This window comes from Bacillus sp. FSL H8-0492, from assembly GCF_038006145.1.
Classification (GTDB): Bacteria; Bacillota; Bacilli; order Bacillales; family Bacillaceae_G; genus Bacillus_A; species Bacillus_A mycoides.
In genome coordinates this window covers 147672-263014 of record NZ_JBBOUP010000001.1, presented here as the reverse complement: position 1 = coordinate 263014, position 115343 = coordinate 147672, and the positions used below count along the sequence as shown (strand labels likewise).

105 protein-coding genes, 23 tRNA genes, 6 rRNA genes, 2 pseudogenes and 3 riboswitches (2 of these 139 cut by a window edge) are annotated in these 115343 nt (G+C 37.3%); of the genes and pseudogenes, 32 read left to right on the top strand and 104 right to left on the bottom strand.

Features of this window, described 5'->3' with window-relative positions; genetic code table 11:
* Positions 1-348 carry the 5' portion of a redox-sensing transcriptional repressor Rex gene (locus MHH66_RS01530; RefSeq protein ID WP_000372704.1) on the bottom strand. The gene continues 282 nt to the left of window position 1, outside the view, so only the first 348 of its 630 coding nucleotides appear in the window; it begins with the start codon at positions 346-348; the stop codon falls past the left edge of the window.
* 187 nt (positions 349-535) lie between these two features.
* On the opposite strand from MHH66_RS01530, the gene MHH66_RS01525 reads away from it, so the two are divergent.
* Positions 536-2458, top strand: coding sequence for an ABC-F family ATP-binding cassette domain-containing protein (locus MHH66_RS01525; RefSeq protein ID WP_098169066.1), 1923 nt, complete (start codon positions 536-538; stop codon positions 2456-2458).
* Between the two features lie 413 nt (positions 2459-2871).
* On the opposite strand, the gene tsaD is transcribed toward MHH66_RS01525, so the two are convergent.
* The 22 genes from tsaD to MHH66_RS01415 all read right to left on the bottom strand — a co-directional run bounded on the left by tsaD (position 2872) and on the right by MHH66_RS01415 (position 12492).
* Positions 2872-3888: a tRNA (adenosine(37)-N6)-threonylcarbamoyltransferase complex transferase subunit TsaD gene (gene tsaD, locus MHH66_RS01520; RefSeq protein ID WP_002009991.1), complete on the bottom strand. Its 1017-nt coding sequence runs from the start codon at positions 3886-3888 to the stop codon at positions 2872-2874.
* Positions 3888-4331, bottom strand: coding sequence for a ribosomal protein S18-alanine N-acetyltransferase (gene rimI / locus MHH66_RS01515; protein ID WP_002063534.1), 444 nt, complete (start codon positions 4329-4331; stop codon positions 3888-3890). Before rimI ends, tsaD begins: the two co-directional genes overlap by 1 nt.
* A 13-nt stretch (positions 4332-4344) precedes the next feature.
* Positions 4345-5037, bottom strand: coding sequence for a tRNA (adenosine(37)-N6)-threonylcarbamoyltransferase complex dimerization subunit type 1 TsaB (gene tsaB / locus MHH66_RS01510; protein WP_002124827.1), 693 nt, complete (start codon positions 5035-5037; stop codon positions 4345-4347).
* Positions 5018-5491: a tRNA (adenosine(37)-N6)-threonylcarbamoyltransferase complex ATPase subunit type 1 TsaE gene (gene tsaE, locus MHH66_RS01505; RefSeq protein WP_016101417.1), complete on the bottom strand. Its 474-nt coding sequence runs from the start codon at positions 5489-5491 to the stop codon at positions 5018-5020. The genes tsaB and tsaE overlap by 20 nt, the downstream gene beginning before the upstream one ends.
* Positions 5492-5665: 174 nt before the next feature.
* Positions 5666-5741 (bottom strand) — tRNA-Asp (locus MHH66_RS01500).
* A gap of 3 nt (positions 5742-5744) precedes the next feature.
* Positions 5745-5821: transfer RNA gene (locus MHH66_RS01495), tRNA-Met, on the bottom strand.
* Between the two features lie 12 nt (positions 5822-5833).
* Positions 5834-5949: ribosomal RNA gene (gene rrf, locus MHH66_RS01490) — 5S ribosomal RNA — on the bottom strand.
* Positions 5950-6050: 101 nt separating this feature from the next.
* A 23S ribosomal RNA gene (locus tag MHH66_RS01485) occupies positions 6051-8972 on the bottom strand.
* Between the two features lie 146 nt (positions 8973-9118).
* Positions 9119-10670: ribosomal RNA gene (locus MHH66_RS01480) — 16S ribosomal RNA — on the bottom strand.
* Together the 16S, 23S and 5S rRNA genes with 14 tRNA genes alongside form the textbook arrangement of a ribosomal RNA operon.
* A 76-nt stretch (positions 10671-10746) precedes the next feature.
* A tRNA-Gly gene (locus MHH66_RS01475) sits at positions 10747-10817 on the bottom strand.
* A gap of 1 nt (position 10818) precedes the next feature.
* Positions 10819-10895 (bottom strand) — tRNA-Pro (locus MHH66_RS01470).
* Between the two features lie 3 nt (positions 10896-10898).
* A tRNA-Arg gene (locus MHH66_RS01465) sits at positions 10899-10975 on the bottom strand.
* A gap of 96 nt (positions 10976-11071) precedes the next feature.
* A tRNA-Leu gene (locus tag MHH66_RS01460) sits at positions 11072-11154 on the bottom strand.
* 16 nt (positions 11155-11170) lie between these two features.
* Positions 11171-11243 (bottom strand) — tRNA-Lys (locus MHH66_RS01455).
* 5 nt (positions 11244-11248) lie between these two features.
* Positions 11249-11323 (bottom strand) — tRNA-Gln (locus MHH66_RS01450).
* 87 nt (positions 11324-11410) lie between these two features.
* Positions 11411-11486 (bottom strand) — tRNA-Asp (locus MHH66_RS01445).
* A 3-nt stretch (positions 11487-11489) separates the two neighbouring features.
* Positions 11490-11566 (bottom strand) — tRNA-Met (locus tag MHH66_RS01440).
* A 24-nt stretch (positions 11567-11590) separates the two neighbouring features.
* Positions 11591-11666, bottom strand: a tRNA-Val gene (locus MHH66_RS01435).
* Positions 11667-11670: 4 nt separating this feature from the next.
* Positions 11671-11745: transfer RNA gene (locus tag MHH66_RS01430), tRNA-Glu, on the bottom strand.
* Between the two features lie 8 nt (positions 11746-11753).
* Positions 11754-11844: transfer RNA gene (locus MHH66_RS01425), tRNA-Ser, on the bottom strand.
* A gap of 3 nt (positions 11845-11847) precedes the next feature.
* Positions 11848-11922, bottom strand: a tRNA-Asn gene (locus MHH66_RS01420).
* A gap of 114 nt (positions 11923-12036) precedes the next feature.
* Positions 12037-12492: a SprT family protein gene (locus MHH66_RS01415; protein WP_016095131.1), complete on the bottom strand. Its 456-nt coding sequence runs from the start codon at positions 12490-12492 to the stop codon at positions 12037-12039.
* A 210-nt stretch (positions 12493-12702) separates the two neighbouring features.
* Between MHH66_RS01415 and cmpA the strand changes: the two genes are divergently transcribed.
* Entirely contained in the window at positions 12703-12819 is a 117-nt protein-coding gene (gene cmpA, locus MHH66_RS01410; RefSeq protein WP_001143642.1) for a cortex morphogenetic protein CmpA, read from the top strand.
* Positions 12820-12876: 57 nt separating this feature from the next.
* Here the strand turns inward: cmpA and MHH66_RS01405 are convergent, their stop codons facing one another.
* The 6 genes from MHH66_RS01405 to acpS form a co-directional block, all read right to left on the bottom strand.
* On the bottom strand, positions 12877-15045 hold the full coding sequence (locus tag MHH66_RS01405; protein WP_078185475.1) for a Tex family protein: 2169 nt from the start codon (positions 15043-15045) through the stop codon (positions 12877-12879).
* Between the two features lie 68 nt (positions 15046-15113).
* The gene (gene ndoA, locus MHH66_RS01400; RefSeq protein WP_000635965.1) at positions 15114-15464 is read right to left on the bottom strand and encodes a type II toxin-antitoxin system endoribonuclease NdoA; all 351 of its coding nucleotides are present in this window, start codon (positions 15462-15464) and stop codon (positions 15114-15116) included.
* A 4-nt stretch (positions 15465-15468) separates the two neighbouring features.
* The gene (locus MHH66_RS01395; protein ID WP_000004570.1) at positions 15469-15756 is read right to left on the bottom strand and encodes an antitoxin EndoAI; all 288 of its coding nucleotides are present in this window, start codon (positions 15754-15756) and stop codon (positions 15469-15471) included.
* A 311-nt stretch (positions 15757-16067) separates the two neighbouring features.
* Complete coding sequence (gene alr / locus MHH66_RS01390; RefSeq protein ID WP_063218183.1) at positions 16068-17237, bottom strand: alanine racemase; 1170 nt, start codon at positions 17235-17237, stop codon at positions 16068-16070.
* Between the two features lie 117 nt (positions 17238-17354).
* Positions 17355-18305 carry a LolA family protein gene (locus MHH66_RS01385; protein ID WP_078185474.1) on the bottom strand — a complete coding sequence of 317 codons (951 nt, stop codon included), beginning with the start codon at positions 18303-18305 and terminating at the stop codon, positions 17355-17357.
* Positions 18306-18461: 156 nt separating this feature from the next.
* Positions 18462-18821 carry a holo-ACP synthase gene (gene acpS, locus MHH66_RS01380; RefSeq protein ID WP_002009969.1) on the bottom strand — a complete coding sequence of 120 codons (360 nt, stop codon included), beginning with the start codon at positions 18819-18821 and terminating at the stop codon, positions 18462-18464.
* Between the two features lie 91 nt (positions 18822-18912).
* On the opposite strand from acpS, the gene MHH66_RS01375 reads away from it, so the two are divergent.
* The gene (locus MHH66_RS01375) at positions 18913-19461 is read left to right on the top strand and encodes a rhomboid family intramembrane serine protease (RefSeq protein WP_002139859.1); all 549 of its coding nucleotides are present in this window, start codon (positions 18913-18915) and stop codon (positions 19459-19461) included.
* Positions 19462-19626: 165 nt separating this feature from the next.
* Here MHH66_RS01375 and uvsE read toward each other — a convergent pair whose 3' ends face one another.
* The 14 genes from uvsE to MHH66_RS01305 all read right to left on the bottom strand — a co-directional run bounded on the left by uvsE (position 19627) and on the right by MHH66_RS01305 (position 32795).
* Positions 19627-20589 carry a UV DNA damage repair endonuclease UvsE gene (gene uvsE, locus MHH66_RS01370; protein WP_063218184.1) on the bottom strand — a complete coding sequence of 321 codons (963 nt, stop codon included), beginning with the start codon at positions 20587-20589 and terminating at the stop codon, positions 19627-19629.
* 92 nt (positions 20590-20681) lie between these two features.
* Entirely contained in the window at positions 20682-22298 is a 1617-nt protein-coding gene (locus MHH66_RS01365; RefSeq protein WP_002063522.1) for a DEAD/DEAH box helicase, read from the bottom strand.
* A 306-nt stretch (positions 22299-22604) separates the two neighbouring features.
* On the bottom strand, positions 22605-23981 hold the full coding sequence (murF, locus tag MHH66_RS01360) for a UDP-N-acetylmuramoyl-tripeptide--D-alanyl-D-alanine ligase (protein WP_078185473.1): 1377 nt from the start codon (positions 23979-23981) through the stop codon (positions 22605-22607).
* 60 nt (positions 23982-24041) lie between these two features.
* Complete coding sequence (locus MHH66_RS01355) at positions 24042-25130, bottom strand: D-alanine--D-alanine ligase (RefSeq protein ID WP_002029433.1); 1089 nt, start codon at positions 25128-25130, stop codon at positions 24042-24044.
* 300 nt (positions 25131-25430) lie between these two features.
* Positions 25431-26705 (bottom strand): MDR family MFS transporter, encoded by a 1275-nt coding sequence (locus MHH66_RS01350; RefSeq protein ID WP_063218187.1) that lies wholly within the window; start codon positions 26703-26705, stop codon positions 25431-25433.
* A gap of 107 nt (positions 26706-26812) precedes the next feature.
* The gene (locus MHH66_RS01345; RefSeq protein WP_063218188.1) at positions 26813-28228 is read right to left on the bottom strand and encodes an amino acid permease; all 1416 of its coding nucleotides are present in this window, start codon (positions 28226-28228) and stop codon (positions 26813-26815) included.
* Positions 28229-28485: 257 nt separating this feature from the next.
* Positions 28486-29658 carry a homogentisate 1,2-dioxygenase gene (locus MHH66_RS01340; RefSeq protein ID WP_078185472.1) on the bottom strand — a complete coding sequence of 391 codons (1173 nt, stop codon included), beginning with the start codon at positions 29656-29658 and terminating at the stop codon, positions 28486-28488.
* Entirely contained in the window at positions 29624-30580 is a 957-nt protein-coding gene (locus tag MHH66_RS01335; protein WP_063218189.1) for a fumarylacetoacetate hydrolase family protein, read from the bottom strand. The genes MHH66_RS01340 and MHH66_RS01335 overlap by 35 nt, the downstream gene beginning before the upstream one ends.
* Before the next feature lie 66 nt (positions 30581-30646).
* Entirely contained in the window at positions 30647-31765 is a 1119-nt protein-coding gene (gene hppD / locus MHH66_RS01330; RefSeq protein ID WP_002140158.1) for a 4-hydroxyphenylpyruvate dioxygenase, read from the bottom strand.
* A gap of 310 nt (positions 31766-32075) precedes the next feature.
* Positions 32076-32186 carry a DUF3948 family protein gene (locus MHH66_RS01325; protein WP_001083697.1) on the bottom strand — a complete coding sequence of 37 codons (111 nt, stop codon included), beginning with the start codon at positions 32184-32186 and terminating at the stop codon, positions 32076-32078.
* Positions 32187-32228: 42 nt separating this feature from the next.
* Complete coding sequence (locus MHH66_RS01320; RefSeq protein WP_000654250.1) at positions 32229-32345, bottom strand: DUF3948 family protein; 117 nt, start codon at positions 32343-32345, stop codon at positions 32229-32231.
* 35 nt (positions 32346-32380) lie between these two features.
* On the bottom strand, positions 32381-32488 hold the full coding sequence (locus tag MHH66_RS01315) for a DUF3948 family protein (RefSeq protein ID WP_000664237.1): 108 nt from the start codon (positions 32486-32488) through the stop codon (positions 32381-32383).
* 44 nt (positions 32489-32532) lie between these two features.
* A complete protein-coding gene (locus MHH66_RS01310) occupies positions 32533-32649 on the bottom strand; it encodes a DUF3948 family protein (RefSeq protein WP_000654250.1) in 117 nt (38 codons plus the stop codon).
* Positions 32650-32684: 35 nt separating this feature from the next.
* Positions 32685-32795, bottom strand: coding sequence for a DUF3948 family protein (locus tag MHH66_RS01305; RefSeq protein WP_078185471.1), 111 nt, complete (start codon positions 32793-32795; stop codon positions 32685-32687).
* Positions 32796-33268: 473 nt separating this feature from the next.
* Between MHH66_RS01305 and MHH66_RS01300 the strand changes: the two genes are divergently transcribed.
* Positions 33269-34141, top strand: a complete 873-nt coding sequence (locus tag MHH66_RS01300) for a Cof-type HAD-IIB family hydrolase (protein WP_002187510.1) — start codon at positions 33269-33271, stop codon at positions 34139-34141.
* Between the two features lie 121 nt (positions 34142-34262).
* On the opposite strand, the gene MHH66_RS01295 is transcribed toward MHH66_RS01300, so the two are convergent.
* The 5 genes from MHH66_RS01295 to MHH66_RS01275 all read right to left on the bottom strand — a co-directional run bounded on the left by MHH66_RS01295 (position 34263) and on the right by MHH66_RS01275 (position 39939).
* Positions 34263-35228: an ABC transporter ATP-binding protein gene (locus MHH66_RS01295; protein ID WP_078185470.1), complete on the bottom strand. Its 966-nt coding sequence runs from the start codon at positions 35226-35228 to the stop codon at positions 34263-34265.
* A complete protein-coding gene (locus MHH66_RS01290; protein ID WP_002091396.1) occupies positions 35225-36205 on the bottom strand; it encodes an ABC transporter ATP-binding protein in 981 nt (326 codons plus the stop codon). Before MHH66_RS01290 ends, MHH66_RS01295 begins: the two co-directional genes overlap by 4 nt.
* 10 nt (positions 36206-36215) lie before the next feature.
* A complete protein-coding gene (opp4C, locus tag MHH66_RS01285) occupies positions 36216-37139 on the bottom strand; it encodes an oligopeptide ABC transporter permease (protein ID WP_000451066.1) in 924 nt (307 codons plus the stop codon).
* A 12-nt stretch (positions 37140-37151) separates the two neighbouring features.
* Complete coding sequence (locus MHH66_RS01280) at positions 37152-38108, bottom strand: ABC transporter permease (protein WP_002091399.1); 957 nt, start codon at positions 38106-38108, stop codon at positions 37152-37154.
* A 103-nt stretch (positions 38109-38211) separates the two neighbouring features.
* On the bottom strand, positions 38212-39939 hold the full coding sequence (locus MHH66_RS01275; RefSeq protein WP_000730686.1) for an ABC transporter substrate-binding protein: 1728 nt from the start codon (positions 39937-39939) through the stop codon (positions 38212-38214).
* Between the two features lie 348 nt (positions 39940-40287).
* On the opposite strand from MHH66_RS01275, the gene MHH66_RS01270 reads away from it, so the two are divergent.
* On the top strand, positions 40288-40485 hold the full coding sequence (locus MHH66_RS01270) for a hypothetical protein (RefSeq protein WP_002115459.1): 198 nt from the start codon (positions 40288-40290) through the stop codon (positions 40483-40485).
* 15 nt (positions 40486-40500) lie between these two features.
* Here MHH66_RS01270 and MHH66_RS01265 read toward each other — a convergent pair whose 3' ends face one another.
* The 7 genes from MHH66_RS01265 to MHH66_RS01235 form a co-directional block, all read right to left on the bottom strand.
* Positions 40501-41646 carry an ABC transporter permease gene (locus MHH66_RS01265; protein WP_078185469.1) on the bottom strand — a complete coding sequence of 382 codons (1146 nt, stop codon included), beginning with the start codon at positions 41644-41646 and terminating at the stop codon, positions 40501-40503.
* An 11-nt stretch (positions 41647-41657) separates the two neighbouring features.
* Positions 41658-42854, bottom strand: a complete 1197-nt coding sequence (locus tag MHH66_RS01260) for an ABC transporter permease (RefSeq protein ID WP_078185468.1) — start codon at positions 42852-42854, stop codon at positions 41658-41660.
* Positions 42855-42869: 15 nt separating this feature from the next.
* The gene (locus MHH66_RS01255) at positions 42870-43802 is read right to left on the bottom strand and encodes an ABC transporter ATP-binding protein (protein WP_078185467.1); all 933 of its coding nucleotides are present in this window, start codon (positions 43800-43802) and stop codon (positions 42870-42872) included.
* Between the two features lie 138 nt (positions 43803-43940).
* Positions 43941-44597, bottom strand: a complete 657-nt coding sequence (locus tag MHH66_RS01250) for a response regulator (protein WP_063218196.1) — start codon at positions 44595-44597, stop codon at positions 43941-43943.
* Complete coding sequence (locus MHH66_RS01245; RefSeq protein WP_078185466.1) at positions 44594-45787, bottom strand: sensor histidine kinase; 1194 nt, start codon at positions 45785-45787, stop codon at positions 44594-44596. The genes MHH66_RS01250 and MHH66_RS01245 overlap by 4 nt, the downstream gene beginning before the upstream one ends.
* 153 nt (positions 45788-45940) lie before the next feature.
* Positions 45941-47827, bottom strand: a complete 1887-nt coding sequence (abc-f, locus tag MHH66_RS01240) for a ribosomal protection-like ABC-F family protein (protein WP_063218198.1) — start codon at positions 47825-47827, stop codon at positions 45941-45943.
* 124 nt (positions 47828-47951) lie between these two features.
* The gene (locus MHH66_RS01235; RefSeq protein ID WP_002139888.1) at positions 47952-48086 is read right to left on the bottom strand and encodes an RAxF-45 family protein; all 135 of its coding nucleotides are present in this window, start codon (positions 48084-48086) and stop codon (positions 47952-47954) included.
* Positions 48087-48506: 420 nt separating this feature from the next.
* Between MHH66_RS01235 and MHH66_RS01230 the strand changes: the two genes are divergently transcribed.
* Both MHH66_RS01230 and MHH66_RS01225 read left to right on the top strand, forming a co-directional pair.
* Entirely contained in the window at positions 48507-48635 is a 129-nt protein-coding gene (locus MHH66_RS01230) for a hypothetical protein (protein WP_002029408.1), read from the top strand.
* A gap of 134 nt (positions 48636-48769) precedes the next feature.
* A complete protein-coding gene (locus tag MHH66_RS01225; RefSeq protein ID WP_063218199.1) occupies positions 48770-49564 on the top strand; it encodes a DUF4931 domain-containing protein in 795 nt (264 codons plus the stop codon).
* Positions 49565-49575: 11 nt separating this feature from the next.
* Here MHH66_RS01225 and MHH66_RS01220 read toward each other — a convergent pair whose 3' ends face one another.
* Positions 49576-50109, bottom strand: a complete 534-nt coding sequence (locus MHH66_RS01220) for a transglycosylase SLT domain-containing protein (RefSeq protein WP_000713256.1) — start codon at positions 50107-50109, stop codon at positions 49576-49578.
* Positions 50110-50355: 246 nt separating this feature from the next.
* Between MHH66_RS01220 and MHH66_RS01215 the strand changes: the two genes are divergently transcribed.
* A complete protein-coding gene (locus tag MHH66_RS01215) occupies positions 50356-52005 on the top strand; it encodes a DUF2334 domain-containing protein (protein ID WP_063218200.1) in 1650 nt (549 codons plus the stop codon).
* 32 nt (positions 52006-52037) lie between these two features.
* Here MHH66_RS01215 and MHH66_RS01210 read toward each other — a convergent pair whose 3' ends face one another.
* The 5 genes from MHH66_RS01210 to MHH66_RS01190 all read right to left on the bottom strand — a co-directional run bounded on the left by MHH66_RS01210 (position 52038) and on the right by MHH66_RS01190 (position 56474).
* Positions 52038-52808, bottom strand: coding sequence for a TatD family hydrolase (locus MHH66_RS01210; RefSeq protein WP_002009903.1), 771 nt, complete (start codon positions 52806-52808; stop codon positions 52038-52040).
* Between the two features lie 747 nt (positions 52809-53555).
* Positions 53556-53912, bottom strand: coding sequence for a YxeA family protein (locus MHH66_RS01205; protein ID WP_002009906.1), 357 nt, complete (start codon positions 53910-53912; stop codon positions 53556-53558).
* A gap of 140 nt (positions 53913-54052) precedes the next feature.
* A complete protein-coding gene (locus MHH66_RS01200; RefSeq protein ID WP_002009911.1) occupies positions 54053-54889 on the bottom strand; it encodes a YitT family protein in 837 nt (278 codons plus the stop codon).
* Positions 54890-55006: 117 nt separating this feature from the next.
* Entirely contained in the window at positions 55007-55336 is a 330-nt protein-coding gene (locus tag MHH66_RS01195) for a PH domain-containing protein (RefSeq protein ID WP_002091410.1), read from the bottom strand.
* Positions 55337-55496: 160 nt separating this feature from the next.
* Entirely contained in the window at positions 55497-56474 is a 978-nt protein-coding gene (locus MHH66_RS01190) for a LacI family DNA-binding transcriptional regulator (RefSeq protein WP_002124775.1), read from the bottom strand.
* A 305-nt stretch (positions 56475-56779) separates the two neighbouring features.
* Here MHH66_RS01190 and MHH66_RS01185 point away from each other — a divergent pair, with 305 nt between their 5' ends.
* Entirely contained in the window at positions 56780-56872 is a 93-nt protein-coding gene (locus tag MHH66_RS01185; protein ID WP_012260201.1) for a DUF3948 family protein, read from the top strand.
* 70 nt (positions 56873-56942) lie between these two features.
* Here MHH66_RS01185 and MHH66_RS01180 read toward each other — a convergent pair whose 3' ends face one another.
* On the bottom strand, positions 56943-57548 hold the full coding sequence (locus MHH66_RS01180) for a lysophospholipid acyltransferase family protein (RefSeq protein ID WP_063218201.1): 606 nt from the start codon (positions 57546-57548) through the stop codon (positions 56943-56945).
* Between the two features lie 336 nt (positions 57549-57884).
* Here MHH66_RS01180 and MHH66_RS01175 point away from each other — a divergent pair, with 336 nt between their 5' ends.
* Entirely contained in the window at positions 57885-57980 is a 96-nt protein-coding gene (locus tag MHH66_RS01175; protein ID WP_002124767.1) for a DUF3948 family protein, read from the top strand.
* Between the two features lie 69 nt (positions 57981-58049).
* Here MHH66_RS01175 and MHH66_RS01170 read toward each other — a convergent pair whose 3' ends face one another.
* Complete coding sequence (locus MHH66_RS01170) at positions 58050-58190, bottom strand: YrzO family protein (RefSeq protein WP_002063481.1); 141 nt, start codon at positions 58188-58190, stop codon at positions 58050-58052.
* Positions 58191-58211: 21 nt separating this feature from the next.
* Positions 58212-59180: a DMT family transporter gene (locus MHH66_RS01165; protein WP_002124765.1), complete on the bottom strand. Its 969-nt coding sequence runs from the start codon at positions 59178-59180 to the stop codon at positions 58212-58214.
* 127 nt (positions 59181-59307) lie between these two features.
* Between MHH66_RS01165 and MHH66_RS01160 the strand changes: the two genes are divergently transcribed.
* Positions 59308-60174 (top strand): LysR family transcriptional regulator, encoded by an 867-nt coding sequence (locus MHH66_RS01160; RefSeq protein ID WP_078185465.1) that lies wholly within the window; start codon positions 59308-59310, stop codon positions 60172-60174.
* A 255-nt stretch (positions 60175-60429) separates the two neighbouring features.
* Entirely contained in the window at positions 60430-60531 is a 102-nt protein-coding gene (locus MHH66_RS01155) for a DUF3948 family protein (protein ID WP_001060020.1), read from the top strand.
* Between the two features lie 65 nt (positions 60532-60596).
* Here the strand turns inward: MHH66_RS01155 and MHH66_RS01150 are convergent, their stop codons facing one another.
* The gene (locus MHH66_RS01150; RefSeq protein WP_063218202.1) at positions 60597-61544 is read right to left on the bottom strand and encodes a substrate-binding domain-containing protein; all 948 of its coding nucleotides are present in this window, start codon (positions 61542-61544) and stop codon (positions 60597-60599) included.
* A gap of 131 nt (positions 61545-61675) precedes the next feature.
* Here MHH66_RS01150 and modA point away from each other — a divergent pair, with 131 nt between their 5' ends.
* The 3 genes from modA (at position 61676) to MHH66_RS01135 (ending at position 64304) form a co-directional block, all read left to right on the top strand.
* Positions 61676-62473 (top strand): molybdate ABC transporter substrate-binding protein, encoded by a 798-nt coding sequence (gene modA / locus MHH66_RS01145; RefSeq protein WP_078185464.1) that lies wholly within the window; start codon positions 61676-61678, stop codon positions 62471-62473.
* 5 nt (positions 62474-62478) lie between these two features.
* Entirely contained in the window at positions 62479-63153 is a 675-nt protein-coding gene (gene modB / locus MHH66_RS01140) for a molybdate ABC transporter permease subunit (protein WP_078185463.1), read from the top strand.
* 299 nt (positions 63154-63452) lie between these two features.
* A complete protein-coding gene (locus MHH66_RS01135) occupies positions 63453-64304 on the top strand; it encodes a GRP family sugar transporter (RefSeq protein ID WP_000353554.1) in 852 nt (283 codons plus the stop codon).
* A 67-nt stretch (positions 64305-64371) separates the two neighbouring features.
* On the opposite strand, the gene pnuC is transcribed toward MHH66_RS01135, so the two are convergent.
* Complete coding sequence (gene pnuC, locus MHH66_RS01130) at positions 64372-65022, bottom strand: nicotinamide riboside transporter PnuC (protein WP_002063476.1); 651 nt, start codon at positions 65020-65022, stop codon at positions 64372-64374.
* Between the two features lie 196 nt (positions 65023-65218).
* Here pnuC and proC point away from each other — a divergent pair, with 196 nt between their 5' ends.
* The 4 genes from proC (at position 65219) to MHH66_RS01110 (ending at position 71068) form a co-directional block, all read left to right on the top strand.
* Positions 65219-66022: a pyrroline-5-carboxylate reductase gene (gene proC, locus MHH66_RS01125; protein ID WP_002091431.1), complete on the top strand. Its 804-nt coding sequence runs from the start codon at positions 65219-65221 to the stop codon at positions 66020-66022.
* Position 66023: 1 nt separating this feature from the next.
* Positions 66024-66857, top strand: a complete 834-nt coding sequence (locus tag MHH66_RS01120; RefSeq protein ID WP_078185462.1) for an aldo/keto reductase — start codon at positions 66024-66026, stop codon at positions 66855-66857.
* A gap of 154 nt (positions 66858-67011) precedes the next feature.
* Positions 67012-67116, top strand: a riboswitch (SAM riboswitch).
* 135 nt (positions 67117-67251) lie between these two features.
* Positions 67252-68892 (top strand): peptide ABC transporter substrate-binding protein, encoded by a 1641-nt coding sequence (locus MHH66_RS01115; RefSeq protein ID WP_002009939.1) that lies wholly within the window; start codon positions 67252-67254, stop codon positions 68890-68892.
* Positions 68893-69427: 535 nt separating this feature from the next.
* Positions 69428-71068 (top strand): peptide ABC transporter substrate-binding protein, encoded by a 1641-nt coding sequence (locus tag MHH66_RS01110; RefSeq protein ID WP_016095108.1) that lies wholly within the window; start codon positions 69428-69430, stop codon positions 71066-71068.
* A gap of 46 nt (positions 71069-71114) precedes the next feature.
* On the opposite strand, the pseudogene MHH66_RS01105 reads toward MHH66_RS01110, so the two are convergent.
* The 3 genes and pseudogenes from MHH66_RS01105 to MHH66_RS01095 all read right to left on the bottom strand — a co-directional run bounded on the left by MHH66_RS01105 (position 71115) and on the right by MHH66_RS01095 (position 72484).
* A pseudogene (locus MHH66_RS01105) lies at positions 71115-71388 on the bottom strand (hypothetical protein).
* Complete coding sequence (locus MHH66_RS01100) at positions 71375-71566, bottom strand: hypothetical protein (protein ID WP_002124741.1); 192 nt, start codon at positions 71564-71566, stop codon at positions 71375-71377. The pseudogene MHH66_RS01105 and the gene MHH66_RS01100 overlap by 14 nt, the downstream one beginning before the upstream one ends.
* Positions 71567-71584: 18 nt before the next feature.
* Positions 71585-72484 carry a helix-turn-helix transcriptional regulator gene (locus tag MHH66_RS01095; protein ID WP_002139906.1) on the bottom strand — a complete coding sequence of 300 codons (900 nt, stop codon included), beginning with the start codon at positions 72482-72484 and terminating at the stop codon, positions 71585-71587.
* 172 nt (positions 72485-72656) lie between these two features.
* On the opposite strand from MHH66_RS01095, the gene MHH66_RS01090 reads away from it, so the two are divergent.
* A complete protein-coding gene (locus tag MHH66_RS01090; protein WP_002139907.1) occupies positions 72657-73124 on the top strand; it encodes a YusW family protein in 468 nt (155 codons plus the stop codon).
* A gap of 24 nt (positions 73125-73148) precedes the next feature.
* Here the strand turns inward: MHH66_RS01090 and MHH66_RS01085 are convergent, their stop codons facing one another.
* Genes MHH66_RS01085 through MHH66_RS01065 form a run of 5 tightly spaced genes read right to left on the bottom strand, consistent with a single transcriptional unit; the run spans position 73149 to position 78448 of the window.
* Positions 73149-74759, bottom strand: coding sequence for a peptide ABC transporter substrate-binding protein (locus tag MHH66_RS01085; protein WP_078185461.1), 1611 nt, complete (start codon positions 74757-74759; stop codon positions 73149-73151).
* 13 nt (positions 74760-74772) lie between these two features.
* The gene (locus MHH66_RS01080) at positions 74773-75546 is read right to left on the bottom strand and encodes an ABC transporter ATP-binding protein (protein ID WP_002091442.1); all 774 of its coding nucleotides are present in this window, start codon (positions 75544-75546) and stop codon (positions 74773-74775) included.
* The gene (locus MHH66_RS01075; RefSeq protein ID WP_002091444.1) at positions 75543-76553 is read right to left on the bottom strand and encodes an ABC transporter ATP-binding protein; all 1011 of its coding nucleotides are present in this window, start codon (positions 76551-76553) and stop codon (positions 75543-75545) included. Before MHH66_RS01075 ends, MHH66_RS01080 begins: the two co-directional genes overlap by 4 nt.
* Positions 76510-77514, bottom strand: coding sequence for an ABC transporter permease (locus MHH66_RS01070; RefSeq protein ID WP_078185460.1), 1005 nt, complete (start codon positions 77512-77514; stop codon positions 76510-76512). Before MHH66_RS01070 ends, MHH66_RS01075 begins: the two co-directional genes overlap by 44 nt.
* 16 nt (positions 77515-77530) lie before the next feature.
* A complete protein-coding gene (locus MHH66_RS01065; RefSeq protein ID WP_002140132.1) occupies positions 77531-78448 on the bottom strand; it encodes an ABC transporter permease in 918 nt (305 codons plus the stop codon).
* 136 nt (positions 78449-78584) lie between these two features.
* Positions 78585-78690: riboswitch (SAM riboswitch) on the bottom strand.
* Between the two features lie 171 nt (positions 78691-78861).
* Here MHH66_RS01065 and MHH66_RS01060 point away from each other — a divergent pair.
* Positions 78862-79077, top strand: coding sequence for a DUF3951 domain-containing protein (locus MHH66_RS01060; RefSeq protein ID WP_000371388.1), 216 nt, complete (start codon positions 78862-78864; stop codon positions 79075-79077).
* 16 nt (positions 79078-79093) lie between these two features.
* On the opposite strand, the gene MHH66_RS01055 is transcribed toward MHH66_RS01060, so the two are convergent.
* Positions 79094-79597 (bottom strand): hypothetical protein, encoded by a 504-nt coding sequence (locus tag MHH66_RS01055; protein WP_002139912.1) that lies wholly within the window; start codon positions 79595-79597, stop codon positions 79094-79096.
* Positions 79598-79871: 274 nt separating this feature from the next.
* On the opposite strand from MHH66_RS01055, the gene MHH66_RS01050 reads away from it, so the two are divergent.
* Positions 79872-80318: a hypothetical protein gene (locus tag MHH66_RS01050; RefSeq protein WP_002167144.1), complete on the top strand. Its 447-nt coding sequence runs from the start codon at positions 79872-79874 to the stop codon at positions 80316-80318.
* A gap of 32 nt (positions 80319-80350) precedes the next feature.
* Here the strand turns inward: MHH66_RS01050 and MHH66_RS01045 are convergent, their stop codons facing one another.
* The 5 genes from MHH66_RS01045 to MHH66_RS01025 all read right to left on the bottom strand — a co-directional run bounded on the left by MHH66_RS01045 (position 80351) and on the right by MHH66_RS01025 (position 86380).
* Entirely contained in the window at positions 80351-81610 is a 1260-nt protein-coding gene (locus MHH66_RS01045; RefSeq protein ID WP_063218209.1) for a multidrug effflux MFS transporter, read from the bottom strand.
* A gap of 117 nt (positions 81611-81727) precedes the next feature.
* The gene (locus tag MHH66_RS01040) at positions 81728-83446 is read right to left on the bottom strand and encodes a DUF3981 domain-containing protein (RefSeq protein WP_078185459.1); all 1719 of its coding nucleotides are present in this window, start codon (positions 83444-83446) and stop codon (positions 81728-81730) included.
* 90 nt (positions 83447-83536) lie between these two features.
* Complete coding sequence (locus MHH66_RS01035; RefSeq protein ID WP_002091456.1) at positions 83537-84070, bottom strand: MFS transporter; 534 nt, start codon at positions 84068-84070, stop codon at positions 83537-83539.
* Positions 84067-85503 carry an FAD-binding oxidoreductase gene (locus MHH66_RS01030; protein WP_002167147.1) on the bottom strand — a complete coding sequence of 479 codons (1437 nt, stop codon included), beginning with the start codon at positions 85501-85503 and terminating at the stop codon, positions 84067-84069. The genes MHH66_RS01035 and MHH66_RS01030 overlap by 4 nt, the downstream gene beginning before the upstream one ends.
* A 112-nt stretch (positions 85504-85615) precedes the next feature.
* On the bottom strand, positions 85616-86380 hold the full coding sequence (locus MHH66_RS01025) for a hypothetical protein (protein WP_078185458.1): 765 nt from the start codon (positions 86378-86380) through the stop codon (positions 85616-85618).
* A 145-nt stretch (positions 86381-86525) separates the two neighbouring features.
* On the opposite strand from MHH66_RS01025, the gene MHH66_RS01020 reads away from it, so the two are divergent.
* From MHH66_RS01020 to MHH66_RS01005, 4 genes are all read left to right on the top strand, one after another.
* Complete coding sequence (locus MHH66_RS01020; protein WP_002124723.1) at positions 86526-87434, top strand: NAD(P)-dependent alcohol dehydrogenase; 909 nt, start codon at positions 86526-86528, stop codon at positions 87432-87434.
* A gap of 80 nt (positions 87435-87514) precedes the next feature.
* A riboswitch (SAM riboswitch) is annotated at positions 87515-87628 on the top strand.
* A gap of 85 nt (positions 87629-87713) precedes the next feature.
* Positions 87714-88526 carry a MetQ/NlpA family ABC transporter substrate-binding protein gene (locus MHH66_RS01015; RefSeq protein WP_078185457.1) on the top strand — a complete coding sequence of 271 codons (813 nt, stop codon included), beginning with the start codon at positions 87714-87716 and terminating at the stop codon, positions 88524-88526.
* 12 nt (positions 88527-88538) lie between these two features.
* Positions 88539-89579 carry a methionine ABC transporter ATP-binding protein gene (locus MHH66_RS01010; protein ID WP_002187533.1) on the top strand — a complete coding sequence of 347 codons (1041 nt, stop codon included), beginning with the start codon at positions 88539-88541 and terminating at the stop codon, positions 89577-89579.
* Positions 89554-90222 (top strand): methionine ABC transporter permease, encoded by a 669-nt coding sequence (locus MHH66_RS01005; RefSeq protein WP_002124718.1) that lies wholly within the window; start codon positions 89554-89556, stop codon positions 90220-90222. Before MHH66_RS01010 ends, MHH66_RS01005 begins: the two co-directional genes overlap by 26 nt.
* Before the next feature lie 48 nt (positions 90223-90270).
* Here MHH66_RS01005 and MHH66_RS01000 read toward each other — a convergent pair whose 3' ends face one another.
* Complete coding sequence (locus MHH66_RS01000) at positions 90271-91074, bottom strand: SDR family oxidoreductase (RefSeq protein ID WP_078185456.1); 804 nt, start codon at positions 91072-91074, stop codon at positions 90271-90273.
* Positions 91075-91567: 493 nt separating this feature from the next.
* On the opposite strand from MHH66_RS01000, the gene MHH66_RS00995 reads away from it, so the two are divergent.
* From MHH66_RS00995 to MHH66_RS00980, 4 genes are all read left to right on the top strand, one after another.
* Positions 91568-92869 carry a DUF5068 domain-containing protein gene (locus MHH66_RS00995; protein ID WP_063218213.1) on the top strand — a complete coding sequence of 434 codons (1302 nt, stop codon included), beginning with the start codon at positions 91568-91570 and terminating at the stop codon, positions 92867-92869.
* 140 nt (positions 92870-93009) lie between these two features.
* Positions 93010-93501 carry an RNA polymerase sigma factor gene (locus MHH66_RS00990; protein ID WP_063218214.1) on the top strand — a complete coding sequence of 164 codons (492 nt, stop codon included), beginning with the start codon at positions 93010-93012 and terminating at the stop codon, positions 93499-93501.
* Positions 93501-94415, top strand: a complete 915-nt coding sequence (locus MHH66_RS00985; protein WP_063218215.1) for a sigma factor regulator N-terminal domain-containing protein — start codon at positions 93501-93503, stop codon at positions 94413-94415. The genes MHH66_RS00990 and MHH66_RS00985 overlap by 1 nt, the downstream gene beginning before the upstream one ends.
* Before the next feature lie 247 nt (positions 94416-94662).
* Complete coding sequence (locus tag MHH66_RS00980; protein WP_002029373.1) at positions 94663-95169, top strand: DoxX family membrane protein; 507 nt, start codon at positions 94663-94665, stop codon at positions 95167-95169.
* 181 nt (positions 95170-95350) lie between these two features.
* On the opposite strand, the gene MHH66_RS00975 is transcribed toward MHH66_RS00980, so the two are convergent.
* The 21 genes and pseudogenes from MHH66_RS00975 to MHH66_RS00875 form a co-directional block, all read right to left on the bottom strand.
* On the bottom strand, positions 95351-97324 hold the full coding sequence (locus MHH66_RS00975; RefSeq protein WP_063218216.1) for a S9 family peptidase: 1974 nt from the start codon (positions 97322-97324) through the stop codon (positions 95351-95353).
* Positions 97325-97741: 417 nt separating this feature from the next.
* Positions 97742-99544: a glutamine--fructose-6-phosphate transaminase (isomerizing) gene (gene glmS, locus MHH66_RS00965; protein ID WP_063218217.1), complete on the bottom strand. Its 1803-nt coding sequence runs from the start codon at positions 99542-99544 to the stop codon at positions 97742-97744.
* Positions 99545-99556: 12 nt separating this feature from the next.
* Positions 99557-99741 (bottom strand): annotated as a pseudogene (locus MHH66_RS28515) (hypothetical protein).
* Positions 99742-100026: 285 nt separating this feature from the next.
* Positions 100027-101373 carry a phosphoglucosamine mutase gene (gene glmM, locus MHH66_RS00960; RefSeq protein WP_002091472.1) on the bottom strand — a complete coding sequence of 449 codons (1347 nt, stop codon included), beginning with the start codon at positions 101371-101373 and terminating at the stop codon, positions 100027-100029.
* Positions 101366-102847 carry a CdaR family protein gene (locus MHH66_RS00955; RefSeq protein ID WP_078185455.1) on the bottom strand — a complete coding sequence of 494 codons (1482 nt, stop codon included), beginning with the start codon at positions 102845-102847 and terminating at the stop codon, positions 101366-101368. The genes glmM and MHH66_RS00955 overlap by 8 nt, the downstream gene beginning before the upstream one ends.
* Complete coding sequence (gene cdaA / locus MHH66_RS00950) at positions 102840-103661, bottom strand: diadenylate cyclase CdaA (protein ID WP_002091475.1); 822 nt, start codon at positions 103659-103661, stop codon at positions 102840-102842. Before cdaA ends, MHH66_RS00955 begins: the two co-directional genes overlap by 8 nt.
* Before the next feature lie 249 nt (positions 103662-103910).
* A complete protein-coding gene (gene rocF / locus MHH66_RS00945) occupies positions 103911-104804 on the bottom strand; it encodes an arginase (protein ID WP_002009861.1) in 894 nt (297 codons plus the stop codon).
* 270 nt (positions 104805-105074) lie between these two features.
* On the bottom strand, positions 105075-106220 hold the full coding sequence (locus MHH66_RS00940) for a glycerate kinase (protein ID WP_078185454.1): 1146 nt from the start codon (positions 106218-106220) through the stop codon (positions 105075-105077).
* Between the two features lie 124 nt (positions 106221-106344).
* A tRNA-Ala gene (locus MHH66_RS00935) sits at positions 106345-106417 on the bottom strand.
* 10 nt (positions 106418-106427) lie between these two features.
* A tRNA-Gly gene (locus MHH66_RS00930) sits at positions 106428-106499 on the bottom strand.
* A gap of 5 nt (positions 106500-106504) precedes the next feature.
* Positions 106505-106580, bottom strand: a tRNA-Lys gene (locus tag MHH66_RS00925).
* A gap of 5 nt (positions 106581-106585) precedes the next feature.
* Positions 106586-106660, bottom strand: a tRNA-Gln gene (locus tag MHH66_RS00920).
* 65 nt (positions 106661-106725) lie between these two features.
* Positions 106726-106809, bottom strand: a tRNA-Tyr gene (locus tag MHH66_RS00915).
* Between the two features lie 16 nt (positions 106810-106825).
* A tRNA-Val gene (locus MHH66_RS00910) sits at positions 106826-106901 on the bottom strand.
* A gap of 5 nt (positions 106902-106906) precedes the next feature.
* Positions 106907-106981 (bottom strand) — tRNA-Glu (locus MHH66_RS00905).
* A gap of 22 nt (positions 106982-107003) precedes the next feature.
* Positions 107004-107076, bottom strand: a tRNA-Thr gene (locus tag MHH66_RS00900).
* A 4-nt stretch (positions 107077-107080) separates the two neighbouring features.
* Positions 107081-107155: transfer RNA gene (locus MHH66_RS00895), tRNA-Asn, on the bottom strand.
* A gap of 9 nt (positions 107156-107164) precedes the next feature.
* Positions 107165-107280, bottom strand: a 5S ribosomal RNA gene (rrf, locus tag MHH66_RS00890).
* Between the two features lie 91 nt (positions 107281-107371).
* Positions 107372-110293 (bottom strand): 23S ribosomal RNA (locus MHH66_RS00885).
* A gap of 146 nt (positions 110294-110439) precedes the next feature.
* Positions 110440-111991: ribosomal RNA gene (locus MHH66_RS00880) — 16S ribosomal RNA — on the bottom strand.
* A gap of 224 nt (positions 111992-112215) precedes the next feature.
* Positions 112216-112434: a hypothetical protein gene (locus tag MHH66_RS00875; RefSeq protein WP_044441818.1), complete on the bottom strand. Its 219-nt coding sequence runs from the start codon at positions 112432-112434 to the stop codon at positions 112216-112218.
* Positions 112435-112627: 193 nt separating this feature from the next.
* On the opposite strand from MHH66_RS00875, the gene pdaB reads away from it, so the two are divergent.
* Positions 112628-113392, top strand: coding sequence for a polysaccharide deacetylase family sporulation protein PdaB (gene pdaB / locus MHH66_RS00870; protein WP_002029332.1), 765 nt, complete (start codon positions 112628-112630; stop codon positions 113390-113392).
* A gap of 124 nt (positions 113393-113516) precedes the next feature.
* Here pdaB and kbaA read toward each other — a convergent pair whose 3' ends face one another.
* Positions 113517-114128, bottom strand: coding sequence for a KinB signaling pathway activation protein KbaA (gene kbaA, locus MHH66_RS00865; RefSeq protein WP_002124701.1), 612 nt, complete (start codon positions 114126-114128; stop codon positions 113517-113519).
* A gap of 139 nt (positions 114129-114267) precedes the next feature.
* On the opposite strand from kbaA, the gene gerD reads away from it, so the two are divergent.
* The gene (gene gerD / locus MHH66_RS00860; protein WP_002009716.1) at positions 114268-114882 is read left to right on the top strand and encodes a spore germination lipoprotein GerD; all 615 of its coding nucleotides are present in this window, start codon (positions 114268-114270) and stop codon (positions 114880-114882) included.
* A 53-nt stretch (positions 114883-114935) separates the two neighbouring features.
* On the opposite strand, the gene MHH66_RS00855 is transcribed toward gerD, so the two are convergent.
* Positions 114936-115343 carry the final stretch of an Mrp/NBP35 family ATP-binding protein gene (locus MHH66_RS00855; RefSeq protein ID WP_063218464.1) on the bottom strand. The gene runs 660 nt beyond the window's last position, so only the last 408 of its 1068 coding nucleotides appear in the window; its start codon lies beyond the right edge, outside the window; its stop codon occupies positions 114936-114938.

Genomic DNA, 115343 nt, shown 5'->3' with positions numbered 1-115343 from the left:
ATCAAACGCCATTTCAATTTTTGTATTATTGTTTTTCGTGAAATTATAATGTAAGAAAGCGGTCCCTAAATTACCTACTCCAATAAGTGCCACGCGTGTTATATCATCTTGGTCGAGTGTTTCACGGAAAAATGATAATAAATAATTTACGTTATATCCATATCCTTTTTTCCCTAACGCTCCAAAATATGAAAAATCTCTTCGAATAGTTGCGGAATCAACCTTTACCGCTTCACTCAATTCGGCTGATGAAACACGTTGCTTACCAGAAAGAGATAAGTTTTGGATAAATCGATAGTATAGAGGCAATCGTTTGGCAGTGGCCTGTGGAATTTTTTGCTGATCCATATAACCTCTCCTCTCTTCCTATCTTTATTCTTATACTTGAATCAAATACAGAAGTTTAGTACTCATGAATTTCCTTGTATAATAAAGAGAAGAAGTATTCTCTCTTTATTTTAAACTATACACTATTTTTAGTATGATTGAGAAATATAAACATGGCAAAGTTAAGAAATTATTTGAGGTGAAAACATTGATATTATTACAAGTGAATGGGCTTTCGAAATTATACGGTGCAGAAACGATTCTTGCAAACATAAAATTGGAAGTACAAACAAAAGATCGTATCGCATTAGTCGGACGAAATGGAGCTGGAAAATCTACATTATTAAAAATAATAGCTGGCGAGTTATCTCATGATGGTGGTGAAATTATAAAACCGAAAGATGTCTCAATGGGGTATTTAGCTCAAAATACTGGACTCGAAACGTCTTTAACAATTTGGGATGAAATGTTAACCGTCTTTACACACTTGCAGCAGATGGAGACAAAACTTCGAAGGCTAGAGCAAGAGATGGGAAAAGAAGAAAACTTTTCAAATGCGGCTATATATGAGAAATTATTAGCTGATTATGACCAATTACAATTAGATTATAAAGATCAAGGCGGCTATCAGTACGAAGCGGATATACGCTCAATTTTAAGCGGTCTTGGCTTCCCAGTTGAAACGCATCAGACGAAAATTTCCACATTAAGTGGTGGACAAAAGACTCGATTAGCTCTCGGGAAATTATTATTAACTAGACCAGACTTACTTATTTTAGACGAACCTACAAACCATTTGGATATTGAGACACTAACATGGCTTGAACAATATTTACAAGGCTATCCTGGCGCGATTTTAATCGTTTCCCATGACCGTTATTTCTTAGATAAACTTGTTACACAAGTATACGAAATTTCTAATAAGGAAAGCCGACGATTTGTTGGTAACTACAGTAAATATTTAGACTCAAAATCAGCTCTATACGAGCAAGAAATGAAGCGTTATGAAAAACAACAAGATGAAATTTCTAAACTGGAAGACTTTGTACAAAAAAATATAGCTCGTGCATCTACGACAAAACGCGCTCAAAGTCGCCGTAAACAATTAGACAGAATGGAAGTATTAACTAGACCATTAGGCGATTCTAAATCAGCTTCCTTCCACTTCGATATTGAAAAACAAAGTGGAAATGATGTTTTACAAGTGAAAGATGCAACTATTGGCTATTATCAGGAACCGATTATTGAACATGTAAATATGCGCTTAACTCGCGGTGACAGTGTTGCCTTAGTTGGGCCAAACGGAATTGGAAAATCTACATTATTAAAATCCATTGTGAATAAGTTACAGCTATTACATGGAAACGTTGCTTTCGGCTCAAGTGTATCTGTTGGCTATTATGATCAAGAACAAGCCAACTTAACATCTTCGAAGCGAGTTTTAAATGAATTATGGGATGAATATCCCCTGCAACCTGAAAAAGAAATTCGCACTATACTAGGCAACTTTTTATTCACAGGGGATGATGTACTCAAACCAGTATCTTCTCTTAGTGGTGGACAAAAGGCTCGACTAGCTCTTGCAAAACTTATGATGCAAAAATCCAATTTATTAATTCTCGATGAGCCAACAAACCATCTTGATTTAAATAGTAAAGAGATTTTGGAGAATGCTTTAATTGATTACCCAGGTACTCTTCTATTCGTCTCTCATGACCGCTACTTTATTAATCGCGTAACGACAACCGTTGTTGAGTTATCAACAGAAGGTGCACAAGAATATTTAGGTGATTACGATTATTACGTTGAAAAGAAAAATGAAATGATTGAACGTGCGGAACTAGAGCAAGAAGATGAAGTACCTGTTCAAAAAGTGGTGGCACAAGAAAAATTAAATTATCTCGAAGAAAAAGAACGTAAACAGTTAGAGCGTCAACGTACTCGAAAAATTGAAGAACTGGAACAAAATATCGTAGGCTTAGAAGAAGAAATTGCTACGTTAGAAGACCAACTTTGCTTACCAGAAATATATGCAGATTATGAAAAGGCTAGTGAAATTACAACTAAAAAACAAACACTGCAAGAACAGCTTGAAGCTTGTATGGCAGAATGGGAAGAACTGCATATATAAGAGAATTTAAAAGAGGAGGATGTCTCATAAGTCGGGCTTTTTGACGAGATGACCTCCTTTTTATTTTCTTTTTTGGAATCAATACCATAATAAATGAAATTATACAAACCATTCGACAAGGATTGACAATAGGAGCACCTTATATAATAAGAGGAGGATGTTTCAAAATGTTTTTTGGACATCTCTTTGTTTTTTATTTCCCAAAAAAGAATTTCTTCAAAGGTCAGACTTCCTCTATGTTATCCACAAGGTTATACACATATCCACCTTTATAATATAAACTTCCAAATAACTTTTCCACATTATCCACAACTAGATAAAAAGTTATACACATTTTATGTACACAAAAAAACCCAAATTATCAACAGATAATTCGGGTTTTATCCACAAGCTGTGGTTAATTTTGTGTATAACTATGCTTCAATATCTAATCCTGGATTTGCATTTAAAGCTAATGTAGCGCGTTTTCCTTGTTCGTATGCAATTGTACCTGCAGCCGCAATCATCGCTGCATTATCTGTGCATAAAGATAGAGGAGGAATAATTAGCTCTATATTTTCTTTTTGTGCAAATTCTGCTGCTAAACGTGCACGAAGCCCTTTATTAGCAGCTACTCCACCAGCAAGAAGCACTTGTTTTACATTATAAGCATCTGCTGCACGAGACGCTTTCGTTACAAGTACATCTATTACACTTTCTTGGAAACTTGCTGCTAAATCTTCTGGTGCAATTTCTATACCGCGCTGTTTTGCGTTATGCACAGTGTTGATAACTGCTGATTTCAATCCACTAAAGCTGAAATCATACGAATCAGGTTCTAGCCACGCACGAGGCAAATCAATTGTTGGTTTTCCTTCATGCGCAAGGCGATCAATATGAGGACCACCTGGATAAGGCATTGATAATGTACGAGCTACTTTATCGTAAGCTTCTCCTGCCGCATCATCTCGCGTTTCACCAATCACTTCAAATGAACCATGTTCTTTCATATAAACAAGCTCCGTATGTCCACCGGATACAACAAGCGATAGTAACGGGAATTGTACTTCTTTTACTAAACGATTCGCATAAATATGACCAGCAATATGATGAACACCAACTAGAGGGATATCATGAGCAAAAGCCACAGCTTTCGCTGCATTTACACCTATTAAAAGTGCTCCGACTAAACCTGGGCCTTCTGTTACAGCAATTGCATCAATATCCTCAAAAGTGATATTCGCTTCTTTTAAAGCTTCTTCTAACACAACTGTGATTTCTTCTACATGATGACGGGATGCAATCTCTGGTACTACTCCGCCAAAACGCTTATGACTTTCAATTTGCGATGCAACGACATTCGCAATGATTTCCGTTCCATTTTTAACAACTGCTACAGCTGTTTCATCACAGCTTGTTTCAATACCAAGTATAATCGTATTTTTTTCCATTATATATTCACCCACATTACAAGACCATCTTCCTGATTGTCTGCATAGTATCGTTTACGAATCCCACCATTTTGAAATCCGTATTTTCTGTATAACTGCTTTGCTACTTCATTTGACATGCGTACTTCAAGTGTCATTGTTTTTACTCCTAAACCTTTCGCTTCGGAAATGACTTCTTTTAATAAGGCATCCCCTAGCTTTTGACCTCTGTATTCCGGCAGGATAGCTATATTTGTTACATGTGATTCATCAATAATTATCCACAATCCACAATATCCAATTACGAGACCATCTTTTTCTAGCACGACATAATGTGCATGTTCATTCACCTCTAATTCACGGTGAAAGGCATCTGCAGTCCATGGGGTTGAAAAAGATGCTTCTTCAATAGCTACAATTTGAGCAATATCATCGAGTGCCATCTTTCTAAATATCATATCCATCTTCTGTAGGCCCCTATTGTTTTTGACTTTCTAACCATTTTGTTTCAGCTTCAGCTAAACGAAGATAGCTAGGAACAAACGTATGCACGTCTTGTTCTTCTTTTTGTAATCCTAAAAATGCTAATTCACTTGGTCTTGGGTTATTCTTAGTGAACGGAGCAAATACAGCTTGATCACCTAAATATTCTACAATTGTTTCTTTATGCAATTTAACATCGTTACCAATAAATAAAACAGGCTGTTCTTTATCTTTTAACATTTGCAACCAGTCAACAATAAGAATAATTCGGTCTTCTTCTATTGAAGTTATACGCTCTCCTTCATATGTATATAACCCCGTGTAAATTTGACCACGTCGGCCATCAAATAAAGGACAAATTAGTCCATTAAAATTAGTACCATTTGCAGCCACCACTTCCAAACTTGATACACCTACAATTGGTATTTGAAGTGACCAAGCTAATGTTTTTGCCGCTGTCACACCTATACGAACACCTGTATATGATCCCGGTCCAGCTGCTACAACAATTTTAGTCAATTCTTTCGGTTTTACACCGCATTCTTTTAACAGTTTCTCTACAGCTGGCATAAGACGTACAGAATGGTTTTTTGTTAAATTTGTAATGATTTCCCCAATCACGTTCCCTTCCTCAATAAGGGATACACCCATTACGTAATTTGAAGTATCAATTGCTAGTACTTTCATCTTGTAATAGCTCCTCACATAATCTAATATAGCGATCTCCAATTGGCTCGAGTACAATTTTTCTTGTATCATCTCCAGCATGGAATAAACTAATTTGCAACTTCTCATTCGGTAAATATACTTCTATTAAATGAGCCCATTCTACTACTGTAATCCCTTCACCATAGAAATACTCATCAAATCCTAAATCTTCTTCACTTTCCGCTAAACGATACACATCCATATGATATAGCGGTAATCTTCCTTTATATTCTTTAATAATATTGAAGGTAGGACTATTTACGACTCTTTTCACTCCAAGACCTTTTGCTAGTCCTTTTGTAAAAGTCGTCTTGCCAGCTCCAAGATCACCTTCTAAAATAATTACATCTTTTTCCTTTACAAGTCTCCCTAATTTTTCTGATAATCGCTGGGTTTCTTCGGAAGATTTTGTTGTTATTTCATATTTACTCACAGACTTCACCTACTTTACTCACAATGTTCTCTGCTCTTTATTATACAGGTTTTAAATATATAAAAAAGTCCTTAGGAGTTTTCCTAAGGATAGTTTGACTGTCTTTATTAGTTTTTTGTTAAAACAAATAAAAAAATACGAAACAACTTGTTTCGTTCTTTTCTTTATATAAAATGGCGGTCCCGACCGGGGTCGAACCGGCGATCTCCTGCGTGACAGGCAGGCATGTTAACCACTACACCACGGGACCATTTGGTTGCGGGGACAGGATTTGAACCTGCGACCTTCGGGTTATGAGCCCGACGAGCTACCGTACTGCTCCACCCCGCGATGATATAAATAGCCTGGCAACGTCCTACTCTCACAGGGACAAGGTCCCAACTACCATCGGCGCTAGAGAGCTTAACTTCCGTGTTCGGTATGGGAACGGGTGTGACCTCTCTGCCATCATTACCAGACTATATTCATTTGAGACAAGAATCATCATAACTCATTCGACATTTAAAGTCAATAAGTTTTTTATATTCTCTCAAAACTAGATAACGTTGCTTCATATTATATGGTTAAGTCCTCGATCTATTAGTATTCGTCAGCTCCACATGTCACCATGCTTCCACCTCGAACCTATCAACCTGATCATCTTTCAGGGATCTTACTAGCTTACGCTATGGGAAATCTCATCTTGAGGGGGGCTTCATGCTTAGATGCTTTCAGCACTTATCCCTTCCGCACATAGCTACCCAGCTATGCCCTTGGCAGAACAACTGGTACACCAGCGGTGCGTCCATCCCGGTCCTCTCGTACTAAGGACAGCTCCTCTCAAATTTCCTGCGCCCACGACGGATAGGGACCGAACTGTCTCACGACGTTCTGAACCCAGCTCGCGTACCGCTTTAATGGGCGAACAGCCCAACCCTTGGGACCGACTACAGCCCCAGGATGCGATGAGCCGACATCGAGGTGCCAAACCTCCCCGTCGATGTGGACTCTTGGGGGAGATAAGCCTGTTATCCCCGGGGTAGCTTTTATCCGTTGAGCGATGGCCCTTCCATGCGGAACCACCGGATCACTAAGCCCGACTTTCGTCCCTGCTCGACTTGTAGGTCTCGCAGTCAAGCTCCCTTATGCCTTTGCACTCTACGAATGATTTCCAACCATTCTGAGGGAACCTTTGGGCGCCTCCGTTACACTTTAGGAGGCGACCGCCCCAGTCAAACTGCCCACCTGACACTGTCTCCCGGGTCGATAAGACCCGTAGGTTAGAATTTCAATACAGTCAGGGCGGTATCCCACCAGCGCCTCCACCGAAGCTAGCGCTCCGGTTTCAATGGCTCCCGCCTATCCTGTACAAACTGTACCAAAATTCAATATCAGGCTACAGTAAAGCTCCACGGGGTCTTTCCGTCCTGTCGCGGGTAACCTGCATCTTCACAGGTACTATAATTTCACCGAGTCTCTGGTTGAGACAGTGCCCAAATCGTTACACCTTTCGTGCGGGTCGGAACTTACCCGACAAGGAATTTCGCTACCTTAGGACCGTTATAGTTACGGCCGCCGTTTACTGGGGCTTCAGTTCAGAGCTTCGCTTACGCTAACCCCTCTCCTTAACCTTCCAGCACCGGGCAGGTGTCAGCCCCTATACTTCGCCTTACGGCTTCGCAGAGACCTGTGTTTTTGCTAAACAGTCGCTTGGGCCTATTCACTGCGGCTTTCCGTTAAGAAAGCACCCCTTCTCCCGAAGTTACGGGGTCATTTTGCCGAGTTCCTTAACCAGAGTTCTCTCGCACACCTTAGGATTCTCTCCTCGCCTACCTGTGTCGGTTTGCGGTACAGGCACCTTTTATCTCGCTAGAAGCTTTTCTTGGCAGCGGGGAATCAAAGACTTCGCTCCATAAGGAGCTTCCCCATCACAGCTCAGCCTTCACGATAAGCGGATTTGCCTACTTATCAGCCTAACTGCTTGGACGTGCACAACCAATCGCACGCTTCTTCTATCCTTCTGCGTCCCTCCATTGCTCAAACGATAAAGAGGTGGTACAGGAATATCAACCTGTTGTCCATCGCCTACGCCTGTCGGCCTCGGCTTAGGTCCTGACTAACCCTGAGCGGACGAGCCTTCCTCAGGAAACCTTAGGCATTCGGTGGACGGGATTCTCACCCGTCTTTCGCTACTCATACCGGCATTCTCACTTCTAAGCGCTCCACCAGTCCTTCCGGTCTGACTTCACTGCACTTAGAACGCTCCCCTACCACTGATACCATTGGTATCAATTCGCAGCTTCGGTGGTGTATTTAGCCCCGGTACATTTTCGGCGCAGAGTCACTCGACTAGTGAGCTATTACGCACTCTTTAAATGGTGGCTGCTTCTGAGCCAACATCCTAGTTGTCTAAGCAACTCCACATCCTTTTCCACTTAATACACACTTTGGGACCTTAGCTGGCGATCTGGGCTGTTTCCCTCTTGACTACGGATCTTATCACTCGCAGTCTGACTCCTAAGGATAAGTCATTGGCATTCGGAGTTTGACTGAATTCGGTAATCCGATGAGGACCCCTAGTTCAATCAGTGCTCTACCTCCAAGACTCTTACACTTAAGGCTAGCCCTAAAGCTATTTCGGGGAGAACCAGCTATCTCCAGGTTCGATTGGAATTTCTCCGCTACCCACACCTCATCCCCGCACTTTTCAACGTGCGTGGGTTCGGGCCTCCATTCAGTGTTACCTGAACTTCACCCTGGACATGGGTAGATCACCTGGTTTCGGGTCTACGACCACGTACTAAACGCCCTATTCAGACTCGCTTTCGCTGCGGCTCCGCCTCTTCAGCTTAACCTCGCACGGGATCGTAACTCGCCGGTTCATTCTACAAAAGGCACGCCATCACCCATTAACGGGCTCTGACTATTTGTAGGCACACGGTTTCAGGATCTCTTTCACTCCCCTTCCGGGGTGCTTTTCACCTTTCCCTCACGGTACTGGTTCACTATCGATCACTAGGGAGTATTTAGCCTTGGGAGATGGTCCTCCCAGATTCCGACGGAATTTCACGTGTTCCGCCGTACTCAGGATACATTCAAGAGAGAACGAAGTTTCGACTACGGGGTTATTACCCTCTGTGACGGACCTTTCCAGGTCGCTTCGTCTACCTCGTTCCTTTGTAACTCCGTATAGAATGTCCTACAACCCCAAGAGGCAAGCCTCTTGGTTTGGGCTAGATTCCGTTTCGCTCGCCGCTACTCAGGAAATCGCATTTGCTTTCTCTTCCTCCAGGTACTTAGATGTTTCAGTTCCCTGGGTCTGTCTTCCATACCCTATGTATTCAGGTAAGGATACCATACCATTACGTATAGTGGGTTTCCCCATTCGGAAATCTTCGGATCAAAGCTTACTTACAGCTCCCCGAAGCATATCGGCGTTAGTCCCGTCCTTCATCGACTCCTAGTGTCAAGGCATCCACCGTGCGCCCTTTCTAACTTAACCAAACTAAAATTAAAAAAATATGAGCTACACTGTTATCTAGTTTTCAAAGAACATACATTTAAACTTGAGAGATAGTTCTCTCAAAACTGAACGAAACAAAACAAGTCAACGTTTATTGATGAACTGCGTTCATCAATTCTCCATAGAAAGGAGGTGATCCAGCCGCACCTTCCGATACGGCTACCTTGTTACGACTTCACCCCAATCATCTGTCCCACCTTAGGCGGCTGGCTCCATAAAGGTTACCCCACCGACTTCGGGTGTTACAAACTCTCGTGGTGTGACGGGCGGTGTGTACAAGGCCCGGGAACGTATTCACCGCGGCATGCTGATCCGCGATTACTAGCGATTCCAGCTTCATGTAGGCGAGTTGCAGCCTACAATCCGAACTGAGAACGGTTTTATGAGATTAGCTCCACCTCGCGGTCTTGCAGCTCTTTGTACCGTCCATTGTAGCACGTGTGTAGCCCAGGTCATAAGGGGCATGATGATTTGACGTCATCCCCACCTTCCTCCGGTTTGTCACCGGCAGTCACCTTAGAGTGCCCAACTTAATGATGGCAACTAAGATCAAGGGTTGCGCTCGTTGCGGGACTTAACCCAACATCTCACGACACGAGCTGACGACAACCATGCACCACCTGTCACTCTGCTCCCGAAGGAGAAGCTCTATCTCTAGAGTTTTCAGAGGATGTCAAGACCTGGTAAGGTTCTTCGCGTTGCTTCGAATTAAACCACATGCTCCACCGCTTGTGCGGGCCCCCGTCAATTCCTTTGAGTTTCAGCCTTGCGGCCGTACTCCCCAGGCGGAGTGCTTAATGCGTTAACTTCAGCACTAAAGGGCGGAAACCCTCTAACACTTAGCACTCATCGTTTACGGCGTGGACTACCAGGGTATCTAATCCTGTTTGCTCCCCACGCTTTCGCGCCTCAGTGTCAGTTACAGACCAGAAAGTCGCCTTCGCCACTGGTGTTCCTCCATATCTCTACGCATTTCACCGCTACACATGGAATTCCACTTTCCTCTTCTGCACTCAAGTCTCCCAGTTTCCAATGACCCTCCACGGTTGAGCCGTGGGCTTTCACATCAGACTTAAGAAACCACCTGCGCGCGCTTTACGCCCAATAATTCCGGATAACGCTTGCCACCTACGTATTACCGCGGCTGCTGGCACGTAGTTAGCCGTGGCTTTCTGGTTAGGTACCGTCAAGGTGCCAGCTTATTCAACTAGCACTTGTTCTTCCCTAACAACAGAGTTTTACGACCCGAAAGCCTTCATCACTCACGCGGCGTTGCTCCGTCAGACTTTCGTCCATTGCGGAAGATTCCCTACTGCTGCCTCCCGTAGGAGTCTGGGCCGTGTCTCAGTCCCAGTGTGGCCGATCACCCTCTCAGGTCGGCTACGCATCGTCGCCTTGGTGAGCCGTTACCTCACCAACTAGCTAATGCGACGCGGGTCCATCCATAAGTGACAGCCGAAGCCGCCTTTCAATTTCGAACTATGCAGTTCAAAATATTATCCGGTATTAGCCCCGGTTTCCCGGAGTTATCCCAGTCTTATGGGTAGGTTACCCACGTGTTACTCACCCGTCCGCCGCTAACTTCATAAGAGCAAGCTCTTAATCCATTCGCTCGACTTGCATGTATTAGGCACGCCGCCAGCGTTCATCCTGAGCCAGGATCAAACTCTCCAATAAAGTTAGTTTGTCTAGCATCTAAAAATAAAAATTGACGTTCACGTTGTTTGTTTCGTTCAGTTTTCAAAGAACTAAAAGCGGGTGAAGAGAATCGAACTCTCGACCAGAGCTTGGAAGGCTCTTGTTTTACCACTAAACTACACCCGCGTGGTCGGGAAGACAGGATTTGAACCTGCGACCCCCTGGTCCCAAACCAGGTGCTCTACCAAGCTGAGCCACTTCCCGTTATGGCGCGCCCGAGAGGAGTCGAACCCCTAACCTCTTGATCCGTAGTCAAACGCTCTATCCAATTGAGCTACGGGCGCTTATTCATGATGTTTTTTCGTCGTTGTATTTTGGCGACTCAATTATCTTACCATACTACATTTTCAAATGCAAGTACTTTTTAAAAGATTTTTTGATGCGGCCGAGAGGACTTGAACCTCCACGGGGTTTCCCCCACTAGGCCCTCAACCTAGCGCGTCTGCCGTTCCGCCACGACCGCGCGGAAAAAACAAAAGTGAGCCATGAAGGATTCGAACCTTCGACCCTCTGATTAAAAGTCAGATGCTCTACCAACTGAGCTAATGGCTCGTAAATGGCTGGGCTAGCTGGATTCGAACCAGCGCATGACGGAGTCAAAGTCCGTTGCCTTACCGCTTGGCTATAGCCCATCGAAATAGTTATCTTCTTTTCAAAGACAAATGTTATTTTACCATAATGTCCAATAAAAAACAACTGCTATATAGCAGAAGTTAAAATGGCGGTCCCGACCGGGGTCGAACCGGCGATCTCCTGCGTGACAGGCAGGCATGTTAACCACTACACCACGGGACCATTTGGTTGCGGGGACAGGATTTGAACCTGCGACCTTCGGGTTATGAGCCCGACGAGCTACCGTACTGCTCCACCCCGCGATGATATTATTTATATAATTTATATGGTGGAGGATGACGGGATCGAACCGCCGACCCCCTGCTTGTAAGGCAGGTGCTCTCCCAGCTGAGCTAATCCTCCGAAGTGGTGACCCGTACGGGATTCGAACCCGTGTTACCGCCGTGAAAGGGCGGTGTCTTAACCACTTGACCAACGGGCCAATATGTATGGCAGAGAAGAAGGGATTCGAACCCTCGCACCGCGTTAGCGATCTACTCCCTTAGCAGGGGAGCCCCTTGAGCCACTTGGGTACTTCTCTGTATGGCTCCGCAGGTAGGACTCGAACCTACGACCGATCGGTTAACAGCCGATAGCTCTACCACTGAGCTACTGCGGAATAATGAAGACAATTTGTATCTTATAAAAATTCTCATCGTAAGTCAAGAAGTTTTTTCACAACATCTTGCGCAAACGTGACATGTTTATAATATACTGGATTGCGTTTTCACTGTCAAGATGTTTTCACTACCAGTTTTAGTTGTCCTTTACACTTCCCACATACATATCTTTGTGTATTTATTTGACGTCTTCTTACATATTGAAAAGAACACCCCATACATTCATACATAGAAACTCTTGTTTCCTCCTCACTAATCATTCGTTTACAAAAACGTGGTGCACCTACTTTCTTTAATAACTCACGAAAATCTCTATCTCGATGCTTATACCCTTTTCCTGTGATATGTAAGTGATAATGACAAAGTTCATGTTTAACAATCCCGACTAACTCTTCTTTTCCATATACTTCGTAATATCGATAATTCAATTCTATATTATGATTCTTCAATAGATAGCGCCCACCAGTTGTACGTAACCTACTATTAAACATCGCTTTATGTAAAAACGGCATTCCAAAGCACTGTAACGATACCTCTTCCACTAACCTCTGAATTTCTTGCTCATCCATTCTCATTCCTCCTAAACTAAAAAATATTTCCACACTTTTCTCCCTTCTTATACATATAGTAAATAGTACATATACCCATCCTCATTCAAGAAGCGTGATTTCTAAAAATGCAGCATTGCTAGAAATCCACTCACCAACCTCTCATCAAAGTTACTTTAACTAAAAGGAGCTACTTTTTTTGAGAGCAGGATTAAACAAGGAGGGATTCCTATGCCCACGTGGCTAAAGAAGCAAATGCAACGTGCATATTTTGAGAAAAACCGGTATCAAATCAAGTTACTAAATGAATGCTGGTTTTATTATAGTAAAATACATCAAAGCTCATAATCAATTAAACTTTCCAGTTCATAAAAAAAGAGCAGTTTCATCTGCTCTCTTTTCTTACTATTCAATCGGTAACATTGATAATGCAACACGACCTTTTTTCGTATCAATATCATCTACCCATACCTTTACAATTTGTCCCACGGATACAATATCTAATGGATGCTTTACAAATTGTTTGCTTAGTTTAGAAATATGTACTAAACCATCTTGCTTCACACCAATATCAACAAAGGCACCGAAATCAACAACATTGCGGATCGTTCCCTCTAATTCCATACCACGCTTTAAATCTTCTAATTTTAAAATCCCCTTTTTCAAAAGTGGCTTTGGCAACTCATCCCTCATATCTCGCTCCGGGCTAATTAAAGCATCCATAATATCAACTAATGTCGGCTCACCAATCTCCGTCTCTTGAGATAATTTAGAAATATCTACTCCTTCGAAACTCTTTTGCAAGTTTGGTTTCCCCACATCATTCTTTGATAACCCTAAGCTCTTCAATAGCAATTCAACATTTTTATATTGTTCTGGATGAATCCCTGTGCGATCTAACGGATTCGCTCCTTCTAATATACGTAAAAACCCGATACATTGTTCATATGTTTTTGCACCTAAACGTGGGATTTTCTTTAATTCAGTACGCTTCGTGAATTTCCCATCTTCCTCACGCTTAGCTACAATGTTTTTCGCAACTGTTTTTGATAATCCCGAAACATATTGCAACAATGCAACTGAAGCTGTATTTACATTAACACCAACTCGGTTAACTGCTGTCTCTACTACAAATGTTAATGATTCATTTAATCTCTTTTGAGATACATCATGTTGATATTGTCCCACCCCAACAGATTTAGGGTCAATTTTCACAAGTTCTGCAAGTGGATCTTGTAGACGTCTCCCAATTGAAACAGCACTTCTTTCTTCAACCTGTAAATTTGGAAACTCCTCGCGAGCTACATCAGATGCTGAGTACACACTAGCACCCGCTTCATTTACAATAATGTAAAATACATCTCGCTCTACATTTTGTAATACATCTACTATAAATTCTTCCGTTTCCCTCGAAGCTGTACCATTTCCAATCGCTATCATTTCAACTTCATATTTATCTATAATTGAAATGATTTTCGTTTTTGCATCCTCATATTTACGAGCAGGCGGATGCGGATAAATAACATCTATGTGAAGAACTTTTCCTGTATCATCTACTACAGCTAATTTACAACCGGTTCTATATGCTGGATCTACCGCTAACACAACTTTCCCTTTCATCGGAGGTTGTAATAATAAATTACGTAAATTCTCAGAGAAAATATGAATCGCTTGTTCTTCGGCCGTTTCCATTAATTCTTTACGAATTTCTCTTTCTATTGAAGGTTGAATTAATCGCTTATATCCATCTTCCATCGCTAATTGTACATAATGCGCACTTTTAGAAGCTTCATCAAGAATCATTTTTTTATGTAAAAACTGAAGAATTTCTTCAATTGGCGTGATAACAGAAATTCTTAATACGTCTTCCTTTTCACCACGATTCATAGCTAGTACACGATGCGGCACTACTTTTTGCAACGGTTCTTCATAGCCATAATACATTTCATATATATTCTTTTCATCTTTTTCTTTATCTTTTACAGATGAAGACATAATCCCTTTTCGGAAAGTAGTATTGCGAATCCAACTACGATATGCCGCATTATCCGAAACAAGTTCCGCAATAATATCTTGCGCACCTTGCAACGCATCTTCTGCAGACGCCACTTCCTTTTCTGCATTAACAAATTCTATAGCCTTCTCTGCTGGATTTTCTTTTTTATATAATAATAGCCACTCAGCTAACGGTTCTAATCCCTTTTCTTTAGCAATTGTAGCTTTCGTTCTTCTTTTTTCTTTATATGGACGATATAAGTCTTCTACTTCTTGAAGTTTTGTTGCAGCAACAATATGACGACGCAATTCTTCGGTTAGTTTACCCTTTTCACCAATAAGACGAAGAACCTCTTCTTTCCTATCTTTTAGTTGCATCATATATTGCCATCTTTCTAAGATTGCACGAATTTGCACCTCATCAAGAGACCCTGTCCATTCTTTTCGGTAACGAGCGATAAATGGAACTGTGTTACCTTCTTCTGTTAATTGAATAACATGACGAACTTGCTTTTCTGTAAAGCCTAATTCTTTCACTAACATTTTCATTAACCCTTGTCGATTATCTACCATTTCCATATCCAACCGTAACCTCCTCTATAATAAAAAAAAGTTGCCCTGTAAAGAGAGCAACTTAAACTGCCGATTTAAAAATCTATTAGTCCTAAACTAATTTGTAACGCTTCATCTACACGACTCATCATCACTTCATCCAAATGAGTGATTTTGTCCGTTAAGCGTTGCTTATCGATTGTTCGAATCTGCTCAAGTAAAATAACAGAATCCCTCTCAAAACCGTACTTTTTCGCATCAATTTCCACATGAGTGGGTAATTTCGCTTTTTGAATCTGTGCAGTAATAGCCGCTACAATCACAGTCGGACTAAAACGATTTCCGATGTCATTTTGAATGACAAGAACCGGACGAACGCCTCCTTGCTCAGAACCAACAACTGGGGAAAGGTCTGCAAAATACACGTCGCCGCGTTTTACAATCAAAATATTACCCCCCGCTAACTAAGCGTTCTACTGTATGAGCTGCTTCATACTCTGCTAAGAAAGCTTCAGATGCAATACCAAGATTAATTTTTCCCATTTCAATGTACCCACGTCGCATTGATTCATGTTGGTAGCGTTTCTTCGTCTTATGTTGACGCAATAACAGTTGTGTTGCCTGGCAAATTAGTTCATGGCGATTCTTATTCTCTTGTTTTCCAATTCCGTCCAATTCCGTTACCATTTGCTTTGGCAACCGAACCACGATTTCAGTAGTTACACTTGATTCGGACACAAAAATACACCTCCACCGTCAACTACACACCCAAATATATATATGACACCTATTGTAATAATACCATTGTATGGAGCCTGTTGCAAAGACTTCCTTATTCCTTGCTTATGTTTTCCAATTCATAAATAAAACATTCATCTTCTTTTACTTTTTATCTCTTTCAAACAAGAAATAAAGCAATCCTTCAGTAATATTTCATTGCAACTTATATTAATAACAAGTATAAAAAGAAGCTCACCAGCGAAAAAGAGCCTATTCTTTATTAGTGAAACTCCTCCAAATGACGAGATGCTGAGTAATAATACCTTCTTCTATATATCGTTCAAATAATTGATTACTTCTACAACTTTACCGTGTCGTATAAATATTCTCGGTACACGGAAGCTTATCGTTGCGATAATTTCATAATTAATAGTCCCGGAATATTCAGCAACCTCGGTAGCACTAATATACTCATCACCCTGTCTTCCAATGAGTGTAACTTTCGTACCAAGTGGCACTTCACAAGGCAGATGTATCATGAATTGATCCATTGTTACTCGCCCTACAATCGGTACCCTTTCACCATTTACAAGCACTTCAAATCCTTGTAATCTTCTAAGCCAGCCATCTGCATACCCAATCGCAACTGTCGCAATCCATTCTTCGGTTCTCGTTCGGTATGTGACATTATAACTAATCCCATCCCCTTTAATCACTTGCTTAATATGAGCAACTTTCGTATGAAGTGACAACGCCGGTTCCAATTTAAATGGTAAAAAAGGACGTATTTCTACAGATGGGGATAGTCCATACATCGCAATACCAATTCGCACTGCATTAAATGTAATCCCTTGAAATCTTAACGTTGCAGCACTATTGGCTGTATGGACAAATTTAGGGTTCACTCCAAATTCTTTCAACCAACGTAACTGCTGCAAGAACGTATTATATTGCTTATCAAAGTAAGAAGTCTCAACCTCATCGGATGTTGCAAAATGTGTATATACTCCTTCTAACTCTAAAAATGGCGCGCCTTCTAAACTCTTTAAGAACCCCTTTAATTCTTTTCGTTCGCGTATTCCAATTCTCCCCATACCACTATCAAAATTAATATGGAATTTCATTATTGATGAACCATCCCAAAGCTTTATCGCGTCTTCTACCCATTCTTTTTGAAAAACAGTTAATGCTACATCATTTTCAGCAGCAACATTTACATCACGAGGAGGGGAAGGACCTAATACTAAAATCGGTACAGTAATACCAGCCCTCCGAAGCACTAAAGCTTCATCTAAAAAAGCAACTGCTAATCTTGTTGCCCCTGCTTCTAATGCGGTTTTAGCCACTGGTACATAATCGTGCCCATATGCATTCGCTTTAACTACAGCAAAAATTTCTACATCACTTGGAATGAACTCTTTAATATGCGTAACATTGTTATAGATCGCATCTAAATCCACTTCCACCCACGTGTCACGGTAAAACGGTGCTTCTTCCATAAATACACTTCCTTATACACGATATGCGAAGCTTATTCTTTTATATGCTTCTTTTATGAAATCCACCTTCAAACTAAGAAAAGACGTGGTGCACATATATCACCACGTCTAAGAAGTTTACTTCACCTGCTTCGCTGTAACCGAACGAGCAACCATCAACAACTCATTCGTCTCTAAACCTTTAGACACGAGCATATATTCTACTCCGTTATGTGACCACGTTACAGAGTCTTTCGTCAATGCACCAATCGTGAAACCAAGATCAACCGGCTCTCCACTTACACTTACCGCCGATGAGGCCTCTGCAACTTTTGACTTTTCTTGTATTAAAGTAAAGGATTTCTTACTTCCAGTGTATGTGAGTATTGCACGCTTGCCACTGTCTGTCTTCAACTCTTCTTCCTCTTTCAAAGTCATACCTTGCGGTGTATCACGTGGATACAAAATAGCAAACGGTTTGTCTTCTTTCGCTGCCGTCTGAACATCCACTTGTGCTCTAGACATATTTTGTTTCGTATCAAATGCACCTTTATCAAACTTTGCATCAAACTTTACTTTAGTGAAATCTACTTTTACAAGGACATTTTGATCATTATCCATCAGTTTCACAGAAACTGGTGTTAAATCATTTTTATTCAGCTTAATTTCTTGTTTCGGCAACATATTTTGATGTTGATAATTTGTTTTTGTTTTAAACACATAATACTTATCTGTTTTCTCGAAAGAGAGATTTTTCTTATCTTGCAAAATATCTCTTACAAGTGATTCATATAAATAAGCCTGGCTACTATTTTGCGGCCAATCACTTTGAAAACGGAAACTCTTATTAAGTGCCGGTGTTAATACAAATACACCTTCATCATTCCTTAAAATAATTTGACTCTGATCCTTTTTCGCATTCTGCAAATTCACACGATAATACGAAGGTTCTTTATGCCAAATTTCTACATTGTACTCTTGAGGTTCATTTCCTGTTTTAATAGATAATTTCGCTTCAGCTTGATAACTCTTCATATTTTTAACTTTCGTTTCTAAATCTCTCACAACATCTTCCTGTTTCTTTTCCATACAACCCGCCAACACAAAAACGGTCAATAAACCGACAAGAACTAAAAACAGACGCCTTTTCATCACTTCAGCCCCTTTGCCCCTATAAATGAATGGAAGATATGCCTTCCTTATCGCTACCTCAAATATATGAGACAAAGATATAAAATATGCAGACTAGCGTGACGAGCTTTCCAAAACAACTTGAGCAACGGCAAATTCTTTACTATGACTAATTGATAAATGAACAATATGCTCTGTATTTGTAATGATAATCGGCTTACCTCTATCATCATTCCTTACTTCAATATCTAAAAAACTCACTTCTTTCCCGATACCGGTCCCTACCGCTTTAGAATACGCCTCTTTTGCTGCAAATCTTCCAGCTACAAATTCTGTAAGACGACTTCCTTTCAGCCCCTCGGCAACACCACGTTCTCTTTCAGTTAAAATACGTTCCATAAATTTAAGCTTTCCATCTAGCATTTTTTCAATTCGATTTAACTCAATAATATCGATTCCAATCCCTACAATCATTTCAAAATCCCCTTCTTCTATTTAGCTTTCTTCATTCATATTGTAAGAATAACAGGAATCTTTCTGATGCAAAAGGAGTGATACTAACAACATGCTAATACCATCCACTCGCATTTCCTTACAACCGATTATCATTTCTTTACTTCTTATACAATTAGTCATGATTATATTGAGCGACTTTTCCCTCTTTCACCTGGCAGCCTACAATGAATATATCGCTAAAGGAGAATGGTGGCGTGTCATAACTTCCTTACTTGTACACGTAGACTTACAACATTTCCTTTCTAATAGTATTTGTTTATTCGTATTTGGTTCTTCCATCGAAAAACAACTAGGACACTTTTCTTTCATCATTATTTTTTTCCTTTCTGGCATTCTCGGGAATATTTCTTCTTATATTATTATGCCTCTTGAATATATTCACGCCGGAGCATCTGGTGGTATTTTCGGATTACTAGGCGCCCAATTATTTTTATTGTATAGTCGATATCGTTCTTCAAAACCAAGAGACATCGCTATTTTTTCAATAATGATACTTATATTACTACTATTTACTTTCTTTAATCCCTCTGCCAATCCTATAAGCCATTTAACAGGACTGATCATCGGCGGCATGTGCACCCCTTTTTTAATAAAGTGAAACTTTAATCAGTGGGGGGTTCCATCCCCCACTGATTATTAGTTGAACCAATCGGGCTTTTACGGGCAGTTGATCTCCCACCTAACTCCCTCGCATTCGCTGAATTTTGAGGCAGGAGTCTTACTGCCCGTTAATGCGGGACAAAAAAAAACGATGGCGCAGAGCTTATTTAATATAGAAGCTCGCACCATCGATAATTTCCACATCTGTTTGTTTACTTAACTCTCTCATTAGTTGAAATAAAGACTCGTCCTTTTTCTTCGCCTCAATCATACAATCAATTCGCGGAACACTCCCCTTTATCTTTTTCAAAAAAGATAAGAAAGTATCTACATCAATAAAATCTGCATGTGCTCTCGGGTTTTTTCCATCTCTAGGACTGGAGATGTGCATTTTAACCGGTAACAAAGACGATTCCCACGTATGTACAACACGCGCCCAATCTTCATGCCAATCTTCCTGGTCATTATTCATCATATGATGGTGCAAATCAAACACGACTGGAATGTCTAATTTCTCACCTAAATACAATGTTTCTTCTAAAGAAAAGGTCGTGTCATCATTTTCTAATATAATCATCTCTTGAATACCTCTTGGAACAGTTGACCAATTTTCTATAAAGCGTTCTAATGCAAGCTCCTTATCTTTATAACCTCCTCCCACATGTAATACACATCGTTGCTTATGTTCAATTCCCATACCCTTTAACAATTTTTTGTGCATCTGCAATGTCTTTACAGATTGTTTGAAAATACTCTCCTCAAGTGAATTTAGTACAACAAAGTGATCTGGATGGAAGTCAATTCGCATATTCATACGAATTGCATATTCACCTAATTCTTTCAGATTTTCTTTTAACGGGCGAATATAGTTCCAATCTAACAACTCCTCATGATTCGCTAAAGGAATAAGCTTGGAACTAAGTCGAAAGAAAGATATATCATGCCCTTTATTATGTTTTAATAACCGTAAGCAATTTTCCAAATTCGAATTAGCGATTCTTTCAAGTTTACGAATCGCAGCCTCTCGATCATCAATCCGCTGAAACTGTGCATACGTCATCGTTTGAGATGGAGAAGCATTCTTCAAATGTACACTCATCGCAACATACCCAAGTCTTACAAGCATATAGCACCTCATTCCTATACGAGTTACTATGTAGTATGCACAATTACAGAAATAAAAAAAGAGAATGCCGGCAAAAGGCATTCTCTTTTTTATTAAGCTTGTGGACGGCTATGATGTTTTCTTTCGCCGCGTCCATTTGAAGATCCAGGGCGACCTTCACCTTTACGACCACGGTTGCCATCACGGCTACCAGCATCACGGCTACCGCCATCACGATTACGATCACGGTTACGACCATCGCCACTTCCGCTTCCACGTCCATCACGATTGCGATCACGGTTACGACCATCGCCACCGCCGCGTCCATCACGACTACGATTACGGTTACCATCACGGTATCCACTTCCGTTACCACCGCGTTTTTTAGAACCGCCACCGCCACCTCTTGAAACAACTGGTGGTTCTGATGTTAAAGCGATCGGAGTTGTATCCGGCTCTTTTGTCATCATTTTTAAAGCAGCAGCTACTACTGTTACAGAATCATTCTCTTCTAACATTTCTTCTGCAATACGCTTGTAGTATGATAAGTTATCATTTTCAATTGTGCTTTGAAGTTTTTCAGCGATTAAACGTTGTTGGCCTTCTAACGCCTCGTCAAGTGTCGGTGCGTCCATACGATCAACTTTACGTTTTGTTGTACGCTCGATATTTTTTAATTGTCCTGATTCACGTGGTGTTACAAATAACATTGCAATACCTTTTTTACCGGCACGGCCAGTACGACCGATACGGTGAACGTATGATTCTGGATCTTGTGGGATATCGAAGTTGTATACGTGTGTTACGCCTGAAATATCAAGACCACGTGCAGCAACGTCTGTTGCAACAAGAACTTCAATAGTACCTTCTTTAAATTTACGTAATACAGACATACGCTTCGCTTGTGTTAAGTCACCGTGAATACCTTCTGCTGCATAACCACGTAAGTTTAATGCTTCTGATAATTCATCAACACGACGCTTTGTACGACCGAATATGATTGCAAGCTCTGGAGATTGAATATCTAGTAAGCGTGTTAACACGTCAAACTTTTTCTTTTCTTGCACTTCTAAATAGAACTGCTGAATGTTTGGCATTGTTACTTCTTTTGCTTTTACTTTAATGTGTTGAGGCTCAGTCATGAAACGCTCAGCAATACGACGGATTGGATCTGGCATTGTCGCTGAGAATAATAATGTTTGATGTGTTTCTGGCACATCTGTTAAAATCGCTTCAATATCTTCAATGAAGCCCATGTTTAACATTTCATCCGCTTCGTCAAGAACAACAGTCTCTACGTTTTGTAAGCGAAGTGTTTTACGGTTGATATGATCTAAAATACGACCCGGCGTACCTACAATAATGTGTGGGTGTTTTTTTAGAGCACGAATTTGGCGGTTAATATCTTGACCACCATAAATTGGTAGAATACGAACACGTTTATGTTTACCAATTTTGTATAGCTCTTCTCCAACTTGAATTGCTAATTCACGCGTTGGCGCGATAACAATACCTTGAACTGCTTCTTTATTTGTATCCACTTTATCTAATAGTGGTAATCCGAATGCTGCTGTTTTCCCTGTACCTGTTTGCGCTTGCCCAATAATATCCTTACCTTGCAATGCATGTGGAATTGTTTCAGCTTGAATCGGCGTAGCCTCTTCAAAGCCCATACTTTCAACAGATTGTAGTAAAGACTCACTTAATCCTAGTTCTCGAAATGTTGTCAATGTTACTTCTCCTTTTCTATCCTATACTTATCATTTAAAAAAAGGCGTTTTCCGAACTTGCGGAAAAGCCATTTTCCTGAATACTTACGTATATAACCGGGCGTATATTCTTCACGAAAATACTTCTAAACGTTATTACACTTTATCAATTATAAGTTTTGTAGGTGTAAAAAGCAAACCCCAACTGTTACCTTATTTCATATTCAGAGCTTTTTTCTTTACTTTTATTTTTTTATCGTTTACTGTAAGCGCTTATTATAAGTTTCCACTATTTTCGTGGCTATCATCCCTATTTATATACACCAATTATTTCAACATCGTAATTACTTCTTCTAATTTCATGCCGCGAGATGCTTTTACTAATACAACATCTTTCGTACCGACTACTGCTTGCAACTCTTTTATTAACTCTTCTTTACTATCATACGCTTTTACACGGTCTTTAGGGAAATTAATTTTTGCACCTTCAGCAATTTGAGCCCCTAATTTACCATATGTGAATACATATGCAATTTTTGCCGGATCAATTAATTTACCTACTTCATAATGAAATTGCACTTCTTGATTTCCAAGTTCTAGCATATCACCAAGCACAACAATTTTTTTAGCAAATCCATCTAAACCATTCATTAGGTGGAACGCAGCTTCCATAGCTGTTGGACTAGCATTATAAGCATCATTGATAATTGTTAAACCACTATCTGTTTTTACAATTTCCATACGCATACCTGTCATTTGAAGTGTTACTAAACCTTGTTTCATTTCTTCCCACGTTACACCAAAATGTTTTGCAATTGCCATTGAAGCAAGCGTATTATATACATTATGCTTTCCTAGTACTGGCAAATAGAATGACAAAGTTTCATCCCTGTTCATCTTAAAGTGTGTCCCAGTAGCCTGCAATTTTACAGTAGTTGGATAGTAATCATTTGCTCTCGCATCACCAAATGTAACTGTTTCAGCTGCTAAATTCATTTCTGGAACACGATTCGTTAATAGCGGCTCATCTCCATTATATACGAACACGCCACCCTTTTGTAAACCTGTAACAATTTCTAACTTCGCTTCAGCAATCGCCTCACGAGAGCCTAAATCCATTAAGTGCGCCTCACCAATGTTCGTAATAATAGCTGCATTAGGACGAGCTAACTTAGATAGAAATTCAATTTCTCCGCGGCTTGACATGCCCATTTCTAATACAGCTACTTCTGTATTTTCCTCTAAATTTAAAATAGTAAGAGGTAAACCGATGTGGTTGTTGAAATTACCTTCTGTTTTTTGAACTTTAAATTTAGTCGCAAGAATACTTGTTACAATATCTTTCGTAGATGTTTTACCATTACTACCCGTTACACCAACAACTTTTACATCCAATTGATCACGATAGTTTTTCGCTAACATTTGCAATGCTGCTAGTGTATCTTCTACAAAAATAACCGGAAGATTTTCAGGTGGGTTTTCTACATCTTTCATCCATAATGTAGCAATCGCCCCATTTTCAACAGCTTTGTCTACAAAAGCATGTCCATCGAAACGTTCACCTTGAATTGGAACATATAAATTTCCATTTTCAATTTTCCTCGTATCAATAGACACTCCTTGTATAGTAATTCCCTCATACTGCTCTGCTAATCCAGTACCATTTATCATCTGCTCTACTTGTTTTAACGTTCGATTTATCATGAAAACACTCCTTACATAGAGGAAGCACTATTCCTTCGAATAGTGCTTCCTCCTTTTTTGTTAGATTGTATATTTAATTTTTTGTTTTTCTTCGTGACGCTCAATCGCTAAGCGAATTAGCTCTTCAATTAATTCCGGATACGGTAACCCTGTATGTTGCCATAATAGAGGGAACATACTAAACGGCGTGAATCCTGGCATTGTGTTTACTTCGTTAATATATACTTCTCCATCTTTCGTTAAGAAGAAATCAGCTCGTGTTAAGCCCGAACCATCTAATGATTGGAATGCGATAATTGCATCTCGCTTAATTACATTAGACTCTTCTTCTGTCATTTCAGCTGGAATAATTAACGCTGTATCACCATCGATGTATTTCGATTTATAATCATAAAAATCTTTTTTCGGTACAATTTCACCTACAACTGAACATTTCGGCTCATCATTACCTAATACACCAACTTCTACTTCACGACCTATAATATTTTCTTCTACAATAATTTTACGGTCAAATTGGAATGCCTCTTCGAATGCATTCTCAAGCTCTTCACGATCATTACACTTATTAATACCAACACTTGAACCAAGGTTTGCTGGTTTTACGAAGCAAGGATATCCTAATACTTCTTCTACTTTTTCATACGCTGTTTCACGATCTTTTTCCCATGCGCTACGAATGAAAGATGCATATTTCGCTTGTTTCAATCCAGCTTCTGCAAAGATATTTTTCATAACAACTTTATCCATACCAGCAGATGATGCTAATACACCGTTACCTACATATGGAATGTTTAGTAATTCTAATAACCCTTGTACTGTTCCATCTTCGCCATTCGGTCCATGCAATAATGGGAAAATAACATCAATTGCATCTTCTTGTTTAGAAGTTGCCGTTGGGATAATTTCTGTACTTAATGATACAGGAGAAATTGTATTCTCTTCCCCACTCATTTGTAATGCCTCAACATTTGTTACTTCGCCTTCAATACGCTCTCCACGCATCCATTGGCCTTGTTCTGTAATATAAATTGGATGAATCTCGAATTTATCTTGATTTAATGCTTTAATAGCAGCAAGAGCCGTTTGTAACGAAACTTGATGCTCAGCTGATTTTCCACCGTATAATAAACCTAATTTAATTTTTGTCACTGAAATCACCCTAACCAATTGTTTTCATTTTTCTATTTTAGCACTTTTTATAAAAATAGGTAGTTCCTATTTGAAATAAAATGTAACTTCCACAAATAATTAAAAGACACCACTTATTGGTTTTCTACACTTTTTCCCTTTAATTTCTACACAGCTAAACAAAATTAAACTTTAGGGCAAAATTGCTATCTAATCTAGTTATGTACCTAAAATATGTAGAAATCCACTTTGTGTGTATGTCATCTATATTACCTTACCATTTGTGGAGAATGAAAAAACACTGATTAAAGTTTCATTTTATTAAGAAGACTGTTTTGTAGGCGTATCTTTTTGCCTCTGCTCAACAAGACGATCTAAAGAAACATATACAAAGCCTGCAACTACACACCCTACACTTAAAATTGTAAATAAGTAGTGACCAAGCAAACGATCCAATAAAAAACCACCAAGAAGTGGACCGAATGCACTTCCTGTAATCCACTGCAAACTCGCCGCCCCCATATAGGTTCCTCTCAAATGCTCAGGGGCCAAATTCGCTACAAACGTCATCTGTACAGGCGACATAATCATCTCGCCTAACGTATATATGGCATAAACAAACATTAACGTCATTAAAATAATTGTAGCATTTGTATCATATTCTCCAAACCACTTCGGTAACCATCCTATAAAAAACAAACCAATTCCGAACAGACACGCACCGTATAACATCGTCTTTCCAACAGGTTTATCTGTCGCCCATTTTGAAATTTGAAATTGAAATAAAACAACTAATAGACCATTTAATGCCATTAAATATGGGTATGGATTGTTGACTCCAAAAATATCCTTCATTTCGTTATCAAAGTGAAGCGGTAACATGCCTTCTGTTTGAGAAAACCCCATAGAAATAATGATCCCCGCTAACAAATAAATCATTAACGCCTTATCTCTCATTAAAATTTTCCAAACTACTCCGGATTCCTGCTCTTTACTTTTTTCCGTCATATCCGTAATTTTTGGCATTGTTTCTTTAATAAGTACTAACACTAGTAGCGCATAGAACAACATAGCGGATGAAGCAATAATAAACACGAGGTTCTTTGATAAAACAACTACTGATGCTCCCATTATCGGTCCAATTGCAGCACCAATATTGTGTCCCATTCGCAATAAACCATATGCTTCTGTTCTTTTTTCTGGCGCCGTCACATCTGCAACCATCGCTGATGCTGCTGGATGAAATAAAGAATTACTTAACCCTAAAAAAATAGATAAAATAGCGTATGGAATAAATCCTTCGATAAATAAAAAACCGAGCATTAATAACGCATTACTCGCCATTGAAAATATCATAATTGGCTTTCTTCCATATATATCAGCTATTCTTCCGCCTATAAGCGAGCCAAAGCTTGCAGCAATTGGAGAAAGCGCCATAATAATCCCAACTTGTAATAAAGAATCTACCTTATCTTTTAAATATAGTGCAAAAAAAGGCATTAACATCATCATCGCAATTCCGTTCAAAGTCTCACCGATAAATCGAATCCATACGTTACGATCCATCTCTCTTAGCTCACGCCATGTATTTTTCACATTTTCCCCCCTTTAGTTCGCCAACAATTATCTTATAATACATTCAGAAAAATGTAAATTTTCAAAATAAAAATCCATCCTAACAGAATTAGAATGGATTTTTCCATTTATAAATTTGCTACATCTTCTTCTTTTTTACTATTATTTAAAACACTACGCTTTCTACTATAGGCGAAATAAACTACTATACCGATAACCATCCAAACACCAAAACTAATCCAAGCTGTTGCTGATAATTGAAGCATCAAATATAAGCAAAAGATAACTGTTAATGCTGGTAAAAATGGTACGAGCGGCGCCTTAAACGCCCTTGGTAAATCAGGATGAGTTCGTCTCATCACAATGACAGCTACAGCTACAAGTGCAAATGCTGACAAAGTTCCCATATTTACAAGATGTGCTAAAACATTTAAATCTATTAATCCTGAAATAAGTGCTGCAATAATACCTGTTGCCCATGTGTTTAAAAATGGCGTTTTAAATTTCGGATGAACTTTAGCAAGACGCTTCGGTAACAATCCATCTCTGCTCATTGCATATGAAACACGAACTTGCCCATACATCATAACTAGCATTACAGTTGTAATTCCTGTAATTGCTCCTACTGATATCACTCCCGCCAAACTATCTTGTCCAATAAATTGAAGTGCGAAAGCAACTGGATCTGATATATTCAACTGACCGTATGGAACAATCCCTGTCAAAATAAGTGAAACAACAATGTACAGAACCGTACAAACTAGTAACGATGCAATAATTCCAATCGGCAAATCGCGTTGTGGGCGCTTCACTTCTTCTGCGGCTGTTGATACAGCATCAAATCCAATGAATGCGAAGAAAACTGTAGCTGCTCCAGCCATTACACCATCTAACCCAAATGGCATAAAAGGTGTCCAATTTTCAGGTTTTACATAATTAAATCCGGCGAAGATAAAAATGAGAACAACTGCTAGTTTAATAAATACCATTATATTATTTACACGTGCACTTTCACGAACACCTCTAGATAAAAGAACCGTCATAACTAGAATAATTAGAACTGCAGGTAAATCAATTATTCCACCCTTTCCAGTACCAGGGGCCGAGGAGAGAATGGTCGGAATATGAATCCCAAATCCCTTTAATAACGATTGAAAATACGCTGACCATCCATTGGCTACAGCAGATGTGGCTAATAAATACTCGAGCATTAAATCCCATCCAATTAAGAATGCAAATACTTCTCCCATCGTCGCATACGTGTACGTGTAAACACTCCCTGAGACAGGAACTGAAGAAGCAAATTCAGCGTAACAAAATGCAGCAAAGGCACAAGCTAATGCAGCTATAGCAAATGATAATATAATAGCTGGTCCAGAATGTTTCGCTGCTACAACGCCAGTAAGAACAAAAATACCAGTTCCAACAATTGCTCCGATTCCAAGCATTGTTAAATCAAGTGCCCCTAACGTTCTCGATAATGTCTTTTGTTTACTTTCTTGCAGTAACGTTGAAATCGGCTTCTTTTGAAAAATTTGCTTCATACTGTGCTCCTCCATGATTTTAGTTTTCTGAAAATTTAATTTACTTTCCTCATTTTACCCACGGCATGTTTTTTAGTCAATACTTTTGTCGAAATAAACAGAAAACTATCGAGATACATACTATACTCTTATCATCCTTTCGATAAAAAGATTCAGACAATCATATCTATATATATTTTCATAACTTTTTTGGTATTATTATACATGTCGATTCCATAAAAGAGGCATGCTCCCGTAGTGAGCATGCCTCTTTTTACTTATTTCACAGTATATGAACCCTCTTCAATCCAGCTATACATATATTTTTCATCTTCCGTCTCATGTGCTTGTTTTACAATACGAAGCGGACGGAATGTATCTATCATAACAGCCAGTTCAAGTGTCTCTTTCTTCCCTATACTCGCTTCTGTTTTCCCTGGATGTGGCCCATGCGGGATCCCGCTTGGATGAAGCGTAATAGAACCTTCTTCTACACCTTTTCGGCTCATAAAGTTACCTTCTACATAGTACAGTACTTCATCACTATTCACATTACTATGATAATATGGTGCCGGAATAGATTCTGGATGATAATCGTATAAACGCGGTACGAAAGAGCAAATGACGAAATTATGCCCTTCGAATGTTTGATGTACTGGTGGTGGCTGATGAATACGACCTGTAATTGGCTCAAAATCCTCCACATTAAAGACCCACGGATATAAATAACCATCCCACCCAACAACATCTAACGGATGGTGCCCTAACACATGCTTGTGCATATAACCTCTCGACTTTGTCATTACGACAAACTCACCTTTATCATCATATGTCTCCAATTTTTCCGGGCCACGAATATCCCTTTCACAAAACGGACTATGTTCTAACAATTGCCCATATTCATTGCGATAGCGACTTGGTGTTGTAATTTGGCTATTTGCCTCTACAACAAGAAACTTAGTCTCTCCCTCATCTGGAATAACACGATAAATCGTTCCAATTGGAATTGTTACATAATCACCTTTTCTATAGTAAATCGTTCCAAACATCGTTTCAATTTTTCCTGTTCCATAATGAACAAATAACATTTCATCGCCATCACCATTACGGTAAAAATAATCCATTTTTTCTGTTGGACTCACTACTCCAATTAATAAATCCTCATTCCCAAGCATAAAGTTTCTTCCGCTTACTGCATCACCAGTTTTTTTATTTTCTTTCGTACGGAAGTGGCGATGAGCAAGAAGGGCATCCTCTTCATACTGTAACTGACAAGAATGTGATAATGCCGCGTGCCCTACTTCTGTTGGCATATAATGATGATACAAAATTGACTGGGTACCAGAGAAACCTTTTGTCCCCATTACCTGCTCACGATAAAGCGATCCATCTTTTTTACGAAATTGTACATGTCGTTTATGAGGTAGCTCCCCCATGTGACGATAAAACATGCCCATCACCTGCTTTCATGTCTTTTTTGACCGTATTACGTAACGTACCTAAACCAGTAATCGACAACTCTACAACATCTCCATCTTGTAGCCACTCTTCTGTACCAAGTTCTAAAATACATCCTGTTCCTACTGTCCCAGAACCAATCACATCTCCTGGATATAACGTAACGTCTTCCGAAGCACGTTCAATCATTTCAGCAAATGTATAGTAAATATCTTGGAAGTTTCCCTTTGATAATATCTTTCCATTTACATGAGCAGTCATCTCTAAATCATAACGATCACCGTTACGATAAACGTCTAATTCCTCTTTCGTAACGAGATACGCTCCTAATGAAGTTGCAAAATCTTTTCCTTTCGCTGGACCGAGTCCCACTTTCATTTCTGTTGCTTGTAAGTCCCTTGCACTCCAGTCGTTCATAATGCAGTAACCAAAAATATATTCCTCTGCTTGTTCACGAGAAATGTTTCGTCCTTCTTTCCCAATTACGCAAGCAATCTCTAACTCATAATCAAGCTTTTTAGACTTCTTCGGACCAATAACAAAATCATCTGGACCAATAACAGCACGGTGGTTCGTAAAATAAAAAACCGGGATATCATACCATTCAGGTACAACCTCTAGCCCTCTTCGTCCGCGGGCTGTTTTTACATGCTGCTCAAATGCATAAAAATCTCGAATGCTACTCGGATTAGGAATTGCCGCTGCTAATTGAACTTCCTCTAAGGAATATATACCCTTTTCAGGATTCTTAATATTACGCAATACTTCTACATACTCATCTGCTTTCTCTAAAAAGGCGAACATAGAAGAAGGTAATTGTCCATCACTCGCAAGATTCATATCGATTACTTTGTCACCTTCAAGCCATCCAGCTCGCATTTCTTTCGATGGGAGACGAAATGTAACAAATTTCATCGTGATTCCTCCCTATGAAAATGAAATTTCCACCAACAAAGGAACTCTTGCTGGTGGATACAAATTTTATAAATTTCCGCGACGCTCTTGTTCTCTTTCAATTGATTCGAATAAAGCTTTAAAGTTCCCTTCGCCAAATCCACGAGAACCTTTACGTTGGATGATTTCAATAAATAGAGTTGGACGATCTACAATTGGTTTCGTAAAGATTTGTAATAAATAACCTTCTTCGTCACGGTCTACTAGAATCTTCAATTCTTTTAATCTATCAATTTCTTCATCAATTTTCCCAACACGTGCAGTTAACTCATCGTAATACGTATCTGGCGTATCTAAAAACTCCACGCCATTCGCACGAAGCACTTCAATTGTTTTTACAATGTCACTTGTTAATAAAGCAAGATGCTGTACACCCGCTCCGTTATAGAACTCTAGATATTCTTGAATTTGTGACTTTCTTTTTCCGTCTGCTGGTTCATTAATTGGAAACTTAATACGGCTTCCATTCGTCATAACTTTTGACATTAATGCCGAATACTCTGTGCTAATATCGTCATCATCAAAGTGAATCATTTGTTTAAATCCCATGACGTTCTCATAATAACTAACCCATTCTTCCATTTTCTCAACGTTACCAACGACATGGTCTACAGCAATTAAACCGGATTCTTCAAATGGAATATTGAACTCTACCTTTTGAAATCCTGGCATGAATGTTCCTTTATAATTTTTACGCTCTACAAGCGTATGAATTGTATCACCATACGTACCAATAACCGCTTTCTTCAAGGTACCTTCCTCATCTGTTAACTCTTCAGGAGGAGCAATCGCAACAGCGCCACGTTTTACAGCTTCAGAGTATGCTTTATCAACGTCATCAACAAGTAAAGCTACATCTTTCACTCCATCACCATGAGTCTTTACAAACTCTGCAATACGGCTATCGCTACTTAAAGCTCCAGACACAACAAAACGCATATTTTTTTGCACAAGAACATAAGATACCTTTTCACGGTTTCCTGTTTCTAATCCAGAATAAGCAACAATTTTGAATCCAAACGCTCTCGCAAGATAATAACTTGATTGCTTTGCATTCCCTACGTAAAATTCCAAATGATCTACATCACGTACCGGAAAAAAGTCCTCCATTTGTGCAGCTAGCGTATCCATAGATTTTTGTTTCATAATATCTTCATCCCCCTGTAAATAGATTAAATGGTCCATACTTAAAACCAACCGAAAACGCTTCCAACATAAATTAATAGAAATTAGTTAGCAAGCTAACAATTTCCGACCTTTAAAATTTTCTATCTTTTCTGTCAAATTCCTCTTTTTTTCTTACATATAAAATTCGACTTTTTTCTCTTTAAAGTAAGGGGAAAATATTAATACTTGAAGGTATATATGAGAGGAAAACAAAAAAGACTCCAACATATTAACTACTTACTAATACGTTAGAGTCTTTATTTTTTTTGAATGATTGTATTTATATTTTTCATACTAATATATTTGCAAGGAATAGAATAAATGATGTTAATATTACCGCTCCGCCTAATGATCCTAATAAATCTGTTTTTGTTACTTGTAACACTTGTTCACTGTTCATATTCCACATTCTCCTTTCATTTTGTACAATTTAAAACTTTTATTATACTAATACGCTTGATAGAAATACGATTAATGCTGTTAATACTACCGCTCCACTTGCTGATCCTACGAAGTCACCTTTTGTTACTTGTAATACTTGCTCTTTCATATCTTTCATTCTCCCTTCATTTATCTTTTGCTACAAAACTTCTATTATACTAATACGCTTGATAGAAATACGATTAATGCTGTTAATACTACCGCTCCACTTGCTGATCCTACGAAGTCACCTTTTGTTACTTGTAATACTTGCTCTTTCATATCTTTCATTCTCCCTTCATTTATCTTTTGCTACAAAACTTCTATTATACTAATACGCTTGATAGAAATACGATTAATGCTGTTAATACTACCGCTCCACTTGCTGATCCTACGAAGTCACCTTTTGTTACTTGTAATACTTGCTCTTTCATATCTTTCATTCTCCCTTCATTTATCTTTTGTTACAAAACTTCTATTATACTAATACGCTTGATAGAAATACGATTAATGCTGTTAATACTACTGCTCCGCTTGCTGATCCTAAGAAGTCACCTTTTGTTACGTTTAATACTTTCTCGTTGTTCATATCATTCATTCTCCTTTTTTATAAGTTATCTATATGTAATTACTAAGAAATGATTAGTTCATAGTTTTCATGTTAACGTTACATTGAAATTAATTACGTAACGTTTGTAACAATAATGTAACATAACTATTATTACGTTGCAATATAATTACGTAAATTTTATTACACTTTTTTTACGTTTTTTTAAATAAACACTCAAAAACCTTGTTTTAATGCGTTTTCTACTACAATCACATTTGTAACACTAGTGTAACATTAAGGTCATAAAGCGAAATATAATATTATTCATCTCTATTTTGTTAAAAACCAAAGTGAAACTTTAATCAACGAGAGTTCCATTCCCTACTAATTATCCCCCTCACCAATCGCACTTTTACTAGAAATTAATGCGGGATAAAATACTATCTTTCCAAGATAAGTTTATATGTTTCCTCTATATAACTATGTATAATGGAAACAAAGAGGTGGTCATTTTGAAATTAATCGCACTAGATATGGATGGTACACTACTATCATCTAATCTTGAAATCTCCAAAGAGAACTTACAAGCTATCCAAACCGCAAAAGAGGCTGGTCATATTGTAATGATTTGTTCTGGCCGCGCGAAAGAGGATGCTTTGAAATTATTGGAAGAATATAAACTATCTCTTCCAGTTGGAGCAAGCAATGGGGCAATTGTTTATGTGGACGGAAAAGTAATTAACTCGCGTTGTTTACAAAATGATAAAGTATACAAGCTTGCAAAATTACTAGAATCTGAAGGTTTTCCATATAAGTTGTACACAAATAAAGGGGTTTATTCTCCTTATACATGGCAAGGTCAAGTTATGCAGGCATTCGAAGAAAATAAACATACACTAGATGTTACACTTGAGGAACTTGAAAGAATTACAGAAAAACAAAAGAAATCTAACTTAATTACCGATTTCCAAAAAATAGAAGATGTCGTAAATAATCCAGAATTAGAAATATCTAAATTCTTCATTTTAACATTTAATGCTGCTCATCGTTCACAGCTATTACAAACTTTACAAGAAGATACGGACATTTCAGTTACGGCATCAGCTCCTACTAATGTAGAAATTATGGATAAGCATGGCCATAAAGGCAATGGTTTGCAAGAAATGGCAGCTTATTTCAATATACCAATTGAAGATACTGTTGCAATCGGTGACAACTTTAATGATGTGCCAATGCTACAAGTAGCCGGCTTATCAGTTGCAATGGGAAATGCTGAAGAAGACGTAAAAAAATTATGTGACGTTGTTACATTAACAAATAATGAAAACGGTGTTGCTCATGCAATTGAGCAATTTGTATTAAAACAAACTTCATCTAGTAAATAAAGTGAAACTTTAATCAGAGGTGGGGTTCCTCTGATTATTAGTTGAACCAATCGGGCTTTTACGGGCAGTTAATGCGGGGTAAAAAAAGGACTCTTTCACATTTTGAAAGAGTCCTTTTCTTTTACACATGATGACAAGCAACAAAATGATCTTCACCCACATTACGGAATTCTGGTACATTCGTTTTACAAATATCTGTAGCAACGGGGCAACGTGTATGAAAACGGCAACCTGATGGTGGATTTGCAGGACTTGGAATATCCCCTTCTAGAATAATCCGTTCTCGCTTAACCGTTGGATCCGGTATTGGCACTGCTGATAACAATGCTTTTGTATATGGATGAAGCGGATTCGCAAATAACTCATCACGTGGTGCTGTTTCCACAATAGTTCCTAAATACATAATTCCAATTTTCGTACATAAGTGCTCCACAACACTTAAATCATGTGAAATGAATAAATAGGATAATCCCCTTTTCTCCTGTAATTCACTAAACAAATTAATGATTTGCGCTTGAATAGATACATCTAATGCCGCAACAGGCTCATCAGCTACAATAAATTCTGGATCTAATACCATCGCCCTTGCAATAACGATACGTTGACGTTGCCCACCGGAAAACTCATGAGGGTACCGGTCAATATGATACGGCGCTAAACCACATAACTCCAATACTTCTATCACCTTTGCACGGACATTTTCTTTCGTCGCTAGTCCGTGAGCCAACATTGGCTCACCAAGCGCTTCTCCAATTCTCATTCTTGGATTTAATGAGCTAAATGGATCTTGAAAGACGAGCTGCATATTAGGACGATGCTTTCTCAGCTCTTCTTTTGATAAAGCATGAACATCTTGACCTTTAAATTTCACTTCACCTTCTGTTTTTTGAACGAGACGGAGAATTGTTTTTCCTATCGTCGTTTTCCCACTTCCAGACTCTCCTACAAGGCCAAACACTTCTCCTTTATCAATTGTAAAGCTTACCCCATCTACCGCTTTCACATGTCCAATCGTTCTACTAAATACGCCGCCCTTAATCGGAAAATACGTTTTTAAGTTCTTCACTTCTAATAATGGTTCACTCATTGCCCAGCACGCTCCTCATATAACCAACAAGCTACTTTATGATCCTCGTCATGCACATTAAGATTTGGCGCTTCATTTTTGCATATTTCCATGCAATGTTCACAGCGACCACTAAAGTAGCAAAACTCATCTAAGCCAACTAAATTTGGAACTTGCCCTGGAATAGAATAAAGTTTATCTGTTCGTTTCCCCATTACTGGTTTTGATTTTAGCAACCCTTGCGTATATGGATGTTTCGGATTTTGAAATATTTCTAGTACCGGTGCCTCTTCAATAACTTTTCCACCATACATAACGACAACATAATCGGCCATTTCCGCTACAACACCTAGATCATGTGTAATTAATAAAATGGACGTTTTAAATTCCTCTTTTACTTGTCTTAGTAAGTCTAATATTTGCGCTTGAATCGTAACGTCTAGAGCTGTTGTCGGTTCATCTGCAATTAATAACTTTGGATTACAACTAAGTGCAATAGCAATCATAATACGTTGTAACATACCACCGCTTAATTCGTGCGGATAAGAATGGACAATTTCATCAGCACGAGCAATACCAACTTTACGAATTAATTCAATTGCTTTTTTGTATGCTTCGTTTTTGCTAAGTAGTTCATGCTCTCTTAACGTCTCAACAATTTGCTCTCCAACAGTAAAGACCGGATTAAGCGATGTCATCGGTTCCTGGAAAATCATCGCGATATCATTTCCTCTTAAACTACGAAGTTCTTTCTCTTTCATTCCTAAAAGACTTTTTCCTTCATAAAGAATATCACCACCAACGATGCCGCCAGATTCAGCAATAAGTCCCATAATAGATAAAGCCGTTACACTTTTCCCGCAACCTGATTCGCCTACTACACAAACTGTTTCACCTTCTCGAACTGAAAAGCTAACATGATTGACAGCCTTTACTGTACCTTCTTCCGTCTGAAAGTGTGTTTGTAAATCCTTTAGCTCTACTACTGCTCTACTCATGCTTTCTCACCTACCGCTTCATCTTTGGATCTAATGCATCACGAAGTGCATCGCCAAGTATATTAATTGATACAACTGTTATAAAGATTGCAAAACCAGGCGGGATCCATAACCACGGACGCTTTTGGAAATCGATTAATGAGTTTGCTGCACTAATCATATTTCCCCACGATGGTGTAGGCGGGACAACGCCAAGTCCTAGGTAACTTAGTGCAGACTCTCCTAAAATAGAACCTGCAACACCTAATGTGGATACAACAATTAATATCGGCAGAACATTTGGGATTAAATGATATACAATTTTCCGGTAATCGTTTATCCCGAGTACATCAGCAGCTTGCATAAACGATTGTTCTCGCAGCGATAAAATTTGACCTCGTACGAGGCGTGCAAGTCCTGGCCAACCTACTAAACTTAAAATGATCATAATGACATAAAGACGATAATCAGATGGTACTTTCCATTCTGATAAAATAGCTCCCATTATAATAAGTAACGGTAATCCTGGCATCGACATTAAAATATCTGCAAGACGCATTATAATATTATCGACGATACCACGGTAGAAACCTGCAATCGCTCCTAATAAAGCACCTAGTATAACGGATAACACCATTGAGGCTAAGCCAATTGTTAATGAAATCCGTCCTGCTTGCATAAGCCTCGTTAAAATGTCTCTTCCTAATTGATCTGTGCCAAGCCAATGAGAAAAACTAGGTGGTTTGTTAATTAACGTAACTTGTATTTTTCCTGATGCATACGGTGAAAAGAATGGACCAATAAAACAAAATAAAAACATAAAAACTAATGCGTAAAATCCTATAAGTGCCATTTTATTTTTCTTTATCCTTTTAAAAGCTTGCCTCCACGGCGATGATTCATTCCTTCTTTTCTTTTTTTCTTTTTTTTCCGTAGTTGCTGTAACAGTTTCCATCTCTTTCCCCCCTTACTTCAAACGAATACGTGGATCAACAACTGCATATACAATATCCGCTAAAAAGTTTGAAACAATTGTCAAACACGAAAGAAACATCGTAAATGCCATTAATACCGTATAATCACGAAAATTTAGTGCTTCTAATTGAATATTACCGATACCTGGCCAGTTGAAAATTTGTTCTATAATAATTGCCCCTGAAAACAACCCTGGTAATTCAAATGCAAGCAATGTAATAGCCGGCAAAATTGCATTTTTTAATGCATGTTTATAAATAACGGTCTTCTCCTTTAAACCTTTTGCTCTAGCCGTTCGAATGTAATCTTGCCGTACAACCTCTAACATACTCGTTCTAAAATAACGAGTTAATGAGCCAACTCCAAGAAGAGTTAAAATAAATACGGGTAAAACCATATGCTTTGCAACTTCTATTCCGTAAGCAAGCCCAGTTGAATTACTCCCAACATCAATCATCCCGCCTATCGGCAACAGCTTAAAGTCAACCGCAAACACTTTAATTAAAAACAAACCGATAAAGAATGAAGGAAATGACATCGCTGCAAATACACCAATTGTTACAAGCTTATCGAATAAAGAATGTTGCTTTGTCGCTGAAAATACACCGATAATAAGTGCAATTAGCCAAATAAAGAACAATGCAATAATCGCAACAATAAACGAATTCCATATAAATTTATTTAATAATGACGTTACAGATTCTTGATATTGAAGAGAAAAACCAAAGTCCCCCTGCAATGCATTACCTAGCCAGTGAAAATATCGCTCAACAATTGGTTTATTCAATCCATACAATTCCCTAAGTTCAGCTGCTCTTTCCGGTGTAATCTTCGGGTTTGAATCAATATAATCTCCTGGAAGAAGTGCGAACAGGAAGAAGATAATAATCGATGTCCCCAACAGTGTAGGAATCATTTGTAACAGCCTACGAATGATATATGTTTTCACCCTTTTTCTCTCCAATCTTATGCTTAAAATAGAAGAACATTTTTTCAAAGCGGCACACTACTTGCCGAATGAAAAAATGTCTTCTACTTATACATTCTTCTCGTTATTTTTCGATAGATAGAGCTGGTAAGTTTGCACTAATACTATTGTATTTTTCAGGGTCAATTCCTTTTATATTCCCGTTATAACCAGTAATTGTTCTACGATAGTTTAATAGAATTACTGGTGGATCATCACTTAATTCTTTATACAGTTCTTTATAGATTGGTTTACGTTTTTCAATATCTACCGTTTCAATACCCTTTTGAATTAACTCATCTACTTTTGCATTTTTATAACCAAGACTCTTCTCATTGACACCCGACAAATATTCACCAGCTGTTTCACTCGGATCACTTGTAATTGGTGTCGAAACAGAAGCTAAATCATAATCACCTTTGTTTACCTTCGAAAGCATAGTATTAAAGTCCATAAATTCAGGGTTAAATTCTACACCTATTTCTTTATAATTCTCTTTTGCAATCGGAATTAATAAATCGCTATCTTTAGCCGAACTTGGGCCGAAATAAGAAAGCTTTAATTTTTGACCATCTTTTTCACGAATTCCATCCGAACCAACTTTCCATCCTGCTTCATCTAATAATTTTTTCGCTTTTTCTTTGTCGTATTCATATTTATTAACTCCTTCTTCCGTATAAGCCCAAGAAGTTGGATGAATTGGTACATTAGCTACCGTACCGTATCCTTTCAATGCTGTATCAACATATTTTTTACGATCTAATCCGTAAATAAGTGCTTGACGAACCTTTTTATCCTTTAAGTACGGCTTATTATTATTCATATAAATATAGCTAAATGACGCTGCTGTTTCGATTTGGATATTTGCAAATTCTAAAGCCTTAGCCTGTTCAAGAACTTCGTCACCAGTACCTAGGCCAGTGTAGTCAACCTCACCTGTTTGGAATAATTGAAGCTTCGTATCACCAGAAGTAATTTTATAAATGAAGTTTGGAATTTTTGGTTTACCCGCATAATAATTTTCATTTGCTACAAATCGCACTTCTTGCCCTGGGATATACTTTTCAAATTTATATGGACCCGCAGCTATCGGTTTTTCATATAACGCTTTTAAGTAATCTAGGCTTGTATTTTGTTTGTAATCTTTTCCATAATAAGCTTTTGATAATACCTCTCCACCTAAGGCTGTTAGTGCCTGTGAATTAACTTTTTCAGTTGTAATTTTAATTGTCTGTGGATCAACAACTTGAATTCCTTCAATAGAAGTTGCTTTTCCTTCTTTATATTCTTTACCACCTTTAACAGCATATTGAGAAATGTCTTTGTCACCCTCATATGCCTTATCATGTAAAAGCGTCAATGTGAACGCTACATCATCTGCTGTTAATGGTGAACCATCGCTAAATTTCAAATCTTTACGTAAATGGAATGTATATGTTAACTGATCAGAGGAAATATCCCACTTCTCAGCTAATTCTGGAGTTGGTTTTCCTTGTTTATCTGTAGATACAAGGGATGCAAAAATAACTGAAGTGACGTTTCCATCCCAACCATTTTGTTGGAAATATGGTAAAAATACGCCTCCTGGTTTACTAATGCCAACTACTAACGTATCTTTTCTATTCTTCGCTTTATCTGGTACTTTCGTCTTATCTGTCGCAGCAATATTTTCAACTTTTATATTTTTTAAATCTTGCTGTTTTACTGGTTCTGTAGAAGCCGTATCCTCCTGTCCCCCACAAGCAGATAACACAAGCGAACTACTCAGTAATACCGAAAATACACCAGCCCATTTTTTTGTCTTTTTCTTCATTGTCCCCACCCTAACTTTTTTTTAATAATTACACCTTATGAACTGCTTGCCTAATGTATGCCTCCCACAGCAACATTTTATAGCCAATCGGAAAAGTCGGTTTTAAACGTAAAAAAAGATATTTTTGAGGGGTAACAATTTTATTCTGACCTTTCCGGTAGACTTTATGGTTATTAGCTTATATCTTTCAGTATATTTTGTCAATTATTTCTATATAAATATTTTGAGAATTCTTTCGAAATTATTGATCAATCTTTAATTTAGGTAAACTTAGCAAAAAATTCATTCTATTACCTAATAGTCCCGCATAGAATAATAACAATTAACTACCAAGAAGGGGGCGAAAATATGGACAACCTATTCCAATATGTCCTGCACTATGTATTATTAACAATCATAATAGTCGGGGCCTTATTACTATTCCCTTTCTTCCCAAAGTTCGTCCTCTTTTTAGCTTTTTTTATTATGCTCGGGATCGCTATTATAATTTCAACAAGGGAAGATACCACACAAAAAGAAAGCAGAGTTCAGCGCGTAAAGCTGTAACTCTGCTTTCTTTTTTCAGTCATAACGTATTCTTGTTAAACCAATTACGAAAAATACTCCTGCAAATAAAATGAGTATACCAATATATCCTCCTATATCAGCTAATGTACCTCCCCTTACAATTAACTCAGTAAAGCCACGCATCGCCCACGTTTGCGGAACAAAATTTGCCGCCGCTTGCATCCATGAAGGCTCAATTTCAATTGGCCAATAAAGACCACCAATCATACACGTTGAAATTACAACGATATTCCCTAGTGCGGACTGCTGTTCTGTTGTTTTCACGATACTTGCCAATAATAAAGCTAGACCAATAACCGCTAATAGCAATACTGAAACGAGTGTAATAACCCCTAATAAATTTCCCCACTGCACATCAAATAATGAATGCGTTAATATCATTAAAACACCAAATTGAATCCACCCTATTAAAAAGAAGGAAAGGATATATCCTGCTAGTATTTGAACTTTTGAAACTGGTGCCCCTAATAAACGAGACCAAACACCAAGTTGTCTAGCTTTCAAAATAGTTCCCGTCGCACTTAACATGACAATCATGACGAATAGAATTGAAAAACCTGCCGCTCGCCCTGTAACGTTATTTAATTTTTGATCATCGTGTAAAATCAATTCTTTTTGAATCGAAACAGGATCTATTTTTGTATAAATTGTTTCATACATCGTTTCCCACGAAGTGTTACTTTTCTTCTCAAAATCTCTTGCTGCACTAACTTCTATCTCCATCTTTTTTAATGCACTTGCTAATACTTGCTCTACAGAAGTTCCACCCGTAAAATCAGCACTGGCTTGAAATTGGATATTTTCTACTTTTCCATCTAGCATACTCTTTTGAAAATCTTTCGGAATGATGATTATACCAGATGCTTTCTTATCTTCGATCCTCTGTATCCCTTCCCTATACGTTACCTTTTCTATAGAAATTAAATCACTTTTCTTTATTTCCTCATAATACTTGCCAGATAATACAGAACCATCTTTATCTACTAAACTAACATTTACTTTCTCATTCCCACTTCCGCCTAAAAGTCCACCGAAAATGAGTGTAAACATAATAGGCATTCCAAACATGAGTATATAACTTTGTGGCTTAATTAAAATTTGTTTTAATTCTAGCCAACAAAGCGCCCAAACTTTCTTCATCATTTCCCCTCCTATCTCGTACGTAAACGTAACGTTCCAATCATAACGGAGATAATTCCTGCACTACATAAACTTAAAATGACAGGGAATAGCACATCCCAAGATGTTCCCGACATAATATTTAAGAAGCTCGTAAGTGCCCATTTATTCGGAGCAATATTCGCAACTGTTTGAAGTGTATCGGGAAATACGTAAATCGGTAACATTGATCCTCCTAATATAGCTAGTATTTGAATACCGATTCCCCCCATTAAATCTGCCGTTTTTTCCTCACGAATAAAAGCGGCGATTAACATAGATAAACCAGAAACACAAATTGCATAAGAAATTCCCAACACTACTATTTGAGACACATCTGCGCCCCATTCCACATGAAACATAAAGTGTGTAGCAACTATAAATATTCCAAATTGTATACAGGCAAATAGTAATGTACCTAAAAACTTCCCGAATAAAATTGAAAATGAGCTCGTCGGTGTACTGAACAAACGTGCCAACGTTTCAGTTCGTTGCTCTGTTACAACTGACTTTGCACCTACTGTTATGTTATATAGTAAAAACATGACTAACATTGCTGCTGCATAATATTGCATCGCTGCAACTGTTTTTTTGCCTACCGTTCCTTTTTGGATGTTACCCACACTTGCAGTTGCTATCGTCTGTAGACTTCCACTTACCTCTTTTGCAACTTGTGCTACATCACTCTGCTGAGATTTTGCTAATTCTGTTACAACACTTTTAGTAGATACTGCGACTGTTTGAACACGTTCTGAAAAAGAGCGGATCATTGATTCAGCAATTTTTGCTTGTATATCTTTTGATGGGTCTATAAGCACCTTTGGTTCTTTTAATTTTCCATCTTGTACTTGTTCGCTCCATTTATTTGGGATGACAATTCCTACATCGATTTCCTTTCCCTTTAACATATCTTCAAGCTCTTCCTGAGAATTAACTACCTTTACTTTCACATCATCTTTTATTTCTTTAGATTGCAATACATCTTTTTGAAAGACATCTGCAAACTCATCCGTTCCCTCTTGATAATAGCCAATTACTGTTTTCGGTAGTCCACCACTCTCAAATACATTACTTAATGCTGAACCTAAAATGGCCGTTAATACAAGTGGCATAATTAACATCATCATAAATCCGCGCCGATCAATTAAACGGATTTTTAAATCTTTCCATGCAATAATGAAACTTCTCATCTCGTACTAACCCCCTTAATCACGAAGTGAACGTCCTGTTAATTGTAAAAAAAGTGCCTCTAAATTCGGTTCTTTTACTTCCAGTTTTAAAATTTGAGCTTTGTTTTCAACAACTTCTGAAACAACTATGCCAATTGCCTCGCCACCATTTAGTCCAATATCAATCGTGCTACTATCTTCGTCAAAAATAATCCGCTCAACAACAGGTAGTGCCTTCAACTTTTGTAGCAGTTCCGTACTGTAGCGATTTAATTGCAATTTCACCATAAACCCATCTGTTAGACGATTACATAGCTCTCTTTTCGTTCCTAGTGCAATTACCTTTCCATGATCAACGATGGCAATTCGCTCACATAAATACTCAACTTCTTCCATGTAATGACTCGTATAAATGACCGTCATACCTTTTTCATTTAACTTTTTAACAGTCTCTAAAATATGATTTCTCGATTGTGGATCAATCCCGACTGTCGGTTCATCCATAATTAATAACTCTGGTTCGTGCATAAGTGCTGCACCAATATTAATACGCCTTTTCATTCCACCTGAAAATGTTTCAATTTTATCTTTTCCCCGATCCTGTAAACCGACGTAAGCTAACACTTCCTCTGCCCGCCCTTTTGCAACTTTTCCATTTAAACCGTACATCTTTCCCCAGAAGATTAAATTTTCCTTTGCTGAAAGTGTCGGATACAGCGCAATGTCTTGCGGGACAATACCGATTTTCTTTTTCGCTTCTAATGGATACTCTTTTACAGATTTCCCACCAACTTTTATATCACCACTATCGTATGGAATTAACCCGCAAATCATTGATATCGTCGTTGATTTCCCCGCTCCGTTTGGTCCAAGCAACCCAAATGTTTCACCTTTTTTCACTTCAAAAGAAACATTCTTTACGATTTCCTTCTTGCCAAATGATTTCGTAATATGATCTATGACTAACATATTGATTCAGCCCCTTTGTATTCATCTACACTTTCATTGTAGAAAAATTTCTTTTCTTCTCCATCAGCCTTAAGATAGAAATACAAAATAAAAAAGCAGCAAATTCCGCTGCTTTTTCACACTTATATATGCCAAAAGTCATGTGTACATCGTGACGCCATACCTTACTGCGTATATCGCTGCTTGTGTTCGATCTCTCAGTTCTAGCTTACTAATCAAATTAGAAACATGATTCTTAACAGTTCCCTCGGTAATAAATAGCTTTTCGGCAATCTCTTTATTATTTAACCCCAGTCCAATTGCTCTTAAAACATCTACTTCTCGCTCAGTTAATTGTTTTAGTTGTTCTGGTGGGTTACACTCTACTGCCACTTTCGTCTTTTTTAATTCCTCTATAATTTGCGCTGTTATATCCTGAGGAAGCACAACCCCGCCACTATGCACCGTTAAAATTGCTTGCGCGATTGCATCTGTCTCCATATCCTTCAATAAATAACCACTCGCTCCTTGCTCCAATGCTTCAAAAATAAGCTCACTATCATTGAATGTCGTCAACATAAGAACCTTTATATGAGGGAACTGTTCTCTAACTAAACGTGTTCCTTCAACACCATTCATACGAGGCATCCGAATATCCATCAAAATAATTTCAGGATGTAGCTCTTTCACTTTTTGTATCACTTCGTCTCCATCCGTAGCCGTTCCCACTACTTCAAGTTCTGGGCGTAAATTTAATAACATCGCTAAACCATCGCGAATGAGTGATTGATCATCAACAATCATAATGCGAATCATACCGTTCCCCCTATTACCCATGTTTTCTCCTGAAGCGGAAATTCAATCTGTAACTGGAAGCCTTTTTCTATCTCACTCTCAAATTGAATAGTTCCACCATGTTCCTCTACACGTTCTTTCATATTAAGTAAACCAAAACCTGGACTTACCTCGTTGACTCCCACACCATTATCCGAAATACAGAGTTTAACTTGTTTCATTGAACAAGTTAAACTCACTTCACATAAACTCGCTTTCCCGTGACGTTTTGCATTTGTTAAAGACTCTTGCATAATACGAAGTAATGTAGGATGTAGCGACAATGGAATTGTAACAGGATCTCCTTGCAATCGAAAAGATGCTTGTACTTTCGTCATTTTAGAATATTCATTCAACATTCCACGCATATTTTCTACTATGTTTCCTAGTTTACTTTCCTCTTTTAAAGCATGAACAGAAGCTCTTACTTCTTGAAGTGACTTTCTAGCCAGTTCATAACATGTATGTAAAACCGTTTCTGTCGTATCTGAGTTTTGCTTCCATAGCGCTTCCGCTAGTTGCAACTGCACAAGCAAAGCTGTCATATTATGACCCACGGTATCATGAATTTCTCGGGCAATATCATTTCGCTCCCGAACCGCTGTCAATTCCTCTACCTCTTTGGCATATAGCCTTAATTGTTCATGTGCTTCTTTTAAAGCTGTATGAGATAATGCTAATTCCTCATATTGCTCATCTACCATTTTCCGCGCAGCTGTAAGTTTTTTTATTAAGTTTCCAGCTAAAGCACTGAAAATGATAAACATAAAGTTAATTGCATTACTCTCCAATTCCAGACTCTCTGTATGTTGATACGTATGTAGTATATTTATAAACCAACAAAGAAAGAAAAAAGCGATAAAAAAATAAGTCATCCTTTTACGCCAATCATGAATAAATAATCCTACCGCATCAATTCCAAATATAATTAAATACAAACATGTCTCGGGAAATAAAAACCCTAATAACGCTGTGACAATACCGTTTGTGAGCAAGGTATAAAAAACAAGTTTCCTACTCCCTTTTGCTTTTACAAGCAAAATATGATTCACAATATAAATAAAAAGTGCAATACCGACAAAAATTTGTAAATTTTCTGTTTCACGTGAAACATGATTTGCGTAAACTAAGCAAATCATGACGATTGTAGCAATCCGCGCATATCCTAACATAAAATTCTCCCCACGTTTTAGTGACCTAAAGTTCATTCTATTATCACAGCAGCAAGAAAATTATACCAATTTTTCTGCTTTCATTATACTAAAAAGAGCAAGCCCTCCCCAAAAATATGAGGAAACAACTTGCTCTTTTTCATTCTATTTTCTTTACTCCACAATATTCTCTAACTCATTATATAACTCCGCTCGTAAAAACTCTTTTTTCGTTTTTTCTTCATATAATTGTTCAAGCATTTCAACATCAACTACATGTTCCATTTTACATTCGAGTGCATATATATCTTCTTCTATATGCATTAACTCGTTTTCAACTGCCTCTAAATCCCTAGACTTCTTCTTTTTTATAGGCATTACTTCTAACGCTTTATTCCCTTGCTGTTGCTGCTTCTGTTTTACTACTTGTTTCTCAATTCTTTCTTCCCACTTTTGACGAGCCCATGCATAGTTCCCTGCAAACTCAAATAATTTGTGCTCATCAATCCAATATGTCTTTTCAAACAATTTATTTAAGAAATAACGATCATGTGAAACAGCTAAAATCGTCCCATTATATTGTTCAAGGGCCTCCTCTAAAACTTCCCTTGATTCAATATCAAGATGATTCGTCGGTTCATCTAAAATAAGAAAGTTAACATCTTGATACATAAGTTGCGCGAGCCTTAACCTCATTTTTTCTCCACCGCTAAGTTGTGTTACTTTCTTAAAAACAGCTGGACCATAAAATAAGAAACGAGCTAATATATGTCTTGCTTCTCCCTCTGTTACAGCCACGCAATCTCTGAAAGCTTCCAATACATTGTTCTTCATATTCCCGTACGCATGTTGCGATAAATAACCGATTTTCACACTACTACCAATCCGAATTTCTCCAGTATCTTGCTTCATTTCTTCTAGTAGTAATTTTAATAACGTAGTCTTTCCTGTACCGTTACGTCCAACGATAGCTGCGCGCTCCTGAAAACGAATATGCAAATTTACTTTCTCGAATAAAGATCTGTCAGCAAATCCTTTACTCACTTCTTTCATTACAACAACATCTTTCCCACTTCTCTCTTGCCCGTCAAACTGAAGTCCCATCTGTTTTCTATCCAAAATGGGTCTCTTTAGTTTCTCTATGCGCTCTAATGCACGTTCCATATTTCTCGCTCTCTTATGCAATCCTTCACTCGGCGGATTCGCTTGATTTGCCCATTCGCGTAGACGCTTAATCGCTTCTTTCATTTTCTTTATTTTCTTTTGCTGTTCTTGATACGCTTGAAATTCTTGAAGCAATCTTTCTTCCTTTTCCTCAACAAACTGTGAATAGTTCGTATGATATACGTGAATTTCTCCATCTTCTAAATCAAAAATTTTCGTTACAACTTCATCAAGGAAATAGCGATCATGTGAAATGACCATAACTGTTCCTGTATACTCTTTTAGAAATTGCTCTAACCACTCGACTGCAAATAAGTCCAAATGATTTGTTGGTTCATCTAATAGAAGTAAATCTGGTTTCTGCAATAGCATATACGCAAGGCTTACTTTTGTTTGTTCTCCACCACTTAACTCCATAAATGATCTTGAAAATAGTTCCGTCACCTGTAGACCATTTGCTACCTTCATAATATTCGCTTCTATTTCATAACCACCGAGAAACGCGTACCTTTCTTGAATTACTCCGTATCTCTCCATCAATTTTTGTAAAGCAGATGATTCCTGTTCTTCTGCCATATTTTTTTCTAAAGCATGCATTTCTATCTCCAACTCTTTTTCCTTTTTAAAAGCGGAGCTTAATACATCATATACATTCATTTCATTATTAAATTTTGGAATTTGTGCTACATGACCAATGCGCGTACCTTTCTTCACATGAATAGCCCCTGCATCCAAACCCTCAATTCCTGTTAAAAGCTGAAAGATAGTTGTCTTCCCACTACCGTTACGACCAACTAATCCAATACGTTCTCCATTCTTTATTTCAAGCGATATATTTTCAAATATGATGTTTCCACCAAAAGATTTCTTTACATTATTTACACTACAAATTGTCATTTTCCGTACTCCTTTCAATATAAAAAACCATGGGAAAGAAACATTCCCCATGGTTTTTGTCATAGAAAAAGGAAGCCAAATAGCTCCCTTTTCACACGTTTATCAAAAATGGGTGAAGAGACTTCTATCGTTCAATAGCTACTATGCAATTGTTAAAAAAGGGCATACGTATCCCGTTAACAACTACATCATGAAAAATCGCACGACAAATATAGATATAATCTAAAAATTTTGCGCGCGTAGCTAAAGAACATTTCATCTCATTCACTCCTTTCGTACGGAATTTAATACTTACTTCTTTATTATACTTCCCCGATTTATGTTTGAATAGTCATTTTTCTGAAAATAATAAAGATAGACTAAACATTTCAATAAGTGACATCAAATCTTACAAAACTGTTATGTTCACGTAATGGAAAGCGATAGTACGAAAAGATACCTCCCTATACAATAAAGATGTAAACAAGAGAGACAAAAACAAGGAGGAAATAATCATGATGAAAGAAATCGTAAAAGTAATCTTTGAGGTATTAGTGAACGGACAAGCAGTTGTAAAAGAACTAAACGAACTATAAAAGGGAGGAAAGAACTATGATGAACATGGTAAAAATGATCTTACATGCTTTAGTTGATGCGAAAGCAGTTAGCCAAGAATTAAACCAACAATAAAAAGAGGTATATGAATATGAAGAAAGCCATTATTGTAATCGCAAGTACAGCAATTGCCTTATACACAATAAAAAATAGAAAAAAGAAACAAAATGAAAATGCTCTATATTATCCATACACACTATTAAAGAAAAAATAAAAGACAAGGTACCCTATTGCAATGAGGATATCTTGTCTTTTATTTTTCCCTATTCCCTTTAAAGGATTTCCTTCTCCTTTTCCCGAATGTATTAAGCGGGATTTTACATATATTTTAAAGGGGCATAAATACAAATGGATACACAACAACTATATTTTTCAAACGATATCGGTAAACAAAAACCAGAAAGTATTCGGAACAGAAACACTGCATGTCCTTTTTGTGACAGAGAAAATTTAACGGATATTTTAGCAACTGAGGGCTCTATTATTTGGTTAAAAAATAAATTCCCTACATTACAGGATACCTTTCAAACCGTGCTAATCGAAACAGATAATTGCGAAGACCATATCGCAACATATACAGAAGAACATATGAGAAAACTAATTCGCTTCTCTATTCTCCATTGGTTAAACTTACAGGAAAATGAAGAATTCACTTCTGTGATTTTATACAAAAATCATGGTCCATTTTCAGGCGGAAGTTTGCATCATGCACATATGCAAATTATCGGAATGAAACATATAGACTATCTTGAAAATATTGAGGAAGCAAATTTCCAAGGGGTAATTGTTCAAAAAAATGAACGCATTGAACTCAATATTTCAGAGCGTCCTATTATCGGCTTTACTGAATTTAATATCATCATTGAAGATATTGCATTTATAGATGAAATGGCCAATTATATTCAGCAAACTGTACGTTACATACTGACAGATTTCCATAAAGGATGTAGTAGTTATAACTTATTCTTCTATCATCTAAATGGAAAAATCATTTGTAAAGTTGTTCCTAGGTTTGTCGTTTCACCGTTGTATGTAGGATATAAAATACCACAAGTTTCTACAAAACTAGAAGAGGTGAAAATACAACTAGCGCAGTATTTCATGAAGCACGAAGACAAAATTATTCACAAAAAAACAGAGTAGGTATAGAAAACCTACTCTTTGATTACACCTTTATTTCGATAGTATACATCCTCTAATCCGATGTTATACTTCATATTGTTATCCGTCCACTCTGGTCCTAAATTCCCTGGCCATCCAGATGTATTCGCTATATATTTCAGTAATGCAAAATCAGTCAAACCTTTTTGCACCCCGCGCTTATAACCTTTCATTAAATGCGGCATTGCAATTTGCGCATTTGTACGTGGATCTTTCAGCTCTTCATCAGTTAAATGATCTGGCGCAAGCCCACCACCGCGGTGTAATTGAAACAATCCGAATGAAGTTCCGTTATCTCCAACACTTCTTGGATTTAACCTACTTTCGTGTTCGGCAATTGTAAGAGGTATCCATTCCGGAAGGTTTACTTTCTTTGCTTCCTCTATAATGATTTGTTTCATCTGTTTTGCTTCTTCTGAATCAACATAGCTTGTTTCATTCATTAGCTTACCCATTCCTTCAGACTTTCCTTGGAAATATAAATACACTCCAAGAACAACTAAAAATCCTACAAAGAATTTCTTCACTACCTCTACCTCTTTCTCCGCTGAAATTTGTCCCCTTTCAGCCTTTCTTTTACAATTACCAACACTCTATCATTCTCTTACCTTTCAATCATAGCAAATTACTATACATATTATCATCATGCTTTAGACCGATTTTGCGAAAAAACATATGGTAAATACGTACAAAAATGTAACTTACATAGACTATAACTTATTTTTTGTATATAATTGTAAATTGAATTCTACATAGACTAGGAGCATATATAAATGAAAAAATTCCTACTACTCTTTTTTAGCATTTTACTACTTATTCCTATACACACATCTGCGCAAACATCATCCAAGCCAAAAGTACTTATTTTGTATAGTACAGAAGACAATAAAATTACAAACAATGTACAAATCCTTAATACTCAGTTAGGACATTTCACAAATGATATAACAGTAAAAAGTTTAAAAGAGGTAAATGAAACTACTAACTCATCTTCTTATACACATATTGTTTATATCGGAGAGAAAAAAGAAGATTTTTCTACTGAAGTAAAACAATTTCTAGAAAACTTCTCAGGTCCCATATTAGTTTTAGGACAAAATGTTGAACAATTATCTAATCGTTTTTCTTTCATTACCTCGAAAGAAACCGATATACGAATTCACACTATAGAATATCCGACTAACCAGTTAAAAAATGAATTACATGAAGAACGCTTAATGAAGAAAATTGAAACAAAAGGAACAACTCTTGCTTACGCCTTGAGTGCTGATGGAACTCATCCGTTAATCATTCAACAAGGAACATCCTATTATGTCGCGACTCCAAATCTTTTTGATTGGATGTCTCATTACGTCGGTGAAATGCTATTTTCTTACTTCGAACAAAAGCCTATGACAGATAAAAATTCAGCTTATTTACGTCTTGAAGACGTTCATCCAGCTGTAGATGTAAAGCAATTAAAAGAAATCGCTGAATTACTAAAAGAGGAAAAGCTCCCTTATATGATTACCGTTATCCCTGTTTACAAAGATCCAGACACAGGAAAAACAGTACATTTAAAGGATAACTCTGAATTAATCGATGTTTTACACTTTATGCAAGATAATGGTGGCTCTATCGTTATGCATGGTTACACACATCAGTTTTATGATAGTGAAACTGGCGAAGGTTTTGAATTTTGGGATGTAAAAACAGATCAACCAATTCGCCAACCAAACCATGAAAAATCAAAAACAAAAAAAGATTTTCAGTCTACAGAAGACTATAATAAATACGTAAAAAACGGGAAAGCCTTCGAAGAAAAATATATTAAAGATCATATTGAAAAAGGGATTACAGAGCTTGTAGAAGCTAAATTATATCCAGTTGCCTTTGAAGCTCCGCACTATACAATGTCTCAAAAAGGATATGAAATACTATCACAATATTTTTCAACTTATGTAGGACAAATACAACTTAACGATACAACTTGGAAATCAATGCACTCACCAGCTTATATAAGTACACCGTCATTTTTGCATGGGATGAAATTAATTCCTGAAACTGTTGGCTTTATTGAAGAAGGGAAGCCACAAGCTATAGCAAAAATGAAAGAACGTGCTTTATCTATCACTAAACTATCTGATGGAATTATCGGTGCATTTTATCATCCTTACTTGGGCGTTGAACCATTAAAAGAAGTATTAAAAGAACTAGAAAGTATTCCAAACATAGAGTGGATTGATTTACAAAAAGACATGAATGAAGTAAAAATGAAAGATATTCATATTACTACTAATAAAGAAGGCATTCACGTTGAAAAACCAACAAGTGCGAATGACATAATTGATTATATAAAACAATATGGGTTCTTCCTTATAATTGGGTTCATTATAATTGTCTTTCTTTTATTATTAAGACGTGCGAAAAAATTAGAGTCATAAAAAAAACACCAAGCGAGATGCTTGGTGTTTTTTTATGACTCACTAACTTTATAAAATCGCACCGTATTCGCATATATTTGCTCAGTAACTTTCTCTACTGATATTTTTTTTATTATACTAATTTCTTGTAATACATCTTTTATCATATAAGGATGTGTCATCGTATCCTTCTGAAATTCCCACGGCCCATCTGTTTCTACCATCATATATTCAAGCGGATAATACGAAACTATTTTTCTAATTTTCTCCTTATGTAAAACATCCGGTGTGATGGAAATATAATAACCGTTCCTCATCATCCGTTTCATTGTCTCTTCACTTCCTTTAAACCAATGAAAGTGTGCACGCGAAACTTTATATTCTTCAAGTAAACCACATACAGTGTCAGTATCTTCATAAACCGCATGCAATATAATTGGTAAATCGTATTTACTAGCTAGTTCCACAAACTTTTTTAACACCGCTATGTATGGATCAATAGCAATATTTTCATCTTCTTTCCTTAAATAATATGGGAGTCCCACTTCACCAATCGCAACAATTTCATCTACATGATCTTCAATTAATTTATAAATTTTCTCACATTCCTCTTTATGAATCGGCTGCTCCGGATGAAAACCTATTGCTGGATGTACAAAAGGATATCGCTTTGCTAAAGATAAAGTTTCTAGACATGATTGATAATTCATAGATACTGCAATAAGCCCTTGTATCTCTTTACTGTTTTCCACATCTATAAATAATCTACTTTTCTCTTCATTCTCATATTGATCAACATGTATATGGCTATCAATCAATTTCATCTTTATGCCCCCATAAAAAAAACAAGAAAGGGTCTTCCTTCTTGTTTTATCATCTATATTAGTTAACAATTAAATTTGTTATTATATCAAATAATCCAATACATACTACGGCAACAGTAAAGTAGCTACAGAAATCTTTAATTGGAAACTTCACTACTTCTTCTTTACGCATCCCAGTTTTCTCCCTTCTTAATATATCCCTAATTATTTTTTATCTATTTGTATCTATTATGCAAAAAATATGACAAATTTACTATCGAATTAACTTACGTAAACCTTACAATGTTGTAAGGTTTGAAAAAAGGCCTCATCTTAAGCTAAGATGAGGCCTATTCAAAGTTAGTTGGTTTTTCGTTCTTCATTAACATTGGGAATCAGAAAGTAATAAAATGAGACTTTCTAGTTACACTATATTAAATTTACTATCTTTTAACTATCGAATTGCATTACAGGAGTCTTACATTTTTGTAAGCTATGTGTAATGTAATTCGATAGTTCCCCTTACCTATACTTTGTACAATAAGGTTAGAAAGTAAGCCAAATAAGAAGAATACTCACATAACCAAATTACATTGCTAGTAGCCGACTCTTCTTATACCTTTCACTCATGCTACTACAATGTACCCCCTTCCCCCTTATATAATAAGAAAAGCCTTAGTCCATATGGACTAAGGCTTTTTCACGGATCTAAAATACCCCTACCTAGTATTTTTATTTTCGACAAAAAATAGGCGGGGGTATAATTCGCTATCTCATCGTTAAAAGTTTACTCTTCGCATTAATAGGAATATTTCCAGCTTCAATTTCTTCAATTGCCTCGCCGTAGCGTCCTTTTGCGTACACCTTTAATGCTTCATCTCTCTTTAACATATGCTTAACAGTCTTCTTTATTTTTTGTTCTCTTCCACGTTCATCAAATGCAATAAATTCATATTCATACCATTCATCACCGACATGCTGACCAATCGCATCCACAATTGTATAGTATTCTTTCGTCGTATAAAGCGGATTATATTTATCAATAACCGGTCCAAGTTTCGTAGGTAGTAATACTACTACTATCACTACCATGGCTATTACAGTAGTAATTATTTTTTTCTTCATAATACTGATCTTCCTCCTCTGCAGGATACTTATACATCCATTCTAAAGAGCAGGAATTTAATCTACCATTCAATCCCATTACATTACCCTTACATTTTTGTAAGAATAAAAAAAGATGAACGAATTTTCTCGTTCACCTTTTAGCTTGCTTTAAAGCCACCGCCAAGTACATCACGCACATCGTGAATGACAACGAAGGCATCTTCATCAACTCTACTAATAACTTGCTTTAACTTAACAAGCTCTTGTTTATTAATAACGATATATAAAACTTCTTTATTTTTACCAGTATATCCGCCGCGTCCCTCTAATACAGTGACACCGCGTGTCATGTTTTTTGTAATAGTTTCACGTATTAAATCCGGTTGATTTGAAATGATTGTAACAGCTGTTTTTGTATCCATACCTTCCACGATGAAATCAATTACTTTCGCTCCGACAAATACAGCTACAAGTGTATACATTGCCTTTTCTTGTCCTATTATAAATACAGAACCCGCAATTACAACGATATCAATAATAAGTACGCCTTTACCAACGCTCCAACCTAAATATTGATTTGCTAGTCGAGCTAAAATTGCCGATCCTCCTGATGTACCTCCAGCTTTGAACATACAGCCTAATCCGATACCTACAAATACACCAGCAAATAAAGCTGCTAGTAACGTATCACTATTTACTTGATATTCGATATGTTCTGTAACATATAAAAACAAAGAGGTTTCCACAATACCTATAATTGTGTAAACCATCGTTTTCTTATCAAAAAATTTATAACCTACAGCTAATAAAATTGCATTCAAACCAAAATTCACAATTCCTGGTGACCAATCAAATAAATAGTACGTAACAACCGTTAAACCAATAATTCCACCCTCTGATAAACGGTTTGGAATTGCAAAGTAATTAATACCAATTGCGAATAATAATGAACCAATTGTAATTAGTGTTATTTCCTTTATACGTTGATTAACCATAGTTCATACCTCCCCCCATTTGACATTGTATCACTATCTCCTAGAGGTTTAGAAGTTGTTTTTATTCCGCATTTTCCCTCACAAAGACCAAGATATTATGTTTAAACAAAGGGGTGATTAATTATTCATATTAGCTCTAACTGTACGGACAAAGCGCTCCACATTCCCACTCTGAATATACTTAGCTCTAATGGTTTCACGATTACAAGTACATTCGAAATATGGACGGAAATCTATGTCATCTATATGCAAATATGAATACTCTTCAAATATCGCAGGATAGCACGAAAATTTCCCGTAAAATAGAAGACGTCTAGTAGTGGCAACAAAAATCCCATGTTGATAACATAAAGTAAAGTCATCCTTTTCAAATATCCCTACGACAAACGCTAAAATCTTTTCGTCATCCTCTACATATTTTTTCATACTTAATAAAAGTTCATTCATGCATATTCCTCCAAATTCTATTCATTGTTTTAGCACTTGAAAAGAATCCATGGATTATTACAGACCGGTGTAACTCTTTTATAAAGTATGAAACGCGTTTCCTGTCAAAGACATTTCAAAAAATAATCCGTTATGTGATTATACACATAACGGATAAATACTAAACCGTCGAGCGTTCCACAAGTTTATACGGAATTTCCATCTTTTCTTGTTTAGAACCCTCATCACTTACTTGCCTATAAAACATTTCAAAAGCCGTCTTACCTATTCCCTTTAAATTTTGGTCAATGGTTGTCAGTTGTAAAACTTGAGAAATCGGTTGATTATCAAAACCAATAATCGCTAAATCCTCAGGAACTTCAATACCTAATTTTTCAACTTCTGTCATGATCCCAATAGCAACTTCATCTCCTGCCACTATTAATGCTTCAGGAGGATTCTCCATCTCCTTGAATTGATGTGCAACTCTTACACCATCTTCTAACGTAAAGCATTCTGTGAAAATCCGATCTTCCATCACTTCTTCATCTATTAATTGTAGCTGTTGTTTATAAGCATCAAAACGTTTCTTACTACTTGGCCCTAACTTTCTTCCCGTACAATATCCAATCTTCTTATAACCTTTTTCAATAAGGTAACTCATCCCTAATTGAAAGGCATTAAAATGATCTGTATATACACTCGATATGCTTTCAATATCATTATCCTCACAAGCAATAACCGCCCCATACGCTGCATAAGGCTCTATAGTTTCCCACTCATTAGCACGAGAACAAATGATAAGACCGTCTAGTTGCTTTGTTTTCAACATATGTAAACTTTTCATTTCTTCTTTTTTATTGTAGTTCGTTTGACAAAGAAGCACCCTGTAATTATGAGCTAACGCAACTTCCATCATTCCACCCACCATCGCATCAAAAGACGGATGATTAATATAAGGTAAAATCACGCCAACAATATTCGTCTTCCCTTTTGATAAATGAACAGCATTTGCATTTTGCGAGTAATTCAATTTCTCAACTATTTCTAAAACAACTTTCCTTTTTTCTTCACTTACATATGGATGATCATTTAATACCCTCGAAACAGTCGTAACTGAAACCCCAGCCATCTTTGCAATATCTTTAATATTAGCCATACACTCACCTCTACTTTTAACTTAATGAATCACATGAACATATGTCAAATCTTCTCATCATGACACTTTCATTCGTTTTTCTTACAAAAGTGTAATTTTCCTGTAAGCTAATTCGATAGTGACTCTCCGCAACATTTCATATAATTAAGTCAGAAACAGGGCAACAACCATTTGAAAAGGAGCGGATCTATATGATGAACAAAATGAAAACGAACAATTTCTTAAATACAATGAGCTTGGTATTTTCCGCTCTTATCGATGCAAAAGCTGTTGCTTCTACATTAAACAAGTAAGGAGAATGCATTATGAACAACATCACTTTTAATAAATTAGATTTTTTAGGACTAGCTAGCGGCACGGTTCTTCTTACTGCTTTCATTTACGCTGCTACACTATAACTTTGTGTCCCCTTTCCCCTTTATATAAATAATAATAAAAAAGACGACCATCTATACCCGGTCGTCTTTTTTAGCTTTGATTCGGCTGCAAAACTTCCTTTAGTTCTTCAAACTTTGCATTTAATTCATCTGTCATCATCTTCATAGCCGTTTTTCGATCTATTTGTTCTTCAGCATCGATTTGAATTGGGTCTCCAAAAACTAATCGCGCTTTTTTTCCTTTTATCAATTCTTTTATACTTGATGGACCAACATAAGCTGCCGGTATTAACGGAACGTTAGAACGCATCGCAATCGTAACAGCCCCAGCTTTTAGTGAAACGTCTTCTGATGACCTCGTCCCACTCGGGAAAATCCCTACTACTTTTCCTTCTTTTAATAAACGTGATGGAATTTTTAATGTGCTTGGCCCTGGATTCGCACGGTCTACAGGGAATGCATTTACATTTTTAAAAAACCAATTTTTAAATTTCCCTTCAAACAATTCTTTTTTTGCCATGTAATGAATTTGGGTTGGGTACATTCCTGCCGCTAACATTAAAACATCCATAAAACTTGTATGTGTACACGCAACAACGTAAGGGCCACCTTCCGGTAATTTCTCTCTCCCTTGTACTTCTACCTTCCCAGCCATTTTAAATATATATTTCAACGAAAATGTAATTGGTTTATACATTTGTTTCGTTCCTTTCTGAATATCCGAAGTATAATCATTTTCTTACAACGATTATAACACTAAGTTTTAGGAGTTGGTAATAAAAATAAGTATTTATTGTTAAATTTCAATTCTTACAAAAGTGTAATTTTCTTGTAAGCTAATTCGATAGTGGCTCCCTCCACTATCTTATACAATTAAGTCAGAAAGTAACAACAACCATTTGAAAAGGAGCGGATCTATATGATGAACAAAATGAAAACGAACAATTTCTTAAATACAATGTGCATAGTATTTTCCGCTCTTATCGATGCAAAAGCTGTTGCTTCTACATTAAACAAGTAAGGAGAATTTATAATGAATAACATGACTTTTAATAAATTAGATTTTTTAGGACTAGCTAGCGGCTCGATTCTTCTTACTGCTTTTATTTACGCTGCTACGCTTATATAACTTTGTGTCCCCTTTCCCCTTTATATAAATAATAATAGAAAAGACGACCGTCTATGCCCGGTCGTCTTTTTAATTTTTTCTTTCCTTCAAGTCTTTTAAAAGCTGTATCAATTCAGCTTGTTGTTTTATATTTTTACGACCGTTTCGATTAATTGCTGCAAGCTCGCAGGCAACTCCAGCAGCAAAGAAAAACAATAAACTTTCTAACATATAAAATCCTCCAGTTGCCTATTAAACAGCTTGACGCAATTGCTTTTCTTGCAAAATTTGTTTATTTATATTTTCTTCTTTTCTCTGACAAACATTATTACGAATAAGCGCTGCAATAACAAATAATGTTCCTACAATATCAAATGTTGTTATTTTATACCCTTGCATCATCATAATAACTAAAGTAGTAATTGGCACAAAGTTAATAAATAAAATACCATTAATGGATGATAAGATTTTCACACCGTAGTTCCAAGCAAGTAGTGCTACGATACCTGGTAATGTCATCATAAATAACAAATCATACTTCACAATAGAAATCGTTTCCATACTTGGAACAGACACATATCCAAGCACTGTAATGACTACAGTTATAATCCCTGTGACAGTTGTACCCAATACACACGTCAAAGTAGAATAGCGTAATGTTGACCAATCGCTACACGTTTGACCACCCATCGTATAAATTACCCATCCTACAACACCAACAAATATAAATGCTAGCGAAAACATGTTATCTTTCAATGTTAAAAAGAAACTCATATCACCTTTCGTAATAACAAATACAGCCCCTACAAACGCAATAATCATGCTCGTTATCATATATTTCTTCGGCTTTATATTTTTATATCCCCATAAAATACAAATTGAAATCATCGGCATAAGCGCCTCCATAATAGAAGCTACCATTACACCTGATTTTCCCATTAACATTTGTCCTAGAAAAATTAATACATTATATACGGTAAACGCCATTGTTCCAAAAAAGACGAGTAACTTTCCTCTTCCTTCTAAGCGAAATGCTTTCTTTCCTTCTTTCATTAGCAATAATACAATCAGTACAATTGCTACCGCCCCATAACGAATAAACGAAAAATAAAACGGATCTATGTATTCTAGCGCATGATCAGCAACCGGAAACATCGCTCCCCATGACATACTTGCAATTAAACACGCTAAAGCACCTATTATCATTTGACCTTTTCTCACCACAATCCCCCGCTTCTTTCTATTTGCACAAGGAGAATTGTAAAAGAAAAAATATATCACGTAAAATGATTCAAAATGATGTTAACTATCATTTATAATGATAGTTAACATCAAGGGGGAGCATAAAATGGAATTACGAGACTTACAAATCTTCCAAAGCGTTGCCGACCGCGGTAGTGTAAGTGGCGCAGCAAAGGAATTAAATTACGTACAATCAAATGTAACCGTACGTATTAAACAATTAGAAAACGAGCTGAAAACACCTCTCTTTTACCGTCATAAGAGAGGCATGACTTTAACAGCTGAAGGAAGAAAAATGCTCGTTTATGTTCATAAAATTTTGCAAGATGTTGAAGAGCTAAAACAAGTGTTTTTAGATAGTGAAACACCATCTGGCATATTAAAAATTGGTACAGTCGAAACAGTCAGTACATTACCTACCATTTTGTCTTCTTACTATAAAAGCTATCCAAATGTCGATTTATCATTACAAGCCGGTCTAACGGAAGAACTTATTAGAGAAGTACTTGATCATCAATTAGATGGCGCCTTTATATCAGGTCCTATTAAACATCCACTAATTGAACAATACGATGTTAGTACTGAGAAATTAATGCTTGTTACACAAAATAAAGCTTTTCATATAGAAGAATTTACTACGACGCCCCTACTCGTTTTTAATCAAGGATGTGGATACCGTTCCAAGCTTGAACGATGGCTTAAAGATGAAGGTTTGCTACCAAAAAGAATTATGGAATTTAACATATTAGAAACTATATTAAATAGCGTAGCGCTCGGTCTTGGGATTACACTCGTCCCCCAGTCTGCGGTGCAGCACCTTTCTACAGCAGGTAAAGTCCACTGCCATCCAATTCCGGAGAAATACGGCAGTATTTCAACTGTTTTCATACGCCGTAAAGATAGTTACATGACCAATTCGATGCGCAGCTTTTTAAAAACAATTAAAGAGCACCATCATATCAATATGCTTTGAAGGACATTCTTACATGAATGTCTTTTTTTCTTACAAAAGTGTAATCCTCCCGTAAGCTAATTCGATAGTTGCAGGCAGCCATATTTCATATAATTAAGACAGAAAGCAGGGCAACAACAATTCGAAAAGGAGCGGATACGCATGATGAACAAAATGAAATCAAACAAATTTTTCAATACAATGGGCATGGTGCTATCCGCACTTGTCGATGCAAAAGCTGTTGCAACTACATTAAACAAATAAGGAGAGATTATAATGAACAACATTACTTTCAACAAATCAGACTTTATCGGACTTGCAAGTGGAGCTACTCTTCTTACAGCTTTCATTTACACACTTGCTCAAAGTCTTGTTTAACAATTCGTTTCCCCAAACCCCTTTATATATAGAAAAAGCTGCTCGTCTTATAGACAAGCAGCTTTTTAGTTTGTTTCATATATAATTTGGCCTGTTTTCGTAATATCGTATCCGCCAATCGCTTTTAACTCATTATGAAATTCTTCCGATTGCAGAATGTCTTTCATAACTTCAATAAGCTCTTCGTTTTCTTTATTCTTCAAAATTACTAAATCATACTGTTCTTTCATTATCGGAATAAAGTCTACATTTACAATTTGCGAAACCTTTTCTGACCCTACTCCAACATCAGCTTTTTCGTTCGCAACTTGCGAAGCAACACCAAGATGATTTGATTCTTCCCATTCATATCCACTAATATGTTCTTTATTTAACTTTTGAATTCGTAATTGTTCATCCACTAGCACCCTAATACCAGAGCCTTTTTCTCGATTCACAAATTTTATAGAGGATTGGGATATATCAGCCCACGTTTTTATTCCTTTCGGGTTCCCTTTTTGCACATAAAACCCAACATTTCTTGCCAATAAATTAATCATAATACATGGTTGTCCAACTAAAATACGCTTTACGTAAGGAACATTATACGTACCCGTTTCGCCATCAAACAAATGCAGACTAACGATACTTCCTTCTCCTTGGTACATCTTCACTAAACTCGTTAAACTTCCTTGATATGCTCTTAATATATTAGAATTGGGTAAACGATTTTCTATATGTTTTGCCAACATATCTAACGTTAGTTCTTGACCACTAATGATGCGTGTATTCGAGGTACTATTTTCGTCCTTCTTTACAGAATTAACTTGTACCTTCCCTGTTTTCATTTGCTTTATATATTGTTCTAAATCCGTTGCATCAATGCGCATTTGTCTACCAACCCTATAAGAAGGAAGTTCTCCTTTTTTAATTAGGTCGTATACAGTTAATTTTGATACTTTTAATTGCTTTGCTACTTCTTCCGTTGTGTAGGAATGATGATCCATAGACGATTCCTCACTTTCTTCCTTCATTGTAACAAAGAAAAGAATATTTCTCCTAGTTTTTAAAAACAACTATATCGTTCAAATTATATTCAATTATAACTAGTTATAATTAGTTATATTTAGTTATAATTAATTTAGTAAACGAAGGGAGATTTTTTATGAACAAATTTACTTTACGATCCATTGGGGTACTTATACTTTCTTTTCTTCTTATATTCAGTGTAGCTTGTTCAAGCGAAGAAAAGTCAGCTGCTAAAGAGGGAAAATCAGTGGAGCTGACTATATCAGCGGCTGCAAGTTTACAAGATTCACTAAAAGAAATTGAAAAACAATATAAAGAGAAAGAACCAAACATTAAACTTTCTTTTAACTTCGGTGCTTCTGGTGCACTTCAACAACAAATCGAACAAGGTGCACCTGCTGATTTATTCTTCTCTGCAGCAGAAGATAAATTCCAAACTCTTGTTAAAAAAGGATTCATTAATGAAAAAGAAGGGAAAAACCTTCTTGGAAATGAACTAGTTCTAGTCGTTCCAAAAGATAGTTCTCTTACAAAATTTCAAGATTTAAAGGATGCCAAAATCAAGAAAATCGCACTTGGTACACCCGAATCTGTACCTGCAGGAAAATATGCAAAAGCTTCTCTCACACATGAAAATCTTTGGAATGACGTTCAAAATAAAATCGTATTTACAAAAGATGTTCGCCAAGTGTTAACATATGTAGAAACAGGTAATGTTGATGCTGGTATTGTATATAAAACAGACGCTCTCGTTTCAGACAAGGTGAAAATTGTAGAGGCGGTAGCGGCTAATTCTCATGAGCCAATCCACTATCCTTTAGGTGTTATAAAGGAATCTAAGCATAAGAAAGAGGCGACTTCATTCTATGAGTATTTGCAATCAAAAGATGCACAATCTATCTTTAAGAAATATGGATTTACAATCCTGCCATAATTGCTATGAGCTTTGATACAATTTTGTCACCTGTCTTTCTATCCTTGCGAGTAGCTGCATGCGCCACCATTATCGTTACGATCTTAGGAACGATTATTGGACGAGCATTAGCGCGCTCCTCGTGGCAATATAAAGTACTACTAGAAACTATTTTCTTATTACCATTGGTGCTTCCACCAACTGTTATCGGCTTTTTTCTAATTATCATTTTTGGAAATAACAGTCCCATTGGAAAGTGGATTGAATCATTATTTCAGCAGTCCATTATGTTTACATCTACTGCTGCTATCATTGCTTCTACAGTCGTTGCATTTCCGCTCATGTATCAATCAGCAAAAACAGGATTTTCCATCGCGAATGTGCAAATTGAAGATGGTGCGCGCGACCTTGGTGCGAGTGAATATCAAGTTTTTCTACACGTTACACTCCCACTTGCATTCCCCGCGCTACTTAGCGGTATGATTTTAAGCTTCGTTCGCGCACTCGGGGAATTTGGTGCTACTTTAATGTTTGCAGGAAATATACCTGGCAAAACACAAACGATTCCAACTGCAATTTATATGGCTATTGATGCAAGTAATATGCAACTCGCTTGGACTCTTGTCATCATAACAATTAGCATGTCATTACTATTTTTATTATGTATTCAAATCATTAACAAGCGAATTACCACTTCCTAAAGCAGTTTTCGACAAAAGCTGCTTTTTTTATTTCCCGAAAAATAAAATGACCTAACTAATGACTGAATTTTATTTCTTATTTAAATATACATTTTATTTGAATTCACTTTCTAAAATAGGTAATTTCCTGTTATTATATGAAAGTGTTTCAAAAAGTGAAGAAATGAAAACGCATTTATATCGTAAGTTCTTCATCCTGTTTTAGCGATCGGTAATCTTCTACTCTATTAGTGGGGCATTACCGATCGTTAGAACGATATGTAATTATATTGGTATAGAAAACCGAAGGGAGTCTTGTAATGGACATTTTATTAGCGCTTCTTCCTGCAATCGCATGGGGAAACATCTTATTAGTAAGCGTAAAAATGGGCGGTGGTGCATATAGCCAAACGGTAGGTATGACAATCGGTGCTCTATTCTTCGCAACAGTTATGTATGTATTTACTCAACCAGCTTTAACAATGACAGTCTTGATTGTTGGTTTTATTTCAGGTTTATTCTGGGCTTTAGGACAAGTAAACCAATTAAAAACAGTTGAAAAACTAGGTGTTTCAACTACTGTAACGATTTCTACTGGTATGCAACTTGTTGCAACTTCTATCTTTGGGGTTATCGCTTTCCGTGAGTGGACTACTACAACAACGATTGTTCTGGGAACGATTGCAATCCTATTAATCGTAGTTGGTGTTGTATTCACATCACTAGATGATAAAGAAAATGCACAGCCACCAGGACAATTGAAAAAGGGACTTCTTACTTTAATTGTTTCTACTTTCGGTTATCTTGTATATGTAATTATTATTCGTTGGTATAACATTGATGGTTGGTCTGCTATTTTACCACAGGCAGTTGGTATGTTCGTTGGTGCGGTTGTACTGACGTCTAAACATAAACCATTTAACAAATATGCAATGCGTAATGCTTTATCTGGTTTACTATGGGGAACAGGAAACTTATTCTTACTTCTTTCATTACCACGTGTCGGAGTAGCGACAAGCTTCCCGTTATCTCAAACTGGAATCGTTATCTCAACATTCGGTGCGATTGTCTTCTTAGGTGAAAAGAAAACAAAACGTCAATTGATCTTTATTGCACTAGGTAGTGTTTTAATTATCGGCGGCGCTGTATTGCTTGGTATGACAAAAGCATAAATTCACACTATATTTAACCCCCCTGAAACGTATATGCTTCAGGGGGGTTTTTGATTACAATTATTTTCTAAATATAATTATTTACACGTTCTCGCTCTTTATGGTTTTTCTTCCATTCTAGCAAGCCATCGATACATAAAAATAGATTAATAATAGCTAATACTAACATGACGTATAAGCCCGTTGAAATATAAATCACAATGCTAACTATGTTATACAAAATCCATAAATGCCAATTTTCTAAGATTTTTCGGCTCAGCATAAATTGAGCTACTAATCCTAATACAGCGTTTAAAGCATCTAAATATGGACTTGTCGATTCTAAATAACGGACTTGATAATATCCCCAACCAATCCAAGCAACTAAAATAAAAAGTATATAAATAATCCATCCTTTCAAATCTAAGCGAACTGTCGGCTTTACCTTCTCCTCTCCACTACGCGCAATCCAGTAATACCAACCGTACACATTAAATATAAATTGGAAGGCTGCTAATATTGCCATTGCGTATAAGCCTTGTGTAGTGAAAATATACAGAAATACCGCAACTGTAATCATCCCAAATAAAAAGTTTGATACCTTTTCCCTTGCAAGCAACCAAACATTAATAATCCCCATAACCGATGCGAAAATTTCAATATAACTTGATCGGATATAGAACCCAACTAATATGCAAATAATACTAGAAATGAGTAAAAAAAGTGGACTTCTAACCATATTTATCTCTCCCCAGATATGTAATAAACTCCCTATCAACAGTATAAGAAATAACTCTTATACTTACTATAAATTTTCTCCTGTAAACCTCCCCACTCATCTATTCCACTTACGATAAGCCGTTTCTTTTTACAAAATTCTCTTAAAAATGGTATCGTTTTTTATAACATATTCTCATCAGAAAGGAATAAAGGATATGCCTAATAAACATCGAATTTTATTTATTGGTGCCGGTCGTATGGCAGAAGCTATATTTGCTGGACTACTTACAACAAGTAAAGAATACATCGAAGAAATTATTGTCTCCAACCGAAGTAACATAGAAAAACTAACGCAATTACAAACTCAATATGATCTATCGATTACAACAGATTGGAAACAGCATATTAAATCTGTAGATACAATCGTTTTAGCAATGCCGCCTGTCGCACATGAACAGCTATTAGCGGATCTATCCCCTCTTCTAACTAATCAATTTGTCGTGACAGTTGCTGCCGGAATCGGACCATCTTATCTAGAAGAAAGACTTCCCCAAGGGACACCTGTTGCTTGGATTATGCCAAATACAGCTGCTGGAATTGGAAAGTCTATCTCCTTATATACGACGGGACATTCTGTAGATGAAACACATCAAGAAACGTTACAACTTCTTTTAAAAGGTATCGGTACCTCACAGTTTTGTACCGAAGAGGAAGTTCACCAACTTACCGCAGTTACTGGTAGTGCACCCGCTTTTCTCTATCACTTTGCTGAAGGTTTAATTGAAGCAACGAAAAGCTATGGTATTGATGAGGAAACAGCAAAACACCTTGTCATTCAAATGATTGCTGGCTCTGCCGCTATGCTCCAGCAAAATCAGGATCCAGCTATGCTCCGCGAACAAGTAACAACACCAGGAGGTTCAACGGCTGAAGGCTTAAAAGTTCTATATGAAAATAATTTTTCAGAAGTCATTCAACAAGCAGTTGAAGCGACCAATAAAAAAGCTAGGGGGAATTAATATGACTTTAACAAGTTTAAACGACTATACAACATTACATAACGGCGTGAAAATGCCTTGGTTCGGCTTGGGTGTTTTTAAAGTTGAAGATGGTATAGAAGTAATTGATTCTGTAAAAGCAGCTATAAAAAATGGATACCGTAGTATCGATACTGCTGCGATATATAAAAACGAAGAAGGCGTTGGACAGGCAATTCAAGAATCTGGTATTCCTCGTGAAGAGTTATTCATCACTTCAAAAGTGTGGAATAGTGATCAAGGTTACGAGTCAACACTACAAGCATTTGAAACTACATTAGAAAAATTAGGTCTAGAATATTTAGATCTATATTTAGTACATTGGCCTGTAAAAGGAAAATACACTGAATCATGGAAAGCTTTAGAGCAGCTTTATAAAGATGGTCGTGTTCGTGCTATCGGTGTGAGTAATTTCCATATTCACCATTTGCAAGACGTATTTGAAATTGCAGAAATTAAACCAATGGTTAACCAAGTGGAATACCACCCACGTTTAGCACAAGAAGAATTACATGCCTTCTGTAAAGAACATAACATCCAGCTTGAGGCTTGGTCACCATTAATGCAGGGGCAGCTACTTAATCACCCAACATTACAAGAAATCGCTACGAAATATAATAAATCGACTGCACAAGTTATTTTACGTTGGGATCTACAAAATGAAGTTGTAACAATCCCTAAGTCTATTAAAGAACACCGCATTATTGAAAATGCAAACATCTTTGACTTTGAATTAAGCTCGGATGATATGAAAGCAATTCAAGCTTTGAATGAAAATCATCGCGTTGGTCCAGATCCAGATAACTTTAACTTCTAGTAGGGAAACCACTGCCATATGCAGTGGTTTTTTTATTTTTAATAAAACTGAAAATTTAAACTATATTCCATTTGATTGACACTTCATTATCTAAGGTGTAAGATTTTGAATTATCAAAGAAACACAAAAATTAATAAAATTTATTTGTTTACTCATTGTATCAAGAGAGGTGGAGGGACTGGCCCTTTGAAACCTCGGCAGCAGGTTCATTTTGAATACTGTGCCACTTCCTGCAAGCTTTGTGCTTGAAAGATAGAATGAGGGACTTCGTTTATATACGGGTGCATAACTTGTACGTAAAAATCCCTCTTTCTCAATACGAAAAGAGGGATTTTTTGTTTTTCATTTCCCTCATCATCATCCAATCTTATTAACTATTTAGGAGGAAAATCAAATGAAAAAGAAGTTTGTACCCGGTATTGCATCAGTTGTAGGAGTAAGTATTTTATTATCTGGTTGCGGTAGTTATAAAAACGAAGCGAGCGGAGCAAATGCAAAAGATGAGGCACCTAGTAAGCAAGTTTTAAACTTATCTTCACCTACTGAGATTCGAACAATGGATACGGCTCGTGCTACAGATACTGATTCTGGTCAAGTAATGAGAAACGTATTTGAAGGTTTATACAATCTTGGTGAAGGTAATAAACCTGTTCCTGGCGTTGCGAAATCTCATGAAGTAAGTGCTGATAAAACGAAATACACATTCCATTTACGAGATTCAAAATGGTCGAACGGCACACCTGTAACAGCGAAAGATTTTGTCTTCGCTTGGCAAAGAGCTGTCGATCCAGCAACAGCTTCTGAATATGCTTTTTTATTCCTGGATATTAAAAACGCTAAAAAAATTAATAGCAAAGAACTCCCATCCGATCAACTTGGTATAAAAGCAGTTGATGACCATACGTTTGAAGTAGAATTAGAGCGCCCTGTTCCGTATTTTATTAGCTTAACGGCGTTCCCAACATTTCTACCAATCAACGAGGAATTCTTTAAAGCACAAGGTGATAAGTACGCTTTAGAAGATAACAAAATCTTGTACAACGGAGCTTTTACACTAAGCGATTGGAAGCATGAACAAAGCTTTAAATTTAAGAAAAACCCTACCTATTGGGATAAAGATAATGTCAAACTCGAAGAAATCAATTTCAACGTTGTGAAAGAGAAATCAACAGAAGTAAATTTATTCGAATCCAAACAATTAGACCGTATAAAACTAACATCTGACTTCGTTGATAAATATAAAAAGGATGCTAACTTTAAAGAACGTCCGAACGTAGGGGTACAGTTTTTACGTATGAATCAGCAAAACAAAGTACTTCAAAACGTTTCTGCACGCCAAGCAATCGATCAAACAATTGATCGAAAATCTTTTGTAAATACGTTATTAAATGATGGCTCTACACCAACCTTTAGTCTCGTGCCGAAAAACTTTGCAAAAGGGCCTGATGGAAAAGACTTCCGTACTGCAAACGGCGATTTAACAAAAGTTGATACAACATCTGCACAAGAATTATGGAAGAAAGCAAAAAAAGAACTTGGTTCTGAAAAGATAACATTAGAATTATTAACAAGTGATGGTGACCTTGAGAAGAAAACTGGTGAGTTCCTAAAAGGACAACTAGAAAAGAATTTAGATGGCTTAACAGTAAATATAAAACCGCAACCACGTAAACAACAAGTTTCACTCTTATTAAAAGGTGACTACGAGATTGGAATTGACGGTTGGAGCCCTGACTTTGCTGATCCAATTACATTCCTTGAACTATTTACGACGAATAATCCTTACAATTTAGATCATTACTCTAATAAAGAGTTTGATGACACAATTGAAAAAGTTAAAACTACCTTGGCTGGTGATGAAAAAGCTCGCTGGGAAGCGTTACTAGCATCAGAAAAAATCTTATTTAAGGACTCTGTTATCGCTCCTCTTTACCAAAAAGGAGAATCTTATTTAGAGCGTTCTTATGTGAAAGGCATTGTGCAAGTAGACTTTGCAGGTCAATTAAACTTCAAATGGGCAAAAATTGAAAAATAAAGTGAAACTTTAATCAGTGGGGGTTCTTCATCCCCCACTGATTATCGGCCCCACCAATCGGGCTTTTACAGGCAGTTGATCCCCCCTAACTTCTTTGCTTTCACTGAATTTTGAGGTGAGGATCTTACTGCCCGTTAATGCGGGATAAAATGCAACTTAGATCATCGTGTTCCCACCCACACCCATTGTTTTTTTAGCAAAATATATTAAAAGTAGATTCCCTAATATGAGGAAATCTGCTTTTTCAATATATTATTCCAAGAAATTAACACTCCACTTTTTATTATTGACATATAGTTCTTTCCAGTGTTAATATTCTAAATAATCAAAGAAACAAAATATTTTACCATCAAAATGTAATGTCTACTAAGTTGAAACATATAACGATAGATTATAGTTCAACATGTATATACATATAGAATACCTGATTACCTATATACACATATTTATAATAGGTTTTCTCTCCTTCTATAGCTACACTTCAAGACATGGACATTATGACGTTACGAACAACACATTTAGGGAGGAAAGAACAATGAAGAAAAAAGTTGTACCTGTTGTTGCATCTGTTTTAGGGGCAAGTCTACTACTAACTGCTTGCGGGGGAAATAAAGATAATGCAGGCGGAGCAAAAGCGAACGATAAAGCACCTGATAAACAAGCGATTAACTTATCATTTGCTTCAGAAATTCCAACAATGGATGTTGCAAAAGCGACGGATGGAGAATCCATGAATGTAATGAGAAATGTTTTTGAAGGTTTGTATGCAATGGGAGAAGATAATAAACCAATCCCTGGTGTCGCTGAGTCAGTTGACATTAGTCCCGATAAAACAAAATATACATTCCATCTTCGTGATTCGAAATGGTCAAACGGTACTCCTGTTACAGCAAAAGATTTTATTTTCGCTTGGCAACGTGCCGTTAACCCTGAAACAGCTGCTGAATATGCATTCTTATTCTTTGATATAAAAAATGCGAAACAAATAAACCAAAAAGAAGTAGCAATCGATCAATTAGGCGTTAAAGCTCTTGACGATAAAACTTTAGAAGTACAACTGGACCGCCCTGTTCCCTACTTCTTAAGCTTAACGACATTTGCAACATTCTTACCAATCAATGAAGAGTATTTAAAATCTCAAGGTGATAAATACGGTTTAGAAACGAATCATTTAATTTACAACGGGGCTTTCACATTAGATAACTGGAAACATGAACAAAGCTTCCAATTGAAGAAGAACCCTAACTATTGGGATGCTAAAACTGTAAAACTAGAAGAAATCAACTTCAATGTCGTTAAAGATAAATCTACAGAAGTTAACTTATATGATTCAGGACAAATTGATCGTGTTGCTTTAACTGCGGAGTTTGTTGATAAGTATAAGAACGATTCCAACTTCAAGGAACGCGCTGAAGTAGGTATTCAATTCTTACGACTAAATCAAAAAAATGCAGTATTAAAGAATCAACATGCACGTCTTGCTATTAACGAAGCAATGAATAAGAAAGCTTACGTAGAAACAATTTTAAATAACGGTGCAATCCCAGCAGAAGGAATGGTTCCTGCGAAATTCGCAAAAAGTCCAGACGGTAATGACTTCCGTAAAGAGAATGGAAATCTAGTCAAAGATGATGTGAAATCTGCAAAAGAAAACTGGAAAAAAGCGAAACAAGAACTTGGTACTGACAAAGTAACAATTGAACTATTAACAAGTGATAATGCTTTAGCTAAGAAAACTGGTGAATATTTAAAAGGTGAATTAGAAAAGAATCTAGATGGATTAACAGTGAATTTAAAACCTCAACCACGTAAACAACAGTTAAAACTACTATTAAGTGGTGATTACGAAATCGGAATCGATGGCTGGGGCCCTGACTTCGCGGATCCTATTACATTCTTAGATCTATTCACAACAGATAGTGCTTATAACTTCGATAAATACTCTAACAAAGAGTACGACGAGCTAATTCATAAAGTGAAAACAGATTTAGCTGGCGATGAAAAAGCACGCTGGGAAGCAATGAAGCAAGCTGAAAAAATCTTATTACAAGATGGTGCTGTCGCTCCTTTATACCAACAAGGTCGCTCTTACTTACAACGCTCTTTCATTAAAGGACTTGTAACAACTGACTTCGGCGGTGAATTTAACTACAAGTGGACAGAAGTTGCAAAATAATAAACGCTAGTAAAAAAGGTATCCCACGAAGGATACCTTTTTTACTTTATGCTTCTTTAACTACAGAACTTCCCCTCTTTACTATCCCTTTTATACCTATAGTGATTCCCGCTACCAATTGTGTAACTAGTATAATAAGTAATAATGAAATAATATTTTCCTCCAAACTAACTCCGCCGAATATTATTGTATAATAACCCATTGGCTGCGTATGTTGCGGGAAATAATCCCAAACGGCAAACCTGTTTTTCCAATGCAGTGATAAATACATATGTATTAATACTAAGAAGACTAAAAGGACGATTATCAACTCTCTTCATAGCTCTCTTTTTGTATTGAACCAAAACTCATCATAAATATAACCATAAATATCAAATATGTTCTCCACGTCAAAGAAGGTATATGCCCTGACCAAAGATAACTAATTAAATAGTTGATTCCCATAATACACGACGATACTACTAAACTAATACTTATCAATTTCACATATTTGAGCATATCTTTTCTCCTTACTTTTTAATTTTCTATTTCTTCAAATTGCAGATTCACCGGCTCTTCTAGGAGTGTTTCATAAAAGTTTTCTGCCAAATCTGTTGAAGGAATTTTTTCATCCACTTCATCAAATCGAATACTATCTAACCAGACACAACCTTCTCCTGATAATAAAACACCAAATGCAATACCAAGTGCTTCTTCTTTTATATCTAGTACAACCGAGTATGATTGCCAGTTATTCGTATTTTTAATTGGACGATTTTGCATGTTATCCATAGCAATAGGCTCTGTATCTTTTCCGTCTACTCGCATCCACAATCCTGCCCAGTCTTTTACATTCTCACTCTTAATAAATGCTGTTAAACGCAACCTCTTACCTACATATTTATCTGCTCGGAACATTTGCATTAATGTTGAAAAGCCTCCATGCGTAACGTTCTCTTTTGCTTTTATGTATGCAGATACTTTTCCTTGATGAACAACTTCATAATCTAAACCCATTTCATATTCAGCAGGATGACTTCCGCTTAATACCCATCCTTTTGGTATACCTTTTTCCATTGAAACACCCTCTCTTTCTATATAAAATGACTGGAAATACTTTCGATATTTTTTTGGTGGTAATTGAAACATTCTTTTAAAAGCTCTAGTAAATGCCTCTTGTGAGGAAAAACCATATTGCACTGCAATATCAATGACTGCTCTTTCAGTCGATACTAAAGCCTGTGCAGCATGAGTTAATCTTCTCTTACGAACATAATCCGTTACACTCATCCCAATATAACTTTGAAAAATACGATGAAAATGGTACATCGATACTGCACCGTGAAATGCCACTCTTTCTGTTGTAAGCTCTTCATGTAAATGATTCTCTATATATTCGATTGCTTTTTTTATCATCTCTTTATATTCTTCATGCATTTCAGTACCTCCTTACAACTTAAATTTACCATATACATACAAATCATTTTTGATTTAAATTGCGCATTTACCCTTGAAGCTGCGAGAAAATAATTTATTTTCAACACATACATAATTACATGATTTTGGGAAAAACTTGTATAGAACAAATTTACATAAGGAGGAATTTATAATGAGAATTTTACTATCAATTTTATTAGCTCTTATGCTAGTACCTGCATTAACAGGATGTAAAGCTCCTGCAAAAGAAGATACAACTTCTAATAAAAAGACTACAGAAGAGGCAAAAAACGAAGCTCCTGCTGATTTAAAGCTAAATTTCAATGAATTCGATTTAAAAGCGGACTATCAAGATACAAAGAAAGACTACGAAGCTGATTATAAAAATGTAGCAGCCGATAAAAAAATGGAAGCAAAAGTTGAAGACCATAAAGCAGATGTAAAATTAACAGGCGACGAGGCTATTACAAAATTAAGCCCACTTCTACAAGAATTAAAATTTGATAAAGATACTCCTGACCAAGAAGTAATCGATCAAGTAGTAAATGTATTCAAACTTGATAAAGACTATCAAAAATTCGCTTTAGAAGTTGTCTTCTCTGACGGAACGAAAAAAGAATATAAAAGAGAAATAAAATAAAGAAGTAGGCGGTTGCCTACTTCTTTATTTTTTAATTTTTACGTATCTTAGTTCTGGACTAGAACCGATAATGAATTGGACGCCAGATACTGATGATTTTTGTAAATACGAAGAGCTTGGGAAAATAATTGGGATTAATGGTGTATCATCAAACATAATATCTTCTGCTTTATGCAATAGGTCAAAGCGCTTATCTTCGTTTTGTTCAACTTCTGCTTCTTTTACTAAAGCGTCAAATTCTTTATTATGCCATTTTGCATAGTTGTTTGGACCATCACCTGCATATAAATCTAGTTTAGTAATTGGATCTAATAGAGAGCCGCCCCATCCCATATAAGCTAATTGGAAATCACTTTGCTTGTATGTGTCGATGTAACTCTTCCACTCTTTATTCTCTAATTTAATATCTACACCAAGGTTTTTCTTAAACATTTCCTGCATTGCTTCTGCTACTTTTTTATGTTGTGTATCTGTAGTGAATTTTAATGTTACTTCAGGTAATGTAGACCAACCTTGCTCTTTCATGCCCTCTTCTAATAATTTTTTCGCTTCTGCTGAATCGAATTTTACGTAATCACCTTTTTCTTTACGGAAATCACGACCACCTTGTGTTTTTGCTCCTTCTGGAACAAAAGCATATGCTTCTTGTGCATTATTTTTATACAGTTTTTCAACGATAAACTTACGATCAACCGCTAATGAAAATGCTTTACGTACCTTTGCATTTGTAAACGGCTCTTTTTCTACGTTAAACGAATAAATATAAGATGAGAATCCTGCAACACGCTTATATTCTTTGTTTCCTTTTTCTTTTTCAATCATCTCTTGTGGTAAGCTACTTAGTAAATCTAATTCTTTTGACTTGTACAATTGGTACGCTGTTTTAGAATCTGGAATAATACGAAACTCAATTTCTTTTAATGTTACCTTTTTATCATAGTATTCTTTATTTTTTTGTACTGTAATAGCTTGGTTATGCTTCCATTCCTTTAACGTGAATGGTCCGTTCGTAATTAACTCTTTTGGATCTGTTTTTAATTTATTATTATCATCAATTGATTTTTTAGATAATGGAATAAATAATGAACTTACTAATTTTTGTTTAATAGAAGCAACTGGGTGCTCAAGTGTTACCTTTAATGTTTGAGGATCAACGACTTGAATACCAACTTGTCCTTCTTCACCTTTTCCAGTATTATATGCCTCTGCTCCTTTAATAAAGTACATTTCTGTCCCATTCATAGAACCCGTTTTCGGATTTAATAATCGCTTCCATGCAAATTCAAAATCATTTGCTGTAATAGGAGAACCATCTGACCATTTAATATCTTTCTTTAAATGGATTGTATATTCAGTTCCATCTGCATTTACTTCTTCTTTCTCTGCCAATTCATTTTGATATTTCCCATCACTATCTTGCGTATATAAGCTTGAGAATAAATGTCCAATTACATAACCTGACGTGCTATCTGTCGCAATGGCAGAATCAAGCGTATACGGATCACTGCTAATATTCGTTACTAATCGATCCCCTTCTCCCTTACCAGCACTCGCCTTTTGCGTCTCTTTCTTACCACAAGCAACAGAAGTTATTGCTAAAACAGTCATAATGACAAATAATAAAAACTTCTTCATCCTACATTCTCCTTTAACCTGAAATTTTTGGTGTTGATGCTAATAATGTTTTTGTATAAGAATGTTGTGGATTACGGAATACTTCGTCCGTATATCCAAATTCAACAAGTTCTCCTTTGTATAAGACAGCCACTTTTTCACATAAATAGTGAACCATCGGTAAATCATGTGCGATAAATAAATATGTATAGCCTTGTTCCTTTTGAATCTTTTGCAGTAAATGTACAATTTGGATTTGCAGTGAAACATCTAATGCTGAAATTGGTTCATCAAGGATTAATACTTCTGGCTCACATAATAGCGCTCTTGCAATGGCAATACGTTGACGTTGTCCTCCGCTAAATTCGTGTGGATAGCGATCAATATATCGTCTATCTAATCCAACACGCTCTAGTGCATCACCTGCGACCTTATCTTTCAATCCTTTATCGCCTAAACCGAATGAAATATAGCCTTCTGTTACAATATCGCGTACTTTCCAGCGCGGATTTAATGCAGCTGTGGAATCTTGAAAAATGAACTGTACTTTCTGTAAGAAATCCCGCTTATGAGCTGACTTCAGCTTGTGAACAACTTGACCGTTATAATCAATTTCACCAGACGTTGGACGCTCGATCCCAGCTATGAGCTTACCAAGTGTTGTCTTTCCAGAACCACTTTCTCCAATAATGCCAAGCGTTGTTCCTTTTGGGATAGAAAGTGATATACCTTTTAACGCTGCGATTTCTTTATTTTTACTTCCATACGTTTTCGTTACTTGCTTTACAGTAATTAAATCTGTCGTCATGAGGCATTCACCCTCTCTTTTGATTTCGCTTTATTATGCTCCAGAATATGCTGCCAGCAATGTGAACTATGCTCCTCAGAATATGTTGTTCTCTCTGGGAAGCGATGAATACATTCTTTTATCGCTACAGGACAACGATTCACAAACGGGCATCCAAAACTATTTAACGTTTCAATTGAAGGTGTTGTTCCCTCAATTGCTCTAAGTACCTTTTCTGAATCATCCATATTCGGAATTGCTTGCAATAAACTTTTTGTGTAAGGGTGCTTAGGTGAGCCAATTACTTCTTGAATCGTTCCTTTTTCAACAACACGTCCCCCGTACATAACTACTACTCGGTCAGCTACTTCACGTACAAGTGCCAAATCATGTGTAATTAATAAAATACTCGTATTTTGTTTTTCCTTTCTTTCTTTTAACAACTCCATAATTTGCTTTTGAATCGTTACATCTAATGCTGTTGTAGGTTCATCTGCAATAACGAGCTTCGGGTGACAAGCAAATGCAATTGCTAAACAAATACGCTGCCTCATACCTCCGCTCAACTGATACGGGTATTGTTCAAAGCGTTTCTCTGCTTCATGTATCCCTAAATCATTTAGTAAGTTAATTGCAATTTCTTTTGCCTCTTTCTTCGATTTCTTTTCATGCTGCACAATTACTTCTGTAATTTGCCTTCCGACCTTCATCGTCGGATTTAAAGATGAAAGCGGGTCTTGAAAGATAAAGGAAATATCTTTCCCGCGAATTTGATTCCATTCTGATTCTTGTAAATCCGTTAATTCCTTTGATTGGAAAGATATATTTCCATCATCAATATGAATCGATTCTTGATTTAAGCCGATAATTGATTGTGCTGTAACACTTTTCCCTGAACCACTTTCTCCGACAAGTGCAACTATTTCACCTTCGTTAATAGAAAAGGAAACATGCTTCACAATTGCTTGCTTACTATTCTCTTTTTCAACGGCCAACGTTACGTTTTCTAAAGATAAGATTTGTGCCATGTTTTTTCTCCTTTCGATTACGTTTTACGATTTTCGGATCAATCGCATCTTGCAAACCATCACCAATCGCATTAAATGCGAACATGATGAGTGCAATCATAATTGCCGGGAAGAAAAGTTGCCACCACTCTCCGCTTAGTAATGTCCCGAGTGCATCGTTTGTCATCGTGCCCCAGCTCGCTGCTGGTGATTGTACTCCAAGTCCGATAAAACTTAAAAATGATTCTGAGAAAATAGCTGCTGGAATTGTAAATGATAAATTTACGATAATAATCCCTGTTAAGTTTGGAATTAAATGTCCGTATATAATTTTCATATGAGGTGTACCTAATCGCTCTGCTGCAATAACAAATTCTCTTTGTTTCAATGAAAGTACTTGCGCCCGAATGAGACGTGCCATGCCAATCCATCCCGTTAACGCAAGAGCTATAATAATTGTAAAAAGTCCTGGTTTCATAATGATTAATAGTAAAATAACAATCAGTAAATATGGGATACCGTATAACACTTCAATCCCTCTTATAATCCACTCATCAATTAACGTTCCAAGACGATTACGTCCTCTCACATATCCACTAAAGCCACCGATAAGTACACCAAGCCCTATATCAAGAACGGCCGCTACTAATCCAACTACTAATGAAATTTTCCCACCAGCCCAAGTACGTGCCCAAATATCTCTCCCTAAATCGTCTGTTCCGAACCAATGCTCACTACTAGGCGGTAAATTAGTTGCTTCTTTTACTTGTTCACTCGCAGTAAATGGCGTTAAACTTTCGCCAATAAGCGAGAAAACAATAATTAGTAATAACGTCACTGCCCCTAAAACTGCTATAGGGTTTGATATAAACTTGTGAAACACTTCCTTTTTCCGGCTAATCGTTTGCTGATCTTTATTTATCGTTAATTCTTTTTTCTCTTCATTCGTTAATAACTGGTCATTAATTTCATAAGCCCCCATTTAAACATTCCCCTCCTTACGTAATAGAACGAATGCGCGGATCAACAATACGATGAATGATATCTGTAATAAAAATACATACAATTAATAGCGCACTATAGAAAATGGTTGTTCCCATAATTACTGGATAATCTCGGTTAAAAATACTATCTACAAAATATTTTCCTAAACCAGGAATTGAAAAGATTTTTTCAATAACGAAAGTTCCTGTTAAAAGTCCAGCCATTAATGGGCCAACAAATGTAAGTACCGGAACAATTGCATTTCGAAGAGCATGTCTTATAATGATTTTCTTAATTGGTATACCTTTCGCTCTCGCTAGCTTAATATAATCACTCTGCAATACTTCAATCATATTAGAGCGAACAAACCTTGTAATAACCGCGATTGGTCCTAACGCTAATGCGAAGGAAGGCAATACAGTATGCTCGAAGGTTCCCCAAGACGCCACTGGTAGTAATTCAAATTGGATGGCGAATACTTGTATAAATAGTGGCGCTAAAATAAAACTAGGAATTGAAATACCGAGAATCGCAAGCAAGCTCACACTATAATCAATCACTTTCCCATGATATAGCGCGGCAAATGTACCTGCGGCAATTCCGACTAACAATGAAATAACAAGTGCTTGTAAACCAATAATTGCCGATGGTCCAAAACCAGTTGTTATAATTTCCGATACACCTTGACCTGTCGATTGAACAGATTCACCAAAATCAAAATGAACTACCCCATCCAAATAAGCAACATACTGATTCCATAACGGTTCATCCAGGTGATACTTCGCTCTCATGTTTTGTATCACTTCTTCAGGAAAGATTTTCGCATCTGACGAAAATGGATCACCTGGAATAATATGCATAATTAAAAATGTTACTGTCGTAATAACCCATAGTGTAAATACCATAACCGATAGTTTTTTAATAACATACACTTCAATAACCCCCTAAACGCATAAATTTACTTTGTTTTATTAACGTATTTTTCCCATTACTTCCTTTTCTCTTCCTAGAATACAAAAAGCCTTGATCTTAAAAAATAAGATCAAGGCTTAATAAACAAGGGCCCATCACTTATCTTTCAAGACTTGCTTGCTGGAATTAGCACGGTGTTCCTGTTACAGAACCCGCTGCTGAGGTGTCATAGGGCCAGTCCCTCTACCTCTCTGGATAAGTAAATTGCTATATTATTATTTGGTTCAAATTGTATATTTTGAATTATAATTCTGAAAAAATGAAAAGTCAATCAAATTGGGTATATTTAGAAAAATCAGTTTTTAATAGCGTTATTTCTTAAAATCACTACTTTAGCTTATAATAAAATTAATTACTTTAAAGGAGTTATAAAATGGATCCACTACTTCTGGCTACTATAGGATTGCCATTAACAATCGTCATACTCGTCATCATCGGCTTCTATAAACTCTTCATTAAAAAGAAAAGCATCACTTCTTTTTACACTCCATTCGATAATATTACTGGACAAACAATTTCAGAATTTCACGAAGAACAGAAGATATTAGTATCCGAGGATGAAGACGGAGATGGTAAAAAGAAAAAATAACCTTGCACACGCAAGGTTATTTTTTCGCTTCTGTTTGAAAACGTTTATAGTATGTCGATGCTGTTGCAAAATTAATTTCTATATCACGAATTAATGATGAATCTTCTTCTTTAGCTAACTTCTGTAATTTTTTCATCGCTTGTTCCGATTCATTCAAGAAACCAACATATACCTCATGTTCTTGCTCTTTCGACTTTGGAACACGAATTTCTTTACGTATATTATCAATATCTTCTAACATGCTCGTTGTTACCTTTTGCACATCTTCTTTATATGTAGCATTCGTTATTTCCTTACCGCCCTTTTCTTTTGCCACTTCAAATAACTGTAACGCCTTATTAATTTCTTTATTTATTTTCGCATCATATTTTTCATGTACTGCGCTGTATTCTTTCATTTCTTCTGTTTGCTCAGTGGATTGCTCTACCTTTTCTTTCGGTTCTTTCGTATCTTTATTTCCATTACATCCTGCTAGAAGGATCATACTTCCCATTACAGCAATACCCAAAACCTTCTTCATCTCGAATTCTCCTTTTATCTACAGCTACTACTAATTATAGTTTCTTTTATCTCCACTTGTTATTATACCGAGAACGCCCCACTTTTTACACTTAAGACGATATCTTAATATACATACCAACATTTTTGTCACAGTATCGTCACTTTATGCAAATAACTTTTGCATCACTTTACTACATCACCTTACAAAACTGTAAGCACACATAGAGAACAAACCATGCTAGACTTACATATGCATAAAGCAAGCGTAGTTCAGTTTGTAAGGAGAATCATCAATGTACAATACAATACCCTTTATGGGCGAAGATATTCGCGTCCTTATTCGCGAAAAGTCACTTCATATTGAAAATACAGAGAGCCTTCGCCGCGTATTAAAGAAGAAGCATGCTCCATTTAAGCTGGCCCAATATTTAAAGAAACAACATATAAATCAATTTCATACTGTGCTAAATATATCCGATAAATCTTTAACAATCGAGATTATCGGTCATGTCTACATTGGAAATTTTGCAGATGTCTTAAAAGAAATTCCACGCATACCGAAGATTGCTCCTATTATCGTTGAGAGGGCATATAGAATTACAGATCATACTGATATTATTGATTGCGGGGAGAAAGAGGTCGACAGTAACCGCTGGGTATGGGATAAACTCGCTTTCTTATATGATGCGATCATGAATAATATGTATGAGTTATTTCAAAGAAATGAAAAAAAGAGCTGATTCAAAGAAATGTTTGAATCAGCTCTTTTGTATTAAGCCTCTAACTTTTTATTTTGTTGCAGTTCAAACTGCTTCTCACTTCTTCTAGCCATAAATAGATAACATAATACAGCACCAATTTCACAAAGAGCTATAACAACACCCATAGGAAGTGCTGTATTGCTTCCACCAATACCTACTAGCGGTGCTACAAGTGCTCCTGAAATGAACTGTAATAAACCTAGTAAAGCTGATGCTGTTCCTGCTGCTTGTTTTTGATTTCTCATCGCTAACGAGAAGCCGGTTGTTGATACAACCCCAACACTTGATACAACAAGAAATAGCGAGCATAAAACACCGATTAGCCCTATTCCAAGTGCGATTGTAAGTAGTAATGATAGACCGCCAACAGCCGCAATAATAATACCAGCAACAAATAAAGTTTTCTCATTAACTTTCCCTGCTAAGCGGCCAGTAACTTGGCTAGCAATAATAATACCGATACCGTTAATCGCAAAGAATAAGCTAAATTGCTGTGGTGATGCCCCGTATATGTTCTGCAACACGAACGGTGAACCAGAAATATAAGCAAACATTGCAGCTGTTACTAATCCTTGCGACAATGCATACCCCATAAATAAACGATCTTTCAGAAGCTTTCCGTATGTTGCAAGCGTTCCTGATAATCCACCTGTCTCTCTTTCTTCAGGAGGTAATGTTTCACGTAATACGAAAGTAGCTGATATTAGCATGAATACACTAATTGCTCCAAGAACGATAAAAACGCCGCGCCATGATGTGAACTGTAATAATTGCCCTCCAATAATCGGTGCCAAAATAGGCGCTGCTCCGTTTACTAACATAAGCAGTGAGAAAAACTTCGTCATTTCAGAACCTGAATACATATCACGTACCATTGCACGTGATATAACGATACCAGCAGATCCTGAAGCACCTTGTAAGAAACGTAAAAGCACTAAACTCCAAATCGATGGTGCAACAGCACAAAGTAAAGAAGAAGCAACATAAATAATAAGAGCGATAATAAGAGGTTTGCGTCTTCCGTAAATGTCACTAATTGAACCAATAAATAACTGCCCTACTGAAAGCCCAAGCAGACAAGCAGTTAATGTAAGCTGCGCGAGGGATGCACCCGTTTGTAAATCATCCGTTAACTTTGGTAAAGAAGGCAAATACATATCAATAGATAATGGCCCAATTGCCGTAAGTGTCCCTAATACAAGAATCATCCATAACCTGTTTGTCTTTACAGGTTTATATATTTCGTGATTAACTCCATTCACTTTTTCCATTCACCCTTTCATATAAACACTTAATCGTAACAATTATAGTTACAACATGAATATACGTCAAGTATACCGTATTTTCCTGTTTAATAATGTAAAAAAAGCGATAGAATCTCTATCGCTTTACTTTTTCAAATTACTATTTGTAAATTTAGATACAGATGCCATCATTTCTCCTGTGTCTAAATATGTGATTTGAATTGGATCTCCTACTTCTGTAAACATTGCATATGGGAATTTCTTCGCCGGTACCATGAATACTTTTTGCTCGTTTTCTAATAGTACGTACACAATCGTATTTTCACCTGATTTTTCTTTATACACACGTTGTACAGTACCTTCTTTTTGCGCTTCTTTCCCATTTGAAGTCGGTCTAAATGAATCACCACTTCCGCTCAGCGCATTTTTATAATTCTCAAGTGCTTCTTTTTGCGTTGAACCTGTTGCAAACACTTTTGCATTAGAAGCATATATGACAGTATGAGCACGTACTAATCCGCCGTCATCAATAACCGGTACAATCCAAGAAGGTTTACCGTATACGTTATAAATAACCGGCATTGTTCCGTGCCATTTCTCTCTCTTAAAGGAATTATCCACTACTTCTGTAGCAGCCGAACCATCCATAATTCCCTTTACTTCTTTTCCGTTATAGTAATACAACTTACCTGTACGCGCATCAATAAGCGAATAGCCTAGTGCAGAATCTACTCCTTCTTTCGGAGAGGTGAAATCAGTAAAATAATATAACGTTCCATCCTTACCGAAGATTGGTGTAACTCCTTCTTTCGTTCCCCACTCAGTCGGAATCTTCATATCCGTTTGTGAGAATTTTGTATTCCAAAATCCGTGAATATATTTACCAAAATACGTATTTAATGTAGATGCAGTCTCGTGATTTAATACGCCATCAACGAATTTAGGTGCCTTTCCTTTGTCGTATCTTTTCACTTCACCTGTTTGTGCGTCTACTACTACAACACCTTCTACTTCAAATCCAGATCTTCCTGAAATAAATTCACCATACGTCATTGTATAATACGGTTTCCCTTTATCATCAACTTCAAATTTTGGTTTCCCTTTAAAAACTAAATCTGGCTCTGCTTTTCGAACGACACGTTCTAATTTATTACCGAAAAACATGCTTGGCACATATTTCATTTTATAACCAAGGTGCAGTTTCGCTTCCGCATCAGGATTCGTACCTGACATCGTTACGTACCCTGGAATTGTCTCAGCTTTACGTGCTTTAAAAAATCCTGAAACTTCAATTGGTGCTACATATAAGGCCTCTCCATTTACCATTTGTGGCGTTAATTCTCCTAGCTCAAAATAAGCTACTTTCGGAATATCCCCAAATACTTTTTTCATCTTATTCTCCGCTGTCTTTGGCGGCACTGTAAACGGCTGATCATTTTCAGTAAATGGCTCTGAAATATCTTTCTCGATCTTCATAACAGAATCATATTTTTTTTGCGTGATTACTATATCGTGCAAATAACCAAAATAGCCGTAACTTGCGAGTAAAACAAACATTAGAAGTCCCTTTAACGTACCTTCTAATTTCCCTACCTGCTCTTGTGAGAATAAAACAAGCCCAATTAAAATCGCTACTGCAACAGAATAATGAGTAAGAATAGAATCTGCTCGATCATCAATTAGCCAGAAATATTCATAGATTGCAATACCTATCCAAAATAAAACAGGAATAACTAAAATAGATGATTTCTTACCCTTTACAACTTTCTCATTTCCTCCTTTATCCACCGCGCGAATTTTATTACCGCTTCTAGTCCATGGAATCAAAAACAAAGTGAGAATAGCTAAAACTATAAATTTCATCAAAGGCAATGTCCCCTTTTCTTTTGTCTTCTCCATAAGTATAACAAATAAAGGGTAATCAGGTAAAAATGGGAATGGAAATACTTTTAATTACTTATCACCGCGGCTTAATACAAATCCACTAACTACATATAAAACTGAAGCAATGTAAAAAATAGTCCCTATCGTAAAGAAATCCACTAGGTAACCAGTTGCAATTATAGCTACTCCGCCCCCAATTGATGTCCATACATGGTATTTTCCAATTTCGTAACCAGCTTCCTTATGCGCTACCTTTCGTGCTAACGATGTCTTCTCCGTATTACGCTGCACAGCACCTAAAATACCCATTAAAATTTGGAGAATGTATACATGCCAAACTTCTGTTGCAATAGGGAAAAAAAGCATTAATATAGCCATGGACCATGCGTATATAATTAATAACTTTCTATCACCTACCCTATCAGAGATTCTTCCAACTAACGGATATACTAGAGCTGAAGTTAAGGCAAATAAGCCGTACGCCCAGCCAAATTGCGAGAAACTATTTCCTACATTTCGAAGCAATAGTATATAAAAAGGAAATACCATACTACCCGCCATCATAATAATGCTTTGTGAGGCTACAAATCTTCTATATGTCATTTGCTATACTCCTTATAAAATAAATTCACAAACCTTTCCTCTGGGTCTACTTCCTTCTTCTTCTGAAGGAATTCTTCTATGCGAGGATACGCTTTCTTTAGTTGCTCCTTTTCCGGATAAGAATAATACGGTAAATAATAACTTCCATTATGCTTTAACGTAACATCAATCATCTTTTGAATGACCACTTTTGTTTTCTTTATTTCATCTTCAGAACGCCCTTGATTAATTAGAAGCACAAGCGCAAACATATCATCTTTCGCATAAGATAGCACCGCATTCTCATTCTTTTCTACATAGCGGATTGTAATGTTAAGAAGGTTTAATTCCTCTTCATTTAAAACGCTTCGCAAATCATCTATATACGCTGCAAAACCATCTATCGGTACAAAGTACTCTTGTAAAACTTCGGTCAAGTTTGGATTATCGTATTCCATAAAAGTACTATCAGATCTCATTACGTTATTTCGCGTTTCGTACTTACCATCTGTACGTTCAAAATAACTTCTTTGTATGTCCCAAAATGCGCCCTTTCCCCAGTCACTATAACGTGATAACCCGAGCAAAAATTTCGGCGCAGCTATAATATTTTCTTCTTTTAATTTGCTGTACTCTTTCAACTTCTGTTGATCTTCTGCCAGTACATAATCTGTCACATACATCTCTTTTAAAAATGAATTTGGGGCAACAGAAATACGTGCTAAATGCATACGTATATTCTCATCCCTTCGCACTTTATTCTTAAAGTATGAAGAGTATTCTTTATAATCTAGTACTTTCGTATGCGTTTCATACAATTCATCGTTTGTTAACTGTAGCGTCACATCTAAAATCACACCAAATAATCCATATCCCCCAATTACATACGGAAACAAGTCAGCATTTTCTTCTCTATTTACATTACGCACCGTACCATCTGCCATTAACAATCTGAACGACTCTACTGTATCAATCAATGCTTCATGACGAATATCACGCCCATGTACATTTACACTTAATGAACCACCAACAGTAAAAATATTTTGAGATTGCATCACTTGAACTGCAAGACCATATGGATTGATTTTCTTTTGAATGTCATTCCATGTGACACCGCTTTGCACCCTAATCCTCTTTTTCTCCGGATCGAATTCTAATATTTCATTATATCCTTTCATATCAAGCATCGTACCGTTCGGATAATACGTCTGTCCGCCTTGGCTATGTTGCATACCTGCAATAGAAATCTTCTCTCCAGAAACATTTGCATCTTGCACTAACTGTTTTAATGAACGTTCATCCTCAGCATTTTCAACACGTTTAATTTTCGTTGGAAGCAACTTCCCTACATCGCTCATAATAGGATGTTCTAGTTGCTCTTTATATGTATTTATAGATGTCGCAAGCAACACTGTATAAGCTACAATGACCACCGCTATCTTTCTTTTTTTCAAATGACACTCTCCTCTTCCACAGTTTTCTCTCTTCATATTGTACCTATTTTCCTAAGAAGAAAGTATAAAAAAGAGAGGGCACCTTATTTTAGGTCCCCCCTGATCAAAACTGTTACTTTGCTGCCGGCAATTGTATTGGGTCAAACTTTTCGTACGACGTATATTTTGCATTCATAATAATGTGTGCCTTATCCTTACCATTACTACTCATAATCATATCTATCTTCGCTGATTCATATTTAAAATCTTTTGTAATGATATATTCTGCATCCACTTCTTCTATCTTCGCATTTTGTGCTTGTAACATTTTCTTCTGCGTTTCATCCATGCTAGTTAACATACTTTCTGTTTCTTGCCCTTTTAATGTAAATTTCAATTTATATTTATCTCCGCTTTTCTCCATCTTCATTTTATCTAAAACTACTGCTGGTACTTCTAAATTATCTATAATATCTTGAGTCGCTTTCATTCCACCAGCGTTTAATTGCTCCTCTGGTACGGTTATAACTTCTCCTGTATTAGGGTTTTTCACCTCACCAGCAACTTTACCATCCACAGTATACACTACAACATCTGTACCAGAAATATTCATTTCAGAACGAGAATTCTTTGTCTTTGGCTCTAATTGCATTTTAGCCTTTAATATATCCATCTCTGTTCCCTCAGCTTTTAACCCTACATCATATGTCATCATTACATTTTCTTCATTTTTAAAAGCTTCGTTCGTTTTCTTGAAAACATCCTTCGCTTCTAATTCCTTTTCTTTTTGAACTGATTCTTTTTTCGGTTCATCCGTCTTTGTTGTTTTCTCATTGCTACACCCTACCCCTAGACTGATTGCAAGCACTAAACTTGAAATAATAATAGTTTTTTTCATAATGTCGCCCCCTTTCCCAAAATAATATCACCTCTTTTCCTACGAAATCTATATAATTTTTAATCTTTATTCGCTATATAGCGACATGTTTAATGAAGGTTTTAAATATGATGTAAATAACAACAACTCATTTCAGGAGGTCATTATGAAGGCGATCATTTGCACACAGTATGGACCACCTAACGTTCTTCAGCTTCAAAATATAGAGAAACCTACACCTAAAAAGAACGAAGTATTAATTAAAATTCACGCAACAAGTGTAACGACTGGAGATTGTAGAATACGCGGCTTTAATAGCCCCCTCTTATTTTGGATTCCTATGAGGATCATATTAGGTTTCAGAAAACCGAGAAAACCTGTACTCGGCGTAGAGTTATCCGGTGAAATCGAAGAAGTAGGAACAGATGTAACTCAATTTAAAAAAGGTGATCCAATTTTTGCATTAACAGAACTAAACCTCGGTGGTTATGCCGAGTACACATGCGTACATGAAAGTGGATTAATAACATTAAAACCTACCAATGTGACGTATGAAGAAGCGGCAGTTATTCCTTTTGGCGGAACTTCAGCATTACATTTCCTGAGAAAGGGCCGTATAAAAAAAGGGCAACAAGTGCTCATATATGGTGCCTCCGGATCAGTAGGAACAGCTGCTGTACAACTTGCTAAATATTTCGGCGCGACCGTTACGGCTGTTTGTAGTAATTCAAATTTTGAACTCGTGCAATCTTTAGGAGCTGATAAAGTAATTGATTATACGAAAGAAGATTTTACTAAGCAAGGCAAATGCTACGATATTATATTTGATGCAGTTGGGAAGTATAAAAAATCCCTTTGTACAAATACATTAACACCCAATGGAAAATATGTATCTGTTAATGGAATGATGGCCAAGGTAAGTAAAGAGGATATGATTCTATTAAAAAAACTAGTCGAAACGGAAAAACTAAAGCCCGTTATTGATAGAACTTACCGATTAGAAGAAATTGCTGAAGCTCATATGTATGTGGAAAAGGGACATAAAAAAGGGAACGTTTCGATTATCTTAAAATAAAATATATTCAGAAAATAATATTGACAATTCTTTTTGTAAGATTTACTATTAGTACCATATTAAAAAACTACATACACATACTCTTATCAAGAGTGGCGGAGGGACTGGCCCGATGATGCCCGGCAACCGAGCTTATAACGTATAAGCTAAGGTGCTAATTCCTGCAGAACGATTTTCGTTTTGGAAGATAAGAGAGGAACCTATTTCGTCTATTCGGCACCTCTCTTATTTTTGAGAGGTGCTTTTTATTTTGGAACGTATATTAAGGGGGAATTATAGATGAAAAAGGTATTATTAAGTATTGTAAGCGGAGCTGTATTATTGTTAGGTGCATGTGGTGCTAATTCTGATAAAGATGTAAAAGCATTAGATGAGAAAAAGATTACTGTCGGCGTAACGGGTGGACCGCATGAACAAATTTTTGAAAAGGTGAAAGAAGTTGCAGCAAAAGATGGTCTCGAAATTGATGTAAAGGTATTTAATGATTATGTAGCGCCAAACGTATCTTTAGATGAAAAAAGCCTCGATGTAAATAGCTATCAAACTAAATCTTATTTAGACGTATTTAAAGCTGAACGCAACATGAAATTAACTGAAGTATTTTCCACAGTAACATTCCCTATGGGTGTATATTCTAAAAGCTTAAAAGATGTAAAAGAATTAAAAGAGGGCGATGCAATCGCTGTCCCAAATGATCCAACAAATGAGCTTCGTGCTTTAAAGCTATTTGAAAAAGCAGGTGTTTTAAAGGTTGATCCAAAAGCTACAGAAAAAGCGACTGCAAAAGATGTAATTGAAAACCCGAAAAATTTAAAGATTGTTGAATTAGAGGCATCTCAATTACCAACACAGCTAAGTGAAGTAAAGGCAGCTGCAATTAATACAAACTTTGCATTAGGTGCAAAATTAAGCCCAGCGAAAGATTCTATTTTCCGCGAAGGAAAAGATTCACCATATGTGAATTGGGTCGTTGTTCGTACCGAAAATAAAGATGATGCTGTTGTTAATAAATTAAAGAAAGCTTATCAATCTAAAGAAGTAAAAGATTTCATTGAGAAAAAATTCGATGGTTCTGTTTTACCGTCTTGGTAGGAGCTGACTATAATGATTGAATTAAAAAACGTCTCCAAAGTATTTACAACAAAAAAAGGGAATGTTGAGGCTCTTAAATCAACTTCCCTTAAAGTAAAAAAGGGCGAAGTATTTGGAATCATCGGATATAGTGGCGCTGGTAAAAGTACATTAATCCGTTGTGTAAATTTATTAGAAAAACCAACGACAGGAGATATCATTGTAAATGAACAAGAGTTAACAACCTTATCGACAAAAGAACTCGCAAAGGCGAGAAAAAAGATCGGCATGATTTTTCAAGGATTCAATTTACTTAAAACCGTTACCGTTTATGAAAATATCGCACTACCCTTACGTCTATCTGGTCTTCCCAAAAATGAAATTGAAAAAAGGGTAGAAAAGTATTTACGCATTGTTGATCTCTTTAATAAAAAAGATGCCTATCCAAGTGAATTATCTGGTGGTCAAAAACAACGTGTAGCGATCGCTCGCGCACTATCTCATGAGCCTGAAGTTTTATTAAGTGATGAAGCAACGAGCGCATTAGATCCGGAAACGACTGATTCTATTCTTGATTTATTATTAAAGATCAACGAAGAAATCGGAATTACGATTTTGCTAATTACACACGAAATGAATGTCATCCAGCGTATTTGTGACCAAGTTGCTGTAATGGAACATGGATCTGTCGTTGAAAGTGGAACAGTGAAGGACATTTTTACAAATCCACAACATGTAACAACGAAGAAATTTGTAAATAGCGCGTTTGCAGCTAAAATTCCAGAAGAGGTACAGAAAGAACTACAAAGCACCGGGGAAATCGTAACACTTTCATTTATAGGAACCGCTTCAGGAGAACCAGCGTTAGCTGTCGCTACAAAACGTTTCCACGTATATCCTAATATTTTATCAGGCAATATTACACAGTTAAAACATGAGGCATATGGAAAACTGATCGTTCATATGCAAGGTGAAAAAAGTGAAGTACACCGTGCCTTATCATTTTTACAAGAACAAGGGATCATCGTAGAAGGAGGTAGAACAGATTATGGGAAACAAGTCCTTTTTGGATGAGTGGGGTAACGTAATATGGGAAGCAACAATTCAAACATTTCAAATGACATCTATTTCACTACTTATCTCTATTCTTATTGCATTACCACTCGGTGTCACACTTGTTTTAACGAGACCTGGTGGACAGCGAGAAAATAAAATTATCTATCCTATTCTTAATACGGTTATTAATATCATTCGTTCTCTTCCGTTTATCATTCTATTATTCTTCATTTTACCTTTTACAAAGTTTCTAATGGGAACGTCCATTGGCGTGCAAGGTGTTATCGTACCACTTGTTGTCTTCACAGCCCCTTACATTGCCCGTTTAATGGAAACTGCTTTATTAGAAGTGGATCGCGGTGTCATTGAAGCATATCAAGCAATGGGAGTCTCTACTTTAAAAATCATTTGGCACGTTATGGTTAAAGAAGCTCGCCCGTCTCTCGTACTTGGATTAACAATCGCAACGATCGGCTTAATCGGTGCAACAGCAATGGCTGGACTTGTCGGTGCTGGCGGCCTTGGTGATTTAGCATATCGATTCGGACATTTACGCTACGAACCTGAAGTAATGTATGCAACCGTCTTTATTTTGATTATCCTCGTTCAAGGATTACAGTCTTTAGGGAATGGTGTTGCACGAAGATTGAAGAAAGATTAAAAAGAAGGTATCTCATTGAAATGAGATACCTTCTTTTTAATTATAAAATTATCTCTTAAATCCACCTTCTGAATGAATAACTTGCCCTGTAATCCATTCGGCTTCTTCGCTCACTAAAAACTTAATAAGCCTTGCTGCATCCTTTGGCTCACCAATTCTGCCGAAAGGAAACATCGGTCTTAATCCTTGCTTTATCTCCTCAGTCATCCATCCTGTACTAGTTGGACCTGGATTAATTGCATTCACTGTTATCCCTAAATGGGCCACTTCCGCTGACAACGTACTAGTAAGAGCGTCAATTGCTCCCTTCGTTGTTGCATACGCTAATTCTCCTGCCATAGGTCCTTTAAATTGTCCCGACGTCATATTCACAATTCTACCACCAGATTTCTTATCAAAACCTTGGGCAAATTGACTACTTAACAATGTAGTCGCACGAACATTTACCATGTAGTGCTTATCTAGTTCTTCAGCAGTCAAATTAGAGAAATCATTATTTGTAGAATATGCTGCATTATTAATTAATATATGAGGGTACCCTAATTGTTCAGTAACTTTATTTATAAGCTGATTTGATGCATCATTCTGAGTTAGATCTAACTCCATGCTCGATACTTTGACACCGTTTTGTATCAACTTTTCTTTTAATTGTATTTGTTCATTTTTATCAACGCCCCAAGGCATCTCTTTATCGTATTCTGTCCAATACGTAAAAAATATATCGTATCCAGCCTCTGCTAACTCCGTGCAAATAGCTGCTCCTATACCGTCTAGACGACTAACACCTGTAACAACAGCTACTTTATTTTTCAATTGATTCATCTTATACTCCTCCAAGTTTAAAGGACGCATATTTTATATAGGAGATATAAACTTTCCCACAAAAAAGACAGATACATAAAATAGGCATCTATCCTTACAAAAGGGATGTACAAACTAAATATGCAGTCCTTGAATGATTTACAGTTAGCTAAATAAACCCTCACTTATGAGAGAAAAATTCATCTATCTAATTTCTAATCATTACAAGTTCATCCACATATCGAGTCTTTGTCCCCTTTCAATATATCTCTATTATTTACTCTAACAAAAAGATTCAATATTTAAAATAGAAAAGATAATCTTCTCTCTCTTTTGACGGAAAAATATTGTAATTACCTATATAAGCTTTAAATATGTTTCTATTAAAAATAACCATTAAGATATCAAAATAATAAAAACAATCAGAAAAACACTGGTAAATACTGGTTCACTTTCTTATAATAAAACGTGGGGCTAATGTGAGAGATATAAAGGGTCTGATTATACAGACCCAACTGGTTTTAAACAAATAGGGGGAAGAAACATGTCAAAAAAATTACTTTCTTTATTTTCTACACTAATCGTAGCAGCTTTTGTAATAACTGGCTGTGGTCAAAGCGATACGACAAATAAAGAACAAAAAGAAGATGTAACGCAAGAAAACAAAACAGAAAAAACGGATACAACGAAAGAAAATAAACCTGAAGAAAAAAAATCCGAAGATAAAAAAGCTGAAGATAAAAAGCCTGAAAATACAGCTACTAGCTCAAGCGATTACTCTAAGCTGATTTCCTATATGGAAAAAGAAACAGGTGGTAAAACAAAAGTTCTTTTTGAAAATAAGGAACCACAAGTGTATAAAGCTGAAGATGTTTCAGTAACAATGAATGGTTATACATTAGTTGAATTAAGTGGATTCCATACAAACTTCGACATTCCGTTTAATCGTCAAACAGAGGGCGGAGTTATTCTTGTGAACTACAGCGTAAAAAATAGTTCAGCTAAAGATATTTATTATATGCCAGCATTGGACATGTCATTTACTGGTGCTCAGAAAGCATATAGTAACTATAGAGATTTAATTCCAACAGAAGATCAGCTACCAACTAAGCTTGCTCCAACGAATGATTACTTAGTAAAAGCAGGAGAAACTATTTCTGGTTATATCGCTTATCCATTCGGAAAAGATGATCTAGCAAAAATTTCAAATCTCTCAACGGTCTCAGTCACAGTCCCAACTGCACAAGCTAATAAAGGAAAATTTGATGCTCCAATCGGAAGTCCTGGAAGCTTTTCATTAAGTTTAAACAAACAAGGTGCTGAAAAGGTTGCAACAGATAACACTTTCTACCAAGATAAAGCTACAGCTAATAACATGGGCGATAAAAAAATGTTAAAAGAGAAATCAAGTATTAATAACAGCCAAGAATTAGGCGCTGTTAATGTTACATTAGACGGATACCAATTCACTCAATTCACACCAAATTCCGTCGAAGCTCCACGCTTTGCAAATTTTAAAAACGGTCTTGTTCTGTTAACAGTAAAATTCAAGCTTGATAACAAAGATGCTCAAGACGTTTCACTATCTCCTATAAGCTCTACATTAAGAGTGAATGATGGTACACAATATACGATTAATGAAGGTATGCTATTAAATTACGACTATAACGCTGCAGTTAAAACTGGAGCATCTGGAGAATTGCTGCAAGTATATATTTTAGACCAAGAGCAGTATGAAAAGATTTTGAAAGACAAAAGCTTCGAGATTGAGTTAGGACCTATGAGAAATAAAGAAGCAAAAGATATTTCACAGGGTAAAAAAGCTAAATTTACATTACCTAAATAGATTACTAAACATATAATAGAAAAGGCATATAACATATGATTGTTATATGCCTTTTCTATTTGTATAAAGAACAAAATTTTAATTTAAGTGTATACATTTATCATTACCTATCCGTTGTATAAGTGTAGGGAGGAAAAGTGATGGGAAAAGAAAATATATTGACCTCCTATCTTATCAATTTAGGAGAGGAAGTGTTCAAACTACTATTAGCGAAAGGGGCTATAAAAGAAGATGCAGAAGACATCATCCAAAATACCTTCTATAAAGTATACACATTGCTAGATGATCTAACCGAGAGTAACATACGTCCATGGTTTTTCAGAGTCGCACTAAACGAATACATTGACTTAAAGAGAAAAAAAGAACAGCAAAACATCTACTTAACTGAGGAGATTTATTCAAAACTACAATATACAGACCGTGAATTGGATGTCGTTTTAAATAAAGATGAGATTTTCTATTTATTAAAAGATATAAAACTAGAATATAAAGAGGCCTTCTTTTTAAAATATTATTACGATTTTACATATGAAGAAATCGCTCTAATACTAGATATTCAAGTAAACAGCGTCAAACAAAAATTACATCGCGCACGTAAGACAATTCATTCTAAAGTAGGAGGACAATCTTAATGGATACTTCTTTAAAAGATGCATTAAAAAAAGCTAAAAGAAAACAGTTATTTAAAAATATTATTACCTCTATTATCGTTGTAATCATACTTATCCCTATATTTTATAAAGTTGGCAATTACTTCGCAGCAAAAAGCTCTACGAAGCTTCACGAAAAACTCTTTTTACATAACGCAATTGCAGAACCGAATATACAAATTGATTCTCAAGTAACGAGTAGTTCATCTATGTTTGGCGGCAATATCACATCCAATCGTTCTAAAAACATTAATGGTTACGTAGTGCGATGGAATACACTGACAAGCCCTTACGATTGGTTTCGCTCTAACATCGATTACAATGAGTTAATACCAGGAACTCATTGGGGTAGATCTAATAAAGAGTCTTATAATTACGATAAACAAACGAAAAATAAAGTTGCTACATTTTATAATCCGGCCATCAAGGAATATTACGATGGAGTCAAAAATGAATTAAGTGCAGTTTCCAAAATGGAAAACTATGTTGCGGAAGTCGCTATCTCTTTCGATCAACCTTATACATTAAAAGAAATTCAAACAAAAATACCGGATAGCTTAAATATCGTATGGCTATATATGGTCTCACCTATTAGAGATGAGAGCGGAGGCCCTGCTGGTATGCCAGTTTACGGATTTGAGCCAGGAACCCCTCCCGAAGAATCGTACAAAAGGTTCTTTGATTCCCTTAAACAATATAATGATGGGTATGACAAGGACATTCAAAAATTTTTAAAATCAAACGAAAACAAACCATTCGATCAAGTGAAAATCTTAGGGGTTATGCTAACAGGAAAAACGGAAAACTTTAAGGAATTAGAAAACCAAGACTTTATTCGCGGTGCTTCTGTAGGGGCTACTGCACAAGTTGTTCCTTATATAAAACCAGAGAAATAATAATGAAAAGACAAGATAAACTAATAGTAGCTAGTTAAAAGAACGTACATGAATCTGTTTACTATGGGAGCAACCTATTTTAGTGGAGAGCTCCCTTCATGTATTATTCATCCTCCAAACAATATATTTCCAAATACTTTATGTACAAATGAAAAATCATAATTTTTGTTCACACTTTATCCATTGTGAATTTATTCACAATGGATATATAATAAACATGTAAATACAATACATTGGAGGGATTTCAATGGTTATCAATTTTTTAAGAACTGATAAACGCGCTACTTTCATATTATTATTTTTACGACTTTACATAGGATATGCATGGCTCGCTGCTGGAATAGGAAAAGTTTTTGGACAGTCTTTTGATGCAAGTGGTTTTCTAAAAGGAGCTATCGCTCAAGCATCAGGTGACCACCCTGCAGTACAAGGTTGGTGGGCAGATTTTCTTCAACATTTTGTTCTTCCAAACGCAGACCTATTTAGCTTTTTAGTTCAATGGGGAGAAATTTTAGTAGGTCTAGGTTTGATTTTAGGTGGATTAACAAAAACAGCTGCATTTTTCGGCATCATAATGAACCTTTCATTTTTATTAAGCGGAACTGTTAGTGTAAACCCAAACCTACTTATTTTAACTATGTTCATTTTAGTTGCAGGACATAATGCTGGACGTATTGGATTAGATGGTTATGTTTTCCCAAAACTTTTCAAAAAAAATAACCGTGAAGCATATAAATTAAGTAAAACTGCATAAGAATAGTTCATCTTTTAAATATAAATAAGGAAAGAGCCTACATTCAGGCTCTTTTCTCATTTACACCAAAATATTTCACAGTTTGCCTTATCCGAGATGTTAAACTCAATCATATATAACCGGATAAATGTGTACGACTTTATTTCAAGCACCTAAAAAGCTTAAAGACTAAAACAAGCCATTATAAAACCCTAAAACCTTTCATACTTTCTCCAAGAATATAGTGTGAAAACCACATCAAATTCTGCTTCATAATAGCCACATTAATTCCTGGCTGATCAGAACTATATGCCATTCCTTTAAAAATAATTAATTCTGTATCAACTTCCATATCCCTTAACCCTTGATATAGCTCATATGCATTGGAAGTTGGAATCCTTACATCCTTTTCGCCATGTTGGATTAAGGTAGGCGTACAGGCTGATTTAATATACGTCATTGGTGATGTTTTCGTATATATCTCTGGATCATTCCATAGAGTATTTCCTAAATACATTCTAATAAAGTAAGGTATATCTGTATTCACATAATGGGTACTCCAGTTAGTAATTCCACCTCCAACTGAAATAGCCTTAAATCTATTACTAAATGTAGAACAGAAAGCTGATATATATCCCCCGTTGCTCCATCCCATAACCCCTACTCTATCTTTATCTGCAATCCCTTGCTCAACTAGTTTATCCACTCCAGATATAACATCCTCGTAGTCAGCAATTCCCTGTTTTCTATAGTTGGCTTTTAAGAACTCATTACCATAGCCAGAACTTCCTCTATTGTTTGGCTCTAAAACTATAAAGCCTTTTTCGATAAACTGCTCAATCGGATATTTCTCATTAAAACAGTCTGAGAATATCGGAAAAGATGCCCAAGCTGGTCCACCATGGATTACTACTAATAAAGGATATTTCTTGTTGGCATCAAAATCTACTGGGGTTGATAAAACACCCTCTATTTCAAGACCATCACTACTTTGCCATGAGATTATTTCCCTGTTACTTTTCAGCTTCCCTTTAAAAAAACTATTTTCATCCGTTATTTTTTTATCGTCTAAATAGATTTCAAAGGTTTCATTTGTTATAGCCTTACTATAGGATATATGATTTCCATCCCTTGTTATAGAAGCATCCATTATAAAGCCATCTACTTTGTCACTTAACATTTCCACAGTGCCATCCTCACATAGCAATCCAATACGATAGTTAGTTTTATCCTGCCATTTAATTAAAATCCCCTTATCTGTCCACTGTAATGGCATAACCGTACTATCAAAGTTTGTTAGAGGCTGAGTTACCTCTCCAGTATTCATATCATATATCTCTAATGTACTTTCTTGTATATGATTTCTATAGTAATCCTTCTCTCTTACGCTTGCTGAGTAGCATATTTTGCTGCCTTCAGGAGAAAAGCAAACGCTCCCTCCCAACAACTTATCTATATTCATCTTTTGTAGTTCTCCAGCTTCAATATCTAATATGTATAGATCACCATTCATATAATCTCCCATATTTGAGCTTGGTGTAGCCATAAATACAGCCTTTTTCCCATCATTTGAAATATCAAATTCATGGATATGAAAATCCTTACCATCAGTTAATTGATAAACACTGCTAATCTCGCGTTCCTCTTTATCATTTTGTATCACTTTTTCTATTTCAATGTAATATAAACAATTATTCTGATGTTCCTTACCTATATGTTGAAAATCCCCATATAGTTCCTTACGTTTCTTTATTTCCTCACATTCTTTTGACTGTGCAACATAATAAAAACCTTTACCAGTAGGCTCCCATTTGAATGTACTGACCCCTTCTTTCTCATCAGTAATTTGTAACTCACTATAACCATCTATTGACTTAACAAAGATTTGATTTTTCTTATTATCTCCGTCACCAACTGGGCTAAGGTATGCGATATCCCTAGAATCTGGGGACCATAATGGGTGTATACTATCTATATCCCCAGTTGTTAATAGGTAACTCTGCTTCTTATCTTTTTCATATATCCATACATGATTCCTATATGTATTGTCTTTCCAGTTAGCTGTCTTCTTAACAAATGCTACGTTTTTGCCGTCATCACTTATATTTGCACCTGATAAGGTTGGTAATGAAATAATCTCTTCTATACTTAAATATGTTTTTTCTTTCACCTTCATTAATAAACCCCCTTGTAATGTCTAGTAATCTAATTTGTTCAATAAAGTGAAACTTTAATCAGTGTTTTTTTCCATCAACGAATATCTGAAATAACAACAGAAAATTCAGTTAAATAAAAGTGGTTCCGTCCCAAATCCGATAAAACCTCATGCTGTCTGCCGGTTTTTATACTTTTCAAATCCCACTGACCGATCTAATGAGGGATCATCTTGAATTTCAAGACAAGGCTGATAATCTCTCCCACTGCCAGTTCCTTGCCCCTCTTTAATCCACTTATCGATTTTAGATGTTCTTTTTTTCGACACAAAAATGCCCCTTTAGATAATCATATCCAAAGGGGCAAAGCTTCACAACTTTTTTATAAACGTCGTGACTTTATTTTAAATTTACAATAATCTAGTTACTCTACCAATCTCCTACTCAACAGTAACAGACTTAGCTAAGTTACGTGGCTTATCAACGTCACATTCGCGGTGAAGCGCTGCGTAGTATGAGATAAGTTGGAATGGAATAACTGCTACTAGCGGTGCTAGTGCTTCGTGTACAGCTGGTAATACGAAGCTGTCACCTTCCATTTCTAAGCCTTTCATTGAGATGATACATGGGTTAGCTCCGCGTGCTACTACTTCTTTCACGTTACCACGAATTCCAAGGTTTACGTGCTCTTGTGTAGCAAGTGCGATAACTGGTGTACCGTTTTCGATTAAGGCAATTGTACCGTGTTTTAATTCTCCTCCAGCAAATCCTTCTGCCTGGATGTAAGAGATTTCTTTTAGTTTTAACGCACCTTCTAAACCTACGAAGAAGTCTACGCTACGTCCGATGAAGAAGCAGTTACGCGTTGTTGCTAAAAATTGTTTTGCTAATGCGTCCATCTCTTCTTTTTGATCACAAAGTACTACCATTGCATTTGCTACAAGTCCTAATTCATGTGTTAAATCGAAATCAAGAACCTCACCTTTTGCTTTTGCAATGTCAGCCGCTAAGATTGAAAGTACTGCAAGCTGTGCTGTGTATGCTTTCGTCGATGCAACTGCGATTTCTGGTCCCGCATATAACGGAAGTGTATAATCAGCTTCACGAGAAAGCGTAGAACCAGGTACGTTTGTAATTGTTAATGCTTTATGACCCATTTCATTTGTTTGCACAAGTACTGCACGGCTATCAGCTGTTTCACCACTTTGTGAAATGTAAATGAAGAATGGTCTTTCTGTTAATAATGGCATGTTGTAAGAGAATTCACTTGCTACATGTACTTCAACTGGTACTTTCGCAAATTTCTCAATGAATTGCTTTCCAACAAGACCTGCATGATAACTTGTTCCACATGCAATGATGTAAATGCGATCGCTATCTAAAATTGCGTTACGGATATCTTGATCTAATTCAATTTCCCCATTTTCATCTTGGTACTTTTGAATAATATTACGGATTACAAGTGGTTGCTCGTCGATTTCTTTTAGCATGAAATGAGGATACGTTCCTTTTTCAATATCACTTGCGTCTAATTCCGCTGTAAACGGTGCACGTTCAATCGTTTCACCTTGTAAGTTTTTAATTGTAATGCTTTCTTTTGTTACGATTACCATTTCTTTATCCATTAACTCGATAAATTGATCTGTAACTTGTAACATCGCCATAGCGTCGCTTGCAATAACATTAAAGTTATCACCAGCACCTACTAATAGCGGGCTTTTGTTTTTAGCAACATAAATCATGTTTGGATTTTCAGCATCAAGTAATCCGATTGCATAAGAGCCATGTAAAAGAGATAGCGTATTACGGAACGCTTCTTCTACACTTAGTCCTGTGCTCACTTGTTGTTCCATAAGTTGCACGATAATTTCTGTATCTGTTTCACTTACGAACGTTACATCTTGTAAATATTCCTTTTTCACTAACTCATAGTTTTCAATTACACCGTTATGAACTAGTGTAAAGCGTTTTGATGTACTTTGATGCGGATGCGCGTTTAGTTTGCTTGGAACACCGTGTGTAGCCCAGCGTGTGTGACCGATTCCCACGCTTGCTGCTACGTTCTCTTCTACGACTTCGCGAAGTTTTGCAATACGGCCTTTTTCTTTGTATACAACAACACCGTTCTCTGCTTGTACTGCAATACCTGCTGAATCATATCCGCGATATTCTAGCTTTTCTAAACCTTTTAATAAAATTTCCTTTGCATCTTGCTCTCCAATAAATCCTACGATTCCACACATGTTTAGTCGCCGTTACAAATGCTTACACTGCTTTGCGAACATGTAACGACATAGTCCGATACCATTTATTTATATTAAAAAAACGGATTACATATTGCTAGCCCTGTAAGCTTGTAACGGCTTTCACCTTCCTCTCGATTGGGTTAAAGTCCGTATATACTTATACAGCTAGTATTCATCCGTTCCTTTTCTCTCATCACACTTTCACCTTTGTCCACTAAGTCACCTTAATGTTTTAAGTAAAAGATTGCGGTTGTGATGAACAACCGGGAGTCATCCGCCGAAATCTCGATAAACTCCACCTCGTCAACTACACTACTTGTAGTTCTGGCGCTTTTATAATTTACAATATTTCCTTTGAGAAAAAGAACAAGACCATCGTATAACAAACAATATAAATCGTCAATGAAATTTTTTTCATTGTCTATAAAACATATGAAAAAGGAGCACTTTTTGTGCTCCTTTTAAATAAAACCAGCTAATTATTCAACGCCAACTTCAGCTTTCACAACTTCTACAATACGATGTACATACCCATCACAAATTTCTTGTGTCGGTGCTTCTGCCATTACACGAATAAGTGGTTCTGTTCCAGATGGACGAACAAGAATACGACCGTCTCCATTCATTTCTTCCTCTACAACACGAATAATTTCTTTAATTTTCTCATTTTCTAATGCTAGTTTTTTATCTGTTACACGAACGTTTACTAGTAATTGTGGGAATTTTGTCATCTCACCTGCAAGCTCAGATAATGGCTTTTTCGTCATTTTCATGATGTTTACAAGTTGAAGTGCACTTAACATTCCATCACCAGTTGTAATGTAATCAAGTAAGATAATATGACCTGATTGTTCTCCGCCCAGGTTATATCCACCACGTTTCATCTCTTCCATTACGTAGCGATCACCAACTGCTGTTTTATCACTTGTAATACCGTTTGCTTCAAGCGCTTTGTAGAAACCTAAGTTACTCATAACTGTTGAAACAACTGTATTATGTTTCAATTGACCAGTTTCTTTCATATACTTCGCGCAAATAAACATAATTTGATCGCCATCAACGATGTTTCCTTTTTCGTCTACTGCGATTAAACGGTCTCCGTCACCATCAAAAGCAAGACCAATGTCAGCACCTTTTTCTTTTACTAATTCAGCTAACACTTCTGGATGCGTAGAACCTACTCCAGCGTTAATATTCATACCGTTCGGTGAAGTTCCCATTGTTGAAATATCAGCTTCTAAATCTGCAAATAAATATGGAGCTAAAGAAGATGTAGCACCATGTGCACAATCTAAAGCAATATGTAAACCAGAGAAATCTTCCTCTACAGTTTGTTTAATGTATTGTAAATATTTTTGTCCACCTTCAAAGTAATCACTCACTTGTCCAAGGTTAGTACCTGTTGGACGTGGTAGCTCATCAACTTCTTTGTCTAATAACGCTTCAATTTCTGCTTCTTGCTCATCTGTTAATTTAAATCCATCTGAACCGAAGAACTTAATTCCATTATCTTGTACTGGGTTATGAGATGCAGAGATCATAACACCTGCTTGCGCCCCTAAAGCTTTTGTTAAATAAGCCACACCTGGTGTAGAAATAACACCAAGGCGCATTACTTCCGCTCCAGTTGATAATAGGCCTGCTACTAAAGCTCCTTCTAGCATATGTCCAGATACACGTGTATCACGGCCAATAATTACTTTTGGACGATCTGTATCTTTTGTTAATACATAGCCGCCAAAACGTCCTATTTTAAAAGCTAATTCAGGTGTTAATTCCTTATTTGCAACCCCACGTACTCCGTCTGTACCAAAATATTTACCCATTATTATTCGCTCCTTTTTCGTGCTCTTTTTGATTATCTACTGTTGGTTCTTGGCTTGGTTCTTGGCCATTTTCTTTTTCTTTTTCTTTTTCTTTATCTTTTTCCTGATCCTTTTCTGGATCTGGTTCAGGATTTTTTGGTTTTTCAGTTTGATTTTCTTGATTGTTTTTTGAATCTGGTTGTTCAATATTACCCTGTACTTCTTTATCCGGCTTTTCTTTCTTCACAATTGTGACTTTAGCACTTTTTTGTTTTGCTTCTATCGAAATATTACCAGGACCACTCACTTGAATAGAAACATCCTTCGTCCCCGGAGATACATTTTGCAGATTAATCGCCGCTGTTATTTGAGCAACTGTTATTTTATCTACTATACTTGCTTCTCCTGAAATATCAACGCTTATCTTTCCATCTTGTGGCGAAAGTAGCTGCGCAGTAACATCATTCGGAATTCCACTTTTTTGAATCGGGATACCATCAATAGTTTTACTTTTCGTTTGTTTTACCTTTTGTACCCCTATGAAAACCTTCACTTGATTTGGTTTTGCACTTGTTACACCTTTTGGCAATAAAACAGAGGCATCGAATGTTGTAGAATCCGTCAATTGACTAAGATCTACCTCGACCCCCTCTATAGATTGTATATTATCCAAAATGTCTTTTGGACCTGCTATCGTTACTTCTTTTGGTTCAACACTAATATTTGTAACAGCTAAACCTTCTGGTAAATTCCCTTTTTTCGAATATGTTAAAGGAACTGTTTTTTCGACATTATTTGCTGTAGCTTGTGTCGCTACATTCACCGTTACACTTATTTTAGATGGACTTGTTTTTACATTTAAACGTTTTCCTTCTTTATTGTATAATGTAACGTCTGCTGTTTTTGTAACTGTTTTATTAACACCTTTTAAATCTATATATGCCTTAGCAGATGAAATACTTTCTATTTCTTCTTTTGTTCCAACTACTTCAACAGTGTCAGGCTTAATACTTGATTTCTCAATGGTAGCACCTGCTGGCATCTGGTCTTCATTTGATAATTTTAAATCTACATGAACATACTTTTTTGCTTTTTCATGAAGAGTGACTTTAATTGTTGCTGGCTGAACTGTCCCCTTCACATCATCTGGAAGCCCGTTCGCTTTTAAAGAAACTTCATACGTTCCTTTTGGTTGACCTTCCAAATCAACTGGTATATCAAATTGTCTTTTGTTTTTTGTTGCAGCAACCGCTGCTTTTGGACCTTCTAACTTCACCTTAACTCCCTCTGATGGAATACCACTTACAATATACTTCTCTTCATCATACTTAAGGTTAATAGCATGATTAGTTAATGTTTCTTTCGCATCATTTACGAAAGGCAGTATATTCGCTGTCGTATTTTTTTCAGTTAAAGTTGCTGACATAAAAAGCATACACGCCAATAGTAATGAGATTCCTTTTAAAAACCAATGATTCTCCATTAACTTATCCATGACGCTTTCTCCTCCAATTCCATAAAGACGAAGAAGTCGTTTTTTCGTTCCCACTGAATTCAGCTAACAACATATCCTTTAGCTGTTCTGTCTTCAAATCACGATGTAACTCACCGTTTTTCGTTAAAGAAATTTGGCCTGTTTCTTCCGACACAACTACTGTAATACTATCGGTGACTTCACTAACTCCCATTGCAGCGCGATGCCTAGTTCCTAACTCCTTAGAAATAAATGGGCTTTCTGATAAAGGAAGGTAACATGCTGCTGCTTTAATTGTACTTCCCTGCATAATTACTGCTCCATCATGAAGAGGGGTATTAGGGATAAAAATATTAATGAGTAATTCCGATGATACATTTGCATTTAGCGGAATACCCGTTTCTACATAATCATCCATCCCAGTCTCTTTTGACAAAGTAATTAGTGCACCAATTCTACGTTTTCCCATATATTCCGTTGCTTTAGCTATCGCTGTTGCAACAATTTCAGGTTCATCTTCCCCCTGATTTCCCACACGCGAAAATAAGCTACCCCGTCCTAGCTGCTCAAGTGCTCTTCTCAATTCTGGCTGGAAAATAATAATAACGGCTAAAAATCCCCACGTTAATACTTGTTCCGTTAGCCAATATAGCGTATGCAATTCAAGTAAAATACTAATCATCCGGACGACAATAATAACTGTAATACCTTTTAAAAGTTGCACCGCTTTCGTGCCCCGAATTATAAGAATTAGCTTATATATAATAAACCATACAACAGCAATATCTAATGCCGTACTAAGATATTTCAAAATGGTCGTATCTTCAAAAGGCATGCTAACCCTTCCTCCTACTTACGAGCAATTCTATCCATATATTGAAATATTATTTTATGCTCTATCTGTATGTATTTCCAACAACTAGTTAATTATACCATACATGAACCAAACGACAATTACAAACGCCCCCCCTTTAGCTTAAATTGGTAAGATGTCAAACTTTCTTATCCTACAGTATAATATAAGTCATTATTATACGCCTATTTTCAAATAAAAAAAGCAACTTCTCAGTTGCTTTTCTTACATTTATTTTAGTTTTTCACCGAATAAAGAACCCATTAAAGCAACCGCTGTTGTTGCTGTTCTATTTCTCTCATCTAAAATCGTATTTACTTCAACAAATTCAGCAGATGTAACAATATCAGCTTCTGCTAACATTTCCATCGCTAGGTGGCTTTCACGATACGATAAACCACCAATTACAGGCGTCCCAACTCCTGGTGCATCATGAGGATCAAGACCATCTAAATCTAATGATAAATGAACACCGTCAGTATGAGATAAGTAAGCAATTGTTTCTTCCATAACAGCCGTCATACCCATACGATCAATTTCATGCATTGAAAATACTTTAATGCCTTCATTACGAATAAAGTCTTTTTCCCCTTCATCTAATGCACGTGCACCTATAATTACAACGTTCTCTTTTTTTACTTTCGGGTATGCCCCGTATAAATCTACAAGTGAAGAATGTCCATAACCTAAACTTGCAGCAAGTGACATACCGTGAATATTTCCAGATGGTGATGTTTCTTCTGTATTTAAATCACCGTGTGCATCATACCAAATAACACCTAAATTTTTATAATGTTTCGCCACACCAGCTAGCGTACCAATAGCAATACTATGATCACCGCCTAATACAAGTGGAAAACGGCCTTCTTCTATAATATGATCAACCTTAGTCGCTAGTTCATTACATACAGTTGCAACTTGAGTAAGGTTTCGTAACTTTGTATTTTCATCTACTTCTTTTTCTCTCTCTATACATATATCTCCCATATCTTTTACGTCATATCCAATTTGTTCAATTCTTTCAACTACCCCTGCATAACGGATCGCGCTTGGTCCCATATCAACCCCGCGACGCATCTGTCCTAAATCCATTGGAACTCCAATAACTGAGATTTCTTTTTTCATAGATAGTATCCCCCTTTTATGCCTTCACTAAATATTTTAAATCTTTTATATAGTCTGACTCAACTCGACATTTTTCTGCATGGATATACATTTTATTCACTTATATTTACGTTGGATTCCCGATTTTTAAACTATTCTATGTATAAAGTTAACTTAATGAACCAACTAACTTTTCTATCAGCTAATATTTTTATCCGTGCCTTTCTCCATCAATACCTAGAATTACACAAAATATCCTCAAATAACTGAATTTAAAAAACACTTCTACACTTAGAAGCGTTTTTCTGATGCTAGTTTCCACACTGCTGCAATATTTTTTGCTGTCATTTCGATATTCTCTTCTGCCGCTTTATATGCTTCTTCTAATGTCATTGGGCTAGCCGTAATACTAAACACTGCATCAATTCCCTTTTCGTAAACAGTCGTATAATTCGAGGATACAGATCCACCAATAGCAATTACAGGAATATGACGACATTTCGCCCGCTTCGCGACACCAACAGGAGCTTTTCCATAAGCTGTTTGTTCATCTATCCTTCCCTCACCAGTTACAATAAGATCGGCACCCTCTATACACTTATCAAAATTTATATAATCTAATACAATTTCAATCCCTTTTCTTAGCTGTCCCTTTAATACTGCAACGACAGCGGCTCCCATTCCTCCAGCTGCCCCTGCACCAGGTATTAGGGACACATCAAAAGATACGTACTGTTTAAGTATATTAGCATAATGTTTTAAATTCCCGTCTAGCTCTTTCATCATCTCTACATTCGCACCCTTTTGTCTCCCAAATACAAAAGATGCTCCCTTTGGTCCAACTAATGGATTGTCGACATCACATGCTGCTTCTAGCTTTATATCCTTCAAACGTGTATCCATACGAGAAAGGTTAAGAGCAGTAATCAAATGTAATGTTCCTCCAGAGGGCTCAATTACTTCACCTTTCCTATTAATAAACTCTACGCCTAAAGCAGACAACATACCTGCCCCACCATCATTTGTAGCACTTCCTCCAAGCCCTAAAATAATGTGTTTAGCTCCTTGATCTAATGCATGTAATATCAGTTCACCTGTCCCTTTTGTCGTTGTAATAAGTGGGTTTCTCTTTTCAATTGGAACGTGTTGTAATCCTGATGCTGCCGCCATTTCAATAAATGCTGTCTCCTTATCCTTAGACATACCATAATAGGCTTGCACACTCTCCCCAAGCGGCCCTGTCACATTAAGTGATATAATTCCCCCCATTGTAGCACCAACAAGAGATTCGACCGTTCCTTCACCTCCATCTCCAATTGGTACTTTAACGTACTCTGCTTTAGGAAAAACTGCTGCAAAGCCCCTTTCAATAGCTTCACATACCTCTATAGCTTTCAGGCTTTCTTTATATGAATCCGATGCAATGACAACTTTCATAATTATCCCCCCTTATTCAATCCCTTTTTTCATTTTAAACGATATACGGAAAAGTTTCCTTTTTGAGTGGAATTTAAACACAAAAAAAGCTTACATCATTTGATGTAAGCTTTTCCTATTTATATGGAGCCTAGCGGGATCGAACCGCTGACCTCCTGCGTGCAAGGCAGGCGCTCTCCCAGCTGAGCTAAGGCCCCTTAGTAATTAAGCGGAAGACGGGATTCGAACCCGCGCCCCCAACCTTGGCAAGGTTGTATTCTACCACTGAACTACTTCCGCGAAAATGGTGAGCCATGAAGGATTCGAACCTTCGACCCTCTGATTAAAAGTCAGATGCTCTACCAACTGAGCTAATGGCTCGTAAATGGCTGGGCTAGCTGGATTCGAACCAGCGCATGACGGAGTCAAAGTCCGTTGCCTTACCGCTTGGCTATAGCCCATTAATATTTACTAGTATGGTTATCTTTTCAAAAAAATAAACCCTCTCAGGTTATTTTAAAGAAAATGGTGGAGGGGGGCAGATTCGAACTGCCGAACCCAAAGGAGCGGATTTACAGTCCGCCGCGTTTAGCCACTTCGCTACCCCTCCGACATTTAAAAATATATGGTGGAGGATGACGGGATCGAACCGCCGACCCCCTGCTTGTAAGGCAGGTGCTCTCCCAGCTGAGCTAATCCTCCAAAAGTGGTGACCCGTACGGGATTCGAACCCGTGTTACCGCCGTGAAAGGGCGGTGTCTTAACCACTTGACCAACGGGCCAAAAAAATAAAAACTTTTCCCAAGCTTCCAACCGGGCTTGAACCGGTGACCTCTTCCTTACCATGGAAGTACTCTACCAGCTGAGCTATGGAAGCATAATGGCTCCGCAGGTAGGAATCGAACCTACGACCGATCGGTTAACAGCCGATAGCTCTACCGCTGAGCTACTGCGGAATAATATAAGCCTGGCAACGTCCTACTCTCACAGGGACAAGGTCCCAACTACCATCGGCGCTAGAGAGCTTAACTTCCGTGTTCGGTATGGGAACGGGTGTGACCTCTCTGCCATCATTACCAGACTTTTATCATTATACACATTCTTTTGAGAATGTCCAAAGGAATTTTAAATATATATTCCTTCAAAACTAGATAACATTAGCTTCATATTATATGGTTAAGTCCTCGATCTATTAGTATTCGTCAGCTCCACATGTCACCATGCTTCCACCTCGAACCTATCAACCTGATCATCTTTCAGGGATCTTACTAGCTTACGCTATGGGAAATCTCATCTTGAGGGGGGCTTCATGCTTAGATGCTTTCAGCACTTATCCCTTCCGCACATAGCTACCCAGCTATGCCCTTGGCAGAACAACTGGTACACCAGCGGTGCGTCCATCCCGGTCCTCTCGTACTAAGGACAGCTCCTCTCAAATTTCCTGCGCCCACGACGGATAGGGACCGAACTGTCTCACGACGTTCTGAACCCAGCTCGCGTACCGCTTTAATGGGCGAACAGCCCAACCCTTGGGACCGACTACAGCCCCAGGATGCGATGAGCCGACATCGAGGTGCCAAACCTCCCCGTCGATGTGGACTCTTGGGGGAGATAAGCCTGTTATCCCCGGGGTAGCTTTTATCCGTTGAGCGATGGCCCTTCCATGCGGAACCACCGGATCACTAAGCCCGACTTTCGTCCCTGCTCGACTTGTAGGTCTCGCAGTCAAGCTCCCTTATGCCTTTGCACTCTACGAATGATTTCCAACCATTCTGAGGGAACCTTTGGGCGCCTCCGTTACACTTTAGGAGGCGACCGCCCCAGTCAAACTGCCCACCTGACACTGTCTCCCGGGTCGATAAGACCCGTAGGTTAGAATTTCAATACAGTCAGGGCGGTATCCCACCAGCGCCTCCACCGAAGCTAGCGCTCCGGTTTCAATGGCTCCCGCCTATCCTGTACAAACTGTACCAAAATTCAATATCAGGCTACAGTAAAGCTCCACGGGGTCTTTCCGTCCTGTCGCGGGTAACCTGCATCTTCACAGGTACTATAATTTCACCGAGTCTCTGGTTGAGACAGTGCCCAAATCGTTACACCTTTCGTGCGGGTCGGAACTTACCCGACAAGGAATTTCGCTACCTTAGGACCGTTATAGTTACGGCCGCCGTTTACTGGGGCTTCAGTTCAGAGCTTCGCTTACGCTAACCCCTCTCCTTAACCTTCCAGCACCGGGCAGGTGTCAGCCCCTATACTTCGCCTTACGGCTTCGCAGAGACCTGTGTTTTTGCTAAACAGTCGCTTGGGCCTATTCACTGCGGCTTTCCGTTAAGAAAGCACCCCTTCTCCCGAAGTTACGGGGTCATTTTGCCGAGTTCCTTAACCAGAGTTCTCTCGCACACCTTAGGATTCTCTCCTCGCCTACCTGTGTCGGTTTGCGGTACAGGCACCTTTTATCTCGCTAGAAGCTTTTCTTGGCAGCGGGGAATCAAAGACTTCGCTCCATAAGGAGCTTCCCCATCACAGCTCAGCCTTCACGATAAGCGGATTTGCCTACTTATCAGCCTAACTGCTTGGACGTGCACAACCAATCGCACGCTTCTTCTATCCTTCTGCGTCCCTCCATTGCTCAAACGATAAAGAGGTGGTACAGGAATATCAACCTGTTGTCCATCGCCTACGCCTGTCGGCCTCGGCTTAGGTCCTGACTAACCCTGAGCGGACGAGCCTTCCTCAGGAAACCTTAGGCATTCGGTGGACGGGATTCTCACCCGTCTTTCGCTACTCATACCGGCATTCTCACTTCTAAGCGCTCCACCAGTCCTTCCGGTCTGACTTCACTGCACTTAGAACGCTCCCCTACCACTGATACCATTGGTATCAATTCGCAGCTTCGGTGGTGTATTTAGCCCCGGTACATTTTCGGCGCAGAGTCACTCGACTAGTGAGCTATTACGCACTCTTTAAATGGTGGCTGCTTCTGAGCCAACATCCTAGTTGTCTAAGCAACTCCACATCCTTTTCCACTTAATACACACTTTGGGACCTTAGCTGGCGATCTGGGCTGTTTCCCTCTTGACTACGGATCTTATCACTCGCAGTCTGACTCCTAAGGATAAGTCATTGGCATTCGGAGTTTGACTGAATTCGGTAATCCGATGAGGACCCCTAGTTCAATCAGTGCTCTACCTCCAAGACTCTTACACTTAAGGCTAGCCCTAAAGCTATTTCGGGGAGAACCAGCTATCTCCAGGTTCGATTGGAATTTCTCCGCTACCCACACCTCATCCCCGCACTTTTCAACGTGCGTGGGTTCGGGCCTCCATTCAGTGTTACCTGAACTTCACCCTGGACATGGGTAGATCACCTGGTTTCGGGTCTACGACCACGTACTAAACGCCCTATTCAGACTCGCTTTCGCTGCGGCTCCGCCTCTTCAGCTTAACCTCGCACGGGATCGTAACTCGCCGGTTCATTCTACAAAAGGCACGCCATCACCCATTAACGGGCTCTGACTATTTGTAGGCACACGGTTTCAGGATCTCTTTCACTCCCCTTCCGGGGTGCTTTTCACCTTTCCCTCACGGTACTGGTTCACTATCGATCACTAGGGAGTATTTAGCCTTGGGAGATGGTCCTCCCAGATTCCGACGGAATTTCACGTGTTCCGCCGTACTCAGGATACATTCAAGAGAGAACGAAGTTTCGACTACGGGGTTATTACCCTCTGTGACGGACCTTTCCAGGTCGCTTCGTCTACCTCGTTCCTTTGTAACTCCGTATAGAATGTCCTACAACCCCAAGAGGCAAGCCTCTTGGTTTGGGCTAGATTCCGTTTCGCTCGCCGCTACTCAGGAAATCGCATTTGCTTTCTCTTCCTCCAGGTACTTAGATGTTTCAGTTCCCTGGGTCTGTCTTCCATACCCTATGTATTCAGGTAAGGATACCATACCATTACGTATAGTGGGTTTCCCCATTCGGAAATCTTCGGATCAAAGCTTACTTACAGCTCCCCGAAGCATATCGGCGTTAGTCCCGTCCTTCATCGACTCCTAGTGTCAAGGCATCCACCGTGCGCCCTTTCTAACTTAACCAAACTAAAATTAAAAAAATATGAGCTACACTGTTATCTAGTTTTCAAAGAACATACATTTAAACTTGAGAGATAGTTCTCTCAAAACTGAACGAAACAAAACAAGTCAACGTTTATTGATGAACTGCGTTCATCAATTCTCCATAGAAAGGAGGTGATCCAGCCGCACCTTCCGATACGGCTACCTTGTTACGACTTCACCCCAATCATCTGTCCCACCTTAGGCGGCTGGCTCCATAAAGGTTACCCCACCGACTTCGGGTGTTACAAACTCTCGTGGTGTGACGGGCGGTGTGTACAAGGCCCGGGAACGTATTCACCGCGGCATGCTGATCCGCGATTACTAGCGATTCCAGCTTCATGTAGGCGAGTTGCAGCCTACAATCCGAACTGAGAACGGTTTTATGAGATTAGCTCCACCTCGCGGTCTTGCAGCTCTTTGTACCGTCCATTGTAGCACGTGTGTAGCCCAGGTCATAAGGGGCATGATGATTTGACGTCATCCCCACCTTCCTCCGGTTTGTCACCGGCAGTCACCTTAGAGTGCCCAACTTAATGATGGCAACTAAGATCAAGGGTTGCGCTCGTTGCGGGACTTAACCCAACATCTCACGACACGAGCTGACGACAACCATGCACCACCTGTCACTCTGCTCCCGAAGGAGAAGCTCTATCTCTAGAGTTTTCAGAGGATGTCAAGACCTGGTAAGGTTCTTCGCGTTGCTTCGAATTAAACCACATGCTCCACCGCTTGTGCGGGCCCCCGTCAATTCCTTTGAGTTTCAGCCTTGCGGCCGTACTCCCCAGGCGGAGTGCTTAATGCGTTAACTTCAGCACTAAAGGGCGGAAACCCTCTAACACTTAGCACTCATCGTTTACGGCGTGGACTACCAGGGTATCTAATCCTGTTTGCTCCCCACGCTTTCGCGCCTCAGTGTCAGTTACAGACCAGAAAGTCGCCTTCGCCACTGGTGTTCCTCCATATCTCTACGCATTTCACCGCTACACATGGAATTCCACTTTCCTCTTCTGCACTCAAGTCTCCCAGTTTCCAATGACCCTCCACGGTTGAGCCGTGGGCTTTCACATCAGACTTAAGAAACCACCTGCGCGCGCTTTACGCCCAATAATTCCGGATAACGCTTGCCACCTACGTATTACCGCGGCTGCTGGCACGTAGTTAGCCGTGGCTTTCTGGTTAGGTACCGTCAAGGTGCCAGCTTATTCAACTAGCACTTGTTCTTCCCTAACAACAGAGTTTTACGACCCGAAAGCCTTCATCACTCACGCGGCGTTGCTCCGTCAGACTTTCGTCCATTGCGGAAGATTCCCTACTGCTGCCTCCCGTAGGAGTCTGGGCCGTGTCTCAGTCCCAGTGTGGCCGATCACCCTCTCAGGTCGGCTACGCATCGTCGCCTTGGTGAGCCGTTACCTCACCAACTAGCTAATGCGACGCGGGTCCATCCATAAGTGACAGCCGAAGCCGCCTTTCAATTTCGAACTATGCAGTTCAAAATATTATCCGGTATTAGCCCCGGTTTCCCGGAGTTATCCCAGTCTTATGGGTAGGTTACCCACGTGTTACTCACCCGTCCGCCGCTAACTTCATAAGAGCAAGCTCTTAATCCATTCGCTCGACTTGCATGTATTAGGCACGCCGCCAGCGTTCATCCTGAGCCAGGATCAAACTCTCCAATAAAGTTAGTTTGTCTAGCATCTAAAAATAAAAATTGACGTTCACGTTGTTTGTTTCGTTCAGTTTTCAAAGAACTACTTAGTCGCTCATTTGCGACTTCCTTATGTTAACATCTTCATTTTTCGATGTCAACTAAGTTTTTTAATTTATTTTTTGTCGTTTTCTGCGTTTCTGCATCAGCGACGTTTATTAATTTATCATATCCTTACTCTTAGCGTCAACACTTTTTAATAAAAAATTCTTTTTCTTACATAACGAATACATTCTTCCCTATTAGCAACTCTCCGAAATAAACAAAAAATGATTTTATACCTTTCTTCCATCGCCTTTTTTACAACGCTATGTATACGCTCATCTTCAAAATCAAATAAAAGTTCCTCTAACTCTCTCTTCAGTATGTATTCAATTTCTTTTCTCTCTTCCTTCGTCAACATAATCCCAAGCAAATTATCACCCCAATAACTCCTTACGTGTACCGATAAACGCCCCACTCATTTTCAATTATCAATACTGTATCATCAAAAAACAAAATTCTATCACTCATTATATCCACCACTTACGATATTAATCCCTTGTTCTCTTTTTTTAATTTAAAGCATATATGTAACTGAAAAGGATTGGACAAAGGGGCGTAATATTATGTTTTTCTTTTTTATTACGAGTAAAAGAACATTTAAACACATTAGCTTAATAGTCGTACTTTCCTTATTTACAGCATGGCTACTCTTTTTAAAAACATATTCACATGAATCTGCTTTTTCAACTGCTACTGGCCCTAAAGTGATTTACAAAGGGGACACTGCAAAAAAACAAGTTGCATTCACGTTTGACATTAGCTGGGGGGACAAAAAAGCTATTCCAATCCTTAATACACTCAAAGAAAGAGAAATTAAGAATGCAACCTTCTTTCTCTCTGCTGCATGGGCTGAAAGACACCCTGATATTGTCGAACGCATCATGAAAGATGGACATGAGATTGGTAGTATGGGCTATAATTACACATCCTACACTTCACTAGAAGCAAATGAAATACGACGAGATCTTTTGCGGGCACAAGATGTTTTTACGAAACTTGGCGTAAAACAAGTCAAGCTATTACGTCCACCTAGTGGCGATTTTAACAAAACAACTCTTAAAATAGCGGAATCACTCGGATACACCATCGTTCATTGGAGTAACAATTCAAATGACTGGAAAAATCCCGGCGTAAATAAAATCATTTCCACAGTCTCTAGCAATTTAAAGGGCGGAGATATCGTCTTATTACATGCTTCTGATTCTGCCCTTCAAACAAATAAGGCTTTACCATTACTCTTACAAAAATTAAAGAGCGACGGATATGAACAAACCTCTGTATCACAACTTATTTCCAACACAAGTACAAAAAGTGAAGATATTAAGTAGTTCCTTTCTACACGGTCCTTCACACATAAAAAGCTCTGCTATCTTTTGTTAAGATAGCAGAGCTTTTTTATCCTAGCATTTACAGACGATAAGAATCTGGATAATTAAAAATCCACTCTCCTCATTAAGCTGACTTACTCTTTTGTCCAATTAAACGATGCAATACAAGTAACTGATATGAATTACATAATAAAAGTGGTATCACCATTAAATATAACCAATCTGTATCATTAATCCGGAGCGCTGGTACCCATTCAAGAATTGTTACAACAACCATAAAGAACAGAGCGGGAACAAATGCTTTTTTATTCGTTTCTTTACTCTTTATATAAGCGACAATTGCCCCAAACACAAATAACATCCCAGCAACAAGTATGTTATTCCCTAATGAAACTTCCCCATTTGCAACAAGTACTGACCTTAAATAAACGAAATCAAATAATACGAACGCAATAAAGAACAGTTGCACTGTATTCCATAAAGAAGATGACCGAAACATCCCTAATCCAAAACGATGGATCGTTAAATACGCAAAGAACCCCATTTGACTTATAACACTAAAAATAAATCCTACGCCCATCAACCAAAAGGAAATTGCTAAAATCTCTTTTCCGTCGAAATTTTGAAAAAATTTAGCGTACTTGTCCCACTCTAAAACAAAACCAATAAAGACTGTGCTAATCCCACCAAGAAACAACGTCGTAAAAAATAGTCGTACCCACTTGCGGCTATTCACAACACATCCCCCATTATTCTTATATTTCTAATTAAATTGTAACAATGACAATTTCAAAAAGCTAGCCATGTTAATGTATAAATTCCTTAAAGAGATTTATATTAAAAAAAGAGAACTTTGCTGAAAGGAGCTCCAACTTATGAAACGGATGCTGCTCGTTTTGATTTCTTCTTTTCTATTTATAGCACTAGCGGCATGTGCACAAGAAAAAGAAGCAAAATCCGAACTTGATTATGATCAAACAAAAAAAATGATTGTTGATATTTTAAAAACCGATCAAGGAAAAAAAGCGATCCAAGATGTATTAACTGATGAAAAAATGAAACAAGCACTCATACTAGATGAAACAGTAGTAAAAAAAACGATTGAAGATGCACTGGTATCTGAAAAAGGGCAACAATTCTGGGAAAAGCTCTTTAAAGACCCTGAGTTCTCATCGAAATTTGCTAAAAGTATGGGAAAAGAACAAACAAACTTAATGAAAACTTTACTAAAAGATCCTGAATACCAATCAGGTGTTATAGAGATTATGAAAAATCCTGAAGTAGAGAAAATTATGTTACAAACAATGAAGAGTAAAGAATATCGTCAATATTTACAGCAAGTACTAACTGAAACTGCCGAAAGTCCTCTCTTCCAAGCTAAGATGATTGACATCATTAGTAAAGGTGTACAAAAAGCCGAAAAAGGTGGGTCTGATAAGAAAGGCGCAGGTGGTGAAGGCGGTTCTCAAGATGGGAACAAAGAACAATAATAAAAATTATAGCACTGAGTGGACAATGTATATATTGTCCACTCATTACTACTTTAGTTTTGCGTGACAGCTGTTTTATCAATAACTGTCTCAGCTATCGTACGATAAATGAGACCCGTTGTATGTGTATCTTCATATACTGACGGCGCAAAGTCCTCTTTATTCCAATCAGGTTGTTGAAGTGGAATTCGGCCAAGTATATCCGTTTGGAGTTCCGTAGCCAATTTATCTCCTCCACCTCTTCCAAACACATACTCTTTTTCACCAGTTGCTTTACTTTCAAAATACGCCATATTTTCAACAACACCAAGAATGCTATGTTCTGTACGTAAAGCCATGGCTCCAGCGCGCGCTGCTACAAATGCCGCTGTTGGATGCGGCGTTGTTACAATAATCTCTTTACAAGCCGGCAACATCGAATGTACATCTAAAGCAACATCACCCGTACCTGGTGGTAGGTC

What these genes read in the sequence shown, in the direction of transcription:
- MHH66_RS01310 (WP_000654250.1), bottom strand. Translation starts at nt 32,649, where the DNA reads ATGAAAGATATGAAAGAGCAAGTATTACAAGTAACAAAAGGTGACTTC.
- MHH66_RS01035 (WP_002091456.1), bottom strand. Translation starts at nt 84,070, where the DNA reads ATGACATATAGAAGATTTGTAGCCTCACAAAGCATTATTATGATGGCG.
- alr (WP_063218183.1), bottom strand. Translation starts at nt 17,237, where the DNA reads ATGGAAGAAGCACCGTTTTACCGTGACACGTGGGTGGAAGTGGATTTA.
- MHH66_RS01085 (WP_078185461.1), bottom strand. Translation starts at nt 74,759, where the DNA reads ATGAAGAAGTTTTTATTATTTGTCATTATGACTGTTTTAGCAATAACT.
- tsaB (WP_002124827.1), bottom strand. Translation starts at nt 5,037, where the DNA reads ATGAAAGTACTAGCAATTGATACTTCAAATTACGTAATGGGTGTATCC.
- MHH66_RS01235 (WP_002139888.1), bottom strand. Translation starts at nt 48,086, where the DNA reads ATGAAATGTTCTTTAGCTACGCGCGCAAAATTTTTAGATTATATCTAT.
- cdaA (WP_002091475.1), bottom strand. Translation starts at nt 103,661, where the DNA reads ATGCCTTTTGAAGATACGACCATTTTGAAATATCTTAGTACGGCATTA.
- MHH66_RS01000 (WP_078185456.1), bottom strand. Translation starts at nt 91,074, where the DNA reads ATGCGTCCTTTAAACTTGGAGGAGTATAAGATGAATCAATTGAAAAAT.
- MHH66_RS01185 (WP_012260201.1), top strand. Translation starts at nt 56,780, where the DNA reads ATGAACAACATCACTTTTAATAAATTAGATTTTTTAGGACTAGCTAGC.
- MHH66_RS00995 (WP_063218213.1), top strand. Translation starts at nt 91,568, where the DNA reads ATGTCAAAAAAATTACTTTCTTTATTTTCTACACTAATCGTAGCAGCT.
- MHH66_RS01290 (WP_002091396.1), bottom strand. Translation starts at nt 36,205, where the DNA reads ATGAGTAGAGCAGTAGTAGAGCTAAAGGATTTACAAACACACTTTCAG.
- MHH66_RS01405 (WP_078185475.1), bottom strand. Translation starts at nt 15,045, where the DNA reads ATGGAAATGGTAGATAATCGACAAGGGTTAATGAAAATGTTAGTGAAA.
- MHH66_RS01335 (WP_063218189.1), bottom strand. Translation starts at nt 30,580, where the DNA reads ATGAAATTTGTTACATTTCGTCTCCCATCGAAAGAAATGCGAGCTGGA.
- MHH66_RS01055 (WP_002139912.1), bottom strand. Translation starts at nt 79,597, where the DNA reads ATGAAGAAGGTTTTGGGTATTGCTGTAATGGGAAGTATGATCCTTCTA.
- rimI (WP_002063534.1), bottom strand. Translation starts at nt 4,331, where the DNA reads ATGGATATGATATTTAGAAAGATGGCACTCGATGATATTGCTCAAATT.
- MHH66_RS01255 (WP_078185467.1), bottom strand. Translation starts at nt 43,802, where the DNA reads ATGTTAGTCATAGATCATATTACGAAATCATTTGGCAAGAAGGAAATC.
- MHH66_RS01150 (WP_063218202.1), bottom strand. Translation starts at nt 61,544, where the DNA reads ATGAAGGAAGAAAGTGAGGAATCGTCTATGGATCATCATTCCTACACA.
- MHH66_RS01015 (WP_078185457.1), top strand. Translation starts at nt 87,714, where the DNA reads ATGAAAAAGGTATTATTAAGTATTGTAAGCGGAGCTGTATTATTGTTA.
- MHH66_RS01385 (WP_078185474.1), bottom strand. Translation starts at nt 18,305, where the DNA reads ATGGAAAAGAAACAGGAAGATGTTGTGAGAGATTTAGAAACGAAAGTT.
- MHH66_RS01375 (WP_002139859.1), top strand. Translation starts at nt 18,913, where the DNA reads ATGCTAATACCATCCACTCGCATTTCCTTACAACCGATTATCATTTCT.
- pdaB (WP_002029332.1), top strand. Translation starts at nt 112,628, where the DNA reads ATGTTTTTCTTTTTTATTACGAGTAAAAGAACATTTAAACACATTAGC.
- MHH66_RS01070 (WP_078185460.1), bottom strand. Translation starts at nt 77,514, where the DNA reads ATGGGGGCTTATGAAATTAATGACCAGTTATTAACGAATGAAGAGAAA.
- MHH66_RS01180 (WP_063218201.1), bottom strand. Translation starts at nt 57,548, where the DNA reads ATGTATAAACCAATTACATTTTCGTTGAAATATATATTTAAAATGGCT.
- MHH66_RS01195 (WP_002091410.1), bottom strand. Translation starts at nt 55,336, where the DNA reads ATGAATGAACTTTTATTAAGTATGAAAAAATATGTAGAGGATGACGAA.
- MHH66_RS01095 (WP_002139906.1), bottom strand. Translation starts at nt 72,484, where the DNA reads ATGCATGAAGAATATAAAGAGATGATAAAAAAAGCAATCGAATATATA.
- MHH66_RS01205 (WP_002009906.1), bottom strand. Translation starts at nt 53,912, where the DNA reads ATGAAGAAAAAAATAATTACTACTGTAATAGCCATGGTAGTGATAGTA.
- MHH66_RS00990 (WP_063218214.1), top strand. Translation starts at nt 93,010, where the DNA reads ATGGGAAAAGAAAATATATTGACCTCCTATCTTATCAATTTAGGAGAG.
- opp4C (WP_000451066.1), bottom strand. Translation starts at nt 37,139, where the DNA reads ATGGAAACTGTTACAGCAACTACGGAAAAAAAAGAAAAAAAGAAAAGA.
- pnuC (WP_002063476.1), bottom strand. Translation starts at nt 65,022, where the DNA reads ATGGTTAGAAGTCCACTTTTTTTACTCATTTCTAGTATTATTTGCATA.
- MHH66_RS01080 (WP_002091442.1), bottom strand. Translation starts at nt 75,546, where the DNA reads ATGACGACAGATTTAATTACTGTAAAGCAAGTAACGAAAACGTATGGA.
- MHH66_RS01345 (WP_063218188.1), bottom strand. Translation starts at nt 28,228, where the DNA reads ATGAAGCAAATTTTTCAAAAGAAGCCGATTTCAACGTTACTGCAAGAA.
- MHH66_RS01100 (WP_002124741.1), bottom strand. Translation starts at nt 71,566, where the DNA reads ATGCTCAAATATGTGAAATTGATAAGTATTAGTTTAGTAGTATCGTCG.
- MHH66_RS01225 (WP_063218199.1), top strand. Translation starts at nt 48,770, where the DNA reads ATGGATACACAACAACTATATTTTTCAAACGATATCGGTAAACAAAAA.
- MHH66_RS01325 (WP_001083697.1), bottom strand. Translation starts at nt 32,186, where the DNA reads ATGAACAGTGAACAAGTGTTACAAGTAACAAAAACAGATTTATTAGGA.
- MHH66_RS01250 (WP_063218196.1), bottom strand. Translation starts at nt 44,597, where the DNA reads ATGATTCGCATTATGATTGTTGATGATCAATCACTCATTCGCGATGGT.
- MHH66_RS01295 (WP_078185470.1), bottom strand. Translation starts at nt 35,228, where the DNA reads ATGAGTGAACCATTATTAGAAGTGAAGAACTTAAAAACGTATTTTCCG.
- MHH66_RS01120 (WP_078185462.1), top strand. Translation starts at nt 66,024, where the DNA reads ATGACTTTAACAAGTTTAAACGACTATACAACATTACATAACGGCGTG.
- MHH66_RS01210 (WP_002009903.1), bottom strand. Translation starts at nt 52,808, where the DNA reads ATGAAATTGATTGATAGCCATATACATGTTGATCAATATGAGAATGAA.
- MHH66_RS00980 (WP_002029373.1), top strand. Translation starts at nt 94,663, where the DNA reads ATGGTTATCAATTTTTTAAGAACTGATAAACGCGCTACTTTCATATTA.
- MHH66_RS01060 (WP_000371388.1), top strand. Translation starts at nt 78,862, where the DNA reads ATGGATCCACTACTTCTGGCTACTATAGGATTGCCATTAACAATCGTC.
- MHH66_RS01090 (WP_002139907.1), top strand. Translation starts at nt 72,657, where the DNA reads ATGAGAATTTTACTATCAATTTTATTAGCTCTTATGCTAGTACCTGCA.
- hppD (WP_002140158.1), bottom strand. Translation starts at nt 31,765, where the DNA reads ATGAAACAAAAATCTATGGATACGCTAGCTGCACAAATGGAGGACTTT.
- modB (WP_078185463.1), top strand. Translation starts at nt 62,479, where the DNA reads ATGAGCTTTGATACAATTTTGTCACCTGTCTTTCTATCCTTGCGAGTA.
- MHH66_RS01155 (WP_001060020.1), top strand. Translation starts at nt 60,430, where the DNA reads ATGAACAACATTACTTTCAACAAATCAGACTTTATCGGACTTGCAAGT.
- MHH66_RS01245 (WP_078185466.1), bottom strand. Translation starts at nt 45,787, where the DNA reads ATGTTAGGATATGCGCGGATTGCTACAATCGTCATGATTTGCTTAGTT.
- MHH66_RS01115 (WP_002009939.1), top strand. Translation starts at nt 67,252, where the DNA reads ATGAAAAAGAAGTTTGTACCCGGTATTGCATCAGTTGTAGGAGTAAGT.
- MHH66_RS01305 (WP_078185471.1), bottom strand. Translation starts at nt 32,795, where the DNA reads ATGAACAACGAGAAAGTATTAAACGTAACAAAAGGTGACTTCTTAGGA.
- MHH66_RS01260 (WP_078185468.1), bottom strand. Translation starts at nt 42,854, where the DNA reads ATGAGAAGTTTCATTATTGCATGGAAAGATTTAAAAATCCGTTTAATT.
- MHH66_RS01045 (WP_063218209.1), bottom strand. Translation starts at nt 81,610, where the DNA reads ATGGAAAAAGTGAATGGAGTTAATCACGAAATATATAAACCTGTAAAG.
- glmS (WP_063218217.1), bottom strand. Translation starts at nt 99,544, where the DNA reads ATGTGTGGAATCGTAGGATTTATTGGAGAGCAAGATGCAAAGGAAATT.
- MHH66_RS00985 (WP_063218215.1), top strand. Translation starts at nt 93,501, where the DNA reads ATGGATACTTCTTTAAAAGATGCATTAAAAAAAGCTAAAAGAAAACAG.
- MHH66_RS01005 (WP_002124718.1), top strand. Translation starts at nt 89,554, where the DNA reads ATGGGAAACAAGTCCTTTTTGGATGAGTGGGGTAACGTAATATGGGAA.
- MHH66_RS01200 (WP_002009911.1), bottom strand. Translation starts at nt 54,889, where the DNA reads ATGGTTAATCAACGTATAAAGGAAATAACACTAATTACAATTGGTTCA.
- MHH66_RS01110 (WP_016095108.1), top strand. Translation starts at nt 69,428, where the DNA reads ATGAAGAAAAAAGTTGTACCTGTTGTTGCATCTGTTTTAGGGGCAAGT.
- MHH66_RS01270 (WP_002115459.1), top strand. Translation starts at nt 40,288, where the DNA reads ATGGACAACCTATTCCAATATGTCCTGCACTATGTATTATTAACAATC.
- modA (WP_078185464.1), top strand. Translation starts at nt 61,676, where the DNA reads ATGAACAAATTTACTTTACGATCCATTGGGGTACTTATACTTTCTTTT.
- MHH66_RS01075 (WP_002091444.1), bottom strand. Translation starts at nt 76,553, where the DNA reads ATGGCACAAATCTTATCTTTAGAAAACGTAACGTTGGCCGTTGAAAAA.
- proC (WP_002091431.1), top strand. Translation starts at nt 65,219, where the DNA reads ATGCCTAATAAACATCGAATTTTATTTATTGGTGCCGGTCGTATGGCA.
- MHH66_RS01320 (WP_000654250.1), bottom strand. Translation starts at nt 32,345, where the DNA reads ATGAAAGATATGAAAGAGCAAGTATTACAAGTAACAAAAGGTGACTTC.
- acpS (WP_002009969.1), bottom strand. Translation starts at nt 18,821, where the DNA reads ATGATTGTAGGGATTGGAATCGATATTATTGAGTTAAATCGAATTGAA.
- uvsE (WP_063218184.1), bottom strand. Translation starts at nt 20,589, where the DNA reads ATGCTTGTAAGACTTGGGTATGTTGCGATGAGTGTACATTTGAAGAAT.
- MHH66_RS01010 (WP_002187533.1), top strand. Translation starts at nt 88,539, where the DNA reads ATGATTGAATTAAAAAACGTCTCCAAAGTATTTACAACAAAAAAAGGG.
- MHH66_RS00955 (WP_078185455.1), bottom strand. Translation starts at nt 102,847, where the DNA reads ATGGATAAGTTAATGGAGAATCATTGGTTTTTAAAAGGAATCTCATTA.
- MHH66_RS01265 (WP_078185469.1), bottom strand. Translation starts at nt 41,646, where the DNA reads ATGAAGAAAGTTTGGGCGCTTTGTTGGCTAGAATTAAAACAAATTTTA.
- cmpA (WP_001143642.1), top strand. Translation starts at nt 12,703, where the DNA reads ATGCCCACGTGGCTAAAGAAGCAAATGCAACGTGCATATTTTGAGAAA.
- MHH66_RS01415 (WP_016095131.1), bottom strand. Translation starts at nt 12,492, where the DNA reads ATGGATGAGCAAGAAATTCAGAGGTTAGTGGAAGAGGTATCGTTACAG.
- MHH66_RS01340 (WP_078185472.1), bottom strand. Translation starts at nt 29,658, where the DNA reads ATGTTTTATCGTCACATGGGGGAGCTACCTCATAAACGACATGTACAA.
- abc-f (WP_063218198.1), bottom strand. Translation starts at nt 47,827, where the DNA reads ATGACAATTTGTAGTGTAAATAATGTAAAGAAATCTTTTGGTGGAAAC.
- MHH66_RS01175 (WP_002124767.1), top strand. Translation starts at nt 57,885, where the DNA reads ATGAATAACATGACTTTTAATAAATTAGATTTTTTAGGACTAGCTAGC.
- tsaD (WP_002009991.1), bottom strand. Translation starts at nt 3,888, where the DNA reads ATGGAAAAAAATACGATTATACTTGGTATTGAAACAAGCTGTGATGAA.
- MHH66_RS01215 (WP_063218200.1), top strand. Translation starts at nt 50,356, where the DNA reads ATGAAAAAATTCCTACTACTCTTTTTTAGCATTTTACTACTTATTCCT.
- MHH66_RS01040 (WP_078185459.1), bottom strand. Translation starts at nt 83,446, where the DNA reads ATGAAATTTATAGTTTTAGCTATTCTCACTTTGTTTTTGATTCCATGG.
- MHH66_RS00975 (WP_063218216.1), bottom strand. Translation starts at nt 97,324, where the DNA reads ATGAAGGTGAAAGAAAAAACATATTTAAGTATAGAAGAGATTATTTCA.
- MHH66_RS01190 (WP_002124775.1), bottom strand. Translation starts at nt 56,474, where the DNA reads ATGGCTAATATTAAAGATATTGCAAAGATGGCTGGGGTTTCAGTTACG.
- MHH66_RS01025 (WP_078185458.1), bottom strand. Translation starts at nt 86,380, where the DNA reads ATGAAAAAAACTATTATTATTTCAAGTTTAGTGCTTGCAATCAGTCTA.
- MHH66_RS01050 (WP_002167144.1), top strand. Translation starts at nt 79,872, where the DNA reads ATGTACAATACAATACCCTTTATGGGCGAAGATATTCGCGTCCTTATT.
- MHH66_RS01230 (WP_002029408.1), top strand. Translation starts at nt 48,507, where the DNA reads ATGAATATGAAGAAAGCCATTATTGTAATCGCAAGTACAGCAATTGCC.
- glmM (WP_002091472.1), bottom strand. Translation starts at nt 101,373, where the DNA reads ATGGGTAAATATTTTGGTACAGACGGAGTACGTGGGGTTGCAAATAAG.
- murF (WP_078185473.1), bottom strand. Translation starts at nt 23,981, where the DNA reads ATGATAAATCGAACGTTAAAACAAGTAGAGCAGATGATAAATGGTACT.
- gerD (WP_002009716.1), top strand. Translation starts at nt 114,268, where the DNA reads ATGAAACGGATGCTGCTCGTTTTGATTTCTTCTTTTCTATTTATAGCA.
- MHH66_RS01135 (WP_000353554.1), top strand. Translation starts at nt 63,453, where the DNA reads ATGGACATTTTATTAGCGCTTCTTCCTGCAATCGCATGGGGAAACATC.
- MHH66_RS01160 (WP_078185465.1), top strand. Translation starts at nt 59,308, where the DNA reads ATGGAATTACGAGACTTACAAATCTTCCAAAGCGTTGCCGACCGCGGT.
- MHH66_RS01170 (WP_002063481.1), bottom strand. Translation starts at nt 58,190, where the DNA reads ATGTTAGAAAGTTTATTGTTTTTCTTTGCTGCTGGAGTTGCCTGCGAG.
- MHH66_RS01315 (WP_000664237.1), bottom strand. Translation starts at nt 32,488, where the DNA reads ATGAAAGAGCAAGTATTACAAGTAACAAAAGGTGACTTCGTAGGATCA.
- MHH66_RS00940 (WP_078185454.1), bottom strand. Translation starts at nt 106,220, where the DNA reads ATGAAAGTTGTCATTGCATCGGATTCATATAAAGAAAGCCTGAAAGCT.
- MHH66_RS01275 (WP_000730686.1), bottom strand. Translation starts at nt 39,939, where the DNA reads ATGAAGAAAAAGACAAAAAAATGGGCTGGTGTATTTTCGGTATTACTG.
- MHH66_RS01020 (WP_002124723.1), top strand. Translation starts at nt 86,526, where the DNA reads ATGAAGGCGATCATTTGCACACAGTATGGACCACCTAACGTTCTTCAG.
- rocF (WP_002009861.1), bottom strand. Translation starts at nt 104,804, where the DNA reads ATGAAAAAAGAAATCTCAGTTATTGGAGTTCCAATGGATTTAGGACAG.